Here is a 113,097-nt window from a genome sequence, read left to right as displayed (position 1 = left end):
ACGATCCTTCGCCGCGTGCTTCCCCTGCCGAGACCAAAATCCCGGTTACGATGGACTTGCAGCGTTGCAGCGATGTTTCCATCTCGGTCAGGTCCTCGGCAAGCTCCTGATCGGCCATGAGATCGGGCATGCGTCGCCAGTCGCCGAGGATGACGGAAAGCGAGGCGAGGGGCGTGCCGAGTTCATGCGCCGCGCCGGAGGCGAGCAGGCCCATGCGCACGATGTGATCCTGCTCGGCCGCATGCTGGCGCAGCGCCGCCAGATGCGCATCGCGCTGGCGCAGGTTCCGGTTGATGCGGGTGACGAACACGACGAGCAAAACGGCATTGAGGACGAAGCCAAGCAGCATGCCGGTGACGGTCAGCGTGTAGGTCTCGCTCAACGGATTGGGCGGCAGATCGAGCGGTCGGTAGGCCACCGTCAGCCATACGAAACTCGCGCAGCTCAGCGCCACCAGCGACCAGGTCGAGCGGGCATCGAGCAGCACCGCGCCGAGCGTGACCTGGAGCAGGAATAGCGAGGTGAAGGGGTTGGTGGCGCCGCCGCTCAGATAAAGCTGCGCGGTCAGCGCGGCGACATCGAGCATCAGTGCGACCAGCAGCTCATTGCTGGTGATCGTGGCGCGATGACGTACCCAGATCAGGCTCGAGACATTGAGCAGCACCAGCGCGCCGATCACCGCGCCCATGCGGGTCAGGGGCAGGGGAATGCCGAGCCAGAAATGCGCGCCGCCGATGGTCACGATCTGGCCGACCACCGCGGTCCAGCGCAGCTGGATCAGCAGCGCCATGTTCTTGCGGTTGGTCTCGTCGTCGGTCGGTGCAGCACCGATGAGCTCGCTGCGTGCGTCCGCCTGCGATTGCAGCGTGACGGCCGGGCCGCCGTAATTGTTTCCGTCGTCAGGTCGGTTCGACGATCGTTCCAGCATCTGATCCCGTCCTGCGGGCGGAGGCGTCGAGGCCGCCGGCCGGTTCGTGGACGAAGCCGTTCAAGGCTTGCTTGCGGCGGAACAGCCCGCCGCGGAAGGTGACGAAAAGCCTGCCGGCCAGCATGAAAGCCAGGGCAAACCACGTCAAAGCGTAGACCAGGTGGTTATTGGGAAAGCGGATCACGGTCAATCCGCCGATCGGACCGCCAGCGGATTGTGATCCGGCGTCGGCATCGACGAAGAAAGGTGCGGCGTTCTGGAGGTGGCGCGCAGCTGCAATCGCGGCGACATCCCGCGAATACCAGCGGTTGTGCTGGGGCACATTGTCCCTGAGAAATCCGCCTTTTGGCTCGGTGATGCGCAGCAGGCCGGTGATCTCGACCTGGCCGTCCGGATTGCCGGCCTCGCGCGTCGATGGGTCGCGCCGCTCTGATGGTACGAAGCCACGGTTGATCAGGATGGTCATGCCGTCGCTGCGCTTCAGCGGCGTCAGCACCCAATAGCCCGGGCCTTCCTCCGTGACGGCCTGCACCAGGGTCTCGCGGTCGTGCAGGAAACGGCCGGAGACGCTGACGTGGCGGTATTCGTCATTTGCCGCGGAGACGGCGGGCCACGAAGCCGGCGAGGGGATCGGTTGGGCCGCGGCATGGACGCGCTGCTCGACACGGTCGATCAGCGCCAGTTTCCAGGCGCGGCGCTCGACCTGCCAGACGCCGAGGCCCATCAGAACAACGAAGGAGATCAGCGAGAGGACCGTGAGCCACAGGTGCGGACGCGCGGCCCCTGCCGGGCGGCGCCGTTCCTTGTCCCCAGGGCTCACGAGGTCGCTCATTTCATTCCCGTCATCTCGTGGATCGGCATCATGTTGCTGTTGAGGTGGTTCATCACCCACAGCGAACCCGACAGCGCGATCACCACCATCACGATGGTGAAGATCAGCGCCATCATGCTCCAGCCGTTCTCCGACTTGGTGTTCATGTGCAGGAAATAGATCATGTGGACGACGATCTGCACCACCGCGAAGGCCATGATGACCAGCGCGGTGATCTGCTTGCTCGGCAGCGCGCCGCTCATGACCAGCCAGAACGGAATCGCAGTGAGCACCACCGAGAGCACGAAGCCGAGCATGTAGCCCGAGAACGTGCTGTGGCCGTGGCCGTCGTCGTGATGATGGTCGTGCGCGCCAGCTGCGTGGGTATTGGTGCTCATCGCAGAACTCCCAGGAGATAGACGAAGGTGAAAACGCCGATCCAGACCACGTCGAGGAAGTGCCAGAACATCGACAGGCACATCAGGCGACGGCGGTTTGCCTCGATCAGGCCGAAACGCCAGACCTGCACCATAAGGGTCATCAGCCAGATCAGGCCGCAGGAGACGTGCAGGCCGTGGGTGCCGACCAGAGTGAAGAAGGCAGACAGGAAGGCGCTGCGCTGGGGCGTGGCACCCTCATGGATCATGTGGGCGAACTCGGTGAGCTCGATGCCGATGAAGGCGGCGCCGAACAGGCCGGTGATCAGGAGCCACATCTGCGTCTGGGCGATCTTGTTCTGCTGCATCGTCAGCATGGCAAAACCGTAGGTGATCGACGACAGCAGCAGCATCGAGGTGTTCACCGCGACGAGATCGAGGTCGAACAGGTCCTTCGGCGCGGGCCCGGCGGCGTAGTTGGCGCCGAGCACGCCGAAGGCTGCGAACAGCATCGCGAAGATGAGGCAGTCGCTCATCAGATAGATCCAGAAGCCGAGCGAGGTGCTGTAGCCTTCTGGGTGCGGATGTTCGTCGGCGAGGTAGAAGACCGGCTCGCCGGTCTGCGAGGGATTGACAGCAACAGTCATTTACTTGGCTCCGGCGAGCAGTTTGGTGCGCGCGTCCTCGGTCCGGATGACGTCGTCAGCCGGAATATCGAAGTCGCGGTGATAGTTGAAGGTGTGCCCGATCCCGACGGCGAGCATCGCGATGAAGCTCAACGCGGCCAGCCACCACATGTACCAGACCAGGCCGAAACCCATCGCGGTAGCGAAGCCGGCGAGGATGATGCCCGTGCCGGTGCTGCTGGGCATGTGGATCGGCTTGAACCCGGTGAGCGGACGCTGATAGCCGCGCTTCTTCATGTCCCACCACGCGTCATTGTCGTGAACGACGGGGGTGAAGGCGAAGTTGTAGTCCGGCGGGGGAGACGAGGTTGCCCATTCCAGCGTGCGCGCATCCCAGGGATCGCCGGTGACGTCCTTGAGTTGCTCGCGCTTGAGGAAGCTGACGGCGAACTGCATCAGCATGCTGAGGATGCCGAGAAAGACGAGGCCGGCGCCGATCGCGGCGATGACGAACCAGATCTGAAGCGAAGGATCGTCGAACACACGCAGGCGGCGGGTCACGCCCATCAGGCCGAGCACATAGAGCGGCATGAAGGCCATGTAGAAGCCGGTGACCCAGAACCAGAACGAGCATTTGCCCCAGAACGGATCGAGCCTGAAGCCGAACGCTTTCGGGAACCAGTAGTTGATGCCGGCGAACGCGCCGAACACCACGCCGCCGATGATCACGTTGTGGAAGTGTGCGATCAGGAACAGGCTGTTGTGGAGGACGAAGTCGGCCGGCGGCACCGCGAGCAGCACGCCGGTCATGCCGCCGAGCACGAAGGTCAGCATGAAGGCGATGGTCCACATCATCGGCAGCTCGTAGCGGATGCGGCCGCGATACATCGTGAACAGCCAGTTGAACATCTTCGCGCCCGTCGGGATCGAGATGATCATCGTGGTGATGCCGAAGAACGAGTTGACGCTGGCGCCCGAGCCCATCGTGAAGAAGTGGTGCAGCCAGACCAGGTAGGACAGGATGGTGATGACGACCGTGGCGTAGACCATCGAGGTGTAGCCGAACAGGCGCTTGCCGGAGAAGGTCGAGGTGACTTCCGAGAAGATGCCGAAGGCGGGGAGAACCAGGATGTAGACCTCGGGGTGGCCCCAGATCCAGATCAGGTTCACGTACATCATCGGGCTGCCGCCGAAATCGTTCGTGAAGAAGTTGGTGCCGACGTAGCGATCGAGCGAGAGCAGCGCGAGCACCACGGTCAGGACGGGGAAGGAGGCTACGATCAGGATGTTGGTGCAGAGGGAGGTCCAGGTGAACACCGGCATCCGCATCATGGTCATGCCGGGGCAGCGCAGCTTGACGATGGTGCAGATCAGGTTGATGCCGGACAGTGTCGTTCCGACGCCTGCAACCTGCAATCCCCAGATGTAATAGTCGACGCCGACATCAGGACTGTAGCCGATGTTGGACAGGGGCGGATAAGCCAGCCAGCCGGTGCGGGCGAATTCGCCGATGAACAGCGAGAGCATCACGAGCACCGCGCCGCCGACCGTCATCCAGAAGCTGAAATTGTTCAGGAACGGGAATGACACGTCGCGCGCGCCGATCTGCAGCGGCACGACGAAGTTCATCAGACCGGTGACCAGCGGCATCGCCACGAAGAAGATCATGATCACGCCGTGGGCGGTGAAGACCTGGTCGTAGTGATGGGCGGGGAGGAAGCCCTCCGAGCCGCCGAATGCCATCGCCTGCTGCGCCCGCATCATGAGCGCGTCGGCGAAGCCGCGCAGCAGCATCACGATGCCGAGAATCATATACATGATGCCGATGCGCTTGTGGTCGACGGTGGTGAACCACTCGCGCCAGAGATAGCCCCAGAGGCGGAAGTAGGTCAGGCCTGCAAGCAGCGTGACGCCGCCGAGCGCGACGACTGCAAAGGTGCCGACGAGGATCAGCTCGTGGATCGGCAGCGAATCGAAGCCGAGCCGGCCGAAAATGAACTTGAGAAGATCAGGAGACATGCTGGATCTCTTTAGGAGTCTGACGTCAGGAGTCTGACTTGGGACGTTGTCCGAGGAAGAAGGACGAGGACTTCAGCGGCGCGAAGGTCGGCCGCTTCAGGCCGGCGCCGACGAGCGGCGCGGGGTCGAGCGGCGCCTTGATCGCGGCCGTGGTCTGGCCTTGCGGCGCATCCGGCGTGCAGGTGCCTGCGATGAAGCTCGGCTCGGGTCCGAACGCGCTGCCGCGGCGGGCGTACTTGTCGTAGGAGAGCGGCAGGGTGTTGTTCAGGCCCTCATGGCCGTTGCCGCCCTTGGCGTCGATCGCCATCATCTCGCTCTGGCACATCTTGCCCGTCTCGACGCACATGTTGAGGATCAGGCGGTAGAGATCGGAATCGACCGTGCCCCAGCGGCGCACCGGCTCGTTCTCGCTGGGCTTTTCGAGCTGGAGATACTCAGTGCGGCCAAGCGAGCCGCCGGCCGATTTGGCCTGCGCGACCCAGGCATCGAAGCCCTTGTCGTCGAGGCCCTGGAAGCTGAAGTGCATGCCGGAGAATCCGGCGCCGCTATAGTTGGCGGAGAAGCCCTTGTAAGTGCCGGCGTGGTTCACGACGGCGTGGAGCTTCGTCTCCATCCCCGGCATCGCGTAGATCTGGCCGGCCAGGGCGGGGATGTAGAACGAGTTCATCACCGAAGAGGCGGTGATGCGGAAGTTGATCGGGCGATCGACGGGCGCGGCCAGATCGTTGACGGTGGCGATGCCGTAATCCGGATAGATGAAGAGCCACTTCCAATCGAGCGCGACGACGTCGACCTCGAGCGGCGCCTTGGACTGGTCGATCGCGCGGTCGGCATGGATGCGGCCGAGCGTGCGATAGGGGTCGAGCAGATGCGTCCCCATCCAGGTCAGCGCGCCCAGGCAGACGATGATCAATAGTGGCGCCGACCAGATCACCAGCTCGAGCTTGGTCGAGTGATCCCAGTCCGGCTCGTAGCGGGCCGAGCTGTTGGACTGGCGGTAGCGCCAGGCAAACAGCACCGTCAGCGCCATCACGGGGACGACGATCAGGAGCATCAGGACGGTGGAAATGATGACGAGGTCGCGCTGTTGCGCCGCGATATCGCCGGCTGGCGCCAGCACGATGTAGTTGCAGCCGCTGAGCGCAACCGCCAGGGGTAGCAGCGCCAGGATCTTGAGACGGGACACGGGCCGAGCCTTATGAGAATGAGTTTCCTTTGCGGGGCCAACGGGTAGCTGCGGCGCAACAATCCGGACATTGGACAATTTGTCCAATGTTGCGCTGCGGGATGTTGGGTCAGAGAGGGACAGATTGCCTGGCGCCCGCCGGGCGGTCGGCTTTGGTTTTCAGGACGTTAAGGGCGCACGAATGGCGACGGCACAGACCCCCGCAATGGCAGACCTCCACTCGGGCGAGCACGGCCACGACCAGGCCAGTCCCGCCGAGATCGCCATCGGCGTCATCATCGGCCGCACCTCGGAATTCTTCGATTTCTTCGTGTTCGCGATCGCCTCGGTGATCGTGTTCCCGCGCTTGGTCTTTCCGTTCACTAGCGAGCTGACCGGCACCCTCTATTCCTTCATGATCTTCGCGCTCGCTTTCATGGCGCGGCCGATCGGCACCGTCATTTTCATGGCGGTCGACCGCAGCTACGGCAAGACGGCCAAGCTGATCTCGGCGCTGTTCCTGCTCGGCACCGCCACCGTGGCGCTCGCGTTCCTGCCCGGCTATTCCGAGATCGGCGTCGCCGCGATCTGGCTGCTGGCGCTGGCGCGCATCGCGCAAGGCTTGGCCTGGGGCGGCGCCTGGGATGGCATGGCCTCGCTGCTGGCGCTGAATGCGCCCGCCTCCAGGCGCGGCTGGTACGCGATGGTGCCGCAACTCGGCGCGCCGCTCGGACTGATCGTCGCGAGCGCGCTGTTCGCCTATTTCGCCGGCAATCTCTCCGCCGAGGATTTCTTCGACTGGGGCTGGCGCTATCCGTTCTTCGTCGCCTTCGCCATTAACGTCGTGGCGCTGTTCGCACGCCTGCGCATGGTGACGACAGAGGAATACGCCTCGCTGTTCGAGACCCGCGAGCTCCAGCCCGCGCGCATTTCCGACACCGTCGCGCGCGAAGGCCACAACATCATGCTCGGCGCATTCGCGCCGCTGGCAAGCTTCGCGCTATTTCACATGGTCACGGTGTTCCCGCTGTCCTGGGTATTCCTGTTCACCCGCGAGAGCCCGGTACGCTTCCTGATCATCGAGATCGTCGCCGCCGTGTTCGGCGTCGCCGCTATCGTGGTCTCCGGCATCATCGCCGACCGTGTCGGGCGCAAGTCGCTGCTGATGGGATCGGCGATCGCGATCGCGATCTACAGCGGTTTCGCCCCGCAGCTGCTCGATGCCGGCGCGTTCGGCGAGACCATCTACATGGTGATCGGCTTCATCCTGCTTGGCCTGTCCTTCGGCCAGTCCTCGGGCGCGATCGCCTCGAACTTCAAGCAGATGTACCGCTACACGGCCTCGGCGCTGACCTCTGATATGGCCTGGCTGTTCGGCGCCGGTTTCGCCCCGCTGGTGGCGCTGCTCCTCGCTACCAATCTCGGCGTCATCGCCTCGGGTGCGTACCTGCTCTCCGGCGCGTTCTGGACCCTGCTCGCACTCTGGCTCAGCGGCCAGCGCGAGGCGGGTGACATGGACGCCGGCGAATCGTCGAACTGACGGGAATAAAATTCGAACCCAACGATCCTGTTTGCGGACCGCAAGCAGGAGATCACATGAGCATCCGGCCCTATTCCGTCGTCCGGCGAAGCACTGCAAGCCTGGGTCTCGCCGCGATCGCTGTTGCCCTTCTGTGCGCAGCCGGTCCCGCTGATGCCACCGGCAATGCCGCGCGCGGCCAGACGCTCTATAAGGGCTGCGCAGACTGCCACTCCATCAACGAGAATGGCGTCGGCCCGATGCATAAGGGCGTGGTCGGGCGCAAGGCGGGCAGCGTTCCCGGTTACGATTATTCGCCCGATCTGAAGAATTCGGGAATCGTCTGGACCGAGGAAACCCTCGACAAATGGCTGACCGGGCCGCAGGCGATGGTGCCCGAGACCAAGATGTTCTTCGACGTGCCGGATGCGCAGGATCGCGCCGACATCATCGCGTATTTGAAGGAAAGGGCGCGGTAATCCAGCGGCAGGGTCTTTGCGGATCGAGGTCCCGGGTTCGCTGCTCAAGCACGCCCCGGGATGACGCGGTTAGCGCGCGTCAATCCGTCACGATCTTCACGCGGTCGCGCACCTTCACCTGCGCGGTGCGATCGAGGCCGTTCAGCACACGAAAACGCTCGGTGGGGTGGTCGACGCCGGCCATGCGGTGCGACAGCGATTCCACGGTATCGCCGGGCTGCACGGTGATGACCTTGATGCGGAGCGGTCGCGCGGCCTGGATCTCTTCGAGCGTCAGCCGGCGGAATGAATTGACGGTCTCGCGCGCATTGCGCTCGCTCTCGGTCGATTTCTGCCGCGTGGCGAAGATGAAGCGATAAACGTCGCTGCCGAAGCGCAGCGCATAGACCTTGAACTGCCACTGGTCGCCCTTGGCGGTGGCGGACGCGGCCGGGAAGCCGTTGATGGTGATATCCTCGGTGGATGCTTTCTCGACGCCCTCCATCCAGCCGGAATTGAGATAGTCGCCGAGCGACTGCTCGGCCGGCACGCGCACGACGTCGAAGCGCATCGCCTGCGAGCCGCCCTCGCGCACGCCGATCACCGCCTGTGCGGTGTTGTCGAGCGTGAAATTATCAGGCGCCTGGAAGGTGAAGCCGAGTTTTGGGTGCAGGAAGCGTCGGCCGCGGACAAAGCCTTCGCTGGGGTCCTCGCCATAGACGAGGTTGTCGATCGCGGCGAGATAGCTCTCGCGGTCGCGCTCGGCGCCTTCGGGCGCCGCATATTGCCGCGCGATGGTCTGCGCATTCTGCACCCGCTCGGGCGTGGCCGGATGCGACGACGTGAAATCCTGCGCACGCGGGTCGAGCGAAGTCTTGCCGGCCTTCAGCTCGGCATTGCGCTCCATTGCCGAGAGGAAGCGGGCGGCACCATAGGGATCGAAATGCGCCTTGGCGGAGATGCCGACGCCGATGCCGTCAGCCTCGAACTCCTGGTTGCGCGAAAAGCTCGCCATGGTGAGCTTGGTCTTGGCGAGGGCGAGCGCGGTGAGATCGGGGTCGTTGCTCATGTCGGTGACGACACGGGTGACGATCGCAGCCTGGCGCGCCTGGTCCTCGCGCATCGCGGCGTGCTTGGAGAGCACATGCGCCATCTCGTGGCTGAGCACGGAGGATAATTCCGACGTATCGCTGGCCAGCGCGAGAAGCCCGCGCGTGACGTAGAGCTGGCCGTTCGGCAGCGCGAAGGCGTTCACCGCGCCGGAGTTGAGGATGGTGACCTTGTAGCCCTGGTCGGGGCGGTCGGACGCGGCAACGAGCCGGTCGACGGTCTTGCTGACGAGCGATTCGAGCTTCGGGTCGTCATAGGTACCACCATAGCTCGCCAGGATGCGCTCGTGCTCTTTCTCGGTTGCAGGGGTTTGGGCGACCGCCGGCTTCGGCTTGGGCATTGCGACGGTCGGCGGGGCGGCGGCGGTCTGGAACCGGCCCATGTCGCCGCATCCGGCGAGCGCCGTGGCGAACGCAAGGCAAAGCACGGCCGGCGCAGCCCGCAGGCGGCGGCATTCACCTCGTCCGTGCCGTTCTAGCACCCTATCCACGTTGCTTAACCTGTGCCTGGCCTTAATTTAAGGCCTTACCCCTGTCGGCTCGTTTGCGCTCAGCAACTCGACCTGTCCCACGAGGCGCGCCTCGATACGCGGCCCCGTACTCCCCTCAACCCAGCCCCGAACACGAATACGTCTATTTTCCAAGGACTTAAGGGTTATTCCGGCGTTTTCGAACGCCGGCAGATTGCGCTTTGAAATAGTCACAGCAAAGCCGCGTGTCCAGCTTCGTCCGAAGTTGAGATAGGTCATTGCCCCAGCTTGCCGGACCGACAGGACTTTGCCCTCGACCACCATAAAACGCCCGATCCCGGCCAAAATATCGTCCGGACTTTCCGCGTTTTTTATGGCCGACAGGTCAACCCAACTGCCCTTTTTTTGGCGTCGCGCCTCGGCTTCGGACGCCATCAAGGCCGTTGCGCACTCCTTGTCCGCGATCTCGGCCGAGACGAGGGCATCGCCCTGAGCGAGCAGCCTCGCCTGGATAGAGGTATCGCTTTCGCCGATGAACACCAGCGCGCCCTGACGGCCGTAGCGGTCCGGCGTGTCGTCAGTGCTGCGCAGGATGACATCGCGGCCGACGAGCAGAGAGGTCAATGCTTGCTTCGTCGCTGCTGTCGCTTCGATCCCGATGAGGCGGACCTCGCGGCCGTCCTCGAGACGTATGCTGCGTGCATCGACGACCGCCGCGACGCGGCCCTCGTCTTGCGTGTCGAATTGGCACGGCATCGCGAACGCTGTGTGACCTGCGAGGAAGACAAGCGCGACGACGAGGTGAAGAAGGGGTTGCGTCACATGACCCGTAAAGGTTGCGTTATGCTATAGCTTTACCTCAAGTATAGAGCGTCGCAAAGGCGTTTCCCACGCCCCCTGCGAGCGCAGCGACGCAATTCAGATTCTTTCCGCAGTGAGATTCTGGATTGCGCTCCTGCGCTCGCAATGATGTGCAGATATCTAATCCATCCCTCACCATTCCGTTTTGCGGAAAACACAAAGCCGCCGTGCGCAGCGCATCGCGCTTCCGCTTGCTGCGCTCTTGCGCATGCGGCATGATTGCGACAACAACGATAATCAAGCCGCCATCAGAGCCAGGCGATCAAGGGAGATGTTTTCCATGAAGCATATTTTGTCGGGCATTTTTGCCGCCGCGTTTGCCTTGAGTGCGAGCGCCGCCGCGCAGGCCCAGGACAAGCCACCCCTGAAGATCGGCGGCATCCTCGATATGTCGAGCCTCTACGCCGATATCACCGGCCCGGGCAGCGAGACCGCGGCCAAGATGGCTGTCGAAGATTTCGGCGGCGAGGTGCTGGGACGCAAGATTGAGGTGCTGGCGGCCGATCATCAGAACAAGGCCGACCTCGCCGCCAACATCGCCCGCGACATGCTCGACAATCAGGGCGTCGAGATGATCTACGACGTCGCGGCCTCCGCCACCGCGCTGGCCGCCGGCGAGATCGCGAAAGCGCGGGGCAAGATCATCATCTTCAACGGGCCAGGATCGATCCGTCTCTCTAACGAGGCCTGCGGTCCCACCACCGTACACTATGTGTTCGACACCTACGCCCAGGCCAATGTCACGGGCCTTGCCGCCGTGAAATCGGGCCTCGACACCTGGTTCTTCCTCACCGCCGACTATGCCTTCGGCCAGGATCTGGAGAAGGACACCAGCGCCGTGGTCACCAAGACCGGCGGCAAGGTGCTGGGCTCGGTGCGCCACCCGCTCAACACCTCGGACTTCTCGTCATTCCTGCTGCAGGCGCAGGCCTCGAAAGCCAAGGTGATCGGGCTCGCGAATGCCGGCGGCGACACCGTCAACGCCATCAAGCAGTCGGCCGAGTTCGGCATCATGAAGGGCGGCCAGAAGGTTTCGCCATTGCTGGCCTTTGTCACCGACATCGACTCGATCGGTCTCGAGACTGCGCAAGGCCTGCTGCTGGCCGAAGCCTTCTACTGGGACATGAACGACGAGACGCGCGCGTTCTCGAAGCGCTTTGAGGAGCGCGTCAAGCGGCCGCCGACCTCCGCGCAGGCGGGCGTCTATTCCTCCGTCACGCACTATCTGAAGGCGGTGAAGGCGGCGGGCACGACCGATGCTGCCGCGGTCATGAAGGTGATGAAGGAGACGCCGATCAACGACTTCTTCGCTCATAACGGCAAGATCCGCGAGGACGGCCGCATGGTGCACGACATGTACCTGTTCGAGGTGAAGAAGCCGTCAGAGTCCAAGGGCCGCTGGGACGACTATAAGCTGCTGGCGACCGTGCCGGGCAATGAGGCGTTCCAGTCGCCGGAGCAGTCGCGCTGCCCGCTGGTGAAGAAGTGACGCGAAGCGTCGTCCCGGGGCTCGCGTAGCGAGAACCCCGGATCCATCGGGCGGCGGGGACGGTCGAAGAATGGATTCCGGGCTCGCGACTTCGTCGCGCCCCGGAATGACGAAACGAGAGAGTGGCGCCACAGAAAGGTAAACACCCATGAACGACATGGTCCTGCAAAAGCTCGAAGGCGGACTGCTCACCATCACCATGAACCGTCCCGAGCGCAAGAATGCGCTCAATCCGGAGATGGTTGCAGGATTGGTCGAGGCCGCGCGGCGCGCGGCTGACGATCCCGAGGTGCGCGCGGTGCTGTTCAAGGGGGCCGGCGGCTCGTTCTGTGTCGGCGGCGACGTCAAGTCGATGGCTGCGGGCCGCGCGCCGCTGCCGTTCGAGCAAAAGCTTGCGAACCTCCGCCGCGGCATGGAGGTCTCGCGCATCCTGCATCAGATGCCCAAGCCCGTGGTGGCGCAGCTCGACGGCGCCGCGGCCGGCGCCGGCCTGTCGATGGCGCTGTCCTGCGATCTGCGTATCGCCAGCGAGTCCTGCAAGATCACCACCGCCTTCGCCAAAGTCGGCTTCTCCGGCGATTACGGCGGCACCTATTTCCTCACCCAGCTGCTCGGCAGCGCGCGGGCGCGCGAGCTGTACCTGATGTCGCCGGTGCTCACGGCGAGGGAGGCGCATGCGATCGGCATGGTGACGAAGGTCGTGCCCGATGCCGAGATCGACGTGGCCGCGCATGAGCTCGCATTGTCGCTGGCTCAGGGGCCCTCGATCGCGCTCGGCTTCATCAAGCGCAACATCAACAATGCCGAGCATCTGCCGCTGGAGGATTGCTTCGATGGCGAGGCGATCCATCACACGCGTTGCGGCGATACCGAGGACCACAAGGAGGCCGCGAAGGCCTTCGTCGAGAAGCGCAAGCCCTCGTTCAAGGGCGCATGACGATGGCGCCCTATATGCGGCTGCGGCAGATCTGTCTGGTCGCGCCGCGCCTTGAGCCTGTCATCTCCGATGTCGCGGAGATCATGGGCCTTTCCGTCTGCTACCGCGACGGCAACGTCGCAAAGTACGGCCTGGAGAATGCGCTGCTACCGGTCGACACGATCCTGCTGGAGGTGGTGGCGCCGTTCAAGGACGGCACCACGGCCGGGCGCTTCATCGAGAAGACCGGCGGTCGTGGTGGGTACATGGCGATCTTCAGCTGCAACGATCCCGGCGGGCGCGGCCGTCAGGCCAACGCGATGGGCGTGCGCACCGCCAACGTGATCGACCATGCGCCCTACCACGGTGTCCAGCTCCACCCCCGCGACTGCCGCGCCGCCTTCATCGAGTTCAACCACACCGAAGGAAGCGACGACATTCTGGGCCCGTATCCGCCGGCCGGACCGGACTGGCAAAAGTTCATCCGCAAGGACGTGACGCAGGCGCTGACGGCGGTGGAGATGCAGAGTCCGGATCCGCAGGGGCTGGCGGAGCATTGGGGCAGGATCATCGGGATCGCTGCAGATGGCGCCGAATTAAAGCTGCCGAACGCCACCTTCAGCTTCGTCAAAGGCGCCAGCGAAATCATGAGCGCGCTGGAGTTCCGCGTGGCGGATGCCGCGAGTGTGCTGCATGCCGCGAAAGCAAAAGGGCTTGCGGTTGCGGGCAACGAATTTCTGCTCGGCGGCGTGACGTTCCGCGTGAGCTAAACGTTTGCCGGCGCTTCCGCCTCCCCCACAAGGGGAGAAGGAAGGAGAAAATCACCGTCCCTTGAAATTTGCCACGCGCCGCTCTTCCGTGGCTTTCACGCCTTCCTTGAAGTCCTCCGTCGCGCGCAGGCGGGTCTGCTCGGCGAGCTCGTGATTGGTCGCGGCCATGACGCGGTCGGCGAGGCCTGCGCGCATCGTCGCGCGGGTGGCGAGGAGGCCGAGGGGGGAGCACTCGGCGATTTCGCCGGCGAGCTTCATCGCGGCTGACTTCACCTGATCTTGCGGCACCAGCTCGTTGGCGAGGCCCCACTTGTACGCCTCTTCGCCGGTGACGCGGCGGCTGGTGTAGAACATCAGCTCGGCGTTGTTCTTGCCGATCAGTTCGGGCAACGTCGTCGTCAGGCCGAAGCCAGGGTGGAAGCCGAGTTTGGTGAAGTTCGCGGAGAAGCGCGCTTCGGGGCAGGTGACGCGGAAATCGGCGGATACCGCGAGGCCCAGGCCGCCGCCGATGGCGGCGCCCTGCACGGCGGCGACAATCGGCTTCTTGGCGCGGAAAATGCGCACGGCCTGAATGTAGAGATGGTTGATCGGGCCGAGATTGTCGGCCGGATCGCCCTTGGCCTTGTTCTCGGCCTCCTTCGCTTCCTGCGCCTGCCGCGCCGGATCCTGGAAATTGGCGCCGGCGCAGAACGCCTTGCCTTGCGCCGACAGAACGGAGGCGCGGATCTCGATGTCGCGATCGAACTCGTCGAGCGCGTCCGCGATCTGGTTGATCAGCGAAATGTCGAAGAAGTTGAGCGGCGGCCTGCGGATCTCGATGGTGCCGACGTGTCCGACCTTCTCGACGCCGATATCTTTGTAGGTGGTCATCATATCCTCGAATGATTAACGCAGGCCCAGCCCGCGAGCGATGATGCCGCGCAGCACCTCGGTGGTACCGCCCTGGATAGTGAGTTTCGGGGCGGTCTTGATGGCGAAGTCGAGCTGCCGCTCCAGCGTCTCGCGGTTGGTCGCGGTTTCCTCGACGAAGGCGGCGAGATCGCGCACGCGGTGCGGAAGCTGCTGCTCCCAGACCGTGCCGATGTCCTTGACGATGGACGCTTCCACCACCGGCTCCTTGCCGGCCTGCAGCATGCCCGCCACCGAGACCGACATGCGCCGCATGGTGTGGAGCTGTGCGACCAGGCGACCAATGCCTTCGGCGCTGCGCGTGTCCGGATTGGGGCCGACCGCCCGGACCAGCTCGGTCAGCACGTAATAGGTTTCGAGGAAGCGTTCGGGTCCCGAGCGCTCATAGGCCAGCTCGCTCGTCGCCTGCTTCCATGCGCCATCGACCTCGCCGAGCACGTGATCGTCAGGAATGAAGTGATCGGTAAACACGACCTCGTTGAATTCGTATTGCCCGGTGATCTGGCCGATCGGGTTCACCTTGATGCCGGGCTGCTTCATCTTGACCAAGAACTGAGTGAGTCCGTGGCGGCGGTTCTCCTTGGTCGGCGGCGAAGTCCGGAAGATCGCGATCATGTAGTCGGCGATGTGCGCCGACGAGGTCCAGATCTTGGTGCCGTTGATGAGATAGCCGCCGTCGGTCTTGGTGGCGCGTGTCTTCGCCGCGAACAGGTCGGAGCCGGAATTCGGCTCGCTCATGCCGATGGCAAAGCAGATCTCGCCGCGGCAGATGCGCGGCAGGATCTCCATCTTGATGTGCTCGGGCGCATATTTGAGCAGCACCGGTCCGCTCTGGCGATCCGCGACGAAGAAGCGCCGCGTCGGCGCGTTGGCGACGCGCATTTCCTCGGTCACGACGTAGCGTTCGAGGAAGGAGCGCTCCTGGCCACCATATTTCTTCGGCCAGGTCATGCCGAGCCAGCCTCTGGCGCCGACCTTGCGCGAAAATTCCGGCACGTCGGTATCTTCGCGGTTGGGCTTGTGCGGATCGAAGGTGCCTGCGGCGATTTCCTCGGCGAGGAAGGCGCGCACTTCCTTGCGCAATTGCTCGCACTTCTCGGGCAGGCGGATCGGGTCGAAACGGAGGGCAGCGGTCATGTGTCTCTCTCCGATCAGCGCGACGCCACGAGCGGCCACAATTCGTCGGCTCCTCTGGAGGCGACCAGCTTGCCGAGCTCGACGGCCCAGTAGCTCTCCGAACCGAAATCGTCGCGCCAGGCGAGCGCTCGCAGCGAATAGCGATGCAGGATGTGCTCGATGGTGAAGCCGATCGCGCCGTGCACCTGATGCGCGATGCCGCCGCCTTTCTCCGCAGCTTCCGCGCAACGGATCTTCGCGGAGGCGGCTTCGAGATAGATCTCGTCATTGAAGGACGTTGCATTCGCGATCGCATCGGCGGCTGATGTCGCAGCCGCGAGCGCCGCGGCGGATTCGCCGGCGAGGCGGGCGAGATTGTGCTGCACCGCCTGGAATTTCGAGATCTTCTTCTCGAAGGCGACGCGCTCGTTGGAATAACGCACGGAGATGTCGAGCATGGATTCCAGCGCGCCCGCGATCTGAAGGCTGCGGGCGACGCCGCCCATCAGCATCAGGGTGGTCTGGGTAACGCCATCAGGCGCGGGCTTGATGGTAACGGGCTGCACCTTGTCGAGCGTCACGATGTCGCTGTGGTCGTAGCCGACGTTGAGCCCGGATTCGATTCGACCCTTGCTCGCATCGATCAGCGCGATGGAGATGCCTTCCTTGCCATGTGCCAGCACCGCAAACTGCTTCGCTGTTTTGGCAAAAGGCACGCCGCGTGCGCGGCCGGACAGCGTGCCATCGGCATCGATCGTGATGCGGTCCTTTGGAGAGGACGGCACGACCGTCATCTCGCCTTGGGGCGAGGGGATCCTGGCCTGCGCCAGCAGCCAGCCTGCGAGCATGGTCTCGGCCAGGGGAACTGCGACAGCGAAACGGCCGGCGGCGTTCAGCAGCGCAAAGCCGTCCGCAAGGCTCGCACCGGAGCCGCCGAGATCGTCCGGCACCCACGACAAGGGCAGGCCGGCTTCGCTCAGCGCCTGCCACAGCGGCGCCTGCCACGCACCCTTCTTGTCGTTGTTGATGGTTTGCGGATCGGCGAGATCGGCGAAGATTTTTTCCGCGGTCTCGACGACGATATTGTCACTCTCCGCCACAGCGTTCCCCGTATTTTGCCATTGGCGCGTCCTGCCCGATGGGTGCGGCGCGCACTCTCTTCTTGCGCCCGATGATCCGAAAAAGCCATGGCCCTGACAAGCATTGATCGCAGGTCAATCTGCGGTGCGGGCATGGGCGATAAGCTAATTCCGCTTAGCGGAGTTTGCTCGATTTGCAGGGCGCGGCAAACTCGCTAAACAGGGCCTTCAATCAAGGGAGGGAAATCCGGATGGCCAAGGACAGTTTGTGCGCAATCGTGACGGGGTCCGCGTCCGGCCTCGGGGCTGCGACCGCGGAAATTCTCGCAGCGAGCGGGGCGCGGCTCGTCATCAATTATTCGTCGAGCCAGAAGGAAGCCGAGGCCACGGCAGAGCTCTGCCGCAAGGCGGGTGCGGCGGAGGTGCTGGTTGCGCAGGGCGACGTCTCGAAGGACGATGATTGTCGCAGGATCGTCGCGGCGGCAAGCGGCTGGGGCCGGCTCGACATCCTCGTCAACAATGCCGGCACCACCAAGCACGTCGCCCATGCCGATCTCGACGGATTGTCGGCGGAAGATTTCCAGCGTCTCTATGGCGTCAACACCATCGGCCCGTTCCAGATGGTGCGCGCGGCGCGCAGCCTGCTCGAGGCCGGGTCGAAGGCGTCGGGGCGTCCGTCGGCCGTGGTCAACGTCTCTTCAGTGGCCGGCCTCAGCGGCGTCGGCTCGTCGATCGCCTATGCCGCGAGCAAGGGTGCGCTCAACACGATGACGCTGTCGCTGTCGCGCGCGCTGGCGCCGCTGATCCGTGTCAACACCGTGTGCCCCGGCTATATCGATACGCCCTGGTTCACCAAGGGCCGCGGCGAGGCCGGTGCAAAACAGGTGCGTGACAGCGTGATCGCGAAGGTGCCGCTGAAGGTCGCTTCATCCGCCGAGGACATCGCGCAGCTGGTCTGCTTCCTGGCGATGCCGGCCTCCAGCAACATGACCGGTGAGGTCGTGCGCATGGATGCTGGGATGCATTTGATTACGTGATTGGCGACGCGCTCTCTCTACGTCATGGCCGGGCTTGACCCGGCCATCCACGTGAGGCCGCGCGGATCGAAAGACGTGGATGCCCGGGTCAAGCCCGGGCATGACGACGCGGAGGCAGCGCGCCTCTATCACACGGCTGGCGCCGTCACCCCTTGATCACGCCGCGCGCGACCAGCCGGTGCCAGATGAACAGCACCACCACGGCGCCGATCGTAGCCATGATGAAACCCGCGCCCTGATCCGGACCGTAGTGCCCGATAGCCTGACCGACGAAGGTCGCCAGGAATGCACCGGCGATGCCGAGGATGGTGGTGAGGATGAAGCCGCTCGGATTGTTCGGTCCCGGCGCCAGAAAGCGCGCGATCAGGCCGGCGACGAAGCCGACCACGATGATCCACAACAGGCCGCCCATGCTCATGTCATGCTCCCCTTTTCGAATGCGAAGACCCTGATGGGTCAAATCCGTCCCGCGATCTCGTTCTCGGTCGGCAGCCGTCCGTCCGGCGTCAGATGATCGACCACCCGCGGCAGATATTGGCTGAGGCCGGAGAGCAATTCGTCGCGCGATAGCCCGCTCTGGGCTGACAGGCTGTCGATCTGATCGGCCCCGAGCGCGTTGGCGAGATCGCCGGGTGCGATCGGCTTATTGTCGCCCTTGCTGACCCAGGAGTTCGCCGTATCCCCGTGGCCGCTCTGCTGCAGCTGGTTGAGCAGATCGCCGAGCCCGCCACTCAGTATGCTGCCGGCCGCGCCGCCCGCAAGCAGGCCGCCGAGGCCGCCCTTGAGCACGTCACTCAGACCACCGCCTGTGCCTGCGTTCACCGGCGGAGGTGCGGGCGCCGGCGATGGCTGCGGCGCGGAGCCGGACTGGGGCGCGGTGAAATGCTTGAACGCCTTCCAGGCAAGCAGGCCGAGGATCGCCATGGTCATCGGCGACATGCCGCCGGAGGACTGCTGTGAGTTCGGGGTGCTGGGGCCGCGAGGACCGTTCTGCATGCCGTTGAGGACGTCGAGTAGACCCATGGTGCTCTCCTTTGGCGTTCTCGTCGGCGAGCTCTCGCCGGTAACAAGCCCCCGGCGCAAAAACATATGGGGCTGTCATGACGGTTACAAGGCAGACGTCCCTTGGTCGCAATGGGCAGACGGCCTCGCCTCTGCGTCCCTGCTCTGCTATCGAAAGCCGGTCATTCAGGGAGCAGGTCAGGTGGTGACGGATCGACCGATCGTGGTGGCCGGCGCAGGCGCGATCGGCTGTTTTGTCGGAGGCCAGCTGGCGGCCGCCGGCCGTCGCGTCGCCCTCCTGGTGCGGCCGCGGGTGAAGACAGAGATCGAGCGCTTCGGCCTGCGGCTCACGGATTTCGACGGCTCCGAGAAGAAGCTGGAGGCAGGCCGGCTGGCGCTGTCGGAGGAGCCTGCGATCTTTCACAGCGCCGGCATCGTGCTGGTCACGGTCAAGAGCGCCGACACGGCCGATGTTGCGGATCAGATCGCCCGGCACGCACCCGAGGATGCGGTCATCGTGTCGCTACAGAATGGCGTCGATAATGTCGCCGTGCTGAATGAACGGCTTGGCGGCCGGCGCGTGCTCGCCGGCATGGTGCCGTTCAATGTGGTGGCGATGGGGGAGGGGCGTTTCCACCGCTCGAGCTCCGGCGACATCCATGTCGGGGAAGATGCGAGCAACACTGCTGCCGCGTTGTCGGTGCCCGGTCTCACCATGCGCGCGGACAGCGACATCACCGGCGTGCAATGGGGCAAACTGATCATCAACCTGAACAATGCGCTCAGCGCGCTCTCCGATCTGCCGCTCGTCGCGCAATTGGCGGACCGCGACTGGCGGCGGTTGTTCGCGGACCAGATGGCGGAGGGGCTTGCCGCGCTAAAGGCTGCCGGCATCACACCCGTGTCGGCAACGCCGATTCCCATGAGCTGGACGCCGACCTTGTTGAGATTGCCCGACGTGATCTTCAACGCAATCCTGGGGCGCACGATGAAGATCGACCCCGAGGCACGCTCGTCGATGTGGCAGGACCTGAAGCAGGGTCGCACGACCGAGATCGATTATCTGCAAGGAGCCGTCATTGCGCTCGCCGAGCAGAACAGGGTCGCAGTGCCGCTGATGCGCCGCATTGTTGCGCTCGTGAAGGAGGCGGAGACGTCAGGCAAGGGGCCGCCGGGGCTTTCGCCGCAGCAGATCCGCGGTATGGCTTGAGAACGACGGAGAAGTGCAATGAAGCGCTGTTTGATGATCGGGCTCGCGCTGGCCTCATTCTGCGGCGCATCAACGCTCGCCTACGCCCGGCCCCCGACGGTCATGAACTCTCCCGGCTATGACGCGCGCTTGCAGGAGAGCAGGAAGGCGCTGGGCAATTCGCAGACGGCGGCGCCTGAACTCGCGCCTGCGCCGGTGTCCACACATAAGCACTCGAAGAAGAAGCGAACGCACTGAGGATCCGGCGCCAATCTCCATCCACCTAGGCATGACGGATGTAGAGACAGCTCAGCTCTTCTTTGCCGGCTTGCTCGGTGTCGGGCTGAACAGCTTCTTGATTTCGCTCAGGCTCTCCGACAGCCGCGGCCATTCGCAGGAGAACGAGCCCTTGGTGCAGGGCGCGCTCTTTGATCGCGCACTGACGGTCTGCTGCACCTTCGGCCGCTCGACCGGAACGGGGACACGCTCGACCTCGGTTCGCAGAACAACCTGCTGAAGCTGCTGCGCTTGCTGTTGCTGCTGCTCGCGCTGCTGGCGTGCCGTCGCCTGGACCGCCTCGTTGTTGCGGCGTTGATCGGCGAGATAGGCGGTGTAGGATTCGTCGATCTTCTTCTGCTCCTCCGGGGTCGGGTTGGGACCTGCGATGTCGAAGGTGCGATCCTGGAGGAAGTCGTAATAGGTGTAGCCGCCACCCACCTTGCGCCGGCCAGCGAACTTTGCGTTGCAATCCGCAAGTGCTGCGGTCTTTTCGGCCTTGGTCGCGGATTTTTCGGCCGCGTCGGCACATTCCTCGAAATCGACGGGCGCGCGCTTCCACCATTGCGCGTGGGCATGCGACGAGGTCAGCAGAAGAAAACCTGCTGCGGCAACGAGAACAGGCGCCGCGCGACGCGATGCAACTTCGTCCGACATTCTACGAGAGCATTCCCTGTAAATCTCAACCCCAACCGAGTCGGGACAGATTTTTGCTCCATTATCGCCAACTTGTCACCCTTGGAACCCGTGAATTTCATGACTGCACTGCTGACATTTTTTGCTTGACGTGGCCAGGGAGTCACAGCGGCGCGCCGCACACGATGCGCTTAGAATTTTATCGGTTTGATGCGAGGGGAAATATTCGTCATGAGGGCGCTGAGCTGGCTGGCGGCAATTGGATTGAAGGTCCGGTTCCGCCTGTTACACTTCGTCTCCTCATCCTGTGGCGACGCCAAGAAGACGAAGTGGAAACGCCTGATGCTGCTGCCCTTGTCCGACGTGCCGCGCTGGTACGCTCAACGCAAACCCGAAGGCACGATCGCCGTCCAGCATGGGCAGGACAGGCTGACCTGGGACCAGCTCGAGCGCGGCGCCAACCGGCGCGCGCGGGCATTCGTGGCGAAGGGCGTCAAGCCCGGCGATTTCGTCGCGATCGGATTGCCGAACGGCAATGCGTTTTTTGAGACCACGTTCGCGGTATGGAAATGCGGCGCGACGCCGACTTCACTATCGTGGCGGCTGCCGCGCGGCGAAGCGGCCGCCGTGCTCGACATTCTCAAGCCCGCGCTGGTGGTCGGCGGCGAAGCCGACTGGAACGCGTCGAACCGGTTGTCGGCTGATTTCGTGCCGGATGGGTTTTCCGATGAACCACTCGACCCGCCGGTGGCGCGCTACTTCCCGGTCCGCTGTATCACAATGCGCCGTTCATCGTGTCGCACTATGCGCTGTTCGGCGGCGGCAAGCTCACCGGTCTCGTCAAGTTCGACGCCGAGGAGACGCTGCGGCAGATCGAGCGCGAGCGCGTGCAATGGGTCAATTTCGTGCCGACCATGATGCACCGGATCTGGGCGCTGCCGGACAACGTCCGCAATGCCTACGACGTGTCGAGCCTCCAGACCGTGTTCCATATGGCAGCTCCCATGCCACCCTGGTTGAAGGAGAACTGGATCGCCTGGCTCGGGCCTGAGCGAGTCTGGGAGCTCTATGGCGGCACCGAGCGGCAGGGTGCCTGCATCATCTCCGGCACGGAATGGCTGACGCACAAGGGCTCGGTCGGCAAGATCGGCGACATGGCGCGCCTGCGCATCATCGGCGAGGACGGCAAGGACGTTGCGCCCGGAGAGACCGGCGAAATCTATTTCCTCAACAACGACGGCAAGGACGCCACCTATCACTATCTCGGCGCCGAGCCGAAGCGGCGCGCCGATGGCTGGGAATCGCTCGGCGACATCGGCCGGCTGGATGCCGAAGGCTATCTTTATCTCGGCGATCGCCTTGCCGACATGGTGTTGCGCGGCGGCGCCAATATCTATCCCGCCGAGGTCGAGGCCGCCGTCTCCGAAAGTCCCGGCGTGCGCTCTTGCGTGGTGGTGGGCCTGCCGGATCCGGAGCTCGGCCAGCGTGTCCATGCCATCATCGAACCCGAAGCGGACGCGGATGGCCAGGCCATCGCGGACAGCATGGCCGACTTCCTGAAGGACAGGCTCAGCCGCTACAAGCATCCCGAGAGCTTTGAGTTCGTCGGCGCGCCACCGCGCGACGATTCCGGAAAGGTTCGTCGCACCCTGTTGCGTGATGAGCGCGCGGCGTGGATGAAGGAAGGGCGCGCGTTTCGCATCATGCCCGCGAAGGCGCGGGCGCCCGCCGAATAGCAAATCACGGAAGGACCGAACTCATGCCGATTACCATCGCAGCGAACAGCGTGCCGAAGCCGCCCGCCGAACTCATCGAAGGCTTCAGGAACGCACCGACCTCGGTCATTTCAGACAATCTCAGCCGGCTGCCGGGCGCAGTGGGGCTGAAACCCTATCATCGCAGCGGCAAGCTGGTGGGCGCGGCCTTCACGGTGCGCACCCGGCCGGGCGACAATCTCGCCATCCATCGCGCGCTCGAGATGGTCGGTCCCGGCGACGTCATCGTGGTCGATGGCGGCGGCGACGAGACCCGGGCACTGGTCGGCGAGATCATGAAGAACATCGCGCAATGGCGCAAAGCAGAGGGATACGTGATCGACGGTGCGATCCGCGACGTCGCGGCGTTCGCCGCCGACGACTTTCCCTGCTTTGCCCGCGCGGTGATCCATCGCGGCCCCTACAAGAACGGCCCCGGCGAGATCAACGTGCCCGTGACGATCGGCGGCAGCGTGATCTCGCCCGGCGATATCGTGGTGGGTGACGAGGACGGCGTGGTGTCGTTCCCCGCCGCCGGCGCCGCGGCGCTGCTGGAGGCGGTACGCGTCCAGGTCAGGCGAGAGGAAGAGACGCTGAAAGCAATCCGCGAGGGCCGCTACCAGGGGGCTTACGGCAAGTCCTGATCGACCGCATCCTGCTACGCGAAGGGCTTCCGATTCGGCTCTCGCTTTGATATGTACAGCTTCAGGCAACCCGCCTCATGGGCGGGTTCCGCGGTCCCGTAGCTCAGCCGGATAGAGCGGCGGTTTCCTAAACCGTAGGTCGCATGTTCGAGTCATGCCGGGATCGCCAACTAATTCTGGTTTTTAGAATTATCTGCTGCCTCCGTCCTCTCCGCTCGTCAAGTCCCGAATAAAAAAAGATCCGCACGGCTTTGCGCGCCATCGTGCTTGCGGAGCAGGGGCCGTATTCACATCTCCGCTCCCGCAATTCTGGGGTGTGGCCTTGGTTAACAAGGCCGCCCAGTTGCGAATTGTGGAGAAGAACTATGAACCTCAATGGTTTCGACGGCGCCTGGCTGATCCAGCCGGCGCTGTGGGCCGCGGCGGCGATCGCGCTCGTGATCCTGCTGCGGATGGCCAATATTTTCCGTTACATTCCGAACAACCAGGTCGGCATCGTCGAGAAGCTGTGGTCGACGAGAGGGTCGATCGACGGCGGCTTCATCGCGCTGAACGGTGAAGCCGGCTATGAGCCGGAGGTGCTGCGCGGCGGCCTGCACGTGTTCTTTCCGTTCATGTACCGGATCCACAAATCGGATCTGGTCACGGTCGGACAGGGCAAGATCGCCTATGTGTTCGCGCGCGACGGCGCCCCGCTTGGCGCTTCGCAGGTGCTCGGCGCCAATGACACGGACGACCGGTCGGACTTCCAGGATGCGCGGCGCTTCCTGCTCGGCGGCGGTCAGAAGGGGCCGCAGCGCAAGATCCTGCGCGAAGGCACCTATGCGATCAATACGACGCAGTTCGCGATCATCACCGACGATCGCGTCTATGGCCATGCGCTCAGCGAGCAGGAGCGGGGCGTGCTCGACGCCATGCAGCTCACCATCGCCGAGCGTCGGGGTTTTGCGCCCGTCGTGCTCGCGGCAGATCACGACCTGGTCGGAATCGTCACCGTGCATGACGGTCCGTCGCTGCCGCCGGGAGAGATCATCGCGCCGGAGGTCGGCACCGATCTGCGCGATGCCGAGATATTTCACAACAATTTCCAGGAGCCCGAGAAATTCCTGAGCGCCGGCGGCTATCGCGGCCGTCAGCTCCAGATCATCGTCGAGGGCACCTGGTACATCAACCGCCTGTTTGCGACCGTCGAGGCGGTGCCGAAGACCGTGATTCCGGTCGGTAATGTCGGCGTCGTCATCTTCTACACCGGTCCGCGCAGCGACGACGTCTCGGGCGAGCAATATCGCCACGGCGAGCTGGTCGTGAACGGCGGCCGCGGCGTCTGGAAGGACCCGCTGCTCCCCGGCAAATACGCGTTCAACACCTATGCCGGCAAGATCGAGATCATCCCGACCGTCAACTTCATCCTGAAATGGGTGCGGGGCGAGGTCGGCGCGATGAAGCTGGACGAGAACCTCTCGGAGATTTCGCTGATCACCCGCGATGCGTTCGAACCGACGCTGCCGCTCTCGGTGGTGATGCATATCGACTACAAGAAGGCGCCGATGATCATCCAGCGTTTCGGCGACGTGAAGAAGCTGGTCGAGCAGACCCTCGACCCGATGGTCAGCGCGTTCTTCAAGAACATCGCGCAGAAGATGACCCTGATCGAGCTGCTGCAGAACAGGGCCTCGATCCAGGAGGAATCTGCGGCGCAGATGAAAGCGAAGTTCGAGAGCTATTCGCTCGACCTTCAGGAGGTGCTGATCGGCACGCCGCGCGCAGCGAGCGGCGACCACACGATCGAGAACATCCTGATCCAGCTCCGCTCGCGCCAGATCGCGCGCGAGCAGATCGAAACCTATCAGGAGCAGGAGAAGGCCGCTGTTCAGGAGCGCGCGCTCAATGAAGCCAAGGCAACGGCGGCGGCGCAATCGGCGCTGACGCAATCGCTCATCCAGATCAAAGTGAACGAGAACGAAGGCGCGGCGGCACTCGCCCGGGCGCACAAGGATGCGGAGACCCGCAAGGTGACGGCGGCCGCGGTCGGTGAGCAGTCACGGCTCGAGGGCCAGGGCGAGGCTGATCGCGTGCTTGCGGTCGGCACCGCCAACGCGCAATCGACGAAACTCTCTGTCGATGCCTATGGCGGACCGGAGTTCCGCCTGGCCGAGCAGAACTTCGCGAAGTTCGCGGATGCGCTCACCCGGATCAATCAGCCCTTGGTGCCGCAATTCCTGATGTCCGGCACGCAAGGCCAGGAGAACAGCAATGCCGGCCTGATCCCGACGGCAATGCTGAGCTCGATGTTCGGCCGCATGATGCCGGATGCACTGGAGCGTCTCAAGGAGGAGGCGCCGCGGGCCGATCGCAAGTCCAACGGACATTGATCGCCGTCGATTTGCTTGGCCGGCGAGAAAATTGCTAACAAGGGAAACGGGGCCGGAACAGCACGTTCCAGCCCCGTCCTTGCCCACATCAGGAGACGATGATGCCTTTCGATTTGATCCTGCGCGGCGGGCGGGTGATCGACCCCTCCCAGAAGCTCGATGCCGTGACGGATGTCGCATTCTCCGGTGGCAAGGTCGCCGCCGTCGGCAGCGGGCTCAAGGCGGATCAGGCGACCGAGGTTCGCGACGTCTCGCAGTTCATCGTGACGCCGGGGCTGATCGATCTCCACACCCATGTCTATTGGGGCGGCACCTCGCTCGGCATCGATGCCGAGGAATTCTGCCGTAGCTCCGGCGTCACCACCTCGGTCGACACCGGCAGCGCCGGCCCTGGCAATTTCGCGGGCTTCCGCAAGCATGTCATCGAGCCGAGCCAGGTCCGCATCCTGGCTTATCTGCACGTCTCCCATGCCGGCATCTTCGGCTTCTCGCACCGGATCATGGTCGGTGAGAGCGAGGAGCTGCGGCTGATGAATCCGATCGAGGCGGCCAAGGTCGCCGATGCCAACCGCGATGTCATCGTCGGCATCAAGGTGCGCGTCGGGCTACATTCCTCGGGGACGTCGGGAGCCGTGCCGCTCGACATCGCGCTTCAGGTTGCTGACGAGGTCGGCATGCCCCTGATGGCGCATATCGACCATCCGCCGCCGACCTATGAAGAGGTGCTGGCCCGCCTTCGGCCCGGCGATGTGCTCACCCATGCCTTCCGGCCCTTCCCGAATTCGCCGGCGACCGCGCAAGGCACGGTGAAGAAGGCAGTGCTGGATGCGCGCGAGCGCGGCGTGCTGTTCGACATCGGCCACGGCAAGGGCTCGTTCGCGTTCAAGACTGCGCGCGCGATGCTCGCCAACGGCTTCTATCCGGACACCATCTCATCGGATATCCATCAGCTCTGCATCAACGGCCCGGCCTTCGACCAGGTGACGACGATGTCGAAATTCCTCTGCATGGGCATGTCGCTAGCGGACGTGATCGCCGCCTCGACCGAGAATGCCGCGATGGCGCTGCGCCGCCCCGAACTCGGCAACCTCAAGCCCGGCAGCGTCGGCGACGCCACGCTGATCTCGGTCAGGCAGGGCCGGTTCGACTATGAGGACGTCGTCGGCGAACACCTGATCGGCGATCGCAAGATCGTCTCGGAAGGTGTCGTCATCGGTGGCCGCTGGTGGCATCCGAATTAGGTTTGCTGGCCATAGAATTGCAGCAGCCGCGCGCCTTCCGGTGAGAGCCAGTCGGGCGCGCCCGCGATGTATCCTTCGATGCGGCCGCTCGCCCCAACGAGATAAGTGATGGGCATGCCGATGATTGGGAACATCTCGGTTGATGCTTGCGCCGCCGCACCATAGGTGTCGACATAGCAGGCGAGGTCTTTTACGGCGAGGTTGCCCAAGAACGCGCGGACCTTGCGCAGATCCTTCACGTCCGTGCAGATCGCGACGATGTCGAGCCGATCGGGCCGCGATCCCGCGAGGCGCGCCAGCGTCGGGAGGTCGAGCCGGCAGGCCGCGCACCATGTGGCCCAGAAGTTCACCAGGGTGATGCGCCCCGACTTCGGCGATACGACGATGTCCCGGCCGTTCGGGTCCTGAAGCCGCATCCGCGGCATCGCGGCGCGCGGGCGCACGACCGTGAATTGGCTGCGCCCGGCTTCGAACACTGGCGGCCAGCTGTCCTGCGCGCGACTTGCGCGCAGGGAGGCAAGAAGCATCGGCGCTGCGATCAGCAGCGATCGCCGGGACAATGCGCGAGGTCTCTCACGCATGGATATAGGCCCAGCCCTTCAGTTGCAGGTCGACCACGCGTCCGATGCCGAACGGGACCAGGTTCGCGCCCGGGATCAGCGGGATCGACACCTGCTCCTTGGCTTCCGCGATCGCCTTTGACGAGGCGCACATGCTATAGGCGAGATCAGGCAGCGATTGTCGCAAGGTCGCGAGCGGCCCGACCAGCGGAGTTTTGTCCGCGCGGAAGACGTCGATCCCCTTGCCGTTGGCGACGACCTCGATCAGCAACCGCACGCCCTTGGCGGCGAAGTGTTTTGCCAGATTGGCCGAATAGCTGATGGCGTGTCCCATCACATAGGGCTCGTTGCTGTCGATCAGGATCACGACGCCGTCGATGAGGCGATCCTCCTTGGCCGCGGCAGCGCCACCAGCCGCCAGGATCGCGGTGCCGGCGAGCAGGCCCCTGCGGGACCATCCATTGAAAGAGACCATAGTCACCGCACCTCACTCGTCAAAGCTGACGCGGCGTGATCGGCGCTTTGCTGTTGCGACCCCACAGCACGAACAGGCTGAGCGCCAGCAGAACCACGTTCAGCGGTGTCACCTCGGCCTCACCGCGCGAGAGGTGGAAGACGAGGGCGAAAACCTGCAGCACCGAGCAGCCGAGCGCGGCAAGCACGGTCAGTCGCGGCAGGATGCGCGTCAAGGTCGGCAGGATGATGCCAATCCCGCCCGCAAGATCGATCAGCCCGATCGAGCGAACGAAGGTTTCGGAATACTGGCCGGCCCACGGCATCATCGCGGCCAACTGGGGAATGGGCGTGGTCAGCTTGATCAGCCCCGCCCCGATGAACGCGATGGCGAGGAGGGTCTGTGCGGCCCAAAGGCCGATGCGAAGGGCTCGGCCAGGAGCGGCGGCGTCAAACGTGGCGGTGGACATGGTGTTTTCTCCGGAATGTGAAGGTTGCCACCATTTGATAGTTTCTCCATCTTTGATCATTATCTGCTCGGGGATTGGTGCATTTCCTGGATGTTGATGATCGCATGGATTCCCTTGTCAGCATGAGGGTGTTTTGCCTGGTCGCCGAGCTGAAGAGCTTTGCGACCGCGGCGCAGCGTCTGCGCATCTCGCCCGCCATGGCGAGCAAGCATGTGATGCAGCTCGAGAAGCGGCTGGGGACTCGGCTGCTGAACCGGACCAGCCGGCGGGTCAGCCTGAGCGAAGGCGGCGCGCTCTATTTCGAGCAGGCGCGTCAGATGCTGGATGCGCTTGATGAGGTCGAGGCTGCCGTCAGCCACGCGACGGTCGTTCCGCGCGGCACGCTGCGGCTGACCGCGCCGGTGTGGATGGCGAACGCGATGTTTGCAGGCGTGCTGGCTGATTACCAGGCGCGTTATCCGGAGGTACGGCTCGACGTCGATCTCAGCGGACGCCTGGTCAACCTCGTCGAGGAGGGATTCGATCTCGGCCTACGTGCCACCGCGGCGCCCGACGAAGCGCTGATCGCCCGTCCGATTACCAACGTTGCCTTCCACATGGTCGCGGCGCCGGCCTACTTCAAACGCGCAGGGCGCCCTGCCAAGCTTGCCGACATCGCCGGACACGCGCTGTTGCATTACGCGCTTTATCCCGGCGAGAGCTTCTCGTTCGAGGGCGAGCATGGCCCCGAGACCATCAAGCTCAACCCGGTGCTGCGCAGCGCCAACGAGACGCTGCTGCACATGGCTGCGCTGGAAGGCATGGGCCTGGCCTTTCTGCCGAAATGGCTGGTCGCCGCCGACATCAGTGCGGGGCGTCTCGAACACGTCTTGCCCGCCCAGATCGTGTTCGCAGGCAAGCTGTTTGCGGTCTATCCCAGCCGCAAATATCTCTCAGCGAAGGTGAGGACCTTCATCGACTTCATTGCCGCCGACAAGCGGATGAAATAGTGCGCGGGCCCGCTCACAGCGATCTTGCAATCAGCAGCTTCATGATCTCGTTGGTGCCGCCATAGATCTTCTGGATGCGGGAATCGATGAAGATGCGCGAGATCGGATATTCCTGCATGTAGCCGTAGCCGCCGAACAGCTGGAGACATTCGTCGGCGGTCTGGACCTGCTTGTCCGAGCACCAGTACTTCGCCATCGACGCCGTGACGGTGTCGAGATCCCCGGCGACCAGGCGCTCGATGCACCAGTCGACGAACACGCGCGCGATCATCGCCTCGGTCTTGCGCTCGGCGAGCGTGAAGGCGGTGTTCTGGAAATCCATCAGCGGCTTGCCGAACGCCTTCCGCTCCTTGGTGTACTCGACGGTCAGCTTGACAGCCCGCTCCATCGCGGCGACGGCACCGATCGCGAGGGCGAGACGCTCCTGCGGCAATTGCTGCATCAGCTGGACAAACCCCTGGCCTTCCTCCTTGCCGAGGAGATTCTCCGGCGGCACGGTGACATTGTCGAAACAGCTCGGACGTGTCGGAGGCGTGCAGGCCGATCTTGTCGAGGTTGCGCCCGCGCTTGTAACCTTCAGCGCCCGCGGTCTCGACCACGATCAGCGAGATGCCCTTGGCGCCAGCTTCGCCGGTGCGCGCAACCACGATGACGAGATCGGCAGCCTGGCCGTTGGTGATGAACGTCTTCTGGCCATTGATGACGTAGGAATTGCCCTGCTTCTTCGCCGTCGTCTTCACAGCCTGCAAGTCAGAGCCGGTGCCGGGCTCGGTCATGGCGATGGCGCCGACCATCTCGCCCGAGGCCATCTTCGGCAGCCAGCGCTTCTTCTGCTCCTCCGAGCCGTAGTTGAGGATGTAATGGGCGACGATGGCGCTGTGCACGGAGACGCCGGTCGTCAGCTCCGGCACCGTGCTTTCGAGGTCGTCCAGCACCGCGGCGTCATAGGCAAAGGTGGCACCTAAGCCGCCATATTCCTCCGGGACGCTCGCCAGCAGCGCGCCCATCTCGCCGAGTCCGCGCCAGGCGAAGCGGTCGACCATCTTCTGCGCGCGCCATTTTTCGGCATGCGGAGCCAGATCCTTGGCGAGATATTTCCGGAACTGGTCGCGGAAGACGTCGAGCTCTTCGGTCATCCAGGAGGAGCGGTAGGACATGGTCACCTCATCTTGGCGTGGACTCGCGTGCACGCGTGCCACAGCGAACGGGGCCCGCGCAAGCCCGCCCTCGTACGCCAACCAGGACTGCTGATGATTGTGTTTTCAGGCTGCCGGCTGGGCGCCGCCGCCATCGACTAACCCGCCTGCGCCGTCTTGCCGCCGTCGATGACGAATTGGCCGCCGGTCGTGTAGGGATGATCATCGGATGCGAGCATCAAGGCGAAGGCGGCGATCTCCTCAGGCGTTGCCACGCGCTGCAGGCCTGCAACATGCGATTTGGCCCACTGCGCGATGGCGACATGCCAGGCGGCGTCGGGGAGGCTCTCCATGCCGGCCAGGCGACGGATGAACGGCGTATCCGTCGTGCCGGGGATCAGCGTATTGATGCGAATGCCGTGTTGGGCATATTCCAGCGCTGCGGCCTGGACCAGGCCGACGAGCCCGCGCTTGGCCGCCGAATAGCACGAGCGGTTGGCCGTGGTGGCGATGGCATTGGAGGACGAGGTGACGACGATCGATCCACCCTTCTGCATCATGTGCGGGATCTGGTACTTCATCGCAAGAAATACGCCGCGCAGATCGGTGCCGATCACGTCGTCAAATTCCGCGGCGCTCAACTGATGCAGGGGCTTTTCGATGGAAATGCCGGCGTTGTTGAAGGCTACGTCGAGATGGCCGTAGCGGTCGACGGTCTTGTCGACCAGCGCCTTCACCTCAGGCTCGTTGCGGACGTCGGCGCGAATGAAGATGGCCTCGCCGCCGGCCTCGCGAATCTCGTCCTCGACCTGTTTGCCACGATCGATGTTGCGCCCGCAGAAGGCGACCCGGCCGCCTTCGGCAGCGAACATCAGCGCCGCCGCTCGGCCGATGCCCGAGGTGCCGCCGGTGACGATCACGACCTTGTCGGCAAATCGGCGCCTGCCGCTGGGCTTCTGCTGGGGCAACGCCGCGCCCTGGCCGAGCGCGACGCCCGCCGGCGAGCCCACCCATGGCGCCCGCGAGCACGCCAAGGGCCGCGCCTCCGACCAGATGGCGGCGCTTTACCGCGCCTGTCGTGGTGATATCCTGGATTTCGGCCATTTCGAACTCCGTCCGAGCTATCTTAACACTGTTAAGGTAGATACGGCTCAATCTGAACAGTGTCAAGTTACATGAAGAAGCAGGTCTCTTCCGCCAAGCGCAGCGCCGGTGTCACGCGGCAAGGGCCGGAGCCCGGCTACCATCACGGCGAGTTGCAGGAGGCGCTGATCGCCGCGACCGAGGCCATTCTGGCCGAGCAGGGGGCCGAAGGTTTCACGCTGCGCGAGGCCGCGCGTCGGGCCGGCGTCTCGCCGGCCGCTCCTTCGCATCATTTCGGGAACGCACAGGGCCTTCTGACCGAGGTGGCGATCCGCGGATATGATGCGCTCGCCGACGCGTTGCGAGCGGCGGCATCCGGCAAGCGGAGCGGGCGCGACAAGCTCCATGCACAGGGTATGGCCTATGTCGAATTTGCGCTGAAACATCCCGGCCGCTTCCAGATGATGTTTGCGAACAAGCGCCTTGTTGCGGACGACGCACGTCTCAGGCGGGCGAGCAAAGCCGCCGGCGCAGAGTTTGAAATTATCGTTGCGGAACTGGTCGGGGGAGCGTCAAAGCCGGCGAAGGCGGCGGCTGCGGCTGCCTGGTCGACCGTGCACGGGTTTGCCAAGCTTGCGCTGGAAGAGAAATTCGGTTCTGTGAAGAATGAGGCCGGACGCCGCGAGATCATGATCACGCTCAATCAGGTCTTGAACTATCTCTGGCCGGCGGACGGCCCACGCCAGGCAGTGTAGATCGAGACGACAAGACGCCATGACGAAGAAGACGACAGAGCTCAAGCTCGACATCGCGCGCATCGGCACGGTCTCCGCACTCCTGACGCAGCCGGACCATGCGCGGGCCTGCTACGTGCTCGCGCATGGCGCGGGCGCGGACATGCGGCATTCGTTCATGACCAAGGTCGCGGAAGGTCTCGCCGATCGCGGCATCGCCACGCTTCGCTTCAATTTTCCTTACATGGAAAACAAGCAGGGGCGTCCCGATCAGCCGGCGGCCGCGCATGCAGCCATCCGCGCCGCAGTCGAGGAGGCGGCGCGGCTGTGTCCTGGGTTGAAGCTCGTCGCCGGCGGAAAGTCCTTCGGCGGGCGCATGACGTCGCAGGCGCAGTCCAAGGCTCCCTTGCCCGGCGTCAAAGCACTCGCCTTTCTCGGCTTTCCGCTGCATGCCGCCAAGAAGCCGTCGAGCGAGCGCGCTGAACATCTTTCCGGCATCGGGATTCCCATGCTGTTTTTGCAGGGCACGCGGGATGCGCTTGCCGATCTCGGTCATCTCAAGCCCGTCATCAAGGCGCTTGGGGCGAAGGCGACGCTGCATGAGGTCGAAGGCGGCGATCATTCCTTCGCGGTGCTGAAGAAGTCCGGCCGCACGAACGAAGACGCGTTGGCCGAGGTGCTCGACACGCTTGCGGCCTGGATCGACGGGATCTGAGATTCAGGCCGAATAAAGCCCCTTGTCGCGTGCCTTCTGGATCGCGAGCGCGGCGATCAGGTCGAGCGTCGGCGTCGACAGGCCGGCGGTGCGGGCGAAGGCCTGGGGTGCCTTCACCAGTACGTCGATCTCCATGGCGCGGCCGAGCTCGTAATCCTGCAGCAGCGACGGCTTGTGGTTGGGGGCGGGGCCGCTGCGGGTCACGCGCTTGACCTCCGGGATGAAATGCTGCGCGATCTCGTTGGCCTCGTTCAGCATCCGCGGGATGACGTCGGAGAACGCGGGGTCGTCGCGCACGCCGCGCGCGGTCTGGCCGGTGAGCAGGCACAGCACTGAGAGCGACATGTTGGTCAGCAGCTTTGACCAGATCGCCTCGCGAATCTCGGCGACCGGCGGCGATTCCAGTCGCGCATCGTTGAGGACGCCACGGAGTTTCGTGATGCGCTCGCAATTGCGGTCGTCGCATTCCCCGATCAGGAGGCGGTTGCGATCCGGCGTCAGGTTCTGCACCACGCCGGGCGCGATCACCTCGTTAGAGGAGAAGACGACACCGCCGATGATACGCTCTTTCGGGATACAGGCGCGCAGGCGGCCGCCAGGGTCGAGAAAGGAAATGTCCGGCGGCGTCGGGTGTCGCGGCGGCAGGCCGATACCGTACCACCAGGGAATGCCGTTCTGGGCGAACACGATCGCGGTGTCGTCCTGCAGCAGCGGCTTGATGCTGGAAACCAGCCCCGTCAGCGCAGTGGCCTTCAGCGTCGAGATCACGACGTGCTGTGGGCCGAGCTGGGCCGGATCCCCCGAGGCATTCACCTTGGCGGAAACCTCGGAATCGCCGACGCGGAGCTTGAGGCCATTGGCGCGCGCCGCCTCCAGATGCGCGCCGCGCATCACGCACGAAACCTCATGGCCGGCCCGCGCCAGCCTTACCGCAAGATGGCTGCCGACGGCGCCCGCCCCGAAAATGCAGATGCGCATATTGATTCCGTCCCTGACCTCGAAGTGCCGCCCGGCGCCAGCATGACACAAGCCGCCATGCGATGGACGCGGCCGCCCCACGCCGGAAAGATATGGATCAAGGCGCGCGGGCTCGGCCATAGTTGCACGGCCAACAAACGACCGGAGGATCGCCGATGACTGCCAACCCCGTGCTGTGGACCCTCGATGAGCGTGGGGTAGCGACCGTCACGTTGAACCGGCCGGAGGTCAACAATGCCTACGACGGTGCCCTGATCGCGGGCGTGCTCGCGGCCATGGACGAGCTCGGCAAGAAGCCGAACCTGCGCGTCGTCGTGCTCAAGGGCAACGGCAAGCATTTTCAGGCCGGTGCCGACCTCAAATGGATCAACGGTGTGCGGCCGCAATCGCCTGAAGCCAACGAGGCAGCCTCGCGGGCGACGTTCGAGGCCGTGCAGCGGCTCAACACGCTGCCGATCCCGACCGTGGCCCTGGTGCAGGGCGGCTGCTTCGGCGGCGGCACCGGCGTGATTGCGGCCTGCGATGTCGTGATCGCCGCCGACAACGCGCTGTTCTCAATCACCGAGGTGCGCTGGGGCCTGACCGCCGCCATCATCATCCCGCAGCTCTGCGACGCGATCGGTGTGCGGCAAGTCCGCCGTTACGCGTTGACGGGCGAACGTTTCGGCGCCGCGGACGGCCGCCGCATCGGCCTCGTCCACGACGTCGTGCCGCTGGCTGATCTCGATGCCGCTGGCAGCAAGGTGGTCGAGCAGCTGCTCGCCAACGGCCCGGCGGCGATGGCCGAGACCAAGCGGCTGGCGCTGGAGAGTTCGTTCGGCGGAATGGCGGTGGACGATGCGGCCTATACGCGCCTCGTCCAGCTGCATTCACTCAAGCGCCAGAGCGCGGAGGCGGCGGAGGGGCTGGCCTCGTTCGCCGAGAAGCGCGCGGCGAAGTGGGGTGGGAAGGGCTGAGCGCGCACTCCGCCGTCGTCGCCCGGCTTGCCGCCTTCGCTAAAGCTGCGGCGTGCCGAGCTGATGTTTGGCCTCGGCGTAGCCTTGGCGAAGCCGGGGCCGGGCGACCCAGTACGCCGCGGCTTCTCTGGAATACTGGATCGTCCGGTCAAGCCGGACGATGACAGCGAGGCTAGACCACGCTTCTCTCAAGTCCATCGTTCCAGAGCGAACGTCATGTTGTGGCGGCGGCGCGACCCGGCCTACAGCGACGGCGCAAGCGATGTCTTCAACAAAGTCAGCAGCGCCTGCACCGCGGCGGCATTGCGCCGCCGCTCGGGGATGGCGGCCTTCACCCACAATTCCGGAATCGGAAAGTCGCGCAGCACCTGTTTCAACGTGCCGTCGCGTAAGCCGTCCGCCACCAGATAATGCGAGATCAGCGTGATGCCGTTGCCGGCGATGGCGCTGCGCGCCAGCACATGTCCTTCGTTCGACGACAGCAGCGGACTGACCTGAATGCTGATGCGGCCGCGTGGTCCGTCAAACGCCCATTCGGGGCCAGTCGGCATGAAGCTGAGGCAGCGATGCTCGACGAGGTCGCGCGGATGCTTTGGCGTGCCGTGCTTCTTCAAATAGGCCGGCGAGGCGCAAAGCAGCCGCTTCAACGGGACCAGCGGCTCGTCGACCACGCCGCCGAAGGAATGCGGGAAGGCGCCGATCGCGATGTCAAAGCCTTCGGTGACGGGGTCGACCGGGCGGTCGATCAGCACGATCTCGAGCTTCAGCCGCGGGTTCTGGGTTTGGAAGGCGCTGAAGGCATCGGCAAGCCGCGCCACCGTCAGCGAGGTCGGCGCCTTGATGCGAAGATGATCTACGAGATCGCGGTCTTTTTCGCCCATGCGCGACAAGAGATCGGTGGCGTCGGTCACGACGCCGCGAGCGCGATGCACGTATCGCTGGCCGGCTTCAGTGAGCCGCAATTGCCGGGTCGATCGGTGAAACAGCGCCGTTCCGATCCGCGCCTCCAGCTGCGTGACGCGTTTTGCCACCACCGAGGTCGAGACATTGAGCTTTCGCGCGGCCGCGGAGAAGCCGGCAGCGTCCGCAGTGGCGAGGAAGGCTTGGAGGTTCACGAGGATATCCATGTCGACCTTTCTCGATTCGCGAAAGCTGATCGCGTATTTTGGTGGATTGTAGCTCGCCGCGCGCTAATTCATAGTCGTCCTCAAGCAAAGGATTTTGGGAAGGACGCGCCATGCGGGCCACGATGATCGAAGAACCGGCGCGTCAGGTGCCGCTCTATGGCGAATATGAAGTCGTGGTCCTCGGCGGCGGCCCGGCCGGCATTGTCGCGGCAGCCTCAGCGGCGCGCGCGGGGCGCAAGACGCTGCTGATCGAGCGCTACGGTTTTCTCGGTGGCATGGGCACCGCGGCCGGCGTCACCAATTTCTGCGGCTTGCATGGCAACGTTTACGGCGAGGCCGTCAGGCTGGTGCAGGGCATGGCCTCCGACCTGCTGGCGCGCATCGATCATCTGAACGGCCTCAACGCGCCGCATCTGATCCTCGGCAAGGTCTTTGCCCAGGCCTACGACACCGCCGCCTACAAGATCGCGGCCGATCAGCTGCTGGCTAACCACAAGGTCAACATCCTCTTCCACGCCCTCGGCGCCGGCGTCGTGATGGGCGCTGATCGCCGTATCGACGCGCTGCTGGTCGAGACCAAGGCGGGCCGGCAGGGAGTGCGCTCGGAGATATTCATCGATTGCTCCGGCGACGGGGATCTTGCGGTCTGGGCCGGTGCGCCGTTCGAGATCGGCGATGCGCACGGTCATCCGATGTACCCGTCGATGATGCTCCGCCTCAACGGCATCGATCCCGCCAGGGCGGGCGATGCCTGGCGGACCATTCCGCAATTGATGGAACACGCCATTGCAGCCGGCACGCACAAATTCCCGCGCAAAAGCGCGATCGTGCGGCCGCAGAAATCCGGCATCGAATGGCGGGTGAATTTCACGCAGGTCGCGCGTGAGGACGGCCATGCCATCAATGGCGTCGAGCCCGACGATCTCACCCGCGGCGAAATTGAAGGGCGCAAGCAGGCGCTCGCCGCCTTCGAATTCCTGCGCACCGTGCCAGGCTTTGAAAACTCCTACATCGTCGATCTGCCACCGCAGCTCGGCATCCGCGAGACCCGCCGCATCAAGGGCGGCTACCAGCTCAGCGGCGAGGATGTACTCGGCTGCGCCTCGTTCGAGGATTCCATCGGCGTCAATGGCTGGCCGATCGAGGCTCATGTCGCTGGTGATGTCATTTTCACCTTTCCCCCGATTCCGGAATCGCGGGGATATAACGAGCTGCCGTACCGGATGCTGGTACCCGAGAGCGTCGACAACCTCCTCGTCGCCGGCCGCTGTGCCTCGATGACCCATGAGGGCCAGTCGGCGGCGCGTGTCTCCGGGGCCTGTTTCGCGATGGGCGAGGCGGCCGGTTCCGCTGCCGAGCTCGCGCTCTCCGGAAACCGGATTCCACGCGAAATCCCCATTGAAAAATTGCAGGAAACGTTGAAACAACAGGGCGCCTTCATCGGGCGGGACCAGCCCGTGCCAAAGGGGCTGTAACGGACTGCAAAAAGCGAATAATTGGAGGAAGCGGGATGATCGGGATTGCGCGGGTCGCGGCACTTAGCCTTTTGGCTATGATGGCGATGGGCACGGCCAGGGCCGAGGATGCGCCGAAGGCCAAGGTCGGCGTGCTCCGCCTGTCATCGTCCGCGCCTGTTTTCATCGCGCAGGACAAGGGCTACTTTCGCGACGCCGGCCTCGACATCGAGCTGAAATTCTTCGATGCAGCGCAGCCGATTGCGGTCGCCACCGCTTCCGGCGACGTCGATTTCGGCGTCACCGCCTTCACCGCCGGCCTCTACAATCTCGCAGGCAAGGGCGTGCTGAAGGTGGTCGGCGGCATGAGCCGCGAGAAGGCCGGCTATCCCCTGATCGGCTATTTCGCCAGCAACAATGCTTATGCTGCTGGCGTCAAGACACCAAAGGATCTCGCCGGCAAGCGGATTGCGATGACCCAGGTCGGGTCATCCTTCCATTATTCGCTCGGCCTGCTCGCCGACAAATACGGGTTCAAGCTTTCGGACGTGAAGATCGTGCCGCTGCAGTCATTGTCGAACGCAGCCGCCGCGCTGAAGGGCGAGACCGTCGATGCAGCGCTGCTGCCGATCTCGACAGCGCGAAAGCTAATGGATGATGGCGGCGCAAAATTCCTGGGCTGGGTCGGCGACGAGACCCCCTGGCAGCTGGGCGCGGTGTTCGCATCGCCGAAGACCCTGACCAACAAGGTGCTGGTGACGAAATTCCTCGGCGCGCTCGCCAAGGCCGACCGCGAATATCACGACGTGATCCTGGCTTCGATGAAGGATGGCGTCGCGCCAATCAACGACAAAACCAAGCCGCTGCTGGAGATCATCGCGAAGTACACCAACCTGCCGGTCGAGCAGGTGGTCGGCAACTGCGCCTATATCGATCCGGACGGCAAGCTCGACGTCAAGAACGTCGACAACCAGATCAAATGGCTCCAGGAGCAGGGGTTCGTCGACAAGGGCTTTGATGCGGATACGATCATCGCCAAGGATTATGTGAAGGCGGATTGATGCTGCGCGCACTACTCTCACCCCGTCATCCTGAGGTGCGAGTGGCGCAGTGCATCTGCACTGCGCTGCGAGCCTCGAAGGATGTCCGGCCGAGCTGCATCCCGGCCGTGCATCCTTCGAGGCTCGACTTGCGGCGAGCCGCAAGCCGAGCGCCTCAGGATGACGGAGCAAGAGTGAGAGAGCGCGCCCCATGGACCTGATCGCCAACCACATCTCCCACCACTTCGGCGATCTTGCCGTGCTCGACGACGTCTCGTTCACCGTGAGCGCCGGCGAGGTGGTGGCGATCGTCGGTCCCTCCGGCTGCGGCAAGAGCACGCTGCTGTCGATCCTCGGCGGCCTGTTGCAGCCGACATCGGGTGCGTCCGAGCTGCGCGGCGCGCCGCCGGCGGACAGTCTCAATCCGCTGACCTTCGTGTTCCAGGACTTTGCGCTGCTGCCCTGGGCCACCGTCGAGGAGAACGTCGAGTTCCCGCTGCTGCACACCCAGCTCTCGGCCGCACGGCGCCGCGGTTTGGTCGACGATGCCCTGCGCCGCACGGGCTTGACGGATTTTCGCCAGACCTATCCAAAACAGCTCTCCGGCGGCATGCGCCAGCGCGTCGGCATTTCGCGCGCACTTGCCGTCAAACCTGCGATTCTATTGATGGACGAGCCGCTGTCGGCGCTGGATTCGCAGACGCGCGAGCTGTTGATGGAGGATTTCGTCGGCCTGCTCGCTGACGGCGGCATGGGCGCGGTCTATGTCACCCATAATCTCGAGGAGGCGGCACGTCTTGCTGATCGTATCGTGGTGCTGTCGCGCCGGCCCGGACGCATTCGCGAGGTCGTCACCGTGCCGATGACGCGTGCCGAGCGCGGCGAAGCGGCGGCACGCGAAAAGCTGCTGGCGCTGCAAAATCAGATCTGGTCGCTGATCCGCAACGAGGCGATCGATGCCGAACGCGAGGTCCAGCATGCTTGATCGCGCGGGTCTGTCGGCGAAGGAGGAGACGACGCGGCGCGTCCCCTTCCGCGGCGCCGGCTTCGTGCCCGCATCGAGCCGGTTCGGCGGCTGGATCGCGCTCGCGCTCGTCATCGCGATCTGGCAGGCGGCGGGCAGCGCCAAGCTCGTCAATCCGTTGTTCCTGCCACCGCCCTCGGCAATCGTGCGGGCTATCTATGAGCTCGCGATGTCGGGCGCGCTCTGGCAGCATCTGTCGGCCTCGCTGTTGCGCATCGGCGTCGGCTGGCTGCTGGGAACAGCAGCGGGCGTCGTCGTCGGTTTTGCCATCGGCCTGTCGCGGCTGGCGCGCAGCGTCGGCATCACTTTCATCTCGGCGCTGTTCCCGATCCCGAAGATCGCGCTGCTGCCGCTGTTGATCCTCTGGCTCGGCATCGGCGAAGAGCCGAAGATCGCGACCATTGCGCTGGGCGTTTTCTTCTCGACCGCGATCTCGGTCTACAGCGGCGTCGATGCGGTGCCGCGCAACCTGATCCGCATGGCGCAGAGCTTCAACGTTCCCTTCGCCACCATCGTGCGCAAGGTGGTCTGGCCCGGCGCGCTGCCGGCGATCCTCGCCGGCTTCCGCATCACCGCATCAGTCGCGCTGCTGCTCGTCGTCAGCGCCGAGATGATCGGCGCACAATACGGCATCGGCGCGTTCGTGCTGCAGGCCGGCAACCTGATGCAGACGGACCAGCTGCTCGCGGGCGTCGTGATCCTGTCAGTGTTCGGGCTCGCGGTCGGGAAGGTGATCGGCTGGCTGGAAGTCAAGCTGCTGCACTGGCGGTAGCTGCAATCATCGCTGCTGTAGGGTGGGTTAGCGCAGCGTAACCCACCACTGTTTGTTTCCGCGGAGAGAGAAGAGGTGGGTTACGCTGCGCTAACCCACCCTACTAAACTCACCCGTTCCCGCGGTCCTCCCGAAACAGATCCAGCTTCTGCTGCACAGGCCGGTCCGAGAAGCTGAACAGCACGGCATCCTCATCCGCCTCGTGCGTCACCCAATGCCAGCTTGGGACCACGAACAGATCGCGCGGGCCCCATTCGAAGACGGCCTCGCCGATGCGGCTGCGGCCGCGGCCCTCGATCGGACAGAACACGGTCGCATCGGTCGAACGATAGCGCGCGGTCTTGAAGCCCTTCGGCAGCAGCTGGATGAAGGTGCCGATGGTCGGCATCGCGAAATCGCCGGTCTCGGGGTTGCTGAATTTCAGTTTCAGCCCGTGACATACATCCCACTCCTGGCTCGTCCTGGCTTTCTCCAGCGCCTCGCGGGTGTAGGTGTAGGGGTAGCTGAAGATCGGCGAGGTCTTCGATGATCGCTTCACGTCGACCGGCAGCAGGTTGTGGCCGTAGCGGGCGAAGCTGTTGCCGGCGGGCTTCGTGATCTTCTGCTGATCCTCCTTGGAGCCTTCTGCAAAGGAGCAGTCGAAGAACTGCACCAGCGGAATGTCGAGGCCGTCGAGCCAGAACATCGGCTCGTCGGTTTCGTTGGAATGATCGTGCCAGGTCATCGACGGCGTGATGATGAAGTCTCCAGGCTCCATCGCGGTGCGTTCGCCGTCAACGGCGGTGTGGGCGCCCTTGCCCTCGAGCACGAAGCGGAGCGCCGACTGGCTGTGCCGGTGCGCCGGTGCGACGTCGCCGGGAACGACCATCTGCACGCCGGCATAGAGCGAAGTGGTAATCTTTGACTGGCCGCGCAGGCCTGGATTCTCCAGCACCAGCACGCGCCGCTCGGCCTCCTTGGCAGTGATCAGCTTGCCGGCTTCCGTCATGTAGTCGCGGATGACGTCGAACTTCCAGAGGTGCGGGCGGCAGGCGCTCTTCGGCTCCGGGGTGATCAGATCGCTCATCACCGTCCACAGCGCGGTGAGATTTTCGCCATCGATCTTCCGATAGAACGCCTCGCGTTCCGGCGTCTTGGTCACCGCTTCCATGGCGCGCCTCCTGCTCGTTTCTAATTTGACAGTATACTTACGATTTGGATAGCGTCAACGTGGCGGCTCTATGTATAAGGAGTCATTCCGGGGCGGCTCGAACAGCCGAACCCGGAATCTCGAGATTCCGGGCTCGCTTCCGCGAGCCCCGGAATGACGGACAGGGAGGATTCCGATGAAGCTGCATGGCTATTTCCGCTCCAGCGCCGCCTATCGCGTGCGGATCGCGTTGAACCTGAAGAGCCTCAGTGCCGAGCACTTGCCGCACCATCTCCGCAAGGGCGAGCAATGCGCGCCCGCCTATCTCGCCATCAACCCGCAGGGCCTCGTGCCTGCGCTGGAGAATGATGCGGGTGCGGTGCTGACCCAATCGGTCGCCATCATCGAATGGCTCGATGAAACCCACCCCAATCCGCCGCTGCTGCCGAAGGATCCGCTGCAGCGCGCCAAGGTGCGGGCGTTCGCGCTGGCGATCGCCTGCGATACCCATCCGGTGCAGAATCTGAAGGTGCTGGCGCGGCTGCGGGAGCTTGGTTTGCCCGAGGAGAAAGTTCAGGACTGGGCCGCCTGGGTCAATCGCGAGGGACTGTCGGCCTGCGAGACCCTGATCAAGGACGAGGCCGGGCCGTTCTGCTTCGGCGATGCACCGACGCTGGCCGATCTCTGCCTGGTGCCGCAACTCGCCAATGCGCGCCGTTTCGGCGTCGATGTCGCGGCCTATCCGCGCCTGCTCGAGGCGGAAGCCGCTGCCAAAGCCTTGGCTGCCTTTGCCAACGCGGCACCGGAGAAGCAGCCCGATGCCGAATAAGCCTCTTCCTCCGATCACGATGGACGAGGTCTATGCCGCGCCGGGCTATCTGTTCCGGCGCATGCAGCAGATCGCGGTCTCGATCTTCATGGAGGAGTGCAAGGCGTTCGACCTCACGCCGGTGCAATATGCGGCGTTGATCGCGATCCACACCCATCCCGGCATCGATGCGACGCGGCTCTCGGCCGTGATCGCCTTCGATCGCTCCACCCTCGGCAGCGTGATCGAGCGCCTCCAGGCAAAGGATTTTGTCGAGCGCAGGCCGGCACCGGAGGACAAGCGGATCAAGCTGCTTTATTTGACCAAGAGCGGTGCGGCGATCCTGCGCGAGATCATTCCTGCGGTCGAACGCGCCCAAGCGCGGATGCTTGAGCCGTTGAAGCCCACCGAGCGCAAGGCGTTGATGGGGCTGATGACGCAACTCGTCGATCTCAACAACGAAGCCTCACGGGTGCCGCTGCGGGCCGAGGATGCGCTGGAGCATCTCGGGAAGGCGGGGTGAAATTCTCCGCTGTCATTCCCCGCGACCCGGCTACGCCAAGGCTTCGCCGAGGTTGAGGTCCAGGGGCGCCGAAGCTTTAGCGATGGCGTCAAGCGGGGAATCCAGTACGCCGCGGCTTCCCGGCTCCATCACTGCTGTCTCTGGAATACTGGATCGCCCGGTCGCAGCCGGGCGATGACAGCGGGAGCTACATCCGTAGCAACGCCTGCCGATCGATCTTCCCCGTTCCGGTCTTCGGCAACTCGTCGATGAAGATCACTTCGCGCGGATATTTGTAGGGCAGCAGCTTGCCCTTGACGTAGTCCTGCAACCGCCGCGTCGCCTCGCTCTGGTCCGTGGCGCGGTTGTTCATCACCACCACCGCCTTCAGCGTCATGCGCCGGTCCGGCAGTTCGGCCGCGAACACGGCGCATTCGCGAATATCAGGGTGGTCGGCGAGGCACAGCTCGACCTCGAGCGGATAGACCCACTGGCCCGAGATCTTGACGAGATCGTCGGCGCGGCCGCGGAAGAAGTGAAAGCCGTCGCTGTCGCGCACGAAGCGATCGCCGGTGTAGATCCATCCCCCCTCGCGGATGGTTTCGGCGGATTTGTCGGGCCGGTTCCAGTACAGCGGCGTGTTGGAATCGCCGCGCACCCACAAGATGCCTTCCTCATTGTCGCCGACATCGCGGCCGTCCTTGTCGCGCAGCGCGACCTCGTAGCCGGGCACGCGCAGGCCGGCGGCGCCGAGCTTCTTCTGCTCGGGGCGATTGCTGAGATAAATGTGCAGCACCTCGGTCGAGCCGAGGCCTTCGACGATCTCGAGCCCGGTCAGCGCCTTCCAGCCATTGAAGACCTCGGCCGACAGCACTTCGGCGGCCGAGAGAGCCATCCGCAGCGATGAGAAATCAGTCGTGGCCGCGCCATCGGCCTTGGTCAGCGAGGTATAGAGCGTCGGCAGGCCGAAGAAGACCGTCGGCTTGTACTGCTCGATCGCCGCAAAGATTGCCGCCGGTTTCGGCTGGCCCGGCAGCAACAACGTCGCGGCGCCTGATGAGAACGGGAAGGTGACGGAATTGCCGAAACCATAGGCGAAGAAAATCTTTGGCACCGAGAAGCAGATATCGTCCGGCATCAGCTTCAGCACGTTCCGCGCAAAGGCGGCCTCGCTATAGGCCATGTCGTGCTGGAGATGGACGATGCCCTTGGGACGGCCGGTCGAGCCGGAGGAGTACATCCAGAACGCCATCTCGTTGCGATGCGTCGCCGCTTCCGCCACCTCGGCGGGGAATTGCGAAAGCCAGTCTGCGGCGGCTACCGCCCGCGGCACGGCGTGATCGCCCACCGCGCCATTCACGACGATCAGCGTGCGCAGCCCCGTGTCCTTGCAGGCCTCGGCATTGAAGCGCGCGCCGAACTCGGCATCAGCGACCGCAACCGTCGCGCTGGAATCGGCGAGATAGAATTGCAAGAGGTCCGGCGGCGTCAGCGTGTTGATCAGCAGCGGCACGAAGCCGGCGCGCACCGCGCCGAAGAAGGCCGCGGGATAAGCCGGCGTGTCGTCCATGAACAGCAGCACGCGGTCGCCGCGCTTCAGGCCGAGCGATGCAAAACCATTGCCCCAACGGCAAGCCTCGGCGCAGAGCTGGGCATAGGTCCGTGTGCCTGCGGGGCCAATCAGCGCGAGCTTGTCGCCGCGCCTCTTGGCGAGATTGTCGAACAGCACGCGACTGGCGTTGTAGCTGTCCGGAACGGCAAAGCCGATCTCGCGGGCGCCCGCGCTGTCTGCGGGCACCAGGTCGCGTATTTCGTTGCTCATGCCGCGTCTCCGGCGTTCTTCGCGGCCTCGTAGCGGGCCATGAAGGCCGGCGACATCGCGCGCAGCCGGGAATCGTCGATGCGGCCGGAGCGGGTGATGTAGCTATAGGCAAAGTCCATCAGGCCGAGCTGCATGTGCTGGGCAAAGTGCTCGTACCAGAACGCGCTGGTGCGGGCCGCGTTGACGAGCTTCTGCACCACCGGCTTCCGTGCTGCCTGGTAGCGATGTAGCGCGGTCGCCAGATGTGCATCGGATTCGAGCGCCTTGACCAGCGCGATCGCGTCCTCGATCGCGAGCCGCGTGCCTGAGCCGATCGAGAAATGCGCCGAGTGCAGCGCATCGCCGATCAGCACCATGTTCTTGAACGCCCAGTGCTCGTTCCACACCCAGGGGAAATTGCGCCAGAGCGATTTGTTCGAGACCAGGCAATGGCCGCCGAGCGTGTCGGCGAACACCTCCTCGCACACGCCCTTGGACTGCTCGACGTCCTTGTAGGCGAAACCATAGGCCTGCCAGGTCGCATGGTCGCATTCGACCAGGAAGGTGCTCATGGTCGGCGAGTATCGGTAGTGATGGGCGTTGAAGGCGCCGCGGTCCGTCTTCACAAAAGTCTGCGACAGCGTGTCGAAGCGCTTGGAGGTGCCGTACCAGACGAATTTGTTGGAGGAGTAGGACAGCGAGGTGCCGAAATCGCCTTCGAAGGTGCGACGGACCAGCGAGTTGAGCCCATCGGCGGCGACGATCAAATCGTGGCCATTGAGCTGGTCGATGGCCTGGATCTGGGTGTCGAAGCGGGAGGTGACGCCGACCTCGAGCGCGCGCTGCTGCAGGAACTGCAACAGCTCGAGCCGGCCGATCGAGGAGAAACCGACACCGTCGATGGCAACGCTGTCGCCGCCGAGGTTCAGGGTGATGTTCTCCCAACTCTCCATATGCGGCGCGATCGCATCGACCGTCTCGGGGTCGTCGGCGCGCAGGAACTCCAGCGCCTGGTCCGAGAACACGACGCCAAAGCCCCAGGTCGCGTCGGCCGGGTTCTGTTCGAACAGGTCGACCTGATCCTCGGGGTGACGCTTTTTCCAGAGATAGGCGAAGTAGAGCCCACCGGGCCCCCCACCAATCACGGCGATCCGCAACGTCTGCCTCCCTAATTGACAGTATACTTACTATCTCAGGGTAGACTAATGGGCTCCGGTTTCCCACCCCAGCGGAATTATCGCCAAGGCGAGTTGCACCGCAGCACAGCCGCGGACACCCGCTTCCCATGTGCCCGAAACCGTCAGGTGCGAACCATAGCCAAACCGCGCCGGCTTGGCCACTCGCGCGTCAGACGCAGCGCTTCACGTAGACCCCGTTCACCAGCACTCTCGTACAGCGAACCGCCGGCACCGGGTGGCGAACGACCACCGCGCCATTCGGTCCGGCGCAACCGGCGCGGTAGACCCCGCGGCCGCACACGACCGCGTTGGCATCAGACGACTCGAAGCTCATGGACACTCCGAAGGCGAGAAGCGCAGAAGCAACCAGCAGCAATGAACGCATGTTGTCCTCCCGGTCTTGACGTGATTGTAATCGGATCTTCGCCAAACATTGGTCGTGGCAGGCGTTCGAAAATTCATTTAGGCGCGTCATCGCGCCGCAAATGGCGCCAGCACATCCTTGCACGCCGGCGACAGCGATGCGGCGTTGCTGGCAATGCACTGCACGATGCGGCCACCACCGGGTGCAACGCCGGCGCAGAGCGAGCGGATATCGGCACTGCAGGCGGAGCGTACGATGAACAGCTCTTCGCGCGGCCTGAGCGGGCGGAGGACGATCATGGCAGGCGCGGCTGCAGGCGCTGCTCCGGCGGCCGGTGCAGCAGCCGCTGGAACTGCCGTCGCTGTCGCCCCGCCGCCACCAGCTGCTGCGGTTACGGCCTTCTCGCAGGCGGGCGAAACCTTGGCCTTGTTCTTTTCCAGGCATTCGAGTGCGGAAGCGCCGCCTGGCGGAACGCTGGCGCACACCTTGGGATAATCGGCGCGGCACGCGCTCTTGATCGCCGCAGCCTGCGCACTGCTCGGCTTGGCCGCGGCGGCTTTCGGAGCCGCGCTGGCGGCCGGCTTCGCCGCGGGTGCGGCAGCGGGAGCCGCTTCGGTCTTGATAGGCTCCGTCTTGGCAGGCTCGGTGTTGGCAGGCTCGGATTTGGCAGGCTCGGATTTGACCGGTTCGGATTTGGCCGGCGCCGCTTCGCTCTTCGGCGTCGCCGCCGGCTCGACGGCGCGGACCGCGCTCTGGCAACCCGCCGACAGGCTCGACATGTGGCTCTGCAAACACTGATACGCTTCGACCCCGCCCGGCGTCACGCTGGCGCAATGCGCCATGAAATCCGAGCGGCATGCGGAGCGGATGGCACTCTTCTGAGCCTCGGTCGGCGCTTGCGCGAATGCGCTTGTTGCAATTGCGAAGAGAGCTGCGGCGAGCAACGCGGGACGCGTTGATGCATGTTTCAACATGTTGAACATTTGAATGAATCCTGCCCTGTCGGTAACGCCGACGCATTATCAATAAGCGATGCAAGCAAAATCGTCGCGAGGCAACGCCGCGCGCAGCATCATTGGCCGCCGCGACCTCTACCGCAAGCAGATAATGACAGGGAGATTACGACGTAACTACGTCGTCACAGCTTCACCATGCGCTTGCCACGGTTCTCGCCGGCGAGCAATCCGATCAGCGCTTTCGGCGTGTTCTGGAGGCCATCGATAATGTCTTCCTGGACTTTCAGCTTGCCGGATTTCACCCAGGCCTGCAGGTCGGTGAGCGCGCGCTGGCTGTCCTTCATGAAGTCCATCACGATGAAGCCCTGCATGACGAGCCGCTTCACCACGATCAGGCCGGGCACGCCGCGCGGCCCGTGCGCCGAGGGCGCGCCGTCATATTGCGAGATCGCGCCGCAGCAGGCGATGCGGCCGTAATTGTTCATCTGCGGAAGGCAGGCTTCGAGAATGTCGCCGCCGACATTGTCGAAATAGACGTCGATGCCCTTTGGCGCCGCCGCGCGCAGTGCCTTGAATACGGCGCCGTCCTTGTAGTCGACGGCGGCATCGAAGCCGAGTTCGGAGGTCAGCCAGTTGCACTTGTCCGCCCCGCCGGCAATGCCGATGACGCGACATCCCTTGATCTTGGCAATCTGCCCGACGATCGAGCCGACCGAGCCCGCGGCCGCAGAGACCACGACCGTCTCGCCCTCCTTCGGCTTGCCGACTTCGAGCAGGCCGAAATAGGCCGTGAGGCCGGCGATGCCGAACACGCTGAGCAGATGCGTCATCGGCTCGAGCTTCGGCATTTTCGTCAAGTGTTTCGCTGGCACTGCAGCAAACTCCTGCCAGCCCGTGTCACCGAACACGATATCGCCGGGCGCAAGACCCTCAGCCTTGGAACTGATGACCTCGGCGATGGCGCCACCGGCCATCACGCTGTTGGCTTCGACGGCAGAGCGGTAGGTTGCACCGTGCATCCATGCGCGGTTGGCAGCGTCGAGCGAAATGTAACGCACCCGCAGCAGGGCTTCGCCGTCCTTCGGCTCCGGCACTGCGCTCTCCACCATCTTGAAATGTTCGGGCCCGAGCTTGCCACTGGGCTTTTCCACCAGAAGAATCTGGCGATTGACGTTTGCAGTCATGGCGTTTTCCCCTCATTGCCTGGCGATTATTGATGCAGGGGCCGCAAAGAAAGCGTGCAGACTGCATCGTTGTGCGCTGCACGAAGGCTAAATCGCCGCGTTCCATTGCACAACGGGAACATCCGGCCAACGCGTCCACACGCAAAGCGTGTTGCGTCGCCCTGACATCTGCGACATCATGAAGCGCCGGTGTACGTGGGGGTAAGCAATGTCGAACAGGTTTACGCAATACATCCTAGGCGCGATGGTGCTCGGGATCATCGTGGGCTCGGCGATCTACAACTTCCTGCCCGACACCCGCGCCGAATGGGCCTCCGCCATCAACCTGATCGCCATGATGTTCCTGCGCCTGATCAAGATGATCATCGCGCCGCTGGTGTTCGCGACGCTTGTCGGCGGCATCGCGCATATGGGCTCGGGCGCCAAGCTCGGCCGCATCTTCGCCAAGACCATGGGCTGGTTCATCAGCGCCTCCTTCGTGTCGCTGATGCTGGGCCTGATCATGGTCAATCTGCTGCAGCCCGGCGCGAATTTCCCGGGCACATTGCCTGCGGCGGGGCAATCGACCGGGCTGCCGGTCTCCGCCTTTTCGATCGAGAAGTTCCTGACCCATCTGATCCCGACCTCGATCGCGGACGCGATGGCGCAGAACGAGATCTTGCAGATCGTGATCTTCGCCGTGTTCTTCTCGGTGGCGATGGGTGCATTGCCGGAGCGCTCTAAGCCGATCCTGGCGCTGATCGACGATATCAGCCACATCATGCTGAAGGTGACGAGTTATGTGATGCTGTTCGCGCCGCTCGCGGTGTGGGCCGCCATCACCGCGACCGTGGCCAAGAATGGCCTGCTGGTGCTCTGGAAGCTCATCGTGTTCATGGGCGGATTCTATCTCTCGCTGTTCCTCCTCTGGGGCATCCTGGTGATTGTCGGCTTCATCGTGATCGGTCCGCGCTACAGCCATTTGCTGCGGTTGATCCGTGAGCCCCTGATGATTGCGTTCTCCACTGCAAGCTCGGAGGCGGCCTACCCGAAGACGCTGGAAGGGCTCAACCGCTTCGGAGCCTCGTCGCGGATCTCGAGCTTCGTGCTGCCGCTCGGCTATTCCTTCAATCTCGACGGCACGATGATGTACTGCACGTTCGCCAGCATCTTCATCGCGCAGAGCTACCACATCGACATGCCGCTCGGCACGCAGCTGGCGCTGCTCGCGACCTTGATGATCACCTCGAAGGGCGTCGCCGGCGTGCCGCGCGCCTCTCTCGTCGTGATCGCCTCGACGCTGGCGCAGTTCAACATCCCCGAGGCGGGTCTGCTCATGATCATGGGCATCGATACGTTCCTCGACATGGGCCGCAGCGCTACCAACGTGATCGGCAATACGTTGGCGACCTCCGTCGTGGCGAAGTGGGAGGGTGAGCTCGGGCCCGAGCATGCGATGGGACCCAGCGACGTCGTGCCAGGCGATATGGTGCCGGGCGAAGTGCCCGCGATGGCCGGCCACTGACGGGAGTGCGTCATGCGCCCATTGATGGCGATTTCGGGCGGTCTGTTGCTGGCAGCGTGCCTGCTGGCAACGGACGCTCTCGCGCAGACCGGCGGCAGCGAAGGGCTTAGCCCGACGCTATCGGCCATCAAGGCCGCGCACGCCGTGCGGCTCGGCTACCGCGAAAGCTCGCCACCCTTCTCTTTCCTCGATCAGGCCAACAGGCCGATCGGCTACAGCCTCGAACTCTGCGAGGCGATCGTCGAGGAGATCGGCGCCGAGGTCGACGATCCCAATCTCAGAATCGATTATGTCAAGGTCACCTCGGATGACCGCATCGACGCGCTGCTCCAGAACAAGATCGATCTGGAGTGCGGCTCGACCACAGCCAACTCCGAGCGCGGCAAGCGCGTCGCCTTCTCGCCGCTGATGTTCGTCGCCGGCACCAAGCTGATGGTCCCCAAGGCCTCCAGCGTCCAGTCGTTGACCGACCTGAAGGGCAAGACCATCGTGGTGACGAAGGGCACCACCAACGAGCAGGCCATCCGGGCCGCCGACCAGAAGTCCTCGCTGGGACTGACCATCGTCGTCGGCGCGGATCATGAGCAGTCGTACCAGATGCTGGTCGACGGCAAGGCCGACGCATTCGCGACCGACGACATCTTGCTCTCGGGCCTGATCGTGCGCCACAAGGCGCAGGACAAGTTCCGCGTCACCGGCGACTATTTGTCCTACGACCCCTACGGCATCATGTTCCGCAGGGGCGAGCCGCAACTCTCCGCGGTGGTCGAACGCGCTTTCCGGAAGCTCGGCTCCAACCACGATCTCGTGCCGCTCTACAACAAATGGTTCATGGCGCGGATGCCGACCGGCGAGCGGATGAACGTGCCGATCTCGCTGCAACTGGAAGAAGCCTTCAAGGCGATGGACGATTCGGCGAGCGCGAATAATTAGCGGCAGTTGCTTTTCTCTCCGTCATCCTGAGGTGCGCGCTCGGCGGTGCAAGCGCGCCGCTGAGCAAGCCTCGAAGGATGAACGGCCGAGCTGGCAGTCGGGGCCGTCGTACTTCGAGGGCCGCTGAAGAAGCGGCCATCTCAGGATGAGGGCGATAGGTCATCGCCTGCGGCGCCTTTCCCAAACACCCGGTCCAGCGCCGCATCATACGTCGCCTGCACCAGGTCCGGGTGCAGTTTGCCCAGTGCTTCCATCATCACGCCGGAATTGATTTCCAGGACCTTCCAAGCACCGTCGACACGGACCACGTCGATCGAGGCGAAGGTAATGCCGATGGCGCGCGCGGCATCGCTCGCGAGCTTCACGCAAGTCGTGCGGCCTTTGTCATCCTCCAGCAGCACCGGCTTCGCCCCGGCATCGAGATTGTGCCGCCAATCCGCGCCGCGCTGCTTGCTGTAGACGATGCGAGGCGCCTCATCGAGCAGGATCACCCGGACTTCCTCCTCGATCGCGACGTAGGGCGAGATCACGAGACCGACGCTCATCGAAAAAATCTTGCCAACCGCGTGATCGAGTTCCGCCTCCATCGTTACCTTGAATACAGAGCGGCCCGACGTTCCCTCGTTGGGCTTCACGACCACGCCTTGCGGATTGTCATGAAGCACGGCGAGCATCGCATCGCGCCAGGCGGGTCCGGCGACGTGCGTGCCCAGCTTCGGGTTGAGGAAGAGGTGATGGGGAATGCAGGGCACGCCCGCCATCTGCAGCACCTCTGATGTCGCCGACTTGTCGTTGGCGAGCCGGTGCGCAATCGCGCTGTTCAGCCCGATGTCGTAGCCGAAGGCGAAATGGCTGATCCCACCGCGGCGCATCGCTATCAGCCAGCCGCCGGCGCGCACATCCACCGAGATGCCGTGACGTGCACAATAGTGCCGTATCGCTGTGACGAAGATTCGTTCACGAGGGGGCATTGTCGAACCATTTTGCCGGATCGCCGACGGATGTGTCGCGGCCTTGCGACATCCTTAATGACTTTTTCGCGAGGGCCGATGGAAATTAAGTGCTGTTCCGTCAGCCATTTGAGCAAAGAAATTGCCGCAATGCGGCATGGAAGAGAAAATCGTTAATTCTTTAGCGATTTCAAGCAGAAATGCGCCCTTGATCGGCGTCGATTGCATGCCGTTTCAGGTTGATTATTGGTCTCAATGGCGTAGATCACACAGGCGAATTCTTCCGCCATGGCAATGGTGTCCGCCCCGTTTTCAGGGCAGGGCAACGCTTTTGCCCTAAAACCGCAGACATTCGGAATATCGAAAATCATGAGCGCGTTTTACCGAGAGAAGGTCCTTTCCGTCCAGCATTGGACCGACACGTTGTTCAGCTTCCGCGCCACGCGCGATACCGGCTTCCGGTTCCAGAATGGTCAATTCGCTATGATCGGCCTCGAGGTCGATGGCCGCCCGTTGCTGCGCGCCTACAGCATGGCCAGCGCCAACCACGAGGAAGAGCTCGAGTTCTTCTCGATCAAGGTGCAGGACGGCCCGCTCACCTCACACCTGCAGAAGATCAAGGAAGGTGACACCATCCTGGTCGGCCGCAAGGCGACCGGCACCCTGATTACCGACAACCTGCTCCCTGGCAAGCGGCTGATGCTGCTGTCGACCGGCACCGGCCTTGCGCCGTTCGCTAGCCTCATCAAGGACCCCGAGGTCTACGAGCAGTTCGAGAGCATCGTTCTGGTGCACGGCTGCCGCCAAGTCTCCGAGCTCGCCTATGGCGAGAAGCTGGTCGCGAATCTGCGCGAGGACGAGCTGTTCGGCGAGCTGCTCGCGGACAAGCTGGTGTATTATCCGACCGTGACCCGCGAGCCGTTCAAGAACCGCGGCCGCATCACGGACCTCATCAACTCCGAGCAGATCTTCAACGACATCGGCCAAGGCCCGCTCGACATCGCCACCGACCGCGTCATGATGTGCGGCAGCCCGGCGATGCTCGAAGAGCTCAAGGTGATGTTCGAGAGCCGCGACTTCGTCGAGGGCTCCGGCAACAAGCCCGGCCATTTCGTGATCGAGAAGGCCTTCGTCGAGCGGTAGGTGGTGCTCGGTGTCGCGCTGGGCTGCTAGCCCATAACTCCGCCGTCATCCCGGACCAGCGCGCCACAAGCGCGCGCCGATCCGGGATCCATAACCACCGGCGGTGGTTGTCCGACAACTCGGAGTGACGGCCCTTTTCTCAGCCACGAAATCCTGTGGTTATGGATCCCGGGTCTGCGCTTGCGCTTGCGCTTGCCCGGGATGACGGCTGAATTTGTGGAGGCGCCCGCGGGCTCTGCCTTCCAGTGTGCCGCCTGCACTGCCCGCGCCGTCCAAAATCCCTCCCGCCCCCTGCTGCACTGCAGCGAGCCCGCCCATCGGGCTGATTGATTTTTCCCGGCCGAATTCGCTAGCCTGAAACAAGCGCTGCGTCATATCCGTATGACAGGCGTAGGCGTATCGTACCGCCTCACGCTGACGAGAGGGTGGCAATCGTGGCCGACGACATCAAGACGCAGGAATCTCCAAAACGGCTGCCGCTGGCGGAAGAGGGGATCGCCGAAATCCTGCTGCTTCCCTTCTCGCCGCGCTTCATCGTCCTGACGATTTGCGCCGTCGTCACTGCACTGCTGGTCGGCATCGGCATCGCCGACCGCAAGATCTTCGACATCCTGCTGGTGCCGATTCTCATCTTCGGTGCCCTGACGCTGCTCGGCGTCCGCGATCTCATGCAGAAAAGCCACGCGGTGCTGCGCAACTACCCGATCTCGGCGCATATTCGCTTCCTTCTCGAAGAGATCCGCCCGGAGATGCGGCAGTATTTCTTCGAGAGCGAGAAGGACGGCATGCCATTCTCGCGCGACACCCGCGCGGTGGTCTATCAGCGCGCCAAGATGCAGCTCGACAAACGACCGTTCGGCACCCAGGAGGACGTCTATCGCGAGGGCTATGAGTGGATGCATCACTCGGTGTCGCCGAAGGCGCATGCCGCGGAGAAGTTTCGCGTCACCATCGGCGGGCCGGATTGCGCAAAACCCTATTCGGCCTCCGTGTTCAACATCTCGGCGATGAGCTTTGGCGCGCTCAGCCCGAATGCGGTGCGCGCGCTCAATGCGGGCGCCAAGAAGGGCGGCTTCGCCCATGACACGGGCGAGGGCGGCTTCAGTCCCTATCACGCCGAGATGGGCGGCGACATCATATGGGAGATCGGCTCGGGCTATTTCGGCTGCCGCCATCGCGACGGCACGTTCGATCCCGAGGCATTCGCCCGCGTTGCAAGCCAGGACCAGATCAAGATGGTCGAGCTCAAGATCAGCCAGGGCGCCAAGCCCGGCCATGGTGGCGTGCTGCCGGCGGCGAAAGTCTCCGAGGAGATCTCCAAGATCCGGGGCGTCTCCATGGGTGAAGATTGCATCTCGCCGGCCTCGCACCGCGCCTTCTCCACGCCGGTTGGCATGATGCAATTCATTGCCGAGATGCGAAAGCTTTCCGGCGGCAAGCCGGCCGGCTTCAAGCTCTGCATCGGCCATCCCTGGGAGTTTCTGGCGATCTGCAAGGCGATGCTTCAGACCGGCATCTACCCTGACTTCATCGTCGTCGACGGCAATGAGGGCGGCACTGGTGCGGCGCCGCTGGAGTTCATGGACCACCTCGGCATGCCGATGCGCGAGGGCGTCAATTTCGTTCACAACGCACTGGTCGGCATCAATGCGCGCGACCGCATCAAGATCGGTGCGTCCGGCAAGATCGCGACCGCCTTCGACATGGCGCGTGCAATGGCGATCGGCGCCGACTATTGCAATTCAGCGCGCGGGTTCATGTTCTCGCTCGGCTGCATCCAATCGCTGAGCTGCCACACCGACCGTTGCCCGACCGGCGTCGCGACACAGGATCCGACGCGAGCGCGCGCGCTCTACGTGCCGCTGAAGATCGACCGCGTGCACAATTATCACCACGCCACGCTGCACTCGCTGACCGAGTTGATCGCCGCGGCGGGCCTGGAGCATCCGCAGGAGTTGCGCCCGATCCACTTCACCCAGCGCACCTCGACGACCGACGTGAAGTCCTTCGCCCAGCTCTATCCGGCGCTGCGCCCGGGCGAGCTGCTCGAAGGCACCGAGGACGCTCGATTTCGCGACGCCTGGCGGATGGCGCGGGCGGAAACGTTCCAGCCGGCGCTCTGAGTGCGCCGGCCGTGTAAATTCATTGCGAGCGTGCTGGCGTTTAAGGATTGGTTCAACTTTGGCTGTAGGTTGTGCCTATGGACGAACGGCGCAACAAAGCCAGGCATCGCGTCTTGAAAGCCGGAACCATCGAGTTCGGCGGCGGCGCGATCGATTGCACGGTCCGCAATTTCTCCGACACCGGCGCGGCGCTCGGCGTCACCAGCCCGGTCGGGATTCCCGAGCACTTCACCCTTGCCATCAAAGCCGACGGAGCGCATCTCGCCTGCACGGTGGTGTGGCGCAAAGAGAAGCGGATCGGGGTGCGGTTCGGGTAACGGGCTGGCGCTTGCTCATCCCGTCTCCACCTCACTCAGCCGGGTCGCCAGGATCTTATCGATCCTGCGGCCGTCGAGATCGACCACCTCGATATGCCAGCCGGCGAAGTCGAAGGCATCGCCGACATCGGGCAGCGCGTTGAACTGCTGCAGCACGAGGCCGGCTACCGTGTTGTAGCGGTGATGCGGCGGCGCCTCGATGCCGAGCAGATCGCAGAACTCGTCGACCGGCATCCAGCCGGAGACAAGCAGAGAGTCATCCGCGCGCTTCACATAGGCCGGCTCCGGCGGGCCTTCCTCGGAGTGGAAGGCGCCCACGATCGATTCCAGAATGTCGGCTGCGGTCACGACGCCCTCGAACCCGCCATATTCGTCATGGACGAGGCCGATATGGACTGGCGCCGCCTTCAGGATCGCGAGCACGTCGCGCGCATCCGCGGACGCCGGGATGATCGGCGCCTCGCGCAACAGCGCGCGCAAATCGGGCGTGCGCTCGCGCATATAGGCGACGAGCAGATCCTTGGCCTGCAGTACGCCGATCGGCTCGTCGCGATCGCCGTCACAAACCGGAAAGCGCGAATGCGGGCTCTTCGCGATCAGCGCCTGGATCGCGTCCTGATCATCGTTGAGGTCGATCTCGTCGACCTCGGTGCGCGGCGTCATCACCGCGCCGACCGGGCGGTCGCCGAGCCGCATCACGCCGGCGATCATCTCCTTCTCGCCGGGCTCGAGCACGCCGGCGCTTTCGGCTTCGCTGACGAGATGATGGATCTCGTCCTCCGACACTTTCTCCCCGGCCTTGCCGCCGCGGCCGAGCAACGTCAGGATCAGCTTGCCGGAGACGTCGAGCAGAAACACCAGCGGCAGCGAGACCCGCGCCAGCACGTGCATCGCGGGCGCGACCTTGACCGCGATGCTCTCAGGGTCGCGCAGCGCCACCTGTTTCGGCACCAGCTCGCCGACGATCAGGGTCGCATAGGTGATGATGGTGACGACGATGCCGACGCCGACGACGTCGGCAATGCCTGCGGACAGGCCGAGTTCGACCAGCCATTGCGTCAGTCGCTGCCCGAGCGTCGCGCCGGAAAAGGCGCCCGAGAGCACGCCCACCAGCGTGATGCCGATCTGCACCGTCGAGAGGAATTTGCCGGGATCGGCAGCCAGCGTCAGCGCGCGCTCGGCGCCCCGCACGCCCTTGGCGGCAAGCAGCGACAGCCGCGCCGGACGTGATGAGACCACGGCCAGCTCGGACATGGACAAGAGGCCGTTGATGACGATCAGGACGACGACGATGATGAGTTCGACGGAGAGCATTGACGTTCCGGGATCGAGTGTGACTGCGGATCGCAGCACGCATTGATATAGGTATTTCTGCGAGGAAGTGCGGGTAATCCAGCGGCATTTGCCTCCGCGAGGGAACCTCGTCGCCGACCACCCCGCGCGGCGGCTGACGGCATCACCGCGGCTGCAGACCGGCGATGAGCGTTCCTCTCGCGGCGCGCGACGGCGCTGTGGCAGCTGAATTCTCGCTGATGGATCGCATGCAGGGACGTGTGGAGGCTGATCGCGAGCGCATCGAGGCCGGCATCGACCAGCTCGGGAATCCCTCCCGCATCGCCGCGGCGGCCGAGGTCGGCAAATTCCTGGATGCGGTCCGCGCGGCGTAGCGTCTCTGATCCAGAATCCGGCTTCAGAACTCGGCGTGTATTCGGCCGGAGAAGATCGAAACCGGCCCGCGATCGGCGTTGTAGGCGGGATTTGCGATCAATTGATAGTCCGCCGTGAGCGTGACGTTCTTGATCACGGAATAGGCGTAGTAGGCCTCGAGGATGCGTTCGGTGTGATAATTGAGCCGGCCGTCGCCGATCAGAAGACCGGTGCCGCCGGACGCGAGGAAGTCGCGATGTGCGGCCGAGAGGCCGTTGACGGCGCCGCCGATGCCGATCGTGTCGTCCGGCCGTCCCCAGCGGCTCCCCTTGATTGACAGACCGCCGGACAGGCTGCGATCGACGTCGGTGAAGGACAGGATCTGGTTCTGGCCGTCGTTCCAACTCGCGCGGGCGAACAGTCCGACGTCGCTGACGAGTTGCTGTTCGAAATTGACATAGACCCCGTATTTCGAGCGCGTGCGCTGGCTCGCCGTCGCGACGCCGTTGATGTCGAGCCCGGGATTGGCGGCTGCCAGCGCCAGGACCTCGCGGTAGTTCGCGGTGTTGCCGCTGTTGGCGAAGACGCCGACGCGCAGTTTGCCGGGCTGTTCGAGCAGCGTATGACGCTCCTCGAACTCGACCACCGAGCCACCGGTCTTGAAAGTCAGCACATCGCTGTTCGGCGCGTCCGGCACCTGGAACAGACCGGCGCGGATCGCCCAGCCCTTGCGGTTGAACTCCGCCACCGCGCCGCGGGTGTAGCCGGGTAGATCGGCAGGGAAATCATAGGCTGCCGACGCCCACATCGCCCAGTTCATGAAGTCGGCGCGCGGGTCCTTCGCGTAGGCATTGGCGTCGAAGAAATCTCCGACCGCGAAGCGGCCGACGATCAGTGTGACGCGATCGATGTCGCGCTTGCCGGCGAGCTGGTTGGGGCCGTCGGCAACATCCTCCTGCTCGCCGCCGAGCCCGAAGGTCTGCTTGATGTAGTAGCGCTGCGCGCGGATCTTTGGGAACGCCGCGCCGGCCTTCTGCGCTTCGCCATTGGGGAATCCGGCAAGTCCGAGCGTGCCGTTGAGACCAAAGCCCTGCGCGAGCTCGGGATTGAAATAGAACTCGCCGCCGTCCCAGAGCCGTGCGCCCAGGAACGCCGTCGTGGTCCATGTCGCCTGGAATTGGCCGCCGCCGGGCAGGCTCTGCGGGCTCGCATACGGCGAATGGATCGGCCCATAACCTTGCGGCAACACGGTCGTCTGCGCGTGGACGTTCCAGTCGTCGGACTCGGGCAATTTGGGTTTACCGACCGCCGGCATCCAGGGCGTGTCGCCGAACTGGTAGTTCAGGCCGAGCTTGAACAGATGAATGCGCGGGTCGACATTGACGCTGCCGAGGCCAAACCCACTGAGGTCGTAGGTCTTGCGCGACAGGTCGACATAGTCGTATTCGGCCTTCGCGGTCCAGTTGCCGCTGACCGCGTATTCGAAACCCAGCCCCGCAGTCCATCCGGCCTGATAGTGGCCGACCGGGAAGATCGACGTGATGCCGTCCCCGTCATTGACGTTGATGCGCGTATGCCCCCATGCAAAGCCGCCGGTGACGTAAGGCATGAAGCGATCGAAGGCATAACCGACGCGGCCGCGCACGGTGCCGACATAGTCGATCGTCGTGTTGAAGGGCGCGGGCGAGCGCGCGAGCGCCGGACCATCGGCCGGGCTCGTGAACGTTGAATCGGCCTCGATGCCGAGCACCACGCGGTTGGAAAGCTGCCTGTTGTAGCCGAGTTGATAACCGCCGATGAAACCGGTCGCGCTGTGAGGCAGCAGCCCGCCCTGCTCCGGCAGGGGGTTGGTGCCGGGGCCGAAGCCTGCATCGCCATAGCCGATATGACCGCCGACGTAGAAGCCGGTCCAGTCGTACAGGGTCTTTGCGACCGGCGCCTTCACTGGCAAATCGGCGGCGCGACCGGAGGCGGGCAGCACGAGCACGCCCGAGGCGAGCGCCGCGGCGGTCCGCAAATACCTGTAACGAAGAACTCTCAACGTCAAAACCACGCCCCCAGACGCGACCGCGCCCCAATCGCCCCGACATCCCTGCCAATTCGCGGCGATCCTGTCATCAGGGTCCTGGCTGTTCAGGCGACCGGGGAAATGATCTCGCTTCGAGGCGATTGCATCCCAGGGTTCTTGCCAAGTCCCTGTATCTGTTGCGAACCTTATTGCTAATCATTCGCAATAGCAATTACTGCAGAATGTCGCAGACGATGGTTCGCATCCTTATGTGACGCGACTGCAACAAACTCGCATGCGCAAAAAAGGATGACCCGCCCGGGGGGACTACCGGGCGGGCCGGGGGCACGACACGGGGTGGATGAGGCGCCCGTGTCGGACGCAGGATCCACGTGAGATCGGCCTCAGAATCTCAAATCAGTAGCAGCTACGAACGCGGCCGATGTACTGGCCAAAGGCGTTGTACTGGGCGACCCAGCCGCAGCGGTGATAGCCGTAGTAATAGGGATCATTGCTGGCGGCGACCGCAGCGCCGACGACGGCGGCGGTGGCGATGCCGGCGCCGACACCCCAGCCCCAGCCGAGCGGCTTGGCTTCGGCCTGCGAGGTGGTGGCGGCGATGCTGCCGGTGACGGCAAGGGTCGCGAGAGCGAGTGCGGCGAGCTTGGTCTTGATCGACATGTGAAACTCCATCCGGGTTGAGGCGGTCCGTTGTGGTCCGCGTGCCCAGTTGGACGGAGGCTTGCCGTACCAGGTTCGAAGGCGCTTCAGGTGGACTGAGGGGCTCGGCATTTCCCAAGTCATTCCAGGAAGATAAGGGCTAGCCGAGCGGGCCCCTGGCGAGCCTGTTCACGTCGAAGTTATCGACTTCAGCCAGCAGCTCGCAGAAAGCGCGCGCTCCCCGATCGAGGAGCTGCTCGCCCTTCTCTGCCACTGCGAGCGTCGCGTTGCCGACGGCGCCGCTGGCGTTGAGATCCTGCGCCTGCCAGGCGAAGGGCGCAGGCCGCTGCGTCGAGAGCCAGCGATATTGTTGCTCCATCGCGATGCTGCTCGCGGGAAAATCTGCGATCGCGTCCTTGCGCACCTGCTCAGGATAGCGCGCCAGCATGATCGAGGTCTCGACGGCACCGCCGTGAATGCCGTGGCGCACTTCGTCTGACGGGAACAGTTTGTCCGCAGCCGACAGGCGCGACCACGACGTCGTCACCACGAACAGTTTTTGGTGCGCGCGCAGATCCTGCGCCACCAGCATCATCGCCGCGCTGTTGCCGCCGTGGCTGGTGATGATGACGAGCTTCCTCACGCCGCGTCGCGCGATCTCCTCGCCAATCCCTGTCCAGCGCTTCAGCGCGACCTCGGTCGGCAGCGTCTGCGTGCCCGGATAGTCGATATGCTCGGTGGAGATGCCCACGAGTTCGACGGGCAGGAACGTCGCCGGGATGGACGCGGGCAACACCTGGTGCACTCGCGCTAGATAGGCCTGCGCGATCAGCACGTCGGTCTCATTAGGCAGATGCGGGCCGTGCTGCTCGGTCGCTGCCAGCGGCAGCACCGCGATCCAGCGCGATGCGTCCGCCGGCGCGGCGTCGGCCCAGCCGATCTCGGTCCAGTCGCGGGAAGGCGTCATCGAGGTTTCTTTACCCGAATTTGTCACGTAATTTGGGGTTATCAGGGGACGCGGGCCCGGCTGGCCGGCGTCCCCTGATATCTTGCGGTTTTATCGCGTTGTCTTCACATCGGCTAGAAGCGATCGACGGAGTGCATTCATGAGCCCCTCTCATCTGCGGCGAGCGTTAACGGCGGGCTTGATCGCCACTGTCCTGTCGATCCTGCCGGCGCGCAGCGAGACGCTGGATAAGGTCACATTCGGTACCAATTGGGTCGCCGAGGCCGAGCACGGCGGCTTCTTCCAGGCGGTCGCCGACGGCACCTACAAGAAATACGGGCTCGACGTCACCATTGTTCCGGGTGGTCCCAACGAGAACAACCGGATGCTGCTGATCGCCGGCAAGATCGATTTCTTCATGGCCGCGAACACGCTGATGTCGTTCGATGCGGTCGCAAACAACGTCCCCGTCGTGACCATCGCCGCGGTCTTCCAAAAAGATCCGCAGGTGCTGCTAACGCAGCCGGATGCGAAGGTCACCAAGATCGAGGATCTCAAGCCGCTGACGCTGTTCGTCTCCAAGGAAGGCATGACCAGCTACTTCCAATGGCTGAAGTCCGAATATGGCTTCAGCGAGAAGAACGTCCGCCCCTATAATTTCAATCCGCAGCCCTTCATCGCCAATCCCAAGAGCGCGATGCAGGGTTACGTCACCTCCGAACCCTTCGCGGTCGAGAAGGCCGCGGGCTTCAAGCCCAATGTCATCCTGCTCGCCGATGCCGGCTTCAACACCTATTCGACCCTGATCGAGACCCGCCGCGAGCTCGTCGAGAAGAAGGCGGACCTGGTGCAGCGTTTCGTCGATGCCTCCATGATCGGCTGGTACCATTACATCTACGGCGACAATTCGGCCGGCAATGCCATGATCAAGAAGCTCAATCCGGAGATGACCGACGAGCTGCTCGCCTACTCCGTCGCCAAGATGAAGGAATACGGCATCGTCGATTCCGGCGACTCCCTGAAGAACGGCATCGGCGCCATGAGCGACGATCGCTATACCTCCTTCTTCAACAAGATGGTGAAGGCCGGCGTCGTGAAGGGCGATCTCGATTTCCGCAAGTCCTACACGCTGCGCTTCGTCAACAAGGGCGTCGGCGTCGAGCTGCGCCCGAACAAGCCGTAGCGCATGCTGAGAAGAGACCACGGTGGTGCGGCATCGCCCACCTCTCCCCGATGGGGAGAGGTGAAGGCCGCCGCGGCAGTTGGCGGTCGATGGTAGAGAGCAGAACCTCGGCCATCGTCGAAGCCAGCCTGACGGCGCTTGCCGTCAGTCTGCGCGGCGTGACGAAAGTCTATGACACCGGCGTCGTGGCGCTGGGGCCGCTCGACCTCGCCGTGCGCAAGGGCGAGTTCATCTCGCTGCTCGGCCCGTCCGGTTGCGGCAAGTCGACGGCGCTGAGACTGATTGCGGGGCTTAGCGCAGCATCATCGGGCACCGTGCGGGTGGCGCGCCACGAGGGTGAGGTGCAAATCGGCCATGGCATCGGCTTCGTGTTCCAGGAGCCGACCCTGATGCCCTGGACCAGCGTGCGCGAAAACGTGCGGCTGCCGCTGAAGCTCGGCGGCATCCCGAAGGCCGAGGGACGCGCGCGGGCCGATGCGGCGCTCGCCAGCGTCGGACTCGCCGATTTCGCCGACGCCTTTCCGCGCGAATTGTCCGGCGGCATGAAGATGCGGGTGTCGCTGGCGCGCGCGCTCGTCACCGACCCCGATATCCTGCTCATGGACGAGCCCTTCGCTGCGCTCGACGAGATCACGCGCTTCCGCCTCAACAACGATCTGCTCGCGTTGTGGCGCAGCCTTGGCAAGACCGTCATCTTCGTCACCCATTCGGTGTTCGAATCCGTGTACCTGTCGCAGCGCGTCGTAGTGATGACGGCGCGGCCCGGCCGCATTCAGGCCGACATCCGCATCGAGACCGTCGAGCCGCGCGGTGAGGAGTTTCGCACTTCGGCCGCTTATTCCGATTATTGCCGGCGCGTCTCCGCAGCACTGGCGCCGTCTTATTCAGGGCAGTCGACGCTATGAACGCGCATACCCCCGCAAGCGCAAAGCCGTCGGGCGCGCCGAGCGCAGTGCGCTTTGTACTGCCCGTCATCGTGTTCGCAGCCGGTCTTGCCGCGTGGGAAATGGTGGTTCGCATCCGGGAGATCCCGCCTTACGTGCTGCCGGCGCCGTCGGTGATTTTCCTGACGCTGATCAAGGACTGGTCGGTGCTGTCGCAATCGCTCGCGACCACGCTGCTGACGACGCTGGAAGGTTTTGTCGCGGCGAGCATTGGCGGCATCGCGCTGGCGCTGCTGTTCAACCAGTCGAAATGGGTGGAATATTCGCTGTTCCCCTATGCCGTCGTGCTCCAGGTGACGCCCGTCATCGCGATCGCGCCGCTGCTGCTGATCTATCTGGAGCAGCAGACGGCCGTCGTCGTCTGCGCCTTCATCGTCGCCTTTTTCCCGGTGCTGTCGAACACCACGCTCGGGCTGAATTCGGTCGACCGCAACCTCGCCGGCCTGTTCCAGCTCTATGGCGCATCGCCGCCGCAGACCCTCCGCTTCCTGAAGTTGCCCGCCGCATTGCCCTATATTTTGGGTGGCTTGCGCATCGCAGGCGGTCTGTCGCTGATCGGCGCCGTCGTGGCCGAGATCGCCGCGGGAACGGCGGGCGCCGGCTCGGGCCTTGCCTACAGGATCGCGGAGTCAGGCTATCGATTGAACATACCCCGCATGTTCGCAGCGCTGCTTTTGTTGTCGCTGGCCGGGATTGTCATCTATGGGGTGCTGGCGGTAGTTTCCCACCTCGTTTTGCGGCGCTGGCATGAAAGCGCGCTTGGAAAGGAAAGCTGATGTCTACCGGTTCGATTTCGTCCGACAAGATCGACCTTCTGATCTATGGGCCGGTGCGGCCGATCCTCGAAAACGGGTTTTCCGATCATTTCGTCGTGCACAAGGCCGAGACGCGAGGCGACCTCGAGCGGTTGACACCGGCGATCCGCGAAAGGATCCGCGGCGTTGCGGTGACCTATCACACCGTCCGCGCCGACAGGGATTCGCTGTCGCAGCTCCCCAAGATCGAAATGGTGGCGAGCTTCGGTGTCGGCTACGACCATATCGACGCCAAATACGCCGCCGAGCACAACATCATCGTCACCAACACGCCTGACGTGCTGACCGAAGAGGTCGCCGACGTCGCGATGGGCCTGTTGATCTCCACCTTGCGCGAATTCATCAAGGCCGACCGCTACGTGCGCTCGGGGCTCTGGCAGACGCAGAACTATCCGCTCAGCGTCGGCTCGCTACGCGACCGCAAGGTCGGCATCGTCGGCATGGGCCGGATCGGCCAGGCCATCGCGCGCCGGCTCGATGCCTCGCTGGTGCCGGTGGTCTATCACTCGCGCAATCCGTCCAAGGACGTCTCCTACAAGCACTACCCTGATCTGATCGAAATGGCGAAGGCGGTGGATACCTTGATGGTGATCGTGCCCGGCGGCGCCAGCACGAACAAGATGATCAATGCCGAGGTGCTGAAGGCCCTCGGCCCGCGCGGCGTGCTGATCAACGTCGCGCGCGGCTCTGTCGTCGACGAGCCCGCGCTGATCCAGGCGCTGAAGTCGGGCACCATCCTCGCCGCCGGCCTCGACGTGTTCGCGGCCGAGCCTAACGTGCCGGATGAGCTCAAGACCATGCAGAACGTGGTGCTGCTGCCGCATATCGGCTCGGCCTCGGTCGTCACGCGCAACGCGATGGACCAGCTCGTGATCGACAACCTCAAGTCCTGGTTCGCAGGCAAGGCGCCGCTGACGCCGGTTGTGGAAACGCCTTTCAAGGGGCGCTGATGACTGCTCTTCGGATCGTTGCATTCGCCGTCGCGGCCTGCCTGGCCGCGATCGGCATCGCGCATGCGCAGGATGCGACGACCCTGAAGAAGGAGATGGTCGGGCAGTGGGAGCTCTCGACCACCGAACGCAGCAAGACCTGCGTCGTCACGATGAAGGGCGATGCGACCGCGCAAGGGTTCAAGCTCGAGCTGGAGCCGGCCTGCAAGGCCGCGCTGCCCTTCACCAAGGACATCGTCGCCTGGAGCATCAAGGGCCTCGACATCGTCCGTTTGCAGGATGCATCAGGCGAATCCGTGATCGACTTCACCGAGGTCGAGGCCGGCATCTTCGAAGGCCTGCGCCAGGGTGAGGGCGTCTATATCCTCCAGGATCTCGCGGCCGCCCGCTCGATGGCCAAGTCGATGGACCAGATGATCGGCGACTGGGCGATGGTTCGCGGCAACGGCCAGCCGGTCTGCGGGCTGACGTTAACCAACACGGAAGCCGACCAGGACAATTTCCAGGTCTTCCTCAAGCCGAAATGCGATGCGGCGATCGCCCAGTTCAACCCGACCCAGTGGCGGCTGGAGCGCGGCCAGATCATCCTGATGTCGAAATCAGGCGAAGTCTGGCAGTTCGAGGCCGACGACAACGCGCAATGGCGACGGGTTCCCGATACGGCTGATCCCCTGATCATGCTGCGCCAATAGCCGTTTCCGTTTTCAGCAATTTTTTTGTGTCCAATTTTTCTTCGGGCTCATGTCGATCCGGCCCCGGCTGGATCGTCATCCCCATAGCGAGCTGATCGCGCGGCCGAACCGGCCGCGTCTCGCCTTATCAGGAGTTTTGCATGCGCTTCATGTACATCGTCACCTCCAGCCAGCCGATGAAAGGCCCCACCCCTGCGCTGATGGAGGCCATGCAGAAGATTTCCGAGCGGGAAATCAAGGCCGGCCGGATGATCGACAATGGCGGACTGATGCCGCTTGCGACCGGCGCACGCGTGCGCATCGTCGACGGCGAGCTCAGCGTCGTCGACGGTCCTTTCATCGAAGCCAAGGAAGTGGTCGGCGGCTACGCCATTTTCGAGCTGCGCGACAAGGCGGAGGCGCTGGCCATGGCCAAGGAGTTCATGCAGCTGCACCTCGACCATATGCCGGGCTGGGACGGGACCTGCGAGCTGCGGGCCTTTGCTACGCCGGGCGTCGATGGCGCCTGCGAGGTCAACGCGAAGGTAGCTGCCCACGCCTGATGAACAGCACTGCGCGCAACAGTCGGCGGCGATGACGGCCGCCGACATCGATCACGCCATCCGTGCCGCGATTCACGCAGCCTGGCGCGTCGTGCAGCCGCGGCTGATCGCGACGCTGTCACGGATGCTGCGCGACGTGCCGCTTGCGGAAGAGCTCACTCAGGACGCGCTGGTTGCGGCGCTGGAAGCCTGGCCGGCCACCGGCGTGCCCGATAACCCCGGCGCCTGGTTGATGACGACCGCGAGGCGCCGGGCGCTCGATCATCTGCGCCGCGGCAGGATGCTCGTGGACAAGCACGACATGCTGGCGCGGGACATGTTGCGGGAGCAGGAGATCGTGCCGGATTTCGACGCCGCGCTCGATGATGACATCGGCGATGAATTGCTGCGGCTGATCTTCACTGCCTGCCACCCGATCCTGTCGCGCGAGGCGCGCACGGCGCTGGCGCTCCGCATGATCTGCGGCCTCACCACGTCGGAGATCGCGCGTGCCTATCTCGTGCCTGAGGCCACCATCTCTCAGCGCATCGTCCGCGCCAAGCGGACGCTGTCGAACTCCGGCCTCGCCTATGAGACGCCGAGCGGCGAGGCCCTGTCGGAGCGTCTCGCCTCCGTGCTGGAGGTGGTCTATCTCATCTTCAACGAGGGCTATCTCGCCGCCCGCGGTGACGAATGGCTACGGCCGCAGCTTTGCGACGAGGCGCTGCGCATGGGCCGCGTACTCGCCGGCCTCGCGCCTGATGAGCCCGAGGTTCACGGCCTTGTCGCCCTGATGGATCTGAATGCCGCGCGCGCTCGTGCGCGTACGGATGCGAACGGCGATCCCATCCTGCTGATGGACCAGGATCGCGCGCTCTGGGATTGGCTGCAGATCCGCAGCGGCCTGCGCTCGCTCGAGCGTGCCGGCGAGCTCGGCGGGGCCGGCGGATTCTACGCGCTTCAGGCTGCGATTGCGGCGTGTCACGCCAGGGCGGAATCCGCAGGAGCGACCAACTGGCAGCGCATCGCGCAGCTCTATGCCGAATTGACGCAGCTGGTGCAGTCCCCGATCATCGAGCTCAATCGCGCCGTCGCGGTCGGGATGGCCTGGGGACCGCAAGCCGGGCTCGACGTGCTGGACGCGGTCGCCGACGAGCCCGCGCTGCGTGCCTATCACCATATGCCGGCGGTGCGTGGTGACTTCCTGCAGAAGCTCGGGCGATTCGCGGAGGCGCGCCAGGCTTTCGAAGCCGCCGCGCATCTTGCGACCAATGGGCGCGAACGCGCGCTGATGCAGCGTCGTGCCGCAGCGCTCGGCGATTAGAATATCCAGGTCGTCGGCTTGATCGCCCCATCGCAGTCCCGGAACCGGCCGGCCGCCTGTCTGTTAGCAACGGAGACGGTCTGCTGAAGGAATCCTGTCATGGCCAAGCGCGTGCTCGCGATCGGCATCGAACCCGGCAATGCGGACTACAGCGCATTCCCGCAACTCACGCCGGAGCTCGTGCGCAATTACATCGAAGCGCAGCTTCTGCGCCTGCGTGGCCTCGGCTATGAGGTCACGAGCTGCCTGGTCGATCTCGATGAGGCCGCGGAGGCTGCCGTGACATCAGCGCTGCGCGACGAGCGTTTCGATTGCATCGTCATCGGCGCAGGCCTGCGCGAGCCGAAGGAGCGGCTGCTGCTGTTCGAGAAGGTGCTCAATGTCGTTCACCGCCTGGCGCCAGAAGCCGCGATCTGCTTCAACACGGCGCCCGCGGACACCGCCGAAGCCGTACAGCGCTGGGTCGATCCGTAATCGCGACGGGTGCTTCACCCCGCGGGGTGTCGTGACCAGGCTGCCGTTTGGCGCCAGGGGGCGCCGGATTCAAACGAAACTTCTGGCCCGGGACCGTGCCAAACGCTATGACTGCCCCCGATCAAATGGGGAGACTTTCGGGATGCTTCGACGTCTTGGAATTGCAGCGTGTTTCGCAGTCGCCATGGCTGTCCCGGTTCATGATGCGATGGCGCAGGACGCCGTCGGCGGCGCCATTCTCGGCGGTGTGGGCGGAGCGATCGTGGGCGGCGCGCTTGGCGGTGGCCGTGGCGCGGCTATCGGCGCAGTCGTCGGTGCCGGCACGGGGGCTGCGATTGCCTCCGAAGGCGAGCGCCGCCGCTCCGGCTATTATGCCTATCAGCGCGGTTGCTATGTGCAGCGCCCGGACGGGTCTTACGTTCGGGTCAATCCGCGCTATTGCTACTGAACCACGGCACCATCACCACGCCGCTCGGCATCCAGCCCTGGGGCGACTATTGGGCCCGGCGCTCGGTGCGCTCAATTGCGTGCCGTCGAGCTCCCCGGCACGATCTGGCGCAGCGGCTCGGGTGAGATCGAGATCTGGCCGGTGAACGGGCGATCGTGTGCGGCGATCAGCAGCGCCGAGGTGGCGACGCCGGTTGCGAACAGGCCCATCGCGATCGCCGATCCCAGGCGGTTGTCGCAGTGAACGAAGCCGATCGCCAGCAATTCGCACAAGGCCTGAAGGTACAGGCACCACCATTTCACTGAATTCACCGAGGCAAGGCTGACGATGATGCGCTGTCGACGCGCATCCAGCGCCTGCTCGAGCGCGGCAAGGACCTCGCGCTGCGTGGTTTCCTGCGCCCGGCTCTGGGGCATCATGGTGACGACGAGCTGCAAGGCCTCGGCGAGCGAAGGCGGTGTCGCTTTCAGCGAGGCCTCCTGATGCGCCATCATCGGCCATTCCACCGCGACCGCCTGCCCGACATAGTCCCGCACCAGCCCGCTTAGCCTGGCTTCCTGCTCCGCCGGCAGGCCGGCGGCGAGCAGCATGGCGCTGCGAAGCGCGCTGGCCTCGCGGCTCACCGCGGCGCCGGCGCGGTCGCTGTCACCCCAGACCTGGGCCGCGGTGAAGGCGACGAACAGGCCGAAAATGATGCCGAGCACCGGCAGCATGCCCGGCGAGATCGCCTTCAGCGATGCCGCGCGCTCCTTCGTCGCCACCAGCGCGACGACGACGAACACCACCGCTGCCAGAAGATAGGTGAAACCGAAGATCACCAGCGCCATCAAGGGCACCGGCAGATTGTGCAGCCAATCGCTCATGTCGTCTCATGCTTGCTTGGAAGATGTTCAGATCAATCGCATGCCGCGCAGGCTCGCATGTCCGCTCCTGCCTACAATGATGTGGTCATGCACGGCAATCCCCAGCGGCTTGGCGATGTCGATGATGGCCTTGGTCATCTGGATATCGGCCTGCGACGGCGAAGGATCGCCTGAGGGATGATTGTGCACGAGGATGAGGGCGGTCGCCGACAGCTCCAAAGCGCGCTTGATCACCTCGCGCGGATAGACCGGCGTGTGGTCGACGGTGCCGGTCTGCTGCACTTCGTCGGCGATGAGCTGGTTGCGCTTGTCGAGGAAGAGCAGGCGGAACTGCTCCTTGTCGGCGAAGGCCATGCTGGTGCGGCAATAGGCGATCACCTCGTTCCAGGACGAGAGCGCGTTGCGGCTGTTGACCTCGCCCTTGGCGACCCGGTGCGCGGCGGCGGCGATCAGCTTGAGCTGGTTGATGGCCGCCTCGCCGACGCCGTCGATTTCACGCAGGCGCGCCACCGGCGCATGGACGACCTCGGCGAACGAGCCGAAAATCTTGATCAGCGTCTTTGCCAGCGGCTTGGTGTCGCGCCGCGGTAGCGCCGGAAACAGCGCCATCTCCAAGAGCTCGTAGTCGCTCAGCGCATCCGCGCCGGCGCTGTAGAAGCGCTCGCGCAGCCGTTCGCGATGGCCGAGATAGTGCGGCGTGTCCTCGGGCTTGCTCTTGGGCTGGTCGGACTTGGCGGTCATGGGCCACCAGCATCGCGGCCGAGCGCGCTCTTTGCAACTGCCAATTGAGACCGAATCCCTCGTCGGTGATCGCTCGGCGGCGGGCGCGGGTCTCATAGCGCGCCGATCAGGCGCCACCATCCGTAATCGAGAGGGACGAGAACCAGCAGTACGGCGGCGGTCATGGCAAGACCGAGGCGCGTGGCGTGCGAGATTGAGACGTTGCCGAGGCCCAGCGCGACCATGATCGGCGGCGCCTGATAGGCGAAGGTAACAGTCGAAAAGCCGATGACCTGGATCATCAGGATGCTCGTCAGCGGCAGCCCGGTGGCACGGACGAGATCTGCGGCGAGCGGCGTGTAGATCGCGCCGACGGCATTGGCGCTGGCGATGAGGGAGATGCCGAACGACAGCAGCGTCAGCATGACGAAATTCCATGCATCCGCGCCGCTCCGCAGAGGCAGGGCCTCGAGCACGACGCGCCCGAAGGCGCCGCCGAGGCCGGCGTCCGAGATCACGGCCACCACCCCGAGCAGAGCTGCGACGTAGAGCGTCGTGCGGTGATTGATGGCATTGAAGGCGTCCGGATGCAGCATGCCCAGTCCCGGCATGACGCAGATCGCCCCCGCCGCAAGCCCGATCCAGGCCGGCGCAATGCCGTGCCATGGCTCCGTCAGCCAGAGCAGGAGCGTCGCCGCCAGGAGCACGGCGAGCCTGGTTTCCTCGCCCGACAATGCGGACGAGGGCGCTGCCAGGGACGCTTTCGTGTTCGCTGCGACCCTGTCTGGAAACAGGCTGCAGATCAGCACGACCAGCAGCGCAGCTTTGGCCAGTCCGAGGACCGGAGCGTGCAGCGTGAGATACCCGAGATAAGAGAGATGAACGCCGTAGATCGTCTCCGCGGCGCCGGCCATGATCAGGTTCGGTACGTTGGATGGAAGGATCGTGGTCGACAGAGCGAAGGTCCCAAAACCGGTCGCGAGCACCACGCCGATGCGCCCCTTGCTCCCGTCCGTAAGACCTGCCTGATCGGCGATCGAGAGCATGATCGGCATCAGAAGCACGATACGGCCGATATTGGAGGGCATCAGGAAGGCCAAAAGATAGCTGATGAGCACCACGCCTCCGATCAGCCGCGGATAGCTGGTCGCGAGCGGAGCACAGATCAGTGCGGCCAGCCGCCGCCCCAGGCCGGTCTTCGTCATGGCCTGTGCGACGATCATCCCGCCGAGCACCAGCCAGAATGACGACGAGGCGAACCCGACGAAGATGCTCTTCGGCTCGGCGATCCGACCGAGCGTCGCAAGCGCGAAGAACGTCAATGCGGTGGTCGATTCAGCGAGGGCGGCACTGGCCCAGCCGCCCATCGCGAAGGCGGCGATCGCGCCCGCGAGCGCCTGGCGTGTCGAAAAGCCGGATTGCGTCAGAACAACTCCGAGCAAGGCCGAACCGCAAACGACCGTCGTGAGCCTGATCCAGAGCTGTGCGACGACAGATGAGTCCCGTTGTTGCATCGAATGCTGTGCCGCCTGCTCCCGTGAGAAATGGAAGCTAGCGTTTCGTCTGGGCTCGTAAATGCTTAAGATGCGAACGCAGGCTCCAGAAAAAATGAAGGCTGGGACGATGAAGTTCGACGAGACCGACCTCGACCTGTTCCGTCATGTGGCCGAAGCGGGCAGCATCACGCACGGAGCGGCGCGGGCGAACATGGCGCTCACGGCCGCGAGCGCGCGGATTCGCACCATGGAGGCGCGCCTCGGCGTCCAGCTGTTCGACCGCAAGCGTCACGGCGTCGCGTTGTCGCCGGCCGGGCGGTCCATGCTCGCGCATGCGCGGCAGCTGCTGGCCCAGGCCGACCGTCTGCGCGAGGAGATCGGGCTGTTCCAGGACGGCACCCGGGGACACGTCCGCCTGTTCGCCAACACGAACTCATATTCGAGCTATCTTCCTTCGGCACTCGCGCCCTTCCTGCTCTCCTATCCCAGCATCGACATCCGCATTGCCGAGCGGCCGAGCGAGGCGATCATCGCGCTCGTGGCGGATGGCACGGCCGATATCGGCATCGTCGCTGCGGAGACGGATCTTGCGGATCTCGCCGCGCAAGCGGTTGCGACCGATCGTTACGTCGTGATCTGCGCCGACGGTCACAGGCTCGCCAGAAGCAGACGCCTCGATTTCGCCGCCGTGCTGGATCACGACTTCGTGGCAGGCCCCAGTCACGGCCTATTTGCCGCCAAGGCGCAACGCCTGGGAAAGATCATCCGGATCCGGGTCCGCATGCGCGACGATTCGCAGGTCTGTCGGCTGGTTGCAGCGGGCGTCGGAATCGGCATCGTTCCGCTCTCGGTGGCCGCGCCGGTCCAGCAGGCGCTGGGCCTGCACCTCGCGGAGTTGAGGGATGCATGGGCGCTGCGGCGCATGTTCGCCTGCGTCCGGGATCGCGCGGCTCTCTCGCGGCCGGCCCAGGCGCTCTATTCCCATTTGATAGCAGGAAGCGCCGCAGCCTTGCCGGTGCCCGGGATCACCCGATCTGTTTCTCGTGCCTCGCCGGCAGAGTGACGGCAATGACTCCGATGACGATCAGGCTCATTCCGGTGAGAACCGACCATCTGAAGCCTTCGTCAAGCCATGCGATACCGAGCGCGACCGCAAATCCCGCGCGCAGATAGCTGCCGCTCGTCGTGCCGAGCGGACCCAGCGTGCGGATCAGGCGGAAGTAGATCACCATGGCGAGTGCCGTGCAGATCACTGCGAGAGCGATCACCGCCGCGATCGCCTGCGCCGTCGGCGCCAGTGTCCAGGGTCGTTCGACGGTCGCGGCCATGGGCAGCATCAGGATTGCGGCGCAACTCATGGCGCCGGCTGCCGTGACGATGGCAGGAAGGCTGGAGAACCGCTGGCCCCAGATCGGCGCAAGCGCGTAGCAAAGGCTGGCGCCGAGCACGGCCACCTGCGCCAGCGGCGCGCTCCGTGTGCCGCCACTTGCATCGATGCCGATCGTCAGGATCACGCCGGCGAGACCGAGCGCGACGCCGATGATTTTCCGGGCGTTCATCGTTCGGCGCTCGCGCCCGGTCATCAGTGCGATCATGAGCACGAACAGCGGCGGAGTCGCGTTGAGCACACCGGCAAGTCCGCTTGGGATTTGCGTTTCGCCCCAGCTGATCAGCGTGAAGGGCAATGCGCTCTGCAGCAGTCCTTGCACGAGCAGGGCGGCCCAGACCGAGCGCTGGCGGGGAAGGGGATGTTCCTGTGTGATCGCGGCGCAGATCAGGAGTATCGCCGCGAGCGTGACCCGCGCGGCAACCATGGTGAAGGGCGGTGCCGTCGCGAGCGCCACCTTGATCAGTGTGAAGGAGCTGCCCCAGATCAGCGAGAGCAACACCAACAGCCCGACCTCCAGCGATAGGGCGGTCCGCTCCGAAATTGCCTGCGGTGCCTGCATGCTCATGCGATTTGCTCCGGGATCGGTCGACACCATGCTCCGGACGCGGCGGCGCGGGCTGGCTGAATTCGGACCTCATCGGCCGATCGAGTCCGATTTCGGCTACTCGGGGCGCCGCGACCAAACTATGCTTTCGCGATGATGAAGGGCCTTCCGCAGCCGCAAGCGCTGCCACCGCATCTCGACCGGGAGACGTGCGATCGGGCGCGGCTGGCGCGTGCGCGCGCATTCGATGGCCTGTTCTTTTCCGGTGTCCGCTCGACGCGGATTTACTGCCGGCCGGTTTGCCCGGTGCGCCCCGCGCGCTCGGAGAACGTCACCTTCTATCCGACTGCGGCCGCCGCCGAACGTGCCGGCTTTCGCCCATGCCTGCGTTGCCGGCCGGAAGCCGCGCCGGGCTCGCCCGCCTGGATGGGAACAGCCACGACCGTGGCGCGCGGGATGCGGCTGATCAATGATGGTTTTTTGGACCGAGCCTCGATGGCGGAGCTTGCGGAAGCGCTTGGCGTCGGACCGCGCCATCTGCTGCGTCTGTTCATGCGCCACGCCGGCGCGAGCCCGAGCGAGATCGCGGCGACCCGGCGCGTGCAGGAAGCCAAGCGCCTGATCGACCAGACTGACATGACCTTGGCGGAGATTGCCTTCGCCGCCGGTTTCGGCAGCATCCGCCGCTTCAACGACGCGTTTGCTGCGACCTACAAGCGGGCGCCGACGTCATTTCGCCGGCGGCGATAGCCCAGGCGACAAGATCACCCGATCTGCTTCTCGCCGTGCCGCTCCGAGAGCGTGAAGATCTCGACGCCCGTTGCGGTGACGCCGACGGAGTGCTCGAACTGCGCCGACAGCGAGCGGTCGCGGGTCACCGCGGTCCAGCCGTCGGACAGGATCTTCACATGCGGCTTGCCGAGATTGATCATCGGCTCGATGGTGAAGAACATGCCGGGCTTGAGTTGCACGCCTTCGCCGGGACGGCCGATATGGATGATGTTCGGCTCGTCGTGGAACATCCGGCCCAAACCATGGCCGCAGAAATCGCGGACCACGCTCATACCCTGCGGCTCCACAAAACTCTGGATGGCGTGGCCGATGTCGCCGGTGGTGGCGCCGGGCTTCACCGCGGCGATGCCGCGCATCATCGCTTCATAGGTCACTTCGATCAGCCGCTCGGCCTTGCGGGCGATCGGGCCGACCGCATACATCCGGCTGGAATCGCCGTACCAGCCGTCGACGATGAAGGTGACGTCGATGTTGACGATGTCGCCTTCCTTCAGCGGGCGGTCGCCGGGCATGCCATGGCAGACCACGTGGTTGAGCGAGGTGCAGGTCGAGTAGCGATAACCGCGATACATCAGCGTCGCCGGATAGGCGCCGTGGCTGAAGGCAAAGTCGCGGACGAATTCGTCGATGCGCTCGGTCGGCACGCCGGGGCCGACGATGTCGGTGAGCTCGTCGAGGCATTTCGCTACCAGGGCACCCGCCTTGCGCATGCCGGCAAAGGCGGCCGGCCCATGCAGCTTGATCTGTCCGGTCTTGCGCAGGGAGGTATCGGTGGCTTCGACGTAGCTCATGCTTGGGCGGTCTTCCGGGCTGGTATCGACGTTGGCGGAAAGGCTTGATTTCAGGCCCTAATTTAATGATTGCCCGCCTCCATGCAAGCCGAGCCTCATTTGCGCCCGAAAGCGGGCCTAATTCGGGACTTCTACGGTGGTTTCCACCGGCAGCGCCCCGCCGCGGACGCGGATTTCGCGGACGGGGTAGGGAACCCGGATGCCCTCGCGCTTGAAGGCCTCCCACAGTGCGAGCATCACCTCGCTCTTGACGGCATCCATGCCGTCGGGATCCGCGAGCCAGAGCGTCAGCGAGAACTTCATGCCGGCTTCGGCAAACTCGGTCAGCAGGCAGTTCGGCGGCTTGCCCTTCTGTGCGCGCGGATGGGCCGAAGCGGTCTCGATCGCGAGCTTGCAGACCAGCTTGGGGTCGGCGTCGTAATTGGTACCGAAGGTGATCTTCACCAGCGTGTTCTTGTCGGTGTAGGTCCAGTTGACGACCTTCTGCGTCACCAGATCCTCGTTGGGCACCAGGAATTCGCGGCCATCGCCGGCAGCCACGGAAATATAGCGCGTCTTCATCGCACTGATGCGCCCGGTATTGTCGCCGATGGTGACGAGGTCGCCCGGCTTCACCGATTTGTCGGCGAGCAGGATGATCCCGGAGATGAAGTTGGCGACGATCTTCTGCAGGCCGATACCGATACCGACGCCGACCGCGCCGGAGAATACTGCAAGCGCCGAGAGGTCGATGCCGACGGTGCCGAGCGCGATCACGATCGCGACCGCAAGCAGTCCGATGCGAATGATCTTGATCAGCAGCACCTGCACCGACGGCGTCAGATCGGCCGTCGAGTTGATCTTGCTCTCGGCGAAATTGCTGGCGATGTTGGTAAGCCAGAGCGCGAAGATCAGCAGGGCGCCGGCCTTGAGCACCAGGAGCGGTGTCAGCCTGAGACCGCCGAGCACGATGGCGTAGGAATCGAGCAGATCGACCGTAGTATCGAGCTGGCCGAGGATGGACAGCGCGGCGACGAACCAGGCCGCGACCGACACCAGCCTGACGAAGAAGGCGTTGCGCAGCACCGAGGTCACGAGCCGGACCGCAAGCCAGGCCAATCCCAGCTTGGCGGCGACCATCAGGAGATAGCTGCGGCTCGGCCAGGTCGCGTGATACATCACCACGCGGGAGATGATGACGAGCAGGGTGAACACCGCCGTCGAGGCGCTCGCGACCATCACGCGGACAAAATGCCGGAGCGGCAGCGGCCAGCGCATCGCCAGCGAGCTCATGTCGACGCGGTTGCGAATGGCGGCTTCGGCCGCATAGGCGATCCCGGCCGCTGCGAGAATGAGCCCGAATTGCAGATAGAACCAGGGCGAGGCGATTTCCGCCCCGACACTGCGCGCGGTGGTCTGCACGAACTCCATGAGGTCTTTGAGGTCCATGTCCATCGGGGGCGGTCTCGTCGGGAAAAGCAGGCGGGAGAATTGTGATTCGAAGGCGCCGCCGAATCCCACAAAGGCAGCGCCCGGGCCATCGATACACCGCGAAGTGAGGCGCGTTAAGGCCACAAAATACGGTCAGATTGCCGCGAGCGGGAGAAATGGGTTGGCGCGCCGGTGCTGCGACGATAAGGATGCAATTTCAGCGAATTATACCCGGAAGGTGAATGGCCTCCCTCGACTCCTTCAGCATCGCCATTCTGCTCGGCGCCGTCCTTGTGATGGCCGGGATCCTGTCGAGCCTGCTCGCGCTGCGCTTCGGCGCGCCGTTGCTGCTGGTCTTCCTAGCCATCGGCATGCTGGCAGGCGATGCGGGTCCCGGCCAGCTCCAGTTCAACGATGTCGGCACCACCTATCTGGTCGGCTCGGTGGCGCTGGCCCTGATCCTGTTCGACGGCGGGCTGAAGACGCGCTTTGCCAGCATCCGCACCGTGCTCGCGCCCTCCGTGATGCTCGCGACTGCGGGCGTGCTCCTCACCGCGCTGATCACGGCGCCATTCGCGAAATACGCGCTCGACCTCAATTGGACGGAATCGCTGCTGGTCGGCGCGGTGGTGGCTTCGACCGACGCCGCCGCCGTGTTCCTGCTGGTGCACACCCAGGGCCTGCGTCTGCGGCCGCGCGTCGGGGCGACGCTGGAAGCGGAATCCGGCACCAACGATCCGTTCGCGATTTTCCTTACGCTCATGCTGGTCGAATACATCTCGCTGGGATCGAGCACGCCCGGCCATGTGGTGATGGAGTTCATCCAGGAGGCGGTGCTCGGCGCCGTCGTCGGCGTTATCGGCGGACATCTCGTCGTCCTCGGGCTCAACAAGGTGGCGCTGCCGCAGGGGCTGCATGCGCCGTTCGTCACCACGGCCGCGCTCGTCATCTTCGGCGGCTCCCAGATCATGCACGCCTCCGGCTTCCTCGCCGTCTATCTTGCCGGCATCATCATCGGCAACCGGCCGACACGCGCACATAATTCAGTGGTGGCGTTCCTCGACGCCGCGACCTGGCTGGCGCAGATCGTGATGTTCGTACTGCTCGGCCTGCTGGTGTCGCCGAGCCGGCTCGGCTCCAGCGTGCTGCCTGCGATTGCCGTCTCGCTGGTGCTGATGCTGGTGGCGCGGCCGATCGCGGTGTTCGTTTGTCTTGCGCCGTTCCGCTTCAACTGGCGTGAAAAGATCTTCATCGCCTGGACGGGCCTGCGTGGCGCAGTCGCAATCTTCCTGGCGTCGATCCCGATGCTGGTGGGCCTGTCGAAGGCCTATCTCTATTTCGACGTCGCCTTCGTCGTCGTCATCATTTCGCTGCTGCTGCAGGGCTGGACGCTGGCGCCCGCCGCGCGCAAGCTGCATGTGGCGCTGCCGCGCGCAGAGCGGGGCCCGCGACGTGTCGAGCTGGATCTGCCGGGCCAACTCGAGCAGCAGCTGGTCGGCTATCCGGTGCGGCCCAAGAGCCTCTATTTCCGTCGCGGGCTGATTCCGTCCTGGTCCAAACCGACGCTGGTGATCCGCAAAGAGAACATCCTCACGCCGACAGAGGCCGAGCCGGTCGCGCCCGGTGACTACATCTACCTGCTGGCGCCGCCGGAAAAAGCCGAGGCGCTCGACCGTTTCTTCGTCGACATGCAGCCGAGCACGGCGCCCGATCCGCATCTGCTCGGCGACTTCATGGTGTCGGGCGAGCATACCCTCGCCGAGCTCGCCGAGATCTACGGCGTGAAGGTCAGCGACGAGGAGGGCAAGCTCACGCTGGCAGATTATTTCGACGTCCATCTCGATCGCGCGCCGAAAGAGGGCGCAGAACTTGGGCTCGACACCATTGTGCTCGTGGCGCGCTCGATCTCCGGCGGCCGCGTCAACGTCGTCGGCCTCCGTCTGCCGGAAGAGGAGGAGGCGCCCGTGCCGCTGACTCGCAGCCAGGCCCTGCGGCGCAAGCTGGCAGAGCTGTGGGCCTCGGTGGCGGGGGTTTAGACGCTCTCGTGTCCCGGACGCGGTGCAGCGCTTGCGCTGCTCCGCAGAGCCGGGACCTGGAGGCGCGGACATCGATGTCGCCTTGTGGGCCCCGGCTCAGCAGCGCATCACTTACGTGCTGCGCTGAGTCCGGGGCACGAGAAGGAACTACGTCTGCGCAATCGTGGCGCCTGCGCCGCCAAATCGCCGCAACCGCCGACAATTTGCGCGGTTTCGTGACTTCTGGTTCCGGAACGCTCCGCGGCGTTGTCCGTTCTTAGCCGCGTAACGGTCAACGCAACTGACAGGAGCAATCCATGCGAAAACTCATCCTGCCCGCCATCATCGCGCTTGGCTTGGGATCAGCGGCGCCGGCCATGGCTTATGACACGGGCGATCAGGTCTCGATGCAGGCCGCACTGGACGCCGCGACCGATCTTGGCGTGGTCACGGTCTCGGATACGAACTTCCTTGGCGATGAATGGCAGATCGAAGGCCGCGACATCAGGGGTCGCTGGATGGAGGTCGATGTCGACGCCCGGACCGGCGACGTCCGCAACGTCGATCGCGGCTGGTAGGCACACTGTCGCTGTCATTGCCCGCGAAAGCGGGCAATCCAGTATTCCAGAGGCAGCACGTGGATGGAGCCGGGGCATGACTGCGGTGGCTGAGGCCAGGGCGGGGCAACTCTAACCAGCGCACGCGTGCCGGCCTTCACGTCAGCACCTTCACCCCGCCGAACGACGTCACCCGGCCCTGCCTGAGCATCACGATCTGCGTTGCGAGCTGGCGCAGCTCGGCAACGTCGTGGCTGACATAGACCATGGGAATATTAGCCTCGTCGCGCAGCCGCACCAGATAGGGCAGGATCTCGAGCTTGCGGGCCTCGTCGAGCGCGCCGAGCGGCTCGTCGAGCAGCAACAGACGCGGCTTCGACAACAGCGCGCGGCCGAGCGCGACGCGCTGACGCTCTCCGCCGGACAATTTTCCGGGACGGCGATCGAGCAGCGCGCCGATGTCGAGCAACTCGATGACGCGCGTGCGCTGGGCCGGATCGGATGCAAGGCGGTTCATCCGCCTGCCATAATCGAGATTTTGCGCGACGTTGAGATGCGGAAACAGCCGCGCATCCTGGAACACGTAGCCGATGCGACGGCGCCATGTCGGCACGTGGATGCCGGCAGCGGTGTCATCGACAGTTTCGCCGTCGATGACGATGGTGCCGCGGTCGGGCCGCAAGATGCCTGCGATCATGTTGATCAGCGATGTCTTGCCGGCGCCGGAGGCGCCGAACAGGCCGGTGACGCGGCCTTCGCTCGAGAACGACGCCGAGAGCGAAAACTCACCGAGTTGTTTTTCGACGTCGACCCGCAGCATGATCAGTTCCCGTGCAGGCGCGCGGTGGCGCGGCGGGCGAACCATTCGGCGGCGATGAGGGCGCCGAGGGCGAGCACAACAGAGACGATCACCAGTCGTCCCGCGGCGGCGTCGCCGTCCGGTGTCTGGATCAGGGAATAGATCGCCGACGAAATCGTCTGGGTCTCACCGGGGATGTTGGAGACGAAGGTGATGGTGGCGCCGAACTCGCCGATCGCCTTGGCAAAGCCGAGCACCATGCCGGCGAGCACGCCGGGCAGTGCCAGCGGCAGCGTCACCGTGAAGAACACCTCGAAAGGCGCGGCGCCCAGCGTTTCGGCGGCCTGCTCCAGCCGGCGGTCGATCGCCTCGATCGACAGCCGCATTGGGCGCACCAGCAGCGGAAACGACATCAAGCCGCAGGCGAGCGCAGCTCCAGTCCAGCGAAAGGCGAAGACGATGCCGAGATGATCGGCGAGAAAGCCGCCGACAAGGCCGCGGCGGCCGAAGGTGAGAAGCAGGAGATAGCCGGTGACAACAGGCGGCAGCACCAGCGGCAGATGCACGACGGCGTCCAGCACCGACTTGCCCCAAAAATCCTTGCGGGCGAGCAACCACGCCAGCGCGATGCCGAATGGCGTTGCCATCAGCGTCGCGACGACGGCGACCCTGAGCGAGAGCAGGATCGCCGTCCATTCGGCGGGAGAGATGTCGAGCATCAAGTGGTGATGTCAGATCGCAAAGATTACATTGTGGGGCTGATCAGGAATTTAAAACCGTATTTTTCCAGAATGGCCTTGGCGGCCGAGGTGCGCAGGAAGGCGAGATAGGCGTTGGTTTCGTCCTTCGCGGTCGCGGTCGCCGCTACGGGATAGATGATCGCCGGATGCGAGTCCGCCGGGAAGGTGCCGACGATCTTCACGCCGGGCTCGACCTTGGCGTCGGTGGAATAGACGATGCCGAGCGCGGCCTCACCGCGCGCCACCAGCGTCAGCGCGGCGCGCACGCTCTCGGCCATGGCGAATTTCGGCTCGGCCGCCTGCCAGGCGCCGAGCTTTTCAAGCGCGGCCTTGGCGTACTTTCCGACCGGCACGGACTTGACGTCGCCGGTCGCGATCCTGCCGTCGCCGGCGAGCTTGGCGAGGTCGAAGCCTTGGGAAATGGTGACGTTGTCGATCCTTGAATCCTTCGGTGCGATCAGCACGATGCTGTTGCCGAGCAGGTTGACTCTGGACGGCTCGTTGATGGTCTTCCTGGAGATCGCATAGTCCATCCAGTCGGTGTCGGCGGAGACGAACACGTCGGCCGGCGCGCCCTGCTCGATCTGCTTGGCGAGCACCGAGCTCGCGGCATAGCTGACGCTGAACTTGATGCCTGTCTTGGCGGTGTAGGCGGCATCGATCTCGTCGAGCGCGTTCTTCATCGACGCCGCGGCGAAGATCGTGATGGTCTTGTCCTCGGCGCTGACGGGCGAGAGGCTCGCTCCCGCGAGCATGACGAAGGCGGTGAAAAATCCGGCAAGTCGATACATGGATGGCGCTCCGTGCGAGCCCGCGCGCGCCTAGGACGCAGGCGCAAATCTGGCGTTGGATGGATCGGTCGCGACGGGCGGAAGCGCTGTTCCACGTGTCCCCACGACGGCTTACGGCCGGCGGGGAGATCGCAACTGCGAAGATAGCAGGCTGGGGCCGGAGGTCAAAGGCCGTCGGAACCAACCAACGTGCCCGTCACCCCCGGGGTACGCCGCCCCATTCCTCTCTCGTCATCCCGGGGCGCGCGTAGCGCGAGCCCGGGATCCATAACCACAGGATCGTGTTTGGCGAAGGCTCAGAGTTGCTATCTCGCACCACACTCCTGCCTGGGAGTATGGGTCCCGGGCTCGCTTCGCGCCCCGGGACGACAGCGGAGGTTGGGGTGGCAATTTGCTCACCAAAGCCCGCTATCGCTTCGCATCCGGCGCGTGCAGAACGGCTTTGCAGGCCGCCGGCATCTGGGCCAGCGTGATCGGCGGCTTCGGTTTCGGCGGCTCGGCGGGCGGCTTGGGATGCAGCACGCCCTCGCTGAACCAGTAGGCGAAATCGGAGGGCTTGCAGCCTTCGTCCTCGGATTGCGACGGTTGGCCCTGGCATTCGCCTGATCCCGCCGGGCAGCGCATGCGGATGTGGAAATGATAGTCGTGGCCCCACCACGGGCGGATCTTCGACAGCCAGGAGCGGTCGCCGGTCGCCTCGCGGCACAGCGCCTTCTTGATCGCGGGATTGACGAAGATGCGCTGCACCGCCGGCTCCTGCGCGGCGTCGCGCAGCACCAGCACATGGCCAGGGGTGAACACCTTCGGATCGATGTCGAGCCGATCGTCGCGCACCATCATCACCGCCGACATCTCCTCGCGCTCCTCGCGCGAGAGCCGATGCTCCGGCATCGGCGTCAGCCAGATATCGGCGTCCAATCCGATTTGGTGGCTGGCATGGCCTGACAGTGCCGGCCCGCCGCGCGGCTGCCCGATGTCGCCGACCAGAATACCCGGCCATCCTGCGTCCTTGTGCGCCTTGGCAGCGAGGCGCTTGAGCAGCGCGATCATGTCGGGATGGCCGTAATTGCGGTTACGCGACAGCCGCATCACCTGCCAGAAGTCGCCGTTGACCGGCATCTGCTGCGCGCCGCCGATGCAGCCCTTCACATAGGAGCCGATGACGCGCGTCGGCCCGGCCGAGGGCAGCAGCTTCCGCGCGAACAGCTCCTTGGCCGCGGTCTTGGGATCGTTCGGATGGGCGAGCGGCGGCAACGGCTTCGGGTTGACGCTGCCCTTGTCCTGGGCCAGCGCGCCGCCGACGGCCAGGAGCGTCATGACGAGCAGGAGAGGGGCGATGCGGCGAGGACTCATGCAGATTCCTTATAGCTCAACGCCGCGCGGGGGTCACCGAATGATCCGGCACCTCATGCGGCCGCGATTGTTAACGGCGCGATAACTCTATCCCGCATTGATCAAAATTCGTGCGCGCAGCGAGAGCCGCTCGCGTCCTGCATGCAAGCGACCTGGGTTCCGGAATTGATTCATGGAGACTGCGCGTTTTTGCATCTCCTCGCGCGCCTGATCACGCTTCTCGCGCCTTACAAACGGGCAAATCAATCCGGCGCGCAGTAGCAGCTCCCTGCCGTCGCGGGCCAGGATTACCTTTCTTTCAGACACTTGGAGCAAGACTTGCGGCCGCGGGGGCGGCTAGGACGAGTGAAGTTGAGTTTGGGGTCCAAAGAACCAAGAAAACGTAAGCGCACCGTGCTTGCTGGAGGCGGCCGACAGCCGCGCAAGCCGCGATTTGCGCGCACGCCTCGTCGACTCATCGAACGCGACCAGCTCGTGCAGAGCCGTGCGGAGGCTGAAGCTGTTATCGCGGACGCGCGCAAATCGCACGAGCGATTGCGCCAGGCCATCGACCTCCTGCCGCAGGGCATCGTCATTCTGGATCCCGAAGGCCGCTACGTCCTCTGGAACAAGCAATATTCGGAGATCTACAGCAAGACCGCCGATCTGTTTCAGGAAGGCGCGCGCCTCGAGGACACGCTGCGCGTCGGCGTCGCCCGCGGCGACTATCCGGAGGCCGCCGGCCACGAGGACGAATGGATCGCCGAGCGGCTGAAGAAGCTCTACGAGCCCGGCAAGCGTCACGAGCAGACGCTGTCCGACGGCCGCGTCATCCTGATCGAGGAGCGCCGCACCGAGGACGGCGGCGTGGTCGGCCTGCGTGTCGACATCACCGAATTGAAGCAGCGTGAGGCCTCGTTCCGACTGCTGTTCGACGGCAATCCTGTCCCCATGATCGTCTGCGCGCTGGACGACGAGTGCATCCTCGGCGTCAATGATGCCGCGATCGCGCATTACGGCTACAGCCGCGCCGAGTTCGAGCGTCTGAAGATCCGCTCCCTGCAGGCCTTCGACAGCGAGCCACCCTGGACCGTCGATCGCTCCGATGAGGAGCAGGCCGGCCGCACCTGGAAGCACGTCAAGGCCGACGGTGCGCTGATCGACCTTGCGATTTATTCGCGCGAACTGACCTACGGCGAACGGCCTGCGGTGCTACTCGCGCTGATGGACATCACCGAACGCAAGCGCGCCGAGGCGCGGCTCACCTTCATGGCGCAGCATGACGGGCTGACCGGACTGCCGAACCGCAACAAGTTGCGCCAGGCGGTGGACGAGATGCTGCTACACACGCGCCGCAGCCCCGAAAAGGTCGCGGTGTTGATGCTCGGGCTCGACAATTTCAAATCGGTCAACGACACGCTGGGTCATGCGGTCGGGGACAAGCTGCTGCGAGGCGTCGCCAAGCGCCTGCGCTCGACCTTGCGCGAGGAGGACGTCTTGGCGCGGCTGAACTCCGACGAGTTTGCGGTCGTGCAAAGTGGCCTGATGCGGCCCGAAGACGCCGTGGGCCTGGCCAAACGCCTGCTCGAGGCCATTGCCGACCCCTATCTGCTCGACGGCCATTCCGTGGTGATCGGCGCCTCCATCGGCATCGCAATGTCGCCCGGCGACGGCGAGGAGTCCGAAAAGCTGCTCAAGAGCGCCGGCATGGCGCTGTCGCGGGCCAAGCTGGACGCGCGCGGCAGCTTCGCCTTCTTCGAGGCCGCGCTGGATGCAAAGGCGCAGAGCCGCCGCAAGATCGAGGTCGAGCTGCGCGATGCGATTCAGAACGAGGTGCTGCGGCCGTATTATCAGCCGCTGATCGACCTCTCGAGCGGCCGCATCACCGGCTTCGAGGCGCTGGTCCGCTGGCCGCATGCCGAGCGCGGCATGATCTCGCCGGCCGAGTTCATTCCGGTCGCGGAAGAAACCGGCCTGATCAATCCGCTCGGCGGCCTGATGCTGCGCCGGGCCTGCCTCGATGCGGTGACCTGGCCGGACGATGTCCGCGTTGCCGTCAACCTGTCGCCGCTCCAGTTCCGCAGCGGCAATCTGCTCTCGATGGTGACGGACGCGCTCAAGCATTCCGGCTTGCCGCCGCGCCGGCTCGAGCTCGAGATCACCGAAACGCTGCTGCTCGAGAAAAGCGCGCAAGTGCTGGCCACGCTGCATGCGTTGCGTGCCCTTGGCGTACGCATCTCGATGGACGATTTCGGCACCGGCTATTCCAGCCTCAGCTATTTACGCAGCTTCCCGTTCGACAAGATCAAGATCGACCAGTCCTTCGTGCGCGACCTGGGGGCCAACCGCGAAGCGCAGGCGATCATCCGCTCCATCGTCAGTCTCGGCAAGGGCCTCGGGGTCATCATCACCGCCGAAGGCGTCGAGACCGAAGCCGAGCTGAGCTGCCTCCGCACTGAAGGCTGCGACGAGGGCCAGGGTTTTCTGTTCAGCAAGGCGCGGCCGAACGCCGAGATCATCAGCCTGCTGGCGGCGCAGCGCGGCATCGATGCCGCGGACGAGGACGCCGCACTGGTGGCGTGAGTCAGGGACGCGCCGCTCTGTCCCGACCTCTCCGGCTTGCGAGAGAGGTCGCGCCGCAGGCGCGGGTGAGGGCTCTTTCCTCTTGGGGACTCTGCTATGGGCTAGATCGGATCATCGAGCGCGCGTTCCATGATGATCGTGCGCTCATCGCCATGGTAGCTGTCGCGCACCGCATTGAACCCGAGCCGCGCATAGAAGCTCTCGGCGGTGACTGACGAGGGCACGGTCAGCGACCGGATGTTGCGCTCGCGCGCCGCGCCCTCGATCTCGGCCATCAGCAGCTTGCCGACGCCCCGGCCCTGGACGTCGGGCGCCACAAACACGGTGCGGACGACGCTTCCATCGAGACTTGCCGTTCCAACAAGCCGGTCGCCGATGGTGGCGACAAACACGATCCGTTTTGCCATCAGCGCCAACACGGCGTCCGGGCTGAAGCTGCGCTCGACGCTTGCGATGATCTCGCCGCTATAGTCCTTCACATTGGTTTCGCGCAGCGCACGCAGGATGACGGCGCTGATATCGGCGGCGTCCTCGGCAAGCGCTGGCCGGATCGTGCACTCCATCAATCGCTCCGCATCACCTTGTCGCCGCTTCGGGATAAATGCTACGTTTTGTAGCATACATCCGTTTCAAGAGGCAGTCATGAAGAAGGCAGCCCGCCGCGGTGCGGCGGTGGTTCGCACCCAACTGTCGGAGCCGAGGCTCGAGGACGCGCCGATGAGTGACATCATCGAGGCCCTCGCCGACGGGCGCATCACCGCGACTGCGCTGACAAGGGCCTATCTGGCGCGCATCGCGGCCTATGACCGCGCCGGGCCGATGCTGAACTCCGTCCGCACGCTCAATCCGGATGCGCTCGCGATCGCTGGCAAGCTCGACGGCACGAAGCCATCGGCCAGTCGCCCGCTGGCGGGCGTGCCCATTCTGGTGAAGGACAACATCGCGACGTCGGACCAGCAGCCGACCACGGCCGGCTCGCTGGCGCTGGAAGGCGCGCGTGCGAGGCGCGACGCCACCGTCATCAAGCTGCTGCGCAAGGCCGGCGCGGTCATCCTCGGCAAGGCGAATTTGACCGAATTTTCCAACATGTTCGCGCTCGGCATGCCCGACGGCTACTCGTCGCTGGGTGGTCAGGTGAAGAACCCCTATGCGCCGACGCTGATGGACGATCGGGGTATCCCGGTCGTAACCCCGGGCGGCTCGAGCGCAGGGTCTGCGGTCGCGGTGGCGGCAGGCCTGTGTGCCGCGTCCGTTGGCACCGAGACCTCGGGCTCGCTGCTGTTCCCCGCGGGTCAGAATGGCCTCGTCACCGTGAAGCCGACAGTCGGGCTGATCAGCCGCGCCGGCATCGTGCCAATCGCGCACAGCCTGGACACTGCAGGGCCGATGACGCGCAACGTCCGCGATGCGGCGATGCTGCTCAACGTGCTGGCGGCCAAGGATCCGCGCGATCCCGCGACGGAGCGGCAGAAGCGGCCTGCCGATTACACAGCCGATCTCGCGCGTGACGCGCTGAAAGGTGCGCGGATCGGCGTGCCGAGCGATCCGGCGGATCCCTTGAACGATCCGTTCTACGGCAGGCTGTCATCCGAATGGACGAAGGTGACGACCGACGCGATCAACGTGCTGGAGGATCTCGGCGCCGTGATTGTGCGTGCCGGTATGCCCGAGCGCGGCTGGATGAGCGGACCGGGAACGATCATGGCCGTGCTCAACCGCAATCCGCTCAGCGGCAACAAGGGCCAAGCGGTCGCGCAGCGGATCGTCTGCATCTACGAGCTGAAGCGCGATCTCAATCTGTATCTGAAGGATTGGGCGATCGACACCGATATGAAGACCATCTCCGACATCGTTGCCTTCAACGCGGCAAATGCAGAGAAGGCGATGCGATTCGGCCAGGATCTGTTCCTCGCCGCCGATCTCACCAGAGGCGATTTGCGCGAGCGCGAGTACAAGTTCGCAGTTGCCATGGACTTTCTCAGCGCCCGGACACGGGGCATGGATGCCTATATGAACCAGCACAAGCTTGATGCCGTGCTTTTCCCCGGAAGCGAAGGTGCGGCGATCGCTGCCAGGGCGGGCTATCCCAGCGTCATGGTGCCGTGTGGTTTGGTCTCCGGCGTCGGCGACAAGGAGACGCCGGACTATCCGCTCGGCATCACCTTCGCGGGGAGAGCCTGGAGCGAGCACAAGTTGCTGCGTCTGGCTTACGCCTATGAGCAGGCCACGAACATGCGCAAGGCTCCGCCCGGGCTGCCGGCGCTGGAGGCTCAGTAAGGCGGTGAACCGAGCTGCGGGCTGCTCTGCCCCAGCCGCGGCTCCGTGCCCGCAAGCAGCCGCCCGATGTTGGCGCGGTGGCGCATGATGACGTAGAAGCCGCCTGCGATCACCAGCAGCCGATACGGAAGCGGGTGCGCCAAGCCGAAGACGAGAACGATGGCCGTCACCGCCGCGAGCATCGAGCTGAGCGAGACGATCCGCCCGATAGCCAGCATCAGGCCGAACACCGCGGCTGTTCCGAGGCCCACCGGCCACGACATCGCCAGCAGCACGCCGAGCCCGGTCGCCGCCGACTTGCCGCCCGAAAAATTCAGCCAGATCGAGCGGCCATGACCGAGCAGCGCGGCAATGCCGGCGACGCACACAATCCATGGCACCCAGGCTTGCAGTTCGGCCGTTGTCGGCGGCGCCGCCGAGAGCTCGGTCGTCAGCCACGGACAAAACCAGCGAGCGACGAGGATCGCTGCCATGCCCTTCAGCACGTCGATGACCAGAACCGCCAACGCGGGCCATTTGCCGAGGGTCCGCAACACATTTGTGGCGCCCGTCGACCTCGAGCCGTGCTCGCGAATGTCGATTCCTTGAAGCAGTTTTCCGGCCATATAGCCCGTGGGGATCGAGCCGAGCAGATAGGCGATCACCGATCCAACTGCACCCGCAATCCAGAAAGCCATCGTCTTCTTTCCAAGTGTTGTGTCCGATGTGCCGCAGTCGGTATTTTATCGTGGAGCTCGTGCTATCGCCATGGGCGATCCGGCGTCCATGCGCTATTCGAAGGTCGCCATCATGCCGACGAAACTTTTCTCGAAATAATTGCACGTCGGCGGCGCGGCCATGTCGGGACGAGCCGGTCTCGATCGTCCTTGGGCAGACGTCTCGCTAGGCATACCGGATGTGCGCGCAGCATGCGCGAAGCGAGTCGTCAGCTCGAACTTTGAAATCGAACTGGAGCAATACCCCATGAGGATCACCGTCGAAACCAGCATCGCCGCCCCGATCGATCAGGTCTGGCGCGCCTATACGACGCCTGCCGACATCGTGAAGTGGAACGCCGCGTCGGACGACTGGCACACGACCAAAGCGACGGTGGACTTACGCGAAGGCGGCGTGTTCTCGTCGCGCATGGAGGCCAAGGACGGCAGCATGGGGTTTGACTTCGCCGGCATCTACACCACGATCGTCGAGCACAAGCTGATCGAATATACGTTCGGCGACCGCAAGGCGGAAGTCGAGTTCGTCCCCGGGGCGAAGGGCGTCACCGTCCGCGTCGTCTTTGATGCTGAATCGACTTACTCGGTCGAGCAGCAGCAAGGCGGCTGGCAGGCCATCCTCGACAATTTTGCGCGATATGTGGAAGCGAAGCAGAAGGCGTCGTAAGCCGGCCCGACGACAGAGCGCGCCGTCACTGGGCCTCGGCCACCTTGGGTCCAGATGACGTCGTCAGTGCGTTGGCCGACGAGGGCCGGTTCGGCGGCGATGCCGCGTCCGGCGTTCGCAAGGCGGTGTCGGATGGCCGGCGGGTCGGGCCGGTCGGAAGCACGATCACTTTCGCTCCGACTTTCACCCGCTCGTAAAGGTCCGTCACGTCGTCATTGGTCAGCCGGATACAGCCGGACGACACGCGCTTTCCGATCGTATCGGGCTTGTTGGTGCCGTGAATTCTGTATTCGGTCTCACCCAGATACATCGCCCGGGCGCCGAGCGGGTTGCTCGGACCGCCGGCCATGAACCGCGGCAGATAGGGTTGACGCACCAGCATCTCGGCAGGCGGACGCCAATCCGGCCATTCTGTCTTGCGGGCCACGGTCTGCTCACCGGACCATGTGAACCCCTCGCGACCGACACCGATGCCGTAGCGCATCGCCTGTGTGTCGTTCAGAACGAGATAGAGGAACGTGTTCTTGGTGTCGATGATCACGGTGCCCGGCGCCTGGTGGCTGGCGTAGTCGACCACCTGTCGGACAAGAGCTCCTGGACCGTCAGCGGCCTTTGGTGGTTCGACCAGGGGCGCCGGGGCTGGACTCGGAGCCGGAGTCGGAACTGGCACGGATGCATGAACGGGAGGTGCCACGTAAACCGGAGACGACGACGCCTGGGCCTGGTGCGCGGCCGGCTTCCGCGTTGGCTGAACGGTCGCCGGGCGGGACAGCAAACCGTAGCCCAAAGCGGCGGCCGCCACGGCGCCAATGGCAACTCTGGCGACCGTTGGCACTGCGAGCGTCTGCGTCTTTCCACGTTTGGCCCGCTTCGCCATCTCTGTCCCCGGATCACTTCGACCCGGAACAGCTACCCAGCAAAATTTAAGAAACTTCGAAGCGATTCTTGCTGAAGCTGGAACCGTTAAACGTCGTTAACGCCGATTCCTGTCGCCTTGTCAGGCCGGCGCCTTGCGGCCGATCAGGCCGAACACGATCATGACGAGGCTGACGCCGGCGATGCCGCCGGACACCTCTCCGACCGCGCGCATCAAAGCGACGGGATCATTGGACCACGACGTCATGTCGCGCATCGAGAGGAAGAACAGCACGGCCAGCACCAGCAGCACCGTGCCCACCGCAATCAACCGCCAGTTCCGTTGATCCTCCCGGTGTCGCCCCTGGACGGGCGAGAGCGTTCACTGTGCAGAGATAGTGTCGCTGATTCCGCTTCGCGTTCGAACGGAGCTCATGTCTCACGCGTCAATCGGGTTCACCGAACCACCGTATTGCGGCCCGGGACGCGTTCTCAACATCCGGCGTCCCCTCGCTGACCCAACTCACGATGCCGTCCGGCCGCACGAGCAGGGCCGTCAGGCCCATCAGGTCCCCGGCGTTGCTTGCGACATGGTTGATCCGCCCGCGCCAGCGACGCGCAAGGACCTCGAGCGACGAGCGGGCATCGAAGTCCAGCAGCAGTCCCTGTCCTGTCCTCAGCAGATCGGCGGGTCGGGTCCCATCATCGAGGGCGAAGTCGGGCACGCTGCGGCCCACCAGTGGATGGGAATCGCCGAGATCGTAGCGAAGCGAGACGCCCCAGACGCGCTCGGCGAAATAGGTGGCCCCGTCGCGTGTGTCGATGAGATCGCGGATTATCGCTTCCAGAGCGCGCGAGCTCCTGCTGGGACGCATCAGTGCGACCTGGGCACGCGACCAGTCGAGGACCCGCGCTCCCACCGGCTGTCGCTCGTCCTCGTAAGTATCGAGCAGGCCGGCCGGTGCGTCGCCGCGAATGGTTGCGGCGAGCTTCCAGCCGAGGTTCATCGCATCGCCAAGGCCGAGGTTGAGGCCCTGGCCTCCGAGCGGCGAATGGATGTGCGCGGCATCGCCCGCCAGCAGCACACGGCCTTTGCGATAGCAGCTTGCCTGACACGCGCGGTCGGTCCAGGTGGTGGCAAGCTGAAGCCTCGCCACCTTCACATCGGTGCCCGAGACCTTGCGCAGGACCGCTTCGATCCGGTCGCGGTTCGGCTCGGTGCGGTGGGCGGCACCACCGTCGAAATCGACCATCGCGATCGTGCCGGGCGCTGCATAGGTGTACATGCCCGACGCCGTGTAGTGCCGGCCCGGCGTGAGCGCGGCTGGATCGGCCAATTCGACCTCTACGGAATAGCCGGTGAATTCCGGATCGGTGCCGACGAAACCGATGCCAGCAGCCTTTCGCACCAGGCTGCGTCCGCCATCGCAGCCGACCAGCCAGCGGCCTCGGGCCCTTGCACCAGCCGTTTCCACGGTGACGCCATCGTCCGATTGCATGAAAGACTCGACACCGCAGCCGCGCCGGATCTCGACGCCGAGCGTTCCGGCGCGGACGGCGAAGACCGCTTCGATGCTCGCCATGTCGGCCGCGAGGCTGCCGATCGGCCCGGGCGCGCGATAGCGCCATTGTGTGCTGTCGATCTGATCGTGAAAGAACGGGATGCCCGCGAAATGGCCGCCCGGGCGGCGCTGCTGCTGCATCCAGTGCGCGGCCGCCGGCGTGTCGCGGCCGGCTGCACGGCGCCTGAGATCGTTGAGCAGGTCGCGGCGATCCAGACCCTCGATGCTCGGCACTGAAAGCCCACGCAGTCCGAACGGCAGGCTCTTGAGCGGCGAATGCGGGTCTTGCGCCTTTTCCAGCACCAGCACCGAACAACCTGCCAGCCTGAGCTCGCAGGCCAGGAACAGGCCGACGGGGCCCGCGCCGGCGATGATGACGTCATAAAGGAATGTGTCGGGATGTTGCATGATTTGCTCCGTTGTCGACTGTCGATGTTCGACCGGAGCGTTTCCCGAACCTGAGAACCTCACGGACGAACCATGGATCGCCTCAGCGGCGACCGGTGTTCGTCGTGGGGATCTCCGGCGCGAGGCCAAAGACCAGAGCTTTCGTCACCGAAAGGACTTGGGCTTACCAGACCAAGTCTGCCTTTTCCGACATGGCCATGTAGCGTCGGGAGCGTGGCTCGTCAACCGGCGAGCGTGGCGAGCCTCGACGGTTTCCGCTACGATCCGATCACACCATTTGCCGGAGACGCTGGATGCAAACGATTGGCCTGATCGGCGGCATGAGCTGGGAGAGCACCGCGCTCTACTACAAGCTCATCAACGAGCGCGTCCGGGATCGCATGGGGAAGCTGCATTCGGCCCCGCTGCTGATGTATTCCTACGACTTCCAGGAGATCAAGGAGATGCAATATGCCGGCCGCTGGGCCGAGGCGGGGGCGAGCCTCGCCGAGGTGGCGCAGCGGCTCGAGCGCGCCGGCGCACGCGCGATCGTGCTGTGCACGAACACGATGCACAAGCTGGCTCCCGACATCGTGGCGAAGCTGACCATTCCCTTCATCGACATCGGCGACGCAACGGCGAAGCGTATCAGGGCCAGGCGATATCGGCGGGTCGGGCTGCTCGGCACGAAGTTCACGATGGAGGAGGCGTTCTACATCGATCGCCTGCGCGCGCATGATCTCGATGTCCTCGTTCCCACGGCCGAGGAACGGGCCGACGTGAACCGCATCATCTATGACGAGCTGTGCCTTGGCGTCGTCGCCGCGCCCTCGCGCCGCCGCTATCAGGAGGTGATGGCCGCGCTGGTCGGGCGCGGCGCGGACTGCATCATTCTCGGCTGCACCGAGATCACCATGCTGGTGGGGGCCGCCGATACATCGGTGGAGACGTTCGATACGACGGCCATCCACGCGGAGACGGCGGCCGATTTCGCGATCGGGTGACGCGTCACAGCCAATTGTCTTCGACGAAGCACCGGATCAATCCGCAGGTAAGTGCCAGACCCGCCAGAAGCTTATGCGGACTAGTGATCAGGATGCCGGGCAGGGGCACCGCTCCATAGGACAAAAGAAGCCAGATCGCGATGGTCGCCAGAGGCACCACCACGACTCCCTCGACTCTCCTGAATCCAAGCAGGCGATCGGGCAGCCAAAACACGGCCACGATCGCGAGCCCGATCGCTCCGATCAAGATGACGAGGTAGAGACCGTATGCAACGGCCATGGCGAGCGTGTGCATCCGTCGGATCCGGTGAAAGATCGCTCATGGGATCGTGACGGTGTCCCGGTTAACGGCGCGTGCATGCCGGCCCGTTGTTGCAGGCTCGTGTCGGCCCAGGACTTTCGCTCAAGCGTGATCGGATGCGGAAGCGGTCCGTTTTACTATACCGTGAACCAAACGATCCGACCAAGAAACAGCGTGCGAGGACGGGACTACCCTCATCGTCCAGGGACGTCGCGCCTTTGGCTCCGGCTAGAAGGTCGTACGAGCTTTGTGCTTGGCGGCCCCTCAGACGTCCATCATCGGAAGCAATTCCAGCTTGGCTGACGATCTTTCCAGCAACCAGGCTTGAGCCGTCCGCCGCGGGTCATTCCGATAGCTCTGGAAGGCCGCTTCCGATGCGAAGCTGACGATGTGCACTTCCATCGTGCCATCGGAGTTGCGAAGCCGCCGCTCCAGACGTCCGTTGAACTCGGGTAACAACGCCAGCACCGCATCCTCGTAGGCTCTGAAGTCCGCCACGCCCTCTGCGGGTATTCGAACGATGAGCGCAAACGTGATGGGGGTGATCTGATCGGACATCGTCGCCTGCCGGCTGCACCACTGGCATGATGGCATCATGCGCCTGTTTGGCCCGAGGAGTCAAACAATATTCGTAAAAAGCGAAAAGTGCGTTGCAGCCAACGCGCCGGCCGCGGCGCGTGCATGCCGGCCCATGGTCTGAACCAGCTATCGACCCGGGCGCACCACCCGTAAAATTCCCAAGTGCTGGCCCCTGTCAGAAGGCGTTAAGTGGTGCAGGTCGTGGGGCCGCACCATGAAGATAGCGAAGCCAGCGCAATGGACTGAGCAAGAGGTTCGACGGTTGGTCGTGCTGGCTCGGCAAGGTGCTGGTGTATCGAAGATCGCTGCCGAATTGGGCCGCCACGCTGGATCAGTCAAGCGAATGGCGCGAGCGAAGGGAATATTGCTGAAGAAGTAGGGCGGTGGCGGCGCGCTGCCTGGTCAACGAGCCGCACGGACGGTGTCCTACAGTCCGAAGCCTCGGCCGATATCCCGCATGAGCCGGAGCGCGGCCTCGGTATTGCGGCCGTAGAACAGCGCTTGATCGAGCTGCGAGAAGATGCCCATTCCGAATAGCGCTATGGCAATGCCTCTAAGCATGGTTGTGGACCGGGTTTGAACGATGCTGTGAAAGTTCAAAACGGCCCCAGCCGCAGGATGGGGTAAACAGCCGGGGCCGGCATTCCCATTCCAATGTGCCGCAATCGGCGGTGAACGGCACTCTTCATGTTAGGCACACAGAAGCTAACGAATTGTTTTGTTCCGCAGTCACTCGGCAGGTGCCGGCGCGGGTTGTGTGATACGGCGCTCTCCAGGAAGCGGCGAGCAAGTCGAGCATTGGTCGAAATGATCGGGCTCCGCATCATTAGCCATATGCTCCCAAAACTCAGCTTCGGCGAGCAATTTCCAACTGCGATCAGGATGACGCGCGGCCGTCTGACGGCACAGCACAGCCATCGCGCGCAGGCGACCCGCTGTATCCATGTACTCCTCCCATTATTTATTCTTGTTGATGGCAGCCTATTTTCTTTTTTTGCGTCGGAGTCATCACGATTATGAATCAGAACGAATTTTCAGCCCCGAAGAGCGATTGGATTTCGTTACACGCTCAAATCGCGCTTCGCGCGAAGTGGTGCAACCGTAAAGCCCTATGCCGATGCACTTCCCGTATATCTACGGGCGTTGCGCATCATCATCGTCTCGCAGCTGCTTCGGATCTCTTGATGCATAAGTCTTCCGATGCGGCTTCATGAGCATTCAAGCCATGATGACGACGATGCCAGCAGAGCCAACTGCAATCGCGCGGCGCGCATTCGCTCTCAGCCTCCATGCTGACACCGTAGACCTCTGGTGATAGCCTGCCTCTCGTCTCGAGCCTGCGAAATCGTTCTCATAAGGGCACACGCAAGAACGTGGGAGAAGCCAATGGGCCGGGAAGCGCTCTGCAGCCCGCGCGGTCGCCGCAGGCTTTCGTTGCCCGTCGTTCTGATCTCCACGATCTGGACGCCGTTGGCCTGTGCGCAGGACATCCGAAGCTCTCCCGGTGAAGCGGGACCTGTTTTTTCGGATAGCGGCCCCGAGGCCGATCTCTACGGCGCGGCTTCCGGCTATCCGATTGGCACGCGGGCGACCACCACACAGCTCGACAAGCTCGTCGGGGTCTACAGCCATTTCGGCGAGCTTTTTCCCTCGCGCCCGGTCGGCCGCGCATCGACGCCTTGGCAATTCAAACGCGCGCCGGAGCCTTCGATCACTTACAGTTTCGGCACGGAGCGGTTGACCATCGCCGATTACCTCAACCGCAACCCGGTGACGGGACTCCTGATCGCCAGGGACGACACCATCCTGTACGAGCACTATCAATATTCGCGGACCGACCACGACCGGTTCCTTTCGCAATCGATGGCCAAGACGCTGGTCTCCATGCTGGTCGGCATTGCGGTGTCGGAGGGACGGATCAAGTCGATCGACGACCTCGTCTCAACTTACGTCCCTGGCCTGGCAGGAACGGAATACGGAAACACATCCATCCGGGCCTTGTTGAACATGTCTTCGGGCGTCGAGTTCTCGGAGGTCTATGATGGGCACGACGATATTGCCCGGCTTGGGCGAGCCCTGTTCGTCGAACAAACAAAAGATCCTGCCGCCATCGTCGCGCAATTCAACACCCGAGCGGCGGCGCCGGGGACCAGATGGCACTATGCAAGCGTGGAAACCGAAATCCTCGGTCTGGTCCTGCGGTCGGCCACGGGCTCGCCGGTGGCCGACTATCTCCACGATCGGATCTGGGACTCCATCGGCACGGAAGCGGATGCCTCATGGGCGATCGACGGCAGCGGGCAGGAAATCGCTTTCTGCTGCTTCAACGCAACCTTGCGCGACTATGCGCGCTTCGCCCGGTTGCTCGCGCACGACGGCGCATGGGAAGGTCGTCAGCTGATTCCGCGGCAATGGCTGTTGGATGCCACGACCGTCAGGCCGAGCGATGGCCATCTCGCTCCGCGCGTGGCCACTCCCTATTTCGGCTACGGCTACCAGGTGTGGATCCTCCCCGGCGAGCAGCGCAGATTTGCGCTGCTCGGCATCCGCGGTCAGGTCATCCTGGTCGATCCAGCCTCAAAGCTCGTCATGGTGCACACGGCCGTTCGCCAGAAGCCGTCCGAGCCGGGGGCACTCAGAGAACCGCTGGCGTTGTGGTTCGCAGTGCTTCAACAACTCGGGCAATGATGATTTTGACGGCGCGTTGCATGGCGAGGGCGGCACTTCGCTGATGCGCCAACAGCGGCTATTCAGCTTTCGACGGCGTTCACTCCCGCGACCCGATCAGCCAAAACGCTCTGAGCGATGCCTGAAATGGTCCGCAATACGAGCGAAGGCATTTCTAATGGCCGGATCGCCCCCGTGGAGATCATTGCTCGAAAGCTGTGATTGTGACCAGTCTAGCGAACCGGCGGAACTATCCCGATCGACTGCGTCCCCGCTGACTTCCGCTCGCGCGGGATGTTGATCGCGTTCAGTAACCGCGCGACGACGATCATCATCAGCACTCCGGCAACACTAACCACGATCTGCATCGCAACCCCCTCCGAGAGGTCGAGCATCGTAAGTTGGCTGGCGAGCGCCATAAGGACGCCGAAACAATAGATCGGCAGCGAATTCTCGCCACAGCACTTCGCGCAGCTCAGCACCCGCGTCGATAGCCCTTCCCAATTCCGAGGAATGAATCGTAGCGCCACAATTGCAAGAGCCACAAAATGCAGCAGCCGTATCGGACTGAGATTCGATTTATCCAGGGGAAATAGCAGGTCCCTCAAACTTTGCGAGACCAGCGGCGTGATGCTCCAACTCTGCGCAAGGACCAAGCCCAAAACCAGATAGAGAACGGCCAGAACAAGCGTCAAGGGGGACATCAGCCACGGCCGGAATTTCGTTCCCTCAATGACGCACCATGCGCCCAGCACGATCAGAAACTGCCAGGCCAGCGGATTGAAGAACCAGAAGCCGTTGGGCCAGGCGGGAACTCTCCAACCAAAAACGTGGACGAGCGCGTAGAGCAACAAGGACACCCCAAGCGTGACGTTCGGCGCTCGCAGCAGCAGCCACAGCAGCGGCGCGAACAGCACGTGAAAAATCACAAAAACCGGCAGGACGTCAGTGTTGACAGGCCGGTATTGCAGTATTGCGGCGTGCGCAAGCGTCGCGCCCGGACGTTCGAGCAGAATTCGCGTATTGCTCACGTCGGCGAGATCATCGCTGCCCGCAAGGTAGACCAGAATAGCGCAAGCGAGTGTGAGCAGTAGAAGCGCCGAGTAGATGTCCCATCCCCGGCGCAGCGAACGGCCGATCATACCGCTCCAGCCCTTGCGCTCACGCGTCCTGCCGTAGGCCAGCGCACAGGTCACGCCCGAGAGGAACATGAAGATCTCGGCGGCATCGCAGAAACCGTAGTTGCGGGGTGTCAGCCAGGCCCCGATGTTGTTGGGAACATGATCGAGAAAGATCCACCATAACGCGATCCCGCGACAGACATCGATACGCAGATCGCGGCCGTCCGCCCTGAACTCCGGCGGAGTTTCGCCGAACAATCGCGTCGAGGTTTGAGTTCGATCGTCCATCGGTTGGCCCGCGCTCATGCCTCATGGCGTCGACGACGCGCTCCGGCTAGCCTATGGATGATGGAGGTCCTTCGTCGCCCAGCTACTCCTCCGAGCGCCAGAGTCGGGAGGATCATCGTCCTCGCAAGGCGCTTCAAGGATTTTGTCGCCAACGCCCCGTATCAAAAGTTGTTTTCGCATTTCGGTGAGGCGGGCCCGGCAGTACTCGCGATAAAGCATGTCGAGTATGGTGGACATGATCGAACCTCTCCTGATCACCACGGTCGACGTCCCATGCGACAGATTTCGAGCATTTCATCCGGCAGCTAAAAAGGAAGAGTGCCGGGAAGTGTTCTGGGTCCGACGAACCTTAAAGGTGATGCGGCGATTAGGTCACGATAGGAAGCCGGATCAGAGGACAGTGTTGTTCCGCGGAACTTCTGCTCGCGGACCGATGACCCGATCATCGCGAGCAATGTTAGAAAGTGCGATCTGGTCTTGCAGCCTGCCAGGAATGTTCAAACTGGATTCGATGGCAGCAATTTGAAATAGAGCTCTCACAATCATCTCCTCTTCAAGGAGATATTTTGCTCGCGGCGTTTGCAATCAAAAATTGCCGTAATTTTCTGGTCGCCACGTGAGCCAGTTCACATCAGCATCAGTCACAGGTGAATGAGACTAGCAGACAAATGAAGTAGCTTCTTGGAATCCTGCGTACCTGACGAGACTGTCGGTGCGCGAATTGCAAAATGCGGATACCGGCAGCTGGTCTGCCGCAGCATTTGACCCAGTGGCTCATCAAGGCTGGAGGTCCCCATGTCTACGGACGCAGCCAGTTTCGTATCGCATCGATTCTCGACGCGCGAGTATCCGGAGCGGATGCGACTTCCACTATGGCGCGAGAGGTTTGTGCGGGGGATAGTTCACGTCGACATCGAACCTCTAACGAACGTTCCGTTTCAAGCTGACGCAACATTGCAAGCGCTCCCGGGTCTACGCACGCTCGCATTGAAAGGCTCTCCCATGCGCTTCAAGCGCTTGCGGGCGAGCCTTGCAGACGGCGACGACTCGATCGGCCTCATCGTTTGCTTACGCGGCAAAAGTCGTTTGTCGCAGCGCGGCCGGGACGTCGAGCTTTGCGCTGGCGACGCAACCTCGATTCTGCATTCGGAGCCCGCTACCGTCACCTATATCGACGGAATGCTATTTGGCCTGGCGGTACCGCGCGAGGCGCTTGCGCAGCGCGTGACGGACATCGAGAGCCTCGCCATGCGGCCGCTTCCTCAGCGAAATGAACCACTCCGCCTCCTCATGGCCTATCTGAAGTCAGCATTCAAGGAGGGGGCTCTGGCCGCCCCCAAGCTGCGTGATGCGGTCGCAGCTCACACCTGTGATCTTGTTGCGCTCGCGGTCAGCGAGTGCGCGCCCTTGGGCGAGAGCGATGCGAGTGCGGTCGTGACCGCGCGCCACAGCGCCGTACTCGACTACATCGCGGCACACTTTCAGAAGCCTGGGCTCAGTGTCGAGGAGGTCGCCCATCGCCAAGGCATTTCACCTCGCTATCTGCAGCGCCTGATGGCCTCATCAGGATCATCATTCACCGGGCACGTGAATGAGCTACGTCTCCAACTTGCGTTCAAACTGTTGACCGAGGCGCGCGTCGGCGCGCAGCTAATTTCCGATATCGCGCTGGAGGTAGGCTTCTCGGATGTTTCGCATTTCAATCGCTTGTTCCGAGCTCGCTTCGGCGATTCGCCGCGTGGGGTTCGTTATGCCGGCAGGGATCCCGGCCGAGCCACCTGCCCCTGATCGGCGCGTGCGCGAGATCCTGCTAGTGAAGGTCCGCATTGGGGCAAAAGGCGAAGAACTCGCGTTGAGCAAACACGGTCTGCTGTGTCCCGCTAAGCGGGACCTCCGTCAGGCGCGCTGCAACTTCGCACATGGCCATAAGATGACTACTCGGAGAGCATCGCAAAAATTCAATTTCAGTTAGTGTAGTTGCAACTCCCGCAGGTGTAAAGACGGCCCACAGCTTAGCTCTTATACTTGCCTCTCGCTTGACGATGGACGTCGCCTGAATGACCCTGCGCGTGCGACCACGGGCAAGTCGATCTGTTCTGACAATGCATCGGATGTGCGTTGCGGTCGCTCCAAAATGGAGCCGCGCGTGAAACAGTCATCTCACAACGGGGCAGCGCTTGCTGTAAAGATTGAGATCGACGGCCTGACTAAACTACAGCGCATGACCAGGTCCATTTGCCTCATTGCGTTGGGCCTCGCTTGCGTCGGTATCACTGAAGCTCAAGAGTCGAGGTCTTCAAACGTGGCGTACCCCATACCTCAATGGGAAGCCGTAGAGCCTAAGGTAGCAGGTTGGTCGGAGGATTTGCTTGAGAAAGCCCGCATCTATTCGGCGGCGAGCGGCTCAAGCGCCGTTATGGTAGTTGATCATGGACGCGTGGTCGCCGAGTGGGGCGACACGCACCGTAGGCTGGATGTCGCGTCGGTACGCAAGAGCTTGCTAAGTGCGCTGCTAGGGATCGCTATTGAAGAAGGACAGGTCAAGCTTTCGGATACGCTTGGTCAGCTCGGGATCGACGATAAGGCACCCGGCCTAACGCCCACCGAAATGCAAGCCACGCTTGCCGACCTTCTGACGTCTCGCTCGGGAGTCTATCACGCGATCGATCTGGAGCCTCCGGCTGTGGGGGCAGAGCGGCCACCTCGCGGCAGTCATGCCCCGGGTGAGTTCTGGTATTACAACAATTGGGACTTCAACGCCGCTGGGTCAATTTACGAAAAAGTGGCCGGGGCGGGCATCTTCAACTCGTTTAAACAACGCATCGCCGACCCCATCGGAATGCAAGATTTCAGTGTAGAAGCTTGCTACTACGGCGAGACAAGGGTTTCCAACCACAGGCACTATGGATTTCGCCTCAGTGCACGCGATCTCGCGCGCTTCGGCCTGCTCTACCTGCGCGATGGCCGTTGGAATGAACAACAGATCGTTCCCGCCAATTGGGTTCAGGATAGCGTCAAGCCGCGAGCAAAGCCGCACAGCGAGCTTTTTCCGGGTCGAGGATATGGCTACTTGTGGTGGTCGGGCTTTGCCAGCGACTGGGCACCCACGGTGTCTTTGCCAAAGAGCACGTTCTATGCCTTGGGCTTCGGCTCGCAATATCTTTTCGTGCTTCCGGCCCAAGACATTGTCATCGTGCACCTGGTTGATATGGAGCGGGAGCACTGGCCATGGGTGAGCGACTTTCAAATTGGCAGGCTGCTTTGGCTGATACTATCGGCTGCGCGCGTCGATGACATCGGCCCCGATACGTCCGTTGCAACAGCAGTCTTGGCCTCGGCTGACCTGCTGAAGGGCTCTCTACCCGGCAAAACTCTCCGCTACGCTGAAACGGCTCTCGACGGGCCGTACTTCATGCGCTTCGCCACCGACGGTACGGCGTCTTTGCAAAAAGGCGAAGCACGCAAACAGGTCTACTCTGGTAAGTGGTGGGTCGCTGGCAACAAACTTTGCCGTGGCTGGGATAAGTTTCTTCCTCGTTTTGACTGCTGGCCCGTCGCGATAGGCGGCTCCATCATCAGTTTGTATGGGGACCACGATACGATGTTCTTGCAAGGCTCTCTTGAAACTGAATGAGCATGTTCTAATACCTTCCGCCCCGGGTCATAAGCGGCGGTCGGGCAAGCCCGGTCTAACGCCCGGTTTTCCCACCAGACATGAGTTATTTGAGATTATCAATTCTGTGGTTGGCATGCGGGTGAGTGATCATCCATCTCGGGGATCGGGCTCGTGAACGCGAAGTCTTTTGCTAAGCTTGTTGGAATGGTCGCTGTATCGATGGCGGTGGCTACCCTGCTTCTCGGTGGAAGCAAAGATGCGAACACCTTGGTTTTGTTGGTCTCCTAGTAGCAGCCTTCTCGGGGATACCGGCCATCGCTGTGATCACGCTGTACCGTTATGTTGAGAAACGCGATCATGATCGGTGACCTCCAACGGTCAGGTTCGAGTCAAAATGCGAAGAACTCGCGTTGAGCAAACACGGTCTGCTGTGTCCCGCTAAGCGGGACCTCCGTCAGGCGCGCTGCAACTTCGCACATGGTCCACAATCGAACGTTAATGGCGATCATCGCACGTGGTGCGCCACCACCGATGGGGCCGCAACAGTCGCTGGTCACCAAGAGCTTTCAGGCTCGACAAGGTGAATAGCCGGATGCAAGGTTCCGAGCACACCGACCATCACAAGAATGCCCAATCCGAGTGCTGTCTCAATCGCACTGTTCCGGATCAGTCGACGAAGCGCGACGGACGATTGCTCTTGTCCGATAAAAGCGAGCTGCGGCGTCAAGCGCAATCGATTGATAGCAGCGTAGGCGAGCATTGCCGCGAACGATCCGATTTTGAGTGTCAGAACGCGCCCATACTCGGTCGCGACGAGTGCGTGCAGAGAGCCAACCAAAATTGCAGCGTTTACCACGCCGGTGAGCAGGACGACTCCCACGCTGACAACGCCAAGGGTCGAAAACCCTCCGACGGCATCGCGGGCGAGCGATGTGTCGTCATGTATCTGCGTGGTCGTCAGGAAAGCGATCAGCGACGCGAGACCGCCGATCCAGGCCGCCGCGGCCACCACATGCAGTGCATCCGCCGCGAGATGCAGATACCCTTCTACACCAATCGTTGAGCCCGCATGGCCTGTCCAGGCAAGGCTGCAGGCAAACCCAACGGCCGCCGCGAGCCCAAGCCATTGTGTAGTTACCGCGCGGTCATAGACGAGGCAGGCTGCCAGGCAGATTACAAAACCTGCGCGAATGGTCGTCACCTCACCGAACTGTGTTTCGCCGACGACGGTCGATAGCACGTCTGCGGTCACAGCCTTTTCGAGGGGCATTCCGCTCATCGATGCCGCTTCCAGCAACAGCCAAAACGCACCGGAGATTGCCGCCAAGACAAGGGAGGCCCAGATAGTCGGCCGCGTCCGACGCCGGAACGAAATAGCCGCCGCGATGTGATGGCGCAGGACAGGCTTGGCGATGAAGACGCCGAAAATAATGCTCCCGACCGTCATCGCTGTAGCCGCGAAATGTACGGCGCGCGCCGCAATGAGCGGCGCTCCTGCTGCGGACCAGTCCACCGTGGCTGCCCTCTATGGACCGACCTGGAAGGTGAAGCTCCCATCGGTCGTGTGGGTGTCCACGGATAGCACGCGCCAATTTACGTGATAAGTGCCGGCGCCGACGCCCTTCACCGAGACCGACATCTGGTTGCCACTAACGCGCGCCTTGCCGACGTCGACACGCTGTCCGGAAGGACCAGTGACCGTGACTGAACTAAACGCCGGCTCCAGTTTTTGGGTGAAAGTGAGTGTGACCTCATGTGGTGGGCTTGCGACTTTGTTGCCGACCCGAGGTTCAGCATGGTCGAGCGTCGCGTGGGCCCCGGCTTCACCCGAGGCAAGCAGCAACAGTAACGGGATCACGAAAAAGGTCGATGATTGAATTCGCATCCGTCAATTCCTCGTAAATGCGCTGGCCGGCTGAACGGTGCTGCCGAAGATCGGCCTGCCGATGCCGCGCGGATCGATATCGTCGAGATACAGATGCAACTGAGCGATGAAACCGACATTTGTGCCGCTTTGCCGGTTGATCGGGATCAGCGCCTCCGCGGCGATCTGGAACTTGTTGCCGACCCAGATCACGCCGGGATTAATCGTGCCCGTGGTCGTCGTGCCCGACGTGAGAGTGTTTGCTACAGGCGTCTGCAATGTGGCTTCGACCAGCGGAACAAGGTGATTGACGAAATCCGGTAGCCCGAGATCGACCACGGCAGATTTCAGATAGGGCATGCTGTACTGGATGGTGCCGCCCCAGTTTAGCACCCGTGGATGAAATTCAGTGTCCATGGTCGACGCACCTGTGTCCGGATCGATGCCGAACGTCGTGGTGAAGTTCCGGGCGGGGATCGCGTAGCCGACCTGACCAGTAATGGCGAGGGGCCGCAACCACGAGACCGTATCCGGAAGATCGCCCAAGCCCTTTCCGAAATAGATGGTCGGCGTGTAGGTGTTGAACGAATCTGCGCCGATGTTTTCCGCACCGGTACCACCCCATTCGACGCTGAGGCCGACTGACATCACGAACTCACGCACGGGATCCTTGAAGACGCGATATTTGAATGTGGTCTCCAGATTCTGAAATCCATTGGCACCGGGTACGGTCGGATCGATCGGGCCGAGAAAAGTGTAGGTTGTCCCAAAGGAGATCGCGAAGTCCTCGGTAATGCGTTTGGAGAATTCGGCCGATATGTCGCGTTGTCGGATCGGCGGAACGTCGCCCGTTTTGAAACTATCGACCGTCGGAAGCGACAACTCATCATTCACGCCCGGATCATCGATGCCGAGCGTTGCTGGAAAGAAGCGATTGCCAACGATTTCGTGGGCGACGCTTCCGGATAAAGGAATGAGCACGATTGCCGCGCCCCAAAGGCCCGCACGCACGTGAGAAATGGACATAGAAGATCTCCGTAAATTGACGTGCATGTGCGACGGCTTTGGCCGCCAAGCTCACGCCAACGACGGGGACGCACGCGCCTGGGCGTTCGATCCGACGCGGGACGATGAGCATGCTAGCTCCGCGTTGATCCAAACGATTGGCTGGAACTGACGAGCCAGGTAGGTGATGGCGATAGGCTTCGGCGCGTCGATGGCCGTCCTTGCATGGGTGACGCAGACCGCGCAAAGCCCATTATGAGCATATCGCTCGCGATCCTGATCGCCCGGCCCGGAGGTCGCGTCGGTGTGGCAAATGCCCGCCGACTGCAGCGGATCCGCAAGTGCAAGAGTTGTGGCCCAGCACGCCGCGATCGGCGCCAGGATCTGCATCACCAGCGTGAGTAAGACGATCGGAAGAAATACCTGTAGCCGCCGATGCATCGGTTCACCCTGCAAAGCAGGCTATCACCGAGATGAGGCCAAGGTCGACGCAATGAGCCCATCCCCAGTGGCAGGCCGGCCAAAGCCTTATCGTTTCGTCAAGTGTGTTGCTTGCTCGCAACAGAGAATATTCCAAGCGAAGGGCGAGGCCCAGAGCGGCGACGCGGGCTGACCGACACGGCCATGTCTCCTCCATTCCATCCGCGAGCGCTCAGTCGGTCCTTCCGCAACTCAGCATCGCGGCCGAATGTCCGCTTCGGGTCGAAATGCGAAGAACTCAGGTTGAGCAAATACGGTCTGCCGTGCTCCGCCCAGCGGACCTCCGTCAGGCGCGCTGCAACTTCGCCCGTCCTAGAGTAGAAAGTTACGCACCTCTTCCTGGAAGATTGGTGCGCCAGGATCCTGCGAGAGCAGCATGTGATTTTGGCCAGGCAGCGAGACGAATCTGGCGCCCGGAATTTCCGCGGCCATATCGCGGCCCAAAGAGATTGGAACCCTGCGGTCGTCGCGGACATGCATCACGAGCGTCGGGGCCTTGACCTGTTTGAGCAGGGGCCGGACGTCGAAATCAGCTACCGTTTCGAGGTAACGTACCGCCGACTCCGCCGATGCACTGAGACGCTGAAGTTCGTTGAAGGCGTCGACCTGTTCTTTTGTGGCGCTCGGTAACATCGAGGATGTAAAGAGCTGCCGGAAGGTTGGCTCGTCCGCGCCCCATCCCAGCTTCATCAGCGTTTTCATTGCCGCAAACCGCTCCCGATCGGCTGCCGAAAGATTTGGATTCTTGTTGGCGCCGACAGCAAATCCGCCATACAGGATCAGGTGCGAGACGCGCTCCGGATGCCGGACCGCGAACGCAATCGAAACGGCGCATCCCTGCGAGAACCCGAGAAGCGGAAACCGGTCGAGGCCGGCTGCGTCGGCGACGCTTTCCATGTCCTTGACCCATGCGTCGAGCGAGAGCTCGCCGACGTCCCAATCCGACAGGCCGTTGCCGCGAGCATCGTAGCGGACGAGCGTGAACGATGAGGCAAGCCCAAGCAGAAAATCTCGGTAGAGCGGCAGGTTCCAGTCATACTCCAGGTGGCCAAGCCAATGTGCCGATCTCAACAGCCCCGGGCCGCTTCCCACCTTCGCATAGGCCAGCCGCACGCCGTCCACGGCCCGGCAATAACGGATGTCCTGCTTGAGGTTGGCTGCCGACAAGACTCGCTTCGCGGGCGATCCCTCCTTGTCCAAATCGATGGCATACACTTCGATCGGTCGCGCGATGTTCTTGAGATTCTGCCGGCCCAACTCGCGAAAGGGCAGCTTCAGCTTGCCATCGATCTGATCAAGGACTTGACGGGAGATGCAAATCCCGCCGCGCATCGCCATGCCTTCAAGCCGCGCGGCCACGTTGACGCCGTCTCCGAAGATGTCGCCCTCATCCTCGATGATGTCTCCCACATTGATTCCGACTCGGAATTCAATACGTCGGTCAGGAGGGATACTTGCGTTCCTGTTGACCATCCCGCGTTGAACTTCGACGGCACACTTCACTGCTTCGACGGCGCTTGAAAATTCCACCAGCATTCCATCGCCAGTGGACTTGATGAGGCGCCCGCGATGCGATTTGAGCTTGTGATCGAGCAGCTCCCGGCGGTGTGCCTTCAATCCGGCAAGAGTGCCTTCCTCGTCATCGCCCATGAGCCGTGAATAGCCGGCTACGTCTGCCGCCAGAATTGCCGCCAGCCGGCGTTCGACGCGCGTGCGGACCACGACGTGCCCTCCGTCACCTCGCCCGAGCAAATCATACGCATTGGGCCCGCGCCAGTAAAAACCCGCGTCGGCCGCCGTCGGGGTGTAGCAGGCAACGCCCAGAGCCTGCTCCGATCCTGGCATCATGCCCGTGTTTTGCCCGACGGGTCAAGTGTTTTTCGAAAAAAGCGAAATCCCCAATGCCGCCAACGCGCCGGCTACTGTGCATGGGGTTGTTTTCGGGATTTGTGGTCCGGCGCAAAGTACTCGGCCGGACTCCGGCCGCCTCAGCTATCGACCTTGAGCGCGGCGATGAAGGCTTCCTGCGGGATGTCGACCTTGCCGAACTGCCGCATCTTCTTCTTGCCTTCCTTCTGCTTCTCCAGAAGTTTTCGTTTACGCGTGATGTCGCCGCCGTAGCACTTCGCGGTGACGTCCTTGCGCAGCGCGCGCACGGTCTCGCGCGCGATCACCTTGCCGCCGATCGCCGCCTGGATCGGGATCTGGAACATGTGCGGCGGGATCAGCTCCTTCATCTTCTCGACCATGGCGCGGCCGCGCCCTTCGGCGCGGGTGCGGTGGACCAGCATCGAGAGCGCGTCGACCGGCTCGGCATTGACCAGGATCTGCATCTTGACGAGGTCGGCCGGCTTGTAGTCGGTGAGATGATAGTCGAACGAGGCGTAACCCTTGGACACCGACTTGAGGCGATCGTAGAAATCGAACACGACTTCGTTGAGCGGCAGGTCGTATTTCACCATGGCGCGAGCGCCGACGTAGGTCAGCTCCTTCTGCGAGCCGCGGCGGTCCTGGCACAGTTTCAGCACGCTGCCGAGATATTCGTCCGGCGTGAGGATGGTCGCCTCGATCCAGGGCTCCTGGATCTCCTCGATCTTCACCACGTCAGGCATGTCGACCGGATTGTGGATCTCGAGCTCGCTGCCGTCGGTGAGCTTCATCTTGTAGATGACGCTCGGCGCGGTCGCGATCAGGTTGAGATCGAACTCGCGCGACAGCCGCTCCTGGATGATCTCGAGGTGGAGCAGCCCGAGGAAGCCGCAACGGAAGCCGAAGCCGAGCGCGGCCGAGGTCTCCATCTCGAAGGAGAAGCTGGCGTCGTTCAGCCGCAGCTTGCCCATCGCGGCGCGCAGCGTTTCGAAGTCGTCGGCATCGACAGGAAACAGTCCGCAGAACACCACGGGGATCGCCGGCTTGAAGCCCGGCAGCATGTCGGCGACCGGCTTCCTGTCGTCGGTGATGGTGTCGCCGACGCGGGTGTCGGCGACTTCCTTGATCGCTGCGGTGATAAAGCCGATCTCGCCGGGGCCGAGCTCCTCGACCTGCTGCATCTTCGGCGTGAAGAAGCCGACGCGCTCGACGTCATAGGCTGCGCCCGTGCCCATCATGCGGACGCGCTGGCCCTTCTTCATCGTGCCGTCGACGACGCGCACCAGCACGACGACGCCGAGATAGACGTCGTACCAGCTGTCGACCAGCAGCGCCTTCAGCGTCGCGTCGCGATCGCCCTTGGGCGGCGGCAGGCGGGTGACGATGGCTTCCAGCACGTCGGGGATGCCGAGGCCGGTCTTGGCCGAGATCATGACCGCGTCGGAGGCATCGATGCCGATGACGTCCTCGATCTGCTGTTTGACCTTCTCGGGCTCGGCGGCCGGCAGGTCGACCTTGTTCAGGACCGGAACGATCTCGTGATTGTTGTCGAGCGCCTGGTAGACGTTCGCGAGCGTCTGCGCCTCGACGCCCTGGCTGGCGTCGACGACGAGCAGGGAACCTTCGCACGCCGCAAGCGAGCGCGAGACCTCGTAGGCAAAGTCGACATGGCCTGGCGTGTCCATCAGGTTGAACACGTAATCCTTGCCGTCCTTGGCGCGGTATTGCAGGCGCACCGTCTGCGCCTTGATGGTGATGCCGCGCTCGCGCTCGATGTCCATGGAATCGAGCACCTGCTCCTTGCCCGCCATTTCGCGGTCGGAGAGGCCGCCGGTCATCTGGATCAGGCGGTCGGCCAGCGTCGATTTGCCATGGTCGATATGGGCGACGATGGAGAAATTGCGGATGTTGGAAATGGGGACGGTCGTCATGGGCGCGGGATACCACTCACATCCCCGTGCGGCAACCATATTGCTGTATTTTCAGGGCGTTTCTTCGTGCCAAGCTGATTCCACGAAGGTCCAAAACGCGCTACGCAAGCGCCCATGTCCAGGCCAATGTCAACGACCACGATCCCCTCCATCCGCGCGCGCGTCAAAAAACGGGTGAGCTTCGACCGCTTCCGGGCCTGGCTGGTCGCCTACGCGACCCACCCTTCAGCCCGGCTCTGGCTGGTGATCCAGCTCGCGATCCTGCATGCGGTGATCTGGACCTTCATCCTGATCAATCTCAAGGCAGCGCAGGACGTTCACATGGACGTCGCAGAAGCCTATGGCTGGGGCCAGAAATTCCTGTGGGGCTACGGCAAGCATCCGCCGCTGTCGGGCTGGATCGCCGGGCTCTGGTTCAGGGTTTTCCCGGCGGCGGACTGGGCGACCTATGCGCTCGCAATGGCGACCGTCAGCGTCGGCATGGTGATCTGCTGGCTGGTTGCGATGCGCGTGGTGGACGCGCGGCGCGCCTTCCTGGTCGTGGTGATGGTCGCGCTCTATCCGATCTTCAATTTCAAGGGGTTCAAGTACAACCCCGATCTGCTCCAGCTCGTTACCCTGCCACTCGTCGTGCTCGCTTATCTCAATTCGTTCGAGAAGCGGAGCTGGCAATCCGGCGTCTGGCTCGGGCTTGCCGGCGCGCTGGCGCTGATGACCAAATATTGGGTGCTGACCATGATCGGCGCCATCGGCCTTGCCGCGCTGATCCATCCGGAGCGCGCGAGCTTCCTGCTGTCGCCGGCGCCCTGGGTCGCGATCGCGACGATGGTGCTGGCGATGATCCCACATATCATATGGCTGGCGGACGCGCATTTCGTGCCGTTGACCTATGCCGGCGACACCTACAGCATCGAGGATGCTGGTCTCGTCCATCAACTCGTGGCCGGCTACGCCTTGCATAATCTTGCGCTGCTGGCGTTGCCGGTGGCGCTCGCCGCGCTTGCCATGGCGTGGGTGCCACATTGGCTGACGCTGCTGGTGCGCGCTCCCTCGCGCATCGTCACGCGGGCCTGGGCACGCGGGGCCAATCGGGGCGTCAACGTCTCGCAGGCGCTGAACATCTGGATCATCCAGATCATCGTCGCCGCCGGGCCGCCGCTCGGCGCGCTTGCCTTCAGCATCTACATGAAGACCGATTGGGGCATCTCGCTGTTCTTCCTGGCGCCGCTCGCGCTGGTCGCGATTCCGGCGCTGCGCGTGCAAAGCGCGGTGCTGTTCAACATCACCGCGATCTGGCTTGTGCTCAGCGTCGCGACGCTTGCCGCCTCCCCCTGGATCGCCGCGCGCGAGATGGCGGCGAATATGGACAACACGGCCACCTATGGCGCCCGCTCCGAGCTCGCGCGCGAGCTGACCCAGGCCTGGCATTCGCGCTTCGCCTCGCGTTGGGCGATCGTCGCCGGCACCATGGAATCGATCCAGCCGATGGTGTTCTACAGCCCCGATCATCCCGCTGCGTTCACGCCGAACGAGGCCTGGGGCTCCGGGCTGACGTCGCTCGATGACGTCAAGAAGTACGGCTTCATCGGCGTGTTCGATCCGACCGACGGCCGTCTGCCCGCGTTTGAAAAATGGGTCTCGGAGATCGCGCCGAACGCCGAGCGCATGGTGATGACGACGCGGCGCTTCACCCACGGCAAGGCCGGCCCGTCGATGACCTGGAACATCTACATCGCCGCGCCGGCAAAATGACCGAAGGGCTTAAACCCCTTCCTCGTTGAACTTGCTTTCAACGAGCTCGGTGATCGCCGCAAGCGCGGCTTCCGCGTCGGTGCCGGCGGCCGCGACCGTGATCGTCGTGCCGGGTCCCGCAGCTAACATCATCAGGCCCATGATCGAGGTTCCGCCGACGGTTTCGCCGCCGCGTGTCACCCACACCTGCGCCTCGAAGCGCTCGACCGCCTGGACGAATTTCGCCGAGGCGCGCGCATGCAGGCCGCGCTTGTTGATGATCAGGAGCTCTTTGGAGATCGCGCCCGCGGGCACGCCAGTCCCCGCTTGTGGCGCGTCGTCACTCATTTGCCGGCGAGCACCCGGCTGGCGATGGTGACGTATTTCCGGCCGGCTTCCTGCGCCATCGCGATCGCATCGGGCAGCGGACGCTCCTCGCGCACCTTGGCGAGCTTCACCAGCATGGGCAGGTTGATGCCCGCCAGAACTTCGACCTTGGGCCGGCTCATGCAGGATATTGCGAGGTTCGACGGCGTGCCGCCGAACATGTCGGTGAGAATCGCAACGCCGTCGCCGGAATCGACGCGGTTAACCGCCTCGATGATGTCGCTTCGGCAGAGATCGGAATCATCTTCGGCGCCGATCGTAATCGCTTCGATTTGCTTTTGTGGGCCCATGACATGTTCAAGCGCTGCCTTGAATTCGTCGGCAAGGCGCCCGTGGGTCACAAGTACTAGACCAATCATCGGAAAACTCCCGCGGGTGCTTTTGGTGCACCGCACGAACGCGCCACTTTGACCATCCAGAGCCCCCGCGCAAGAGGGGATGTTGCGTATCTCCCTGAATCTAGACGGATGGATAAGGGGAGCTGCGCCGGTCTACTCGGTCGCGAGTGTGGGGTTCATATGGTTACCATTTCCCTTCAAACAATCAGCCGAAGGGTTAGTGGGAGGTTAACTCTTGGTAGTGGTCAAGCCCGCGACAACCAATGGGAGGGGAAAATAGTCGCGGCAGACGGGGATTCGCGGTATCTCGACACCAAAAATGGCTGTTTTCAGCGATTCCGGCGACGGCAGGCGCTCGGCGTCGTCGGCGTCGAGATCGACGACGAGACCGACCGTCGCATGCTCCACGAAGTCGCACCGGCGGATTCCAAGTCCCCGAATCTCGATCAGGCCGGCGAGGGCGGGAGCGGGACGAACTACAATTTCATGACCGACTGTCGCCAGATGGACACGGTCGTCGCCGACCAGGATGGCGCTTCCGATCACGCCCGCACGCCCGGCCATGATTAAATCGAAGGCAAGGCGCGACTTGCCGGAGCCCGAAGGGCCACGGATCAGCACCGCCAGGGGCCCGACCTTGACCGCAGATGCGTGAACGCTCGGCCCGCCGTCGTTCGAACTGCCTTGGCTCATAGCGCCGGCAGCCTCACCACGAAACGCGCGCCCGCGACCGTCGGCGCGCCGTCTTCGTCCGCTGGGCCAGCGCGATTCTCCGCCCAGATGCGTCCGCCGTGGGCGTCGACGATCTGCTTCGAGATCGAGAGCCCGAGGCCGGAATTCTGGCCAAATCCCTGATGCGGCCGGTCGGTGTAGAAACGCTCGAAGATGCGCTCCAGCGCGTCGTCGCGGATGCCCGGGCCGTCATCGTCGACCACGATCTCGATCTCGCCGCGGACACGGCGGCAGGTCAGGCGCACCTTGCTGCCGGCTTCCGAAAACGACTGTGCGTTGGAGAGCAGGTTGGAGACCACCTGCCCAAGCCGCGAATCATGGCCGCTGACCGAGAAGGTGTCGGTCGGGCTCCGGCCCTCGAAGCGCGCCTCGACCGCGACGTCGTGGCCGAGCTTCGTTTCATTGGCCACCGCAACCAGCGTGCCAAGGAGCCGCCTGAGATCGACCGGAATCGCGTCTTGCCGCTGCAATTCGGCATCGAGCCGGCTCGCATCCGAAATGTCCGAGATCAGCCGGTCGAGCCGCTTGACGTCATGCTCGATCACTTCGAGCAGGCGCGCGCGACTGTTCTCGTTGCGCGCCAGCGGCATCGTCTCGACCGCGGAGCGCAGCGAGGTCAACGGGTTCTTCAATTCGTGGGCGACGTCGGCGGCGAACATCTCGATCGCTTCGATTCGCTTGTAGAGCGCGCTGGTCATGTCACGCAGTGCGCCGGAAAGATGGCCGATCTCGTCGCGGCGACGCGTGAAGTCCGGAATTTCGACGCGGCTCTTGATGCGGCGGCGGACGCGTTCAGCGCTGTCGGCAAGGCGGCGCACGGGTCCGGCGATCGTGCTCGCAAGCAGCAGCGACAGCATGATCATGACGGCGGCAGCAACGCCGCCGACCTTGAGGATCGCGAGGCGCTCGGCCGTGACCATCTGATCGATTTCATCGCCCTGGGTCGAGAGCATCAGCGCGCCGTGGATCGCACGCGCCCGCTGCACGGGGACCGCGACGGAGACGATCACCTCGCCGCGCGAATTGACCCGCACCATCGAGCGCTTCAGGCCCTGGAGCGCATCGGCCACTTCGACATAGCCTTTGCCGTTCTCGCGGCCGAGTTCGCGATAGAGCGGCAGATCGCCGCGATTCAGCCAGGTCCGTACCGGGACCATGATGCGTTCGGCCAAGCCCGGCTTTTCCGACAGCGGCGGCAGCGGAAAGCCCCGCACACTATCGAGGTCACGGCTGTCGAGCAGCACGCTGCCGTTGGGGTCGAAAATCCGCGCGCGGGTCTTGGTCGGCGAGATCAAGGTGCTCAACACCGGCGCCACGCGCTCGGGATTGATCGGAAAATCCAGCGAGTCGTCCATTCCGCCATAGCTCTCGCCCAGCTTCAGGTCGAGCAGCCGCTCGGGATCGACGGTGATCGCGTTGGTCTGCACCGTCGCCGAGGCGCCGATGGCGCCGGCGATGATCTCGGCCTGCACCAAAAGGCTCTGCGCGCGAGCGTCGATCAGGCCGGCGCGAAACTGCGACAGATACAGGATGCTCGCGACCAGGGCGACGAGGCCCGCGAGGTTGAGCGAGACGATGCGGCGGGTCAGGCTGGAGAAGGACAGCGCGAAGAAGAACTGTCCGGCGCGCTTGAGCCAGTTCAGCGGCCCCCAGCCTTTCGCAGCGGGCTTGTCCTCGCGGTCCGATGCGCCGTGGGATGCAATCTCCTCGGCGTTCGAACTCGGATCAGGCTGCGTTCGGTCAAGCAATGCTTACGCCCGCGTTAGGACAGCTCAAAGCGACGGTCCCCGCATCCTAGAGCATGCCCGGTTCTGATGGAATCAGAACCGGTGCAGCCCTCATCTGTCGTGAAGGCGCGCGCGCCTCAGGCTTCCTTGAAGCGGTAGCCGACGCCGTAGAGCGTCTCGATCATCTCGAAATCGTTGTCGACCACCTTGAACTTCTTGCGCAGCCGCTTGATGTGGCTGTCGATGGTGCGGTCGTCGACATAGACTTGGTCGTCGTAGGCGGCGTCCATAAGCGCGTTGCGGCTCTTGACCACGCCGGGCCGGGTCGCCAGCGCCTGAAGGATCAGGAATTCGGTGACGGTCAGCGTCACCGGCTCGTTCTTCCAGGTGCAGGTATGCCGTTCC

The 113,097-nt window shown here is 63.8% G+C and carries 108 protein-coding genes, 1 tRNA gene and 3 pseudogenes (2 of these 112 running past the window's edge); 50 read left to right on the top strand and 62 right to left on the bottom strand.

All coding sequences use genetic code 11. The features are described from left to right. The 6 genes in view from BM374_RS14210 to cyoA are tightly spaced (at most 25 nt apart) and all read right to left on the bottom strand, a layout consistent with a single transcriptional unit that may run on beyond the window. Positions 1-928 carry the 5' portion of an ATP-binding protein gene (locus tag BM374_RS14210; protein ID WP_092293007.1) on the bottom strand. 458 nt of this gene lie to the left of the window's left edge, so the window shows 928 of its 1,386 coding nt (coding positions 1-928); the start codon lies at positions 926-928; the stop codon falls past the left edge of the window. Further along, entirely contained in the window at positions 900-1,760 is an 861-nt protein-coding gene (locus BM374_RS14205) for an SURF1 family protein (RefSeq protein WP_092293005.1), read from the bottom strand. Before BM374_RS14205 ends, BM374_RS14210 begins: the two co-directional genes overlap by 29 nt. Further along, positions 1,757-2,137 (bottom strand): cytochrome o ubiquinol oxidase subunit IV, encoded by a 381-nt coding sequence (gene cyoD, locus BM374_RS14200; protein ID WP_092293003.1) that lies wholly within the window; start codon positions 2,135-2,137, stop codon positions 1,757-1,759. The genes BM374_RS14205 and cyoD overlap by 4 nt, the downstream gene beginning before the upstream one ends. Continuing rightward, positions 2,134-2,763 carry a cytochrome o ubiquinol oxidase subunit III gene (cyoC, locus tag BM374_RS14195; RefSeq protein ID WP_092293001.1) on the bottom strand — a complete coding sequence of 210 codons (630 nt, stop codon included), beginning with the start codon at positions 2,761-2,763 and terminating at the stop codon, positions 2,134-2,136. The genes cyoD and cyoC overlap by 4 nt, the downstream gene beginning before the upstream one ends. Beyond that, complete coding sequence (gene cyoB / locus BM374_RS14190) at positions 2,764-4,761, bottom strand: cytochrome o ubiquinol oxidase subunit I (protein WP_092292999.1); 1,998 nt, start codon at positions 4,759-4,761, stop codon at positions 2,764-2,766. 25 nt (positions 4,762-4,786) lie between these two features. After that, entirely contained in the window at positions 4,787-5,947 is a 1,161-nt protein-coding gene (cyoA, locus tag BM374_RS14185) for a ubiquinol oxidase subunit II (protein WP_092292997.1), read from the bottom strand. Between the two features lie 181 nt (positions 5,948-6,128). Here cyoA and BM374_RS14180 point away from each other — a divergent pair, with 181 nt between their 5' ends. Then, complete coding sequence (locus BM374_RS14180) at positions 6,129-7,466, top strand: MFS transporter (protein ID WP_092292995.1); 1,338 nt, start codon at positions 6,129-6,131, stop codon at positions 7,464-7,466. A 56-nt stretch (positions 7,467-7,522) separates the two neighbouring features. Then, positions 7,523-7,924 (top strand): c-type cytochrome, encoded by a 402-nt coding sequence (locus BM374_RS14175; RefSeq protein ID WP_092292993.1) that lies wholly within the window; start codon positions 7,523-7,525, stop codon positions 7,922-7,924. A 79-nt stretch (positions 7,925-8,003) separates the two neighbouring features. Here the strand turns inward: BM374_RS14175 and BM374_RS14170 are convergent, their stop codons facing one another. From BM374_RS14170 to BM374_RS37860, 3 genes are read right to left on the bottom strand one after another with little or no spacing between them, the layout of a single operon-like run. Further along, positions 8,004-9,494, bottom strand: coding sequence for a M48 family metalloprotease (locus tag BM374_RS14170; protein WP_143270195.1), 1,491 nt, complete (start codon positions 9,492-9,494; stop codon positions 8,004-8,006). A 36-nt stretch (positions 9,495-9,530) separates the two neighbouring features. After that, a complete protein-coding gene (locus tag BM374_RS14165) occupies positions 9,531-10,304 on the bottom strand; it encodes a thermonuclease family protein (protein WP_092292991.1) in 774 nt (257 codons plus the stop codon). A gap of 37 nt (positions 10,305-10,341) precedes the next feature. Next, entirely contained in the window at positions 10,342-10,584 is a 243-nt protein-coding gene (locus BM374_RS37860) for a hypothetical protein (RefSeq protein WP_143270186.1), read from the bottom strand. A gap of 39 nt (positions 10,585-10,623) precedes the next feature. On the opposite strand from BM374_RS37860, the gene BM374_RS14160 reads away from it, so the two are divergent. From BM374_RS14160 to BM374_RS14150, 3 genes are all read left to right on the top strand, one after another. Beyond that, positions 10,624-11,832, top strand: a complete 1,209-nt coding sequence (locus tag BM374_RS14160) for an ABC transporter substrate-binding protein (RefSeq protein WP_092293486.1) — start codon at positions 10,624-10,626, stop codon at positions 11,830-11,832. 148 nt (positions 11,833-11,980) lie between these two features. Then, positions 11,981-12,769, top strand: coding sequence for an enoyl-CoA hydratase (locus BM374_RS14155; RefSeq protein WP_092292989.1), 789 nt, complete (start codon positions 11,981-11,983; stop codon positions 12,767-12,769). Between the two features lie 2 nt (positions 12,770-12,771). Continuing rightward, positions 12,772-13,518, top strand: a complete 747-nt coding sequence (locus BM374_RS14150; protein ID WP_177248324.1) for a VOC family protein — start codon at positions 12,772-12,774, stop codon at positions 13,516-13,518. A gap of 51 nt (positions 13,519-13,569) precedes the next feature. Here the strand turns inward: BM374_RS14150 and BM374_RS14145 are convergent, their stop codons facing one another. The 3 genes from BM374_RS14145 to BM374_RS14135 are packed head-to-tail and all read right to left on the bottom strand — an operon-like array spanning position 13,570 to position 16,643. After that, positions 13,570-14,388, bottom strand: coding sequence for an enoyl-CoA hydratase/isomerase family protein (locus tag BM374_RS14145; protein WP_092293484.1), 819 nt, complete (start codon positions 14,386-14,388; stop codon positions 13,570-13,572). A 15-nt stretch (positions 14,389-14,403) separates the two neighbouring features. Beyond that, positions 14,404-15,564, bottom strand: a complete 1,161-nt coding sequence (locus BM374_RS14140) for an acyl-CoA dehydrogenase family protein (protein ID WP_092292985.1) — start codon at positions 15,562-15,564, stop codon at positions 14,404-14,406. A gap of 14 nt (positions 15,565-15,578) precedes the next feature. Then, positions 15,579-16,643: an acyl-CoA dehydrogenase family protein gene (locus BM374_RS14135; protein ID WP_092292983.1), complete on the bottom strand. Its 1,065-nt coding sequence runs from the start codon at positions 16,641-16,643 to the stop codon at positions 15,579-15,581. Between the two features lie 230 nt (positions 16,644-16,873). Between BM374_RS14135 and BM374_RS14130 the strand changes: the two genes are divergently transcribed. Beyond that, a complete protein-coding gene (locus tag BM374_RS14130; RefSeq protein WP_092292981.1) occupies positions 16,874-17,659 on the top strand; it encodes an SDR family NAD(P)-dependent oxidoreductase in 786 nt (261 codons plus the stop codon). Positions 17,660-17,804: 145 nt separating this feature from the next. Here the strand turns inward: BM374_RS14130 and BM374_RS14125 are convergent, their stop codons facing one another. Together BM374_RS14125 and BM374_RS14120 are read right to left on the bottom strand one after the other, a co-directional pair. Then, a complete protein-coding gene (locus tag BM374_RS14125; RefSeq protein ID WP_244552584.1) occupies positions 17,805-18,077 on the bottom strand; it encodes a GlsB/YeaQ/YmgE family stress response membrane protein in 273 nt (90 codons plus the stop codon). Positions 18,078-18,115: 38 nt separating this feature from the next. Continuing rightward, positions 18,116-18,682: a YidB family protein gene (locus tag BM374_RS14120; protein WP_092292979.1), complete on the bottom strand. Its 567-nt coding sequence runs from the start codon at positions 18,680-18,682 to the stop codon at positions 18,116-18,118. A gap of 181 nt (positions 18,683-18,863) precedes the next feature. On the opposite strand from BM374_RS14120, the gene BM374_RS14115 reads away from it, so the two are divergent. Further along, positions 18,864-19,871, top strand: coding sequence for a 2-dehydropantoate 2-reductase (locus BM374_RS14115; protein ID WP_092293480.1), 1,008 nt, complete (start codon positions 18,864-18,866; stop codon positions 19,869-19,871). 18 nt (positions 19,872-19,889) lie between these two features. Next, the gene (locus tag BM374_RS14110) at positions 19,890-20,108 is read left to right on the top strand and encodes a hypothetical protein (RefSeq protein WP_092292977.1); all 219 of its coding nucleotides are present in this window, start codon (positions 19,890-19,892) and stop codon (positions 20,106-20,108) included. A gap of 51 nt (positions 20,109-20,159) precedes the next feature. Here the strand turns inward: BM374_RS14110 and BM374_RS14105 are convergent, their stop codons facing one another. Next, on the bottom strand, positions 20,160-20,783 hold the full coding sequence (locus BM374_RS14105; protein WP_092292974.1) for a hypothetical protein: 624 nt from the start codon (positions 20,781-20,783) through the stop codon (positions 20,160-20,162). Positions 20,784-21,104: 321 nt separating this feature from the next. On the opposite strand from BM374_RS14105, the pseudogene BM374_RS14100 reads away from it, so the two are divergent. The 5 genes and pseudogenes from BM374_RS14100 to BM374_RS14080 all read left to right on the top strand — a co-directional run bounded on the left by BM374_RS14100 (position 21,105) and on the right by BM374_RS14080 (position 26,773). Beyond that, positions 21,105-22,498, top strand: a pseudogene (locus BM374_RS14100) (AMP-binding protein). A gap of 23 nt (positions 22,499-22,521) precedes the next feature. Further along, on the top strand, positions 22,522-23,160 hold the full coding sequence (locus tag BM374_RS14095; RefSeq protein ID WP_177248288.1) for an RraA family protein: 639 nt from the start codon (positions 22,522-22,524) through the stop codon (positions 23,158-23,160). A gap of 92 nt (positions 23,161-23,252) precedes the next feature. After that, positions 23,253-23,329, top strand: a tRNA-Arg gene (locus BM374_RS14090). 196 nt (positions 23,330-23,525) lie between these two features. Continuing rightward, positions 23,526-25,532 (top strand): SPFH domain-containing protein, encoded by a 2,007-nt coding sequence (locus tag BM374_RS14085; RefSeq protein WP_092292970.1) that lies wholly within the window; start codon positions 23,526-23,528, stop codon positions 25,530-25,532. A gap of 101 nt (positions 25,533-25,633) precedes the next feature. After that, complete coding sequence (locus BM374_RS14080) at positions 25,634-26,773, top strand: amidohydrolase/deacetylase family metallohydrolase (protein ID WP_092293478.1); 1,140 nt, start codon at positions 25,634-25,636, stop codon at positions 26,771-26,773. Here the strand turns inward: BM374_RS14080 and BM374_RS14075 are convergent. From BM374_RS14075 to BM374_RS14065, 3 genes are read right to left on the bottom strand one after another with little or no spacing between them, the layout of a single operon-like run. Next, positions 26,770-27,333, bottom strand: a complete 564-nt coding sequence (locus BM374_RS14075; protein ID WP_244552583.1) for a TlpA family protein disulfide reductase — start codon at positions 27,331-27,333, stop codon at positions 26,770-26,772. The genes BM374_RS14080 and BM374_RS14075 overlap by 4 nt on opposite strands. A 13-nt stretch (positions 27,334-27,346) precedes the next feature. Next, a complete protein-coding gene (locus BM374_RS14070) occupies positions 27,347-27,808 on the bottom strand; it encodes a DsrE family protein (protein WP_092292966.1) in 462 nt (153 codons plus the stop codon). 19 nt (positions 27,809-27,827) lie between these two features. Continuing rightward, a complete protein-coding gene (locus BM374_RS14065; RefSeq protein ID WP_092292964.1) occupies positions 27,828-28,256 on the bottom strand; it encodes a DoxX family protein in 429 nt (142 codons plus the stop codon). Between the two features lie 104 nt (positions 28,257-28,360). Here BM374_RS14065 and BM374_RS14060 point away from each other — a divergent pair, with 104 nt between their 5' ends. Then, positions 28,361-29,245 (top strand): LysR family transcriptional regulator, encoded by an 885-nt coding sequence (locus BM374_RS14060; RefSeq protein WP_092292962.1) that lies wholly within the window; start codon positions 28,361-28,363, stop codon positions 29,243-29,245. A 13-nt stretch (positions 29,246-29,258) separates the two neighbouring features. Here BM374_RS14060 and BM374_RS14055 read toward each other — a convergent pair. Then, positions 29,259-30,402, bottom strand: a pseudogene (locus BM374_RS14055) (acyl-CoA dehydrogenase family protein). A gap of 137 nt (positions 30,403-30,539) precedes the next feature. Then, on the bottom strand, positions 30,540-31,415 hold the full coding sequence (locus tag BM374_RS14050; RefSeq protein WP_244552582.1) for an SDR family NAD(P)-dependent oxidoreductase: 876 nt from the start codon (positions 31,413-31,415) through the stop codon (positions 30,540-30,542). Positions 31,416-31,556: 141 nt separating this feature from the next. On the opposite strand from BM374_RS14050, the gene BM374_RS14045 reads away from it, so the two are divergent. Together BM374_RS14045 and BM374_RS14040 are read left to right on the top strand one after the other, a co-directional pair. Next, complete coding sequence (locus tag BM374_RS14045; protein WP_092292960.1) at positions 31,557-32,219, top strand: TetR/AcrR family transcriptional regulator; 663 nt, start codon at positions 31,557-31,559, stop codon at positions 32,217-32,219. Positions 32,220-32,238: 19 nt separating this feature from the next. After that, complete coding sequence (locus BM374_RS14040) at positions 32,239-32,913, top strand: alpha/beta hydrolase family protein (protein WP_092292958.1); 675 nt, start codon at positions 32,239-32,241, stop codon at positions 32,911-32,913. Between the two features lie 3 nt (positions 32,914-32,916). Here BM374_RS14040 and BM374_RS14035 read toward each other — a convergent pair whose 3' ends face one another. After that, positions 32,917-33,891 (bottom strand): ketopantoate reductase family protein, encoded by a 975-nt coding sequence (locus BM374_RS14035; RefSeq protein ID WP_092293476.1) that lies wholly within the window; start codon positions 33,889-33,891, stop codon positions 32,917-32,919. A gap of 155 nt (positions 33,892-34,046) precedes the next feature. Here BM374_RS14035 and BM374_RS14030 point away from each other — a divergent pair, with 155 nt between their 5' ends. Then, a complete protein-coding gene (locus tag BM374_RS14030) occupies positions 34,047-34,847 on the top strand; it encodes an enoyl-CoA hydratase-related protein (protein ID WP_092292956.1) in 801 nt (266 codons plus the stop codon). 242 nt (positions 34,848-35,089) lie between these two features. Here BM374_RS14030 and BM374_RS14025 read toward each other — a convergent pair whose 3' ends face one another. Beyond that, the gene (locus BM374_RS14025; protein ID WP_092292954.1) at positions 35,090-35,974 is read right to left on the bottom strand and encodes a LysR family transcriptional regulator; all 885 of its coding nucleotides are present in this window, start codon (positions 35,972-35,974) and stop codon (positions 35,090-35,092) included. 110 nt (positions 35,975-36,084) lie between these two features. Here BM374_RS14025 and BM374_RS14020 point away from each other — a divergent pair, with 110 nt between their 5' ends. The 4 genes from BM374_RS14020 to BM374_RS14005 all read left to right on the top strand — a co-directional run bounded on the left by BM374_RS14020 (position 36,085) and on the right by BM374_RS14005 (position 40,264). After that, positions 36,085-37,449: an FAD-dependent oxidoreductase gene (locus tag BM374_RS14020; RefSeq protein WP_092292952.1), complete on the top strand. Its 1,365-nt coding sequence runs from the start codon at positions 36,085-36,087 to the stop codon at positions 37,447-37,449. A 35-nt stretch (positions 37,450-37,484) separates the two neighbouring features. Next, positions 37,485-38,489: an ABC transporter substrate-binding protein gene (locus BM374_RS14015; RefSeq protein ID WP_092292950.1), complete on the top strand. Its 1,005-nt coding sequence runs from the start codon at positions 37,485-37,487 to the stop codon at positions 38,487-38,489. A 190-nt stretch (positions 38,490-38,679) separates the two neighbouring features. Continuing rightward, a complete protein-coding gene (locus BM374_RS14010; RefSeq protein WP_092292948.1) occupies positions 38,680-39,453 on the top strand; it encodes an ABC transporter ATP-binding protein in 774 nt (257 codons plus the stop codon). Further along, complete coding sequence (locus tag BM374_RS14005; RefSeq protein WP_177248287.1) at positions 39,446-40,264, top strand: ABC transporter permease; 819 nt, start codon at positions 39,446-39,448, stop codon at positions 40,262-40,264. Before BM374_RS14010 ends, BM374_RS14005 begins: the two co-directional genes overlap by 8 nt. Before the next feature lie 109 nt (positions 40,265-40,373). Here BM374_RS14005 and gtdA read toward each other — a convergent pair whose 3' ends face one another. Further along, a complete protein-coding gene (gene gtdA / locus BM374_RS14000; RefSeq protein WP_092292943.1) occupies positions 40,374-41,414 on the bottom strand; it encodes a gentisate 1,2-dioxygenase in 1,041 nt (346 codons plus the stop codon). Positions 41,415-41,589: 175 nt separating this feature from the next. On the opposite strand from gtdA, the gene maiA reads away from it, so the two are divergent. Next, a complete protein-coding gene (maiA, locus tag BM374_RS13995) occupies positions 41,590-42,222 on the top strand; it encodes a maleylacetoacetate isomerase (RefSeq protein ID WP_092292941.1) in 633 nt (210 codons plus the stop codon). Next, complete coding sequence (locus BM374_RS13990) at positions 42,212-42,724, top strand: MarR family winged helix-turn-helix transcriptional regulator (protein ID WP_092292939.1); 513 nt, start codon at positions 42,212-42,214, stop codon at positions 42,722-42,724. Before maiA ends, BM374_RS13990 begins: the two co-directional genes overlap by 11 nt. 187 nt (positions 42,725-42,911) lie before the next feature. On the opposite strand, the gene BM374_RS13985 is transcribed toward BM374_RS13990, so the two are convergent. From BM374_RS13985 to BM374_RS13965, 5 genes are all read right to left on the bottom strand, one after another. Continuing rightward, positions 42,912-44,525, bottom strand: coding sequence for a benzoate-CoA ligase family protein (locus BM374_RS13985; protein ID WP_092292937.1), 1,614 nt, complete (start codon positions 44,523-44,525; stop codon positions 42,912-42,914). Beyond that, a complete protein-coding gene (locus BM374_RS13980) occupies positions 44,522-45,661 on the bottom strand; it encodes an FAD-dependent monooxygenase (RefSeq protein ID WP_177248286.1) in 1,140 nt (379 codons plus the stop codon). Before BM374_RS13980 ends, BM374_RS13985 begins: the two co-directional genes overlap by 4 nt. 190 nt (positions 45,662-45,851) lie before the next feature. Then, a complete protein-coding gene (locus BM374_RS13975) occupies positions 45,852-46,067 on the bottom strand; it encodes a hypothetical protein (protein ID WP_092293472.1) in 216 nt (71 codons plus the stop codon). 86 nt (positions 46,068-46,153) lie between these two features. Next, positions 46,154-47,029 (bottom strand): cysteine rich repeat-containing protein, encoded by an 876-nt coding sequence (locus BM374_RS13970; protein ID WP_092292935.1) that lies wholly within the window; start codon positions 47,027-47,029, stop codon positions 46,154-46,156. A gap of 155 nt (positions 47,030-47,184) precedes the next feature. Continuing rightward, positions 47,185-48,186, bottom strand: a complete 1,002-nt coding sequence (locus tag BM374_RS13965) for an NADP-dependent oxidoreductase (RefSeq protein ID WP_092292933.1) — start codon at positions 48,184-48,186, stop codon at positions 47,185-47,187. A gap of 208 nt (positions 48,187-48,394) precedes the next feature. Between BM374_RS13965 and BM374_RS13960 the strand changes: the two genes are divergently transcribed. Beyond that, positions 48,395-49,690 carry a dicarboxylate/amino acid:cation symporter gene (locus tag BM374_RS13960; RefSeq protein WP_092292931.1) on the top strand — a complete coding sequence of 432 codons (1,296 nt, stop codon included), beginning with the start codon at positions 48,395-48,397 and terminating at the stop codon, positions 49,688-49,690. A 12-nt stretch (positions 49,691-49,702) separates the two neighbouring features. Beyond that, positions 49,703-50,623 carry an amino acid ABC transporter substrate-binding protein gene (locus tag BM374_RS13955; protein WP_092292929.1) on the top strand — a complete coding sequence of 307 codons (921 nt, stop codon included), beginning with the start codon at positions 49,703-49,705 and terminating at the stop codon, positions 50,621-50,623. 140 nt (positions 50,624-50,763) lie between these two features. Here the strand turns inward: BM374_RS13955 and BM374_RS13950 are convergent, their stop codons facing one another. Further along, the gene (locus BM374_RS13950) at positions 50,764-51,594 is read right to left on the bottom strand and encodes an ATP-grasp domain-containing protein (RefSeq protein ID WP_092292927.1); all 831 of its coding nucleotides are present in this window, start codon (positions 51,592-51,594) and stop codon (positions 50,764-50,766) included. Between the two features lie 348 nt (positions 51,595-51,942). Here BM374_RS13950 and BM374_RS13945 point away from each other — a divergent pair, with 348 nt between their 5' ends. The 3 genes from BM374_RS13945 (at position 51,943) to BM374_RS13935 (ending at position 55,156) form a co-directional block, all read left to right on the top strand. Continuing rightward, positions 51,943-52,716, top strand: a complete 774-nt coding sequence (locus BM374_RS13945) for a ferredoxin--NADP reductase (protein ID WP_092292924.1) — start codon at positions 51,943-51,945, stop codon at positions 52,714-52,716. 434 nt (positions 52,717-53,150) lie between these two features. Beyond that, complete coding sequence (locus BM374_RS13940) at positions 53,151-54,839, top strand: FMN-binding glutamate synthase family protein (protein WP_502689433.1); 1,689 nt, start codon at positions 53,151-53,153, stop codon at positions 54,837-54,839. Between the two features lie 77 nt (positions 54,840-54,916). Continuing rightward, the gene (locus BM374_RS13935) at positions 54,917-55,156 is read left to right on the top strand and encodes a PilZ domain-containing protein (RefSeq protein WP_092292922.1); all 240 of its coding nucleotides are present in this window, start codon (positions 54,917-54,919) and stop codon (positions 55,154-55,156) included. A 15-nt stretch (positions 55,157-55,171) separates the two neighbouring features. On the opposite strand, the gene BM374_RS13930 is transcribed toward BM374_RS13935, so the two are convergent. Further along, complete coding sequence (locus tag BM374_RS13930; RefSeq protein WP_092292920.1) at positions 55,172-56,470, bottom strand: hemolysin family protein; 1,299 nt, start codon at positions 56,468-56,470, stop codon at positions 55,172-55,174. Positions 56,471-56,634: 164 nt separating this feature from the next. Between BM374_RS13930 and BM374_RS13925 the strand changes: the two genes are divergently transcribed. Beyond that, entirely contained in the window at positions 56,635-56,823 is a 189-nt protein-coding gene (locus BM374_RS13925) for a hypothetical protein (protein ID WP_092292918.1), read from the top strand. Between the two features lie 23 nt (positions 56,824-56,846). Here the strand turns inward: BM374_RS13925 and BM374_RS13920 are convergent, their stop codons facing one another. The 3 genes from BM374_RS13920 to BM374_RS13910 form a co-directional block, all read right to left on the bottom strand. After that, complete coding sequence (locus tag BM374_RS13920; protein WP_502689432.1) at positions 56,847-58,844, bottom strand: carbohydrate porin; 1,998 nt, start codon at positions 58,842-58,844, stop codon at positions 56,847-56,849. Between the two features lie 384 nt (positions 58,845-59,228). Further along, positions 59,229-59,492, bottom strand: a complete 264-nt coding sequence (locus BM374_RS13915) for a hypothetical protein (protein ID WP_177248285.1) — start codon at positions 59,490-59,492, stop codon at positions 59,229-59,231. 139 nt (positions 59,493-59,631) lie between these two features. Further along, complete coding sequence (locus BM374_RS13910) at positions 59,632-60,438, bottom strand: creatininase family protein (protein ID WP_092292912.1); 807 nt, start codon at positions 60,436-60,438, stop codon at positions 59,632-59,634. Positions 60,439-60,577: 139 nt separating this feature from the next. Between BM374_RS13910 and BM374_RS13905 the strand changes: the two genes are divergently transcribed. The 9 genes from BM374_RS13905 (at position 60,578) to BM374_RS13865 (ending at position 67,768) form a co-directional block, all read left to right on the top strand. Then, positions 60,578-61,600 carry an ABC transporter substrate-binding protein gene (locus BM374_RS13905; protein WP_092292910.1) on the top strand — a complete coding sequence of 341 codons (1,023 nt, stop codon included), beginning with the start codon at positions 60,578-60,580 and terminating at the stop codon, positions 61,598-61,600. Between the two features lie 89 nt (positions 61,601-61,689). Beyond that, the gene (locus BM374_RS13900; protein WP_092292908.1) at positions 61,690-62,505 is read left to right on the top strand and encodes an ABC transporter ATP-binding protein; all 816 of its coding nucleotides are present in this window, start codon (positions 61,690-61,692) and stop codon (positions 62,503-62,505) included. Beyond that, a complete protein-coding gene (locus BM374_RS13895; RefSeq protein ID WP_092292906.1) occupies positions 62,502-63,320 on the top strand; it encodes an ABC transporter permease in 819 nt (272 codons plus the stop codon). The genes BM374_RS13900 and BM374_RS13895 overlap by 4 nt, the downstream gene beginning before the upstream one ends. Further along, positions 63,320-64,309, top strand: a complete 990-nt coding sequence (locus BM374_RS13890) for a 2-hydroxyacid dehydrogenase (RefSeq protein WP_092292905.1) — start codon at positions 63,320-63,322, stop codon at positions 64,307-64,309. The genes BM374_RS13895 and BM374_RS13890 overlap by 1 nt, the downstream gene beginning before the upstream one ends. Beyond that, the gene (locus tag BM374_RS13885) at positions 64,309-65,001 is read left to right on the top strand and encodes an AprI/Inh family metalloprotease inhibitor (protein WP_092292903.1); all 693 of its coding nucleotides are present in this window, start codon (positions 64,309-64,311) and stop codon (positions 64,999-65,001) included. Before BM374_RS13890 ends, BM374_RS13885 begins: the two co-directional genes overlap by 1 nt. 140 nt (positions 65,002-65,141) lie before the next feature. After that, complete coding sequence (locus tag BM374_RS13880; protein WP_092292901.1) at positions 65,142-65,543, top strand: YciI family protein; 402 nt, start codon at positions 65,142-65,144, stop codon at positions 65,541-65,543. Between the two features lie 31 nt (positions 65,544-65,574). After that, positions 65,575-66,846, top strand: a complete 1,272-nt coding sequence (locus BM374_RS13875; protein WP_092292899.1) for an RNA polymerase sigma factor — start codon at positions 65,575-65,577, stop codon at positions 66,844-66,846. Between the two features lie 99 nt (positions 66,847-66,945). Continuing rightward, positions 66,946-67,320, top strand: a complete 375-nt coding sequence (locus tag BM374_RS13870) for a hypothetical protein (RefSeq protein ID WP_092292897.1) — start codon at positions 66,946-66,948, stop codon at positions 67,318-67,320. Between the two features lie 142 nt (positions 67,321-67,462). Next, the gene (locus tag BM374_RS13865) at positions 67,463-67,768 is read left to right on the top strand and encodes a YMGG-like glycine zipper-containing protein (RefSeq protein ID WP_092292895.1); all 306 of its coding nucleotides are present in this window, start codon (positions 67,463-67,465) and stop codon (positions 67,766-67,768) included. 71 nt (positions 67,769-67,839) lie between these two features. Here the strand turns inward: BM374_RS13865 and BM374_RS13860 are convergent, their stop codons facing one another. The 3 genes from BM374_RS13860 to BM374_RS13850 all read right to left on the bottom strand — a co-directional run bounded on the left by BM374_RS13860 (position 67,840) and on the right by BM374_RS13850 (position 70,865). Next, positions 67,840-68,631 (bottom strand): bestrophin-like domain, encoded by a 792-nt coding sequence (locus BM374_RS13860; protein WP_092292893.1) that lies wholly within the window; start codon positions 68,629-68,631, stop codon positions 67,840-67,842. Between the two features lie 27 nt (positions 68,632-68,658). Further along, entirely contained in the window at positions 68,659-69,372 is a 714-nt protein-coding gene (gene radC, locus BM374_RS13855; RefSeq protein WP_092292891.1) for a RadC family protein, read from the bottom strand. 92 nt (positions 69,373-69,464) lie between these two features. Next, a complete protein-coding gene (locus BM374_RS13850; protein WP_092292889.1) occupies positions 69,465-70,865 on the bottom strand; it encodes an SLC13 family permease in 1,401 nt (466 codons plus the stop codon). Positions 70,866-70,959: 94 nt separating this feature from the next. On the opposite strand from BM374_RS13850, the gene BM374_RS13845 reads away from it, so the two are divergent. Then, on the top strand, positions 70,960-71,910 hold the full coding sequence (locus BM374_RS13845) for a LysR family transcriptional regulator (RefSeq protein ID WP_177248284.1): 951 nt from the start codon (positions 70,960-70,962) through the stop codon (positions 71,908-71,910). Here the strand turns inward: BM374_RS13845 and BM374_RS13840 are convergent. Further along, positions 71,873-72,802, bottom strand: a complete 930-nt coding sequence (locus BM374_RS13840) for a DMT family transporter (RefSeq protein ID WP_092293468.1) — start codon at positions 72,800-72,802, stop codon at positions 71,873-71,875. The two genes, BM374_RS13845 and BM374_RS13840, sit on opposite strands and share 38 nt — an antisense overlap. 132 nt (positions 72,803-72,934) lie before the next feature. Here BM374_RS13840 and BM374_RS13835 point away from each other — a divergent pair, with 132 nt between their 5' ends. Beyond that, entirely contained in the window at positions 72,935-73,531 is a 597-nt protein-coding gene (locus BM374_RS13835; RefSeq protein ID WP_092292885.1) for a bifunctional transcriptional activator/DNA repair enzyme AdaA, read from the top strand. Between the two features lie 14 nt (positions 73,532-73,545). Here the strand turns inward: BM374_RS13835 and map are convergent, their stop codons facing one another. Both map and BM374_RS13825 read right to left on the bottom strand, forming a co-directional pair. Further along, positions 73,546-74,364 carry a type I methionyl aminopeptidase gene (gene map / locus BM374_RS13830; RefSeq protein WP_092292883.1) on the bottom strand — a complete coding sequence of 273 codons (819 nt, stop codon included), beginning with the start codon at positions 74,362-74,364 and terminating at the stop codon, positions 73,546-73,548. Between the two features lie 117 nt (positions 74,365-74,481). Continuing rightward, positions 74,482-75,798 carry a mechanosensitive ion channel family protein gene (locus tag BM374_RS13825; protein WP_177248283.1) on the bottom strand — a complete coding sequence of 439 codons (1,317 nt, stop codon included), beginning with the start codon at positions 75,796-75,798 and terminating at the stop codon, positions 74,482-74,484. A 218-nt stretch (positions 75,799-76,016) separates the two neighbouring features. On the opposite strand from BM374_RS13825, the gene BM374_RS13820 reads away from it, so the two are divergent. Both BM374_RS13820 and BM374_RS13815 read left to right on the top strand, forming a co-directional pair. Beyond that, on the top strand, positions 76,017-77,810 hold the full coding sequence (locus tag BM374_RS13820; RefSeq protein ID WP_092292879.1) for a potassium/proton antiporter: 1,794 nt from the start codon (positions 76,017-76,019) through the stop codon (positions 77,808-77,810). Between the two features lie 296 nt (positions 77,811-78,106). Further along, positions 78,107-78,367, top strand: a complete 261-nt coding sequence (locus BM374_RS13815; RefSeq protein ID WP_092292877.1) for a PepSY domain-containing protein — start codon at positions 78,107-78,109, stop codon at positions 78,365-78,367. A gap of 136 nt (positions 78,368-78,503) precedes the next feature. Here the strand turns inward: BM374_RS13815 and modC are convergent, their stop codons facing one another. From modC to mepA, 4 genes are all read right to left on the bottom strand, one after another. Further along, positions 78,504-79,166, bottom strand: a complete 663-nt coding sequence (modC, locus tag BM374_RS13810; RefSeq protein ID WP_092293466.1) for a molybdenum ABC transporter ATP-binding protein — start codon at positions 79,164-79,166, stop codon at positions 78,504-78,506. A 2-nt stretch (positions 79,167-79,168) separates the two neighbouring features. Continuing rightward, positions 79,169-79,864: a molybdate ABC transporter permease subunit gene (modB, locus tag BM374_RS13805; protein WP_092292875.1), complete on the bottom strand. Its 696-nt coding sequence runs from the start codon at positions 79,862-79,864 to the stop codon at positions 79,169-79,171. A 26-nt stretch (positions 79,865-79,890) separates the two neighbouring features. Further along, positions 79,891-80,676 carry a molybdate ABC transporter substrate-binding protein gene (modA, locus tag BM374_RS13800; protein WP_092292873.1) on the bottom strand — a complete coding sequence of 262 codons (786 nt, stop codon included), beginning with the start codon at positions 80,674-80,676 and terminating at the stop codon, positions 79,891-79,893. 408 nt (positions 80,677-81,084) lie between these two features. Next, on the bottom strand, positions 81,085-82,029 hold the full coding sequence (gene mepA, locus BM374_RS13795; RefSeq protein WP_092292872.1) for a penicillin-insensitive murein endopeptidase: 945 nt from the start codon (positions 82,027-82,029) through the stop codon (positions 81,085-81,087). 393 nt (positions 82,030-82,422) lie between these two features. Between mepA and BM374_RS13790 the strand changes: the two genes are divergently transcribed. Beyond that, positions 82,423-84,591, top strand: coding sequence for an EAL domain-containing protein (locus tag BM374_RS13790; protein WP_092292870.1), 2,169 nt, complete (start codon positions 82,423-82,425; stop codon positions 84,589-84,591). Between the two features lie 101 nt (positions 84,592-84,692). Here the strand turns inward: BM374_RS13790 and BM374_RS13785 are convergent, their stop codons facing one another. Then, positions 84,693-85,154: a GNAT family N-acetyltransferase gene (locus BM374_RS13785; protein ID WP_092293464.1), complete on the bottom strand. Its 462-nt coding sequence runs from the start codon at positions 85,152-85,154 to the stop codon at positions 84,693-84,695. 79 nt (positions 85,155-85,233) lie between these two features. Between BM374_RS13785 and BM374_RS13780 the strand changes: the two genes are divergently transcribed. After that, on the top strand, positions 85,234-86,868 hold the full coding sequence (locus BM374_RS13780; RefSeq protein ID WP_092292868.1) for an amidase family protein: 1,635 nt from the start codon (positions 85,234-85,236) through the stop codon (positions 86,866-86,868). Here BM374_RS13780 and plsY read toward each other — a convergent pair. Further along, a complete protein-coding gene (gene plsY / locus BM374_RS13775) occupies positions 86,862-87,545 on the bottom strand; it encodes a glycerol-3-phosphate 1-O-acyltransferase PlsY (RefSeq protein ID WP_092292866.1) in 684 nt (227 codons plus the stop codon). The genes BM374_RS13780 and plsY overlap by 7 nt on opposite strands. Positions 87,546-87,831: 286 nt before the next feature. Here plsY and BM374_RS13770 point away from each other — a divergent pair, with 286 nt between their 5' ends. After that, a complete protein-coding gene (locus BM374_RS13770; RefSeq protein ID WP_177248282.1) occupies positions 87,832-88,248 on the top strand; it encodes an SRPBCC family protein in 417 nt (138 codons plus the stop codon). Positions 88,249-88,273: 25 nt separating this feature from the next. Here BM374_RS13770 and BM374_RS13765 read toward each other — a convergent pair whose 3' ends face one another. The 3 genes from BM374_RS13765 to BM374_RS13755 all read right to left on the bottom strand — a co-directional run bounded on the left by BM374_RS13765 (position 88,274) and on the right by BM374_RS13755 (position 91,073). Continuing rightward, complete coding sequence (locus tag BM374_RS13765; RefSeq protein ID WP_092292864.1) at positions 88,274-89,125, bottom strand: L,D-transpeptidase; 852 nt, start codon at positions 89,123-89,125, stop codon at positions 88,274-88,276. Positions 89,126-89,245: 120 nt separating this feature from the next. Further along, positions 89,246-89,434, bottom strand: coding sequence for a hypothetical protein (locus BM374_RS13760; RefSeq protein ID WP_143270185.1), 189 nt, complete (start codon positions 89,432-89,434; stop codon positions 89,246-89,248). A gap of 115 nt (positions 89,435-89,549) precedes the next feature. Continuing rightward, positions 89,550-91,073: an FAD-dependent monooxygenase gene (locus tag BM374_RS13755; RefSeq protein ID WP_092292860.1), complete on the bottom strand. Its 1,524-nt coding sequence runs from the start codon at positions 91,071-91,073 to the stop codon at positions 89,550-89,552. A 293-nt stretch (positions 91,074-91,366) separates the two neighbouring features. On the opposite strand from BM374_RS13755, the gene BM374_RS13750 reads away from it, so the two are divergent. Beyond that, positions 91,367-92,056 carry an aspartate/glutamate racemase family protein gene (locus tag BM374_RS13750; protein ID WP_092292858.1) on the top strand — a complete coding sequence of 230 codons (690 nt, stop codon included), beginning with the start codon at positions 91,367-91,369 and terminating at the stop codon, positions 92,054-92,056. A 4-nt stretch (positions 92,057-92,060) separates the two neighbouring features. Here BM374_RS13750 and BM374_RS13745 read toward each other — a convergent pair whose 3' ends face one another. Together BM374_RS13745 and BM374_RS13740 are read right to left on the bottom strand one after the other, a co-directional pair. Beyond that, on the bottom strand, positions 92,061-92,351 hold the full coding sequence (locus BM374_RS13745) for a hypothetical protein (protein ID WP_092292856.1): 291 nt from the start codon (positions 92,349-92,351) through the stop codon (positions 92,061-92,063). A 270-nt stretch (positions 92,352-92,621) separates the two neighbouring features. Next, a complete protein-coding gene (locus BM374_RS13740; RefSeq protein WP_092293460.1) occupies positions 92,622-92,915 on the bottom strand; it encodes a hypothetical protein in 294 nt (97 codons plus the stop codon). 1,407 nt (positions 92,916-94,322) lie between these two features. Here BM374_RS13740 and BM374_RS13725 point away from each other — a divergent pair. After that, on the top strand, positions 94,323-95,624 hold the full coding sequence (locus BM374_RS13725; RefSeq protein WP_177248281.1) for a serine hydrolase domain-containing protein: 1,302 nt from the start codon (positions 94,323-94,325) through the stop codon (positions 95,622-95,624). Between the two features lie 212 nt (positions 95,625-95,836). Here BM374_RS13725 and BM374_RS13720 read toward each other — a convergent pair whose 3' ends face one another. Next, positions 95,837-97,012 carry an OpgC family protein gene (locus tag BM374_RS13720; RefSeq protein ID WP_092292852.1) on the bottom strand — a complete coding sequence of 392 codons (1,176 nt, stop codon included), beginning with the start codon at positions 97,010-97,012 and terminating at the stop codon, positions 95,837-95,839. Positions 97,013-97,807: 795 nt separating this feature from the next. On the opposite strand from BM374_RS13720, the gene BM374_RS13710 reads away from it, so the two are divergent. Together BM374_RS13710 and BM374_RS13705 are read left to right on the top strand one after the other, a co-directional pair. Further along, positions 97,808-98,800 (top strand): helix-turn-helix transcriptional regulator, encoded by a 993-nt coding sequence (locus BM374_RS13710; RefSeq protein ID WP_092292848.1) that lies wholly within the window; start codon positions 97,808-97,810, stop codon positions 98,798-98,800. Between the two features lie 358 nt (positions 98,801-99,158). After that, on the top strand, positions 99,159-100,646 hold the full coding sequence (locus BM374_RS13705; protein ID WP_177248280.1) for a serine hydrolase domain-containing protein: 1,488 nt from the start codon (positions 99,159-99,161) through the stop codon (positions 100,644-100,646). A 535-nt stretch (positions 100,647-101,181) separates the two neighbouring features. Here BM374_RS13705 and copD read toward each other — a convergent pair. The 6 genes from copD to lepA all read right to left on the bottom strand — a co-directional run bounded on the left by copD (position 101,182) and on the right by lepA (position 107,777). Further along, the gene (gene copD, locus BM374_RS13700) at positions 101,182-102,141 is read right to left on the bottom strand and encodes a copper homeostasis membrane protein CopD (RefSeq protein WP_283807080.1); all 960 of its coding nucleotides are present in this window, start codon (positions 102,139-102,141) and stop codon (positions 101,182-101,184) included. 12 nt (positions 102,142-102,153) lie between these two features. After that, positions 102,154-102,513, bottom strand: a complete 360-nt coding sequence (locus tag BM374_RS13695; RefSeq protein WP_092292842.1) for a copper resistance CopC family protein — start codon at positions 102,511-102,513, stop codon at positions 102,154-102,156. Positions 102,514-102,516: 3 nt separating this feature from the next. Beyond that, entirely contained in the window at positions 102,517-103,518 is a 1,002-nt protein-coding gene (locus BM374_RS13690) for a hypothetical protein (RefSeq protein ID WP_092292840.1), read from the bottom strand. A 51-nt stretch (positions 103,519-103,569) separates the two neighbouring features. Further along, a complete protein-coding gene (locus tag BM374_RS13685; protein WP_143270183.1) occupies positions 103,570-103,953 on the bottom strand; it encodes a DUF2946 family protein in 384 nt (127 codons plus the stop codon). A 336-nt stretch (positions 103,954-104,289) separates the two neighbouring features. Continuing rightward, complete coding sequence (locus BM374_RS13680; protein ID WP_092292836.1) at positions 104,290-105,699, bottom strand: alpha/beta fold hydrolase; 1,410 nt, start codon at positions 105,697-105,699, stop codon at positions 104,290-104,292. 266 nt (positions 105,700-105,965) lie between these two features. Next, a complete protein-coding gene (lepA, locus tag BM374_RS13675; RefSeq protein WP_092292834.1) occupies positions 105,966-107,777 on the bottom strand; it encodes a translation elongation factor 4 in 1,812 nt (603 codons plus the stop codon). Positions 107,778-107,903: 126 nt separating this feature from the next. On the opposite strand from lepA, the gene BM374_RS13670 reads away from it, so the two are divergent. Next, positions 107,904-109,529, top strand: coding sequence for a glycosyltransferase family 39 protein (locus BM374_RS13670; protein ID WP_092292832.1), 1,626 nt, complete (start codon positions 107,904-107,906; stop codon positions 109,527-109,529). Between the two features lie 9 nt (positions 109,530-109,538). Here BM374_RS13670 and BM374_RS13665 read toward each other — a convergent pair whose 3' ends face one another. The 5 genes and pseudogenes from BM374_RS13665 to BM374_RS13645 form a co-directional block, all read right to left on the bottom strand. Beyond that, the gene (locus BM374_RS13665) at positions 109,539-109,856 is read right to left on the bottom strand and encodes an HPr family phosphocarrier protein (RefSeq protein WP_092292830.1); all 318 of its coding nucleotides are present in this window, start codon (positions 109,854-109,856) and stop codon (positions 109,539-109,541) included. Further along, positions 109,853-110,254 (bottom strand): PTS sugar transporter subunit IIA, encoded by a 402-nt coding sequence (locus tag BM374_RS13660; RefSeq protein WP_007597752.1) that lies wholly within the window; start codon positions 110,252-110,254, stop codon positions 109,853-109,855. The genes BM374_RS13665 and BM374_RS13660 overlap by 4 nt, the downstream gene beginning before the upstream one ends. A 210-nt stretch (positions 110,255-110,464) precedes the next feature. Next, positions 110,465-110,926, bottom strand: a pseudogene (locus BM374_RS13655) (HPr kinase/phosphorylase); the annotation flags it as partial. Continuing rightward, on the bottom strand, positions 110,923-112,713 hold the full coding sequence (locus tag BM374_RS13650; RefSeq protein WP_177248279.1) for a sensor histidine kinase: 1,791 nt from the start codon (positions 112,711-112,713) through the stop codon (positions 110,923-110,925). The gene BM374_RS13650 and the pseudogene BM374_RS13655, both read right to left, overlap by 4 nt. 116 nt (positions 112,714-112,829) lie before the next feature. Continuing rightward, on the bottom strand, positions 112,830-113,097 hold the end of the coding sequence (locus tag BM374_RS13645) for a response regulator transcription factor (protein WP_027535781.1). Its footprint extends 434 nt past the window's final position; only the last 268 of its 702 coding nucleotides appear in the window; the start codon falls outside the window, past its right edge; its stop codon occupies positions 112,830-112,832.

Source organism: Bradyrhizobium sp. Ghvi (assembly GCF_900115265.1).
Classification (GTDB): Bacteria; Pseudomonadota; Alphaproteobacteria; order Rhizobiales; family Xanthobacteraceae; genus Bradyrhizobium.
Note: the sequence above shows the minus strand (reverse complement) of the source record. Positions and strands in the feature narration are given on the sequence as shown.

Excerpts from the sequence above, each read along its gene's own strand:
- BM374_RS14205 (WP_092293005.1), bottom strand. The coding sequence starts at position 1,760 with ATGAGCGACCTCGTGAGCCCTGGGGACAAGGAACGGCGCCGCCCGGCA.
- cyoD (WP_092293003.1), bottom strand. The coding sequence starts at position 2,137 with ATGAGCACCAATACCCACGCAGCTGGCGCGCACGACCATCATCACGAC.
- cyoC (WP_092293001.1), bottom strand. The coding sequence starts at position 2,763 with ATGACTGTTGCTGTCAATCCCTCGCAGACCGGCGAGCCGGTCTTCTAC.
- cyoB (WP_092292999.1), bottom strand. The coding sequence starts at position 4,761 with ATGTCTCCTGATCTTCTCAAGTTCATTTTCGGCCGGCTCGGCTTCGAT.
- BM374_RS14180 (WP_092292995.1), top strand. The coding sequence starts at position 6,129 with ATGGCGACGGCACAGACCCCCGCAATGGCAGACCTCCACTCGGGCGAG.
- BM374_RS14175 (WP_092292993.1), top strand. The coding sequence starts at position 7,523 with ATGAGCATCCGGCCCTATTCCGTCGTCCGGCGAAGCACTGCAAGCCTG.
- BM374_RS14160 (WP_092293486.1), top strand. The coding sequence starts at position 10,624 with ATGAAGCATATTTTGTCGGGCATTTTTGCCGCCGCGTTTGCCTTGAGT.
- BM374_RS14155 (WP_092292989.1), top strand. The coding sequence starts at position 11,981 with ATGAACGACATGGTCCTGCAAAAGCTCGAAGGCGGACTGCTCACCATC.
- BM374_RS14150 (WP_177248324.1), top strand. The coding sequence starts at position 12,772 with ATGGCGCCCTATATGCGGCTGCGGCAGATCTGTCTGGTCGCGCCGCGC.
- BM374_RS14145 (WP_092293484.1), bottom strand. The coding sequence starts at position 14,388 with ATGACCACCTACAAAGATATCGGCGTCGAGAAGGTCGGACACGTCGGC.
- BM374_RS14140 (WP_092292985.1), bottom strand. The coding sequence starts at position 15,564 with ATGACCGCTGCCCTCCGTTTCGACCCGATCCGCCTGCCCGAGAAGTGC.
- BM374_RS14130 (WP_092292981.1), top strand. The coding sequence starts at position 16,874 with ATGGCCAAGGACAGTTTGTGCGCAATCGTGACGGGGTCCGCGTCCGGC.
- BM374_RS14125 (WP_244552584.1), bottom strand. The coding sequence starts at position 18,077 with ATGAGCATGGGCGGCCTGTTGTGGATCATCGTGGTCGGCTTCGTCGCC.
- BM374_RS14120 (WP_092292979.1), bottom strand. The coding sequence starts at position 18,682 with ATGGGTCTACTCGACGTCCTCAACGGCATGCAGAACGGTCCTCGCGGC.
- BM374_RS14110 (WP_092292977.1), top strand. The coding sequence starts at position 19,890 with ATGAAGCGCTGTTTGATGATCGGGCTCGCGCTGGCCTCATTCTGCGGC.
- BM374_RS14105 (WP_092292974.1), bottom strand. The coding sequence starts at position 20,783 with ATGTCGGACGAAGTTGCATCGCGTCGCGCGGCGCCTGTTCTCGTTGCC.
- BM374_RS14095 (WP_177248288.1), top strand. The coding sequence starts at position 22,522 with ATGCCGATTACCATCGCAGCGAACAGCGTGCCGAAGCCGCCCGCCGAA.
- BM374_RS14085 (WP_092292970.1), top strand. The coding sequence starts at position 23,526 with ATGAACCTCAATGGTTTCGACGGCGCCTGGCTGATCCAGCCGGCGCTG.
- BM374_RS14080 (WP_092293478.1), top strand. The coding sequence starts at position 25,634 with ATGCCTTTCGATTTGATCCTGCGCGGCGGGCGGGTGATCGACCCCTCC.
- BM374_RS14070 (WP_092292966.1), bottom strand. The coding sequence starts at position 27,808 with ATGGTCTCTTTCAATGGATGGTCCCGCAGGGGCCTGCTCGCCGGCACC.
- BM374_RS14065 (WP_092292964.1), bottom strand. The coding sequence starts at position 28,256 with ATGTCCACCGCCACGTTTGACGCCGCCGCTCCTGGCCGAGCCCTTCGC.
- BM374_RS14060 (WP_092292962.1), top strand. The coding sequence starts at position 28,361 with ATGGATTCCCTTGTCAGCATGAGGGTGTTTTGCCTGGTCGCCGAGCTG.
- BM374_RS14045 (WP_092292960.1), top strand. The coding sequence starts at position 31,557 with ATGAAGAAGCAGGTCTCTTCCGCCAAGCGCAGCGCCGGTGTCACGCGG.
- BM374_RS14040 (WP_092292958.1), top strand. The coding sequence starts at position 32,239 with ATGACGAAGAAGACGACAGAGCTCAAGCTCGACATCGCGCGCATCGGC.
- BM374_RS14035 (WP_092293476.1), bottom strand. The coding sequence starts at position 33,891 with ATGCGCATCTGCATTTTCGGGGCGGGCGCCGTCGGCAGCCATCTTGCG.
- BM374_RS14030 (WP_092292956.1), top strand. The coding sequence starts at position 34,047 with ATGACTGCCAACCCCGTGCTGTGGACCCTCGATGAGCGTGGGGTAGCG.
- BM374_RS14025 (WP_092292954.1), bottom strand. The coding sequence starts at position 35,974 with ATGGATATCCTCGTGAACCTCCAAGCCTTCCTCGCCACTGCGGACGCT.
- BM374_RS14020 (WP_092292952.1), top strand. The coding sequence starts at position 36,085 with ATGCGGGCCACGATGATCGAAGAACCGGCGCGTCAGGTGCCGCTCTAT.
- BM374_RS14015 (WP_092292950.1), top strand. The coding sequence starts at position 37,485 with ATGATCGGGATTGCGCGGGTCGCGGCACTTAGCCTTTTGGCTATGATG.
- BM374_RS14010 (WP_092292948.1), top strand. The coding sequence starts at position 38,680 with ATGGACCTGATCGCCAACCACATCTCCCACCACTTCGGCGATCTTGCC.
- BM374_RS14005 (WP_177248287.1), top strand. The coding sequence starts at position 39,446 with ATGCTTGATCGCGCGGGTCTGTCGGCGAAGGAGGAGACGACGCGGCGC.
- gtdA (WP_092292943.1), bottom strand. The coding sequence starts at position 41,414 with ATGGAAGCGGTGACCAAGACGCCGGAACGCGAGGCGTTCTATCGGAAG.
- maiA (WP_092292941.1), top strand. The coding sequence starts at position 41,590 with ATGAAGCTGCATGGCTATTTCCGCTCCAGCGCCGCCTATCGCGTGCGG.
- BM374_RS13990 (WP_092292939.1), top strand. The coding sequence starts at position 42,212 with ATGCCGAATAAGCCTCTTCCTCCGATCACGATGGACGAGGTCTATGCC.
- BM374_RS13985 (WP_092292937.1), bottom strand. The coding sequence starts at position 44,525 with ATGAGCAACGAAATACGCGACCTGGTGCCCGCAGACAGCGCGGGCGCC.
- BM374_RS13975 (WP_092293472.1), bottom strand. The coding sequence starts at position 46,067 with ATGCGTTCATTGCTGCTGGTTGCTTCTGCGCTTCTCGCCTTCGGAGTG.
- BM374_RS13970 (WP_092292935.1), bottom strand. The coding sequence starts at position 47,029 with ATGTTCAACATGTTGAAACATGCATCAACGCGTCCCGCGTTGCTCGCC.
- BM374_RS13965 (WP_092292933.1), bottom strand. The coding sequence starts at position 48,186 with ATGACTGCAAACGTCAATCGCCAGATTCTTCTGGTGGAAAAGCCCAGT.
- BM374_RS13960 (WP_092292931.1), top strand. The coding sequence starts at position 48,395 with ATGTCGAACAGGTTTACGCAATACATCCTAGGCGCGATGGTGCTCGGG.
- BM374_RS13955 (WP_092292929.1), top strand. The coding sequence starts at position 49,703 with ATGCGCCCATTGATGGCGATTTCGGGCGGTCTGTTGCTGGCAGCGTGC.
- BM374_RS13950 (WP_092292927.1), bottom strand. The coding sequence starts at position 51,594 with ATGCCCCCTCGTGAACGAATCTTCGTCACAGCGATACGGCACTATTGT.
- BM374_RS13945 (WP_092292924.1), top strand. The coding sequence starts at position 51,943 with ATGAGCGCGTTTTACCGAGAGAAGGTCCTTTCCGTCCAGCATTGGACC.
- BM374_RS13935 (WP_092292922.1), top strand. The coding sequence starts at position 54,917 with ATGGACGAACGGCGCAACAAAGCCAGGCATCGCGTCTTGAAAGCCGGA.
- BM374_RS13930 (WP_092292920.1), bottom strand. The coding sequence starts at position 56,470 with ATGCTCTCCGTCGAACTCATCATCGTCGTCGTCCTGATCGTCATCAAC.
- BM374_RS13925 (WP_092292918.1), top strand. The coding sequence starts at position 56,635 with ATGAGCGTTCCTCTCGCGGCGCGCGACGGCGCTGTGGCAGCTGAATTC.
- BM374_RS13915 (WP_177248285.1), bottom strand. The coding sequence starts at position 59,492 with ATGTCGATCAAGACCAAGCTCGCCGCACTCGCTCTCGCGACCCTTGCC.
- BM374_RS13910 (WP_092292912.1), bottom strand. The coding sequence starts at position 60,438 with ATGACGCCTTCCCGCGACTGGACCGAGATCGGCTGGGCCGACGCCGCG.
- BM374_RS13905 (WP_092292910.1), top strand. The coding sequence starts at position 60,578 with ATGAGCCCCTCTCATCTGCGGCGAGCGTTAACGGCGGGCTTGATCGCC.
- BM374_RS13900 (WP_092292908.1), top strand. The coding sequence starts at position 61,690 with ATGGTAGAGAGCAGAACCTCGGCCATCGTCGAAGCCAGCCTGACGGCG.
- BM374_RS13895 (WP_092292906.1), top strand. The coding sequence starts at position 62,502 with ATGAACGCGCATACCCCCGCAAGCGCAAAGCCGTCGGGCGCGCCGAGC.
- BM374_RS13890 (WP_092292905.1), top strand. The coding sequence starts at position 63,320 with ATGTCTACCGGTTCGATTTCGTCCGACAAGATCGACCTTCTGATCTAT.
- BM374_RS13885 (WP_092292903.1), top strand. The coding sequence starts at position 64,309 with ATGACTGCTCTTCGGATCGTTGCATTCGCCGTCGCGGCCTGCCTGGCC.
- BM374_RS13880 (WP_092292901.1), top strand. The coding sequence starts at position 65,142 with ATGCGCTTCATGTACATCGTCACCTCCAGCCAGCCGATGAAAGGCCCC.
- BM374_RS13875 (WP_092292899.1), top strand. The coding sequence starts at position 65,575 with ATGACGGCCGCCGACATCGATCACGCCATCCGTGCCGCGATTCACGCA.
- BM374_RS13870 (WP_092292897.1), top strand. The coding sequence starts at position 66,946 with ATGGCCAAGCGCGTGCTCGCGATCGGCATCGAACCCGGCAATGCGGAC.
- BM374_RS13865 (WP_092292895.1), top strand. The coding sequence starts at position 67,463 with ATGCTTCGACGTCTTGGAATTGCAGCGTGTTTCGCAGTCGCCATGGCT.
- BM374_RS13860 (WP_092292893.1), bottom strand. The coding sequence starts at position 68,631 with ATGAGCGATTGGCTGCACAATCTGCCGGTGCCCTTGATGGCGCTGGTG.
- radC (WP_092292891.1), bottom strand. The coding sequence starts at position 69,372 with ATGACCGCCAAGTCCGACCAGCCCAAGAGCAAGCCCGAGGACACGCCG.
- BM374_RS13850 (WP_092292889.1), bottom strand. The coding sequence starts at position 70,865 with ATGCAACAACGGGACTCATCTGTCGTCGCACAGCTCTGGATCAGGCTC.
- BM374_RS13845 (WP_177248284.1), top strand. The coding sequence starts at position 70,960 with ATGAAGGCTGGGACGATGAAGTTCGACGAGACCGACCTCGACCTGTTC.
- BM374_RS13840 (WP_092293468.1), bottom strand. The coding sequence starts at position 72,802 with ATGAGCATGCAGGCACCGCAGGCAATTTCGGAGCGGACCGCCCTATCG.
- BM374_RS13835 (WP_092292885.1), top strand. The coding sequence starts at position 72,935 with ATGATGAAGGGCCTTCCGCAGCCGCAAGCGCTGCCACCGCATCTCGAC.
- map (WP_092292883.1), bottom strand. The coding sequence starts at position 74,364 with ATGAGCTACGTCGAAGCCACCGATACCTCCCTGCGCAAGACCGGACAG.
- BM374_RS13825 (WP_177248283.1), bottom strand. The coding sequence starts at position 75,798 with ATGGACATGGACCTCAAAGACCTCATGGAGTTCGTGCAGACCACCGCG.
- BM374_RS13820 (WP_092292879.1), top strand. The coding sequence starts at position 76,017 with ATGGCCTCCCTCGACTCCTTCAGCATCGCCATTCTGCTCGGCGCCGTC.
- BM374_RS13815 (WP_092292877.1), top strand. The coding sequence starts at position 78,107 with ATGCGAAAACTCATCCTGCCCGCCATCATCGCGCTTGGCTTGGGATCA.
- modC (WP_092293466.1), bottom strand. The coding sequence starts at position 79,166 with ATGCTGCGGGTCGACGTCGAAAAACAACTCGGTGAGTTTTCGCTCTCG.
- modB (WP_092292875.1), bottom strand. The coding sequence starts at position 79,864 with ATGCTCGACATCTCTCCCGCCGAATGGACGGCGATCCTGCTCTCGCTC.
- modA (WP_092292873.1), bottom strand. The coding sequence starts at position 80,676 with ATGTATCGACTTGCCGGATTTTTCACCGCCTTCGTCATGCTCGCGGGA.
- mepA (WP_092292872.1), bottom strand. The coding sequence starts at position 82,029 with ATGAGTCCTCGCCGCATCGCCCCTCTCCTGCTCGTCATGACGCTCCTG.
- BM374_RS13785 (WP_092293464.1), bottom strand. The coding sequence starts at position 85,154 with ATGGAGTGCACGATCCGGCCAGCGCTTGCCGAGGACGCCGCCGATATC.
- BM374_RS13780 (WP_092292868.1), top strand. The coding sequence starts at position 85,234 with ATGAAGAAGGCAGCCCGCCGCGGTGCGGCGGTGGTTCGCACCCAACTG.
- plsY (WP_092292866.1), bottom strand. The coding sequence starts at position 87,545 with ATGGCTTTCTGGATTGCGGGTGCAGTTGGATCGGTGATCGCCTATCTG.
- BM374_RS13770 (WP_177248282.1), top strand. The coding sequence starts at position 87,832 with ATGAGGATCACCGTCGAAACCAGCATCGCCGCCCCGATCGATCAGGTC.
- BM374_RS13765 (WP_092292864.1), bottom strand. The coding sequence starts at position 89,125 with ATGGCGAAGCGGGCCAAACGTGGAAAGACGCAGACGCTCGCAGTGCCA.
- BM374_RS13755 (WP_092292860.1), bottom strand. The coding sequence starts at position 91,073 with ATGCAACATCCCGACACATTCCTTTATGACGTCATCATCGCCGGCGCG.
- BM374_RS13750 (WP_092292858.1), top strand. The coding sequence starts at position 91,367 with ATGCAAACGATTGGCCTGATCGGCGGCATGAGCTGGGAGAGCACCGCG.
- BM374_RS13745 (WP_092292856.1), bottom strand. The coding sequence starts at position 92,351 with ATGCACACGCTCGCCATGGCCGTTGCATACGGTCTCTACCTCGTCATC.
- BM374_RS13740 (WP_092293460.1), bottom strand. The coding sequence starts at position 92,915 with ATGTCCGATCAGATCACCCCCATCACGTTTGCGCTCATCGTTCGAATA.
- BM374_RS13725 (WP_177248281.1), top strand. The coding sequence starts at position 94,323 with ATGGGCCGGGAAGCGCTCTGCAGCCCGCGCGGTCGCCGCAGGCTTTCG.
- BM374_RS13720 (WP_092292852.1), bottom strand. The coding sequence starts at position 97,012 with ATGGACGATCGAACTCAAACCTCGACGCGATTGTTCGGCGAAACTCCG.
- BM374_RS13710 (WP_092292848.1), top strand. The coding sequence starts at position 97,808 with ATGTCTACGGACGCAGCCAGTTTCGTATCGCATCGATTCTCGACGCGC.
- BM374_RS13695 (WP_092292842.1), bottom strand. The coding sequence starts at position 102,513 with ATGCGAATTCAATCATCGACCTTTTTCGTGATCCCGTTACTGTTGCTG.
- BM374_RS13690 (WP_092292840.1), bottom strand. The coding sequence starts at position 103,518 with ATGTCCATTTCTCACGTGCGTGCGGGCCTTTGGGGCGCGGCAATCGTG.
- lepA (WP_092292834.1), bottom strand. The coding sequence starts at position 107,777 with ATGACGACCGTCCCCATTTCCAACATCCGCAATTTCTCCATCGTCGCC.
- BM374_RS13670 (WP_092292832.1), top strand. The coding sequence starts at position 107,904 with ATGTCAACGACCACGATCCCCTCCATCCGCGCGCGCGTCAAAAAACGG.
- BM374_RS13665 (WP_092292830.1), bottom strand. The coding sequence starts at position 109,856 with ATGAGTGACGACGCGCCACAAGCGGGGACTGGCGTGCCCGCGGGCGCG.
- BM374_RS13660 (WP_007597752.1), bottom strand. The coding sequence starts at position 110,254 with ATGATTGGTCTAGTACTTGTGACCCACGGGCGCCTTGCCGACGAATTC.